104 protein-coding genes and 3 pseudogenes (1 of these 107 running past the window's edge) are annotated in these 113687 nt (G+C 60.1%); 60 read left to right on the forward strand and 47 right to left on the reverse strand.

Annotated elements, in window-relative coordinates; all coding sequences use genetic code 11:
• The first annotated feature begins 205 nt into the window (after nt 1-205).
• Both rhtA and FBY01_RS16155 read left to right on the forward strand, forming a co-directional pair.
• A complete protein-coding gene (gene rhtA / locus FBY01_RS16150) occupies nt 206-1093 on the forward strand; it encodes a threonine/homoserine exporter RhtA (RefSeq protein ID WP_010461127.1) in 888 nt (295 codons plus the stop codon).
• 168 nt (nt 1094-1261) lie between these two features.
• Nucleotides 1262-1543: a hypothetical protein gene (locus FBY01_RS16155; RefSeq protein ID WP_010461128.1), complete on the forward strand. Its 282-nt coding sequence runs from the start codon at nt 1262-1264 to the stop codon at nt 1541-1543.
• On the opposite strand, the gene FBY01_RS16160 is transcribed toward FBY01_RS16155, so the two are convergent.
• A complete protein-coding gene (locus FBY01_RS16160) occupies nt 1530-2102 on the reverse strand; it encodes a TetR/AcrR family transcriptional regulator (protein WP_145308567.1) in 573 nt (190 codons plus the stop codon). The genes FBY01_RS16155 and FBY01_RS16160 overlap by 14 nt on opposite strands.
• A 92-nt stretch (nt 2103-2194) precedes the next feature.
• On the opposite strand from FBY01_RS16160, the gene FBY01_RS16165 reads away from it, so the two are divergent.
• Nucleotides 2195-2923, forward strand: coding sequence for an SDR family oxidoreductase (locus FBY01_RS16165; RefSeq protein WP_094468283.1), 729 nt, complete (start codon nt 2195-2197; stop codon nt 2921-2923).
• A gap of 38 nt (nt 2924-2961) precedes the next feature.
• Nucleotides 2962-3552, forward strand: a complete 591-nt coding sequence (locus tag FBY01_RS16170) for a 2-hydroxychromene-2-carboxylate isomerase (protein WP_145308569.1) — start codon at nt 2962-2964, stop codon at nt 3550-3552.
• Here FBY01_RS16170 and FBY01_RS16175 read toward each other — a convergent pair.
• Nucleotides 3549-4547, reverse strand: a complete 999-nt coding sequence (locus FBY01_RS16175; protein ID WP_145308570.1) for a zinc-dependent alcohol dehydrogenase family protein — start codon at nt 4545-4547, stop codon at nt 3549-3551. The two genes, FBY01_RS16170 and FBY01_RS16175, sit on opposite strands and share 4 nt — an antisense overlap.
• A gap of 115 nt (nt 4548-4662) precedes the next feature.
• On the opposite strand from FBY01_RS16175, the gene FBY01_RS16180 reads away from it, so the two are divergent.
• On the forward strand, nt 4663-5571 hold the full coding sequence (locus FBY01_RS16180; protein WP_145308572.1) for a LysR family transcriptional regulator: 909 nt from the start codon (nt 4663-4665) through the stop codon (nt 5569-5571).
• On the opposite strand, the gene FBY01_RS16185 is transcribed toward FBY01_RS16180, so the two are convergent.
• From FBY01_RS16185 to FBY01_RS16200, 4 genes are all read right to left on the reverse strand, one after another.
• Nucleotides 5564-7372 (reverse strand): aminopeptidase P family protein, encoded by a 1809-nt coding sequence (locus FBY01_RS16185; protein ID WP_145308574.1) that lies wholly within the window; start codon nt 7370-7372, stop codon nt 5564-5566. The two genes, FBY01_RS16180 and FBY01_RS16185, sit on opposite strands and share 8 nt — an antisense overlap.
• Nucleotides 7373-7437: 65 nt before the next feature.
• Nucleotides 7438-8595, reverse strand: a complete 1158-nt coding sequence (locus FBY01_RS16190) for a cysteine desulfurase family protein (RefSeq protein ID WP_010461142.1) — start codon at nt 8593-8595, stop codon at nt 7438-7440.
• A gap of 204 nt (nt 8596-8799) precedes the next feature.
• A complete protein-coding gene (locus FBY01_RS16195) occupies nt 8800-9411 on the reverse strand; it encodes a LysE family translocator (protein ID WP_145308576.1) in 612 nt (203 codons plus the stop codon).
• Nucleotides 9412-9513: 102 nt separating this feature from the next.
• Complete coding sequence (locus tag FBY01_RS16200; RefSeq protein ID WP_010461147.1) at nt 9514-9783, reverse strand: hypothetical protein; 270 nt, start codon at nt 9781-9783, stop codon at nt 9514-9516.
• A gap of 117 nt (nt 9784-9900) precedes the next feature.
• On the opposite strand from FBY01_RS16200, the pseudogene FBY01_RS16205 reads away from it, so the two are divergent.
• Nucleotides 9901-10089: pseudogene (locus FBY01_RS16205) on the forward strand (sigma-54-dependent Fis family transcriptional regulator); the annotation flags it as partial.
• Here FBY01_RS16205 and FBY01_RS16210 read toward each other — a convergent pair.
• Nucleotides 10086-10451, reverse strand: coding sequence for an antibiotic biosynthesis monooxygenase (locus FBY01_RS16210; protein ID WP_145308578.1), 366 nt, complete (start codon nt 10449-10451; stop codon nt 10086-10088). The pseudogene FBY01_RS16205 and the gene FBY01_RS16210 sit on opposite strands and share 4 nt — an antisense overlap.
• Nucleotides 10452-10546: 95 nt before the next feature.
• On the opposite strand from FBY01_RS16210, the gene soxR reads away from it, so the two are divergent.
• Nucleotides 10547-11014: a redox-sensitive transcriptional activator SoxR gene (gene soxR, locus FBY01_RS16215; protein WP_145308580.1), complete on the forward strand. Its 468-nt coding sequence runs from the start codon at nt 10547-10549 to the stop codon at nt 11012-11014.
• A 118-nt stretch (nt 11015-11132) separates the two neighbouring features.
• Here soxR and FBY01_RS31875 read toward each other — a convergent pair.
• Nucleotides 11133-11219 (reverse strand): annotated as a pseudogene (locus FBY01_RS31875) (methionine ABC transporter substrate-binding protein); the annotation flags it as partial.
• Between the two features lie 120 nt (nt 11220-11339).
• Here FBY01_RS31875 and FBY01_RS16225 point away from each other — a divergent pair.
• The 3 genes from FBY01_RS16225 (at nt 11340) to FBY01_RS16235 (ending at nt 13883) form a co-directional block, all read left to right on the forward strand.
• Entirely contained in the window at nt 11340-11798 is a 459-nt protein-coding gene (locus FBY01_RS16225) for a VOC family protein (protein WP_145308582.1), read from the forward strand.
• Nucleotides 11799-12038: 240 nt separating this feature from the next.
• On the forward strand, nt 12039-12914 hold the full coding sequence (locus FBY01_RS16230; protein ID WP_145308584.1) for an alpha/beta fold hydrolase: 876 nt from the start codon (nt 12039-12041) through the stop codon (nt 12912-12914).
• 18 nt (nt 12915-12932) lie between these two features.
• A complete protein-coding gene (locus tag FBY01_RS16235) occupies nt 12933-13883 on the forward strand; it encodes a LysR substrate-binding domain-containing protein (protein WP_077747879.1) in 951 nt (316 codons plus the stop codon).
• Between the two features lie 96 nt (nt 13884-13979).
• Here FBY01_RS16235 and leuD read toward each other — a convergent pair whose 3' ends face one another.
• Nucleotides 13980-14594, reverse strand: coding sequence for a 3-isopropylmalate dehydratase small subunit (leuD, locus tag FBY01_RS16240; protein WP_083374676.1), 615 nt, complete (start codon nt 14592-14594; stop codon nt 13980-13982).
• Complete coding sequence (gene leuC / locus FBY01_RS16245; protein ID WP_145308586.1) at nt 14591-16012, reverse strand: 3-isopropylmalate dehydratase large subunit; 1422 nt, start codon at nt 16010-16012, stop codon at nt 14591-14593. Before leuC ends, leuD begins: the two co-directional genes overlap by 4 nt.
• Before the next feature lie 404 nt (nt 16013-16416).
• On the opposite strand from leuC, the gene FBY01_RS16250 reads away from it, so the two are divergent.
• Genes FBY01_RS16250 through FBY01_RS16285 form a run of 8 tightly spaced genes read left to right on the forward strand, consistent with a single transcriptional unit; the run spans nt 16417 to nt 22653 of the window.
• Nucleotides 16417-17610, forward strand: coding sequence for a PepSY domain-containing protein (locus tag FBY01_RS16250; protein WP_145308588.1), 1194 nt, complete (start codon nt 16417-16419; stop codon nt 17608-17610).
• Complete coding sequence (locus tag FBY01_RS16255; RefSeq protein ID WP_010461169.1) at nt 17607-18149, forward strand: hypothetical protein; 543 nt, start codon at nt 17607-17609, stop codon at nt 18147-18149. Before FBY01_RS16250 ends, FBY01_RS16255 begins: the two co-directional genes overlap by 4 nt.
• Nucleotides 18146-18469 (forward strand): hypothetical protein, encoded by a 324-nt coding sequence (locus tag FBY01_RS16260; protein WP_010461170.1) that lies wholly within the window; start codon nt 18146-18148, stop codon nt 18467-18469. The genes FBY01_RS16255 and FBY01_RS16260 overlap by 4 nt, the downstream gene beginning before the upstream one ends.
• The gene (locus tag FBY01_RS16265) at nt 18466-19038 is read left to right on the forward strand and encodes a DUF6162 family protein (protein ID WP_102594886.1); all 573 of its coding nucleotides are present in this window, start codon (nt 18466-18468) and stop codon (nt 19036-19038) included. The genes FBY01_RS16260 and FBY01_RS16265 overlap by 4 nt, the downstream gene beginning before the upstream one ends.
• 35 nt (nt 19039-19073) lie before the next feature.
• Nucleotides 19074-20000 (forward strand): metal ABC transporter substrate-binding protein, encoded by a 927-nt coding sequence (locus tag FBY01_RS16270; protein ID WP_145308591.1) that lies wholly within the window; start codon nt 19074-19076, stop codon nt 19998-20000.
• The gene (locus tag FBY01_RS16275; RefSeq protein ID WP_145308593.1) at nt 19997-20854 is read left to right on the forward strand and encodes a metal ABC transporter ATP-binding protein; all 858 of its coding nucleotides are present in this window, start codon (nt 19997-19999) and stop codon (nt 20852-20854) included. Before FBY01_RS16270 ends, FBY01_RS16275 begins: the two co-directional genes overlap by 4 nt.
• The gene (locus FBY01_RS16280) at nt 20854-21753 is read left to right on the forward strand and encodes a metal ABC transporter permease (protein WP_010461179.1); all 900 of its coding nucleotides are present in this window, start codon (nt 20854-20856) and stop codon (nt 21751-21753) included. The genes FBY01_RS16275 and FBY01_RS16280 overlap by 1 nt, the downstream gene beginning before the upstream one ends.
• The gene (locus FBY01_RS16285) at nt 21754-22653 is read left to right on the forward strand and encodes a metal ABC transporter solute-binding protein, Zn/Mn family (protein WP_145308594.1); all 900 of its coding nucleotides are present in this window, start codon (nt 21754-21756) and stop codon (nt 22651-22653) included.
• 187 nt (nt 22654-22840) lie between these two features.
• Here FBY01_RS16285 and FBY01_RS16290 read toward each other — a convergent pair whose 3' ends face one another.
• From FBY01_RS16290 to FBY01_RS16310, 5 genes are all read right to left on the reverse strand, one after another.
• Nucleotides 22841-23068: an MbtH family protein gene (locus FBY01_RS16290; RefSeq protein ID WP_010461182.1), complete on the reverse strand. Its 228-nt coding sequence runs from the start codon at nt 23066-23068 to the stop codon at nt 22841-22843.
• Between the two features lie 81 nt (nt 23069-23149).
• Nucleotides 23150-24562: an aspartate aminotransferase family protein gene (locus FBY01_RS16295; protein WP_010461185.1), complete on the reverse strand. Its 1413-nt coding sequence runs from the start codon at nt 24560-24562 to the stop codon at nt 23150-23152.
• A gap of 77 nt (nt 24563-24639) precedes the next feature.
• Nucleotides 24640-25125 (reverse strand): GNAT family N-acetyltransferase, encoded by a 486-nt coding sequence (locus FBY01_RS16300; protein WP_010461187.1) that lies wholly within the window; start codon nt 25123-25125, stop codon nt 24640-24642.
• 218 nt (nt 25126-25343) lie between these two features.
• Entirely contained in the window at nt 25344-26669 is a 1326-nt protein-coding gene (locus FBY01_RS16305) for an ATP-binding protein (RefSeq protein WP_102594882.1), read from the reverse strand.
• Nucleotides 26666-27349 carry a response regulator gene (locus FBY01_RS16310; RefSeq protein WP_145308596.1) on the reverse strand — a complete coding sequence of 228 codons (684 nt, stop codon included), beginning with the start codon at nt 27347-27349 and terminating at the stop codon, nt 26666-26668. The genes FBY01_RS16305 and FBY01_RS16310 overlap by 4 nt, the downstream gene beginning before the upstream one ends.
• Before the next feature lie 291 nt (nt 27350-27640).
• On the opposite strand from FBY01_RS16310, the gene FBY01_RS16315 reads away from it, so the two are divergent.
• The 4 genes from FBY01_RS16315 to dsbG all read left to right on the forward strand — a co-directional run bounded on the left by FBY01_RS16315 (nt 27641) and on the right by dsbG (nt 31770).
• The gene (locus FBY01_RS16315; RefSeq protein ID WP_145308598.1) at nt 27641-28339 is read left to right on the forward strand and encodes a hypothetical protein; all 699 of its coding nucleotides are present in this window, start codon (nt 27641-27643) and stop codon (nt 28337-28339) included.
• 82 nt (nt 28340-28421) lie between these two features.
• Nucleotides 28422-30158 carry a protein-disulfide reductase DsbD gene (gene dsbD, locus FBY01_RS16320; RefSeq protein WP_077747888.1) on the forward strand — a complete coding sequence of 579 codons (1737 nt, stop codon included), beginning with the start codon at nt 28422-28424 and terminating at the stop codon, nt 30156-30158.
• Nucleotides 30158-31024 (forward strand): TlpA disulfide reductase family protein, encoded by an 867-nt coding sequence (locus FBY01_RS16325; RefSeq protein ID WP_010461196.1) that lies wholly within the window; start codon nt 30158-30160, stop codon nt 31022-31024. The genes dsbD and FBY01_RS16325 overlap by 1 nt, the downstream gene beginning before the upstream one ends.
• Nucleotides 31000-31770 carry a thiol:disulfide interchange protein DsbG gene (dsbG, locus tag FBY01_RS16330; RefSeq protein ID WP_145308600.1) on the forward strand — a complete coding sequence of 257 codons (771 nt, stop codon included), beginning with the start codon at nt 31000-31002 and terminating at the stop codon, nt 31768-31770. The genes FBY01_RS16325 and dsbG overlap by 25 nt, the downstream gene beginning before the upstream one ends.
• 116 nt (nt 31771-31886) lie before the next feature.
• On the opposite strand, the gene FBY01_RS16335 is transcribed toward dsbG, so the two are convergent.
• Complete coding sequence (locus FBY01_RS16335) at nt 31887-32699, reverse strand: alpha/beta fold hydrolase (RefSeq protein ID WP_145308602.1); 813 nt, start codon at nt 32697-32699, stop codon at nt 31887-31889.
• 218 nt (nt 32700-32917) lie between these two features.
• Nucleotides 32918-45901 carry a non-ribosomal peptide synthetase gene (locus FBY01_RS16340; protein ID WP_145308604.1) on the reverse strand — a complete coding sequence of 4328 codons (12984 nt, stop codon included), beginning with the start codon at nt 45899-45901 and terminating at the stop codon, nt 32918-32920.
• Nucleotides 45902-46280: 379 nt separating this feature from the next.
• Between FBY01_RS16340 and FBY01_RS16345 the strand changes: the two genes are divergently transcribed.
• Nucleotides 46281-46829 carry an RNA polymerase factor sigma-70 gene (locus FBY01_RS16345; RefSeq protein WP_010461205.1) on the forward strand — a complete coding sequence of 183 codons (549 nt, stop codon included), beginning with the start codon at nt 46281-46283 and terminating at the stop codon, nt 46827-46829.
• Between the two features lie 156 nt (nt 46830-46985).
• Here the strand turns inward: FBY01_RS16345 and FBY01_RS16350 are convergent, their stop codons facing one another.
• From FBY01_RS16350 to FBY01_RS16360, 3 genes are all read right to left on the reverse strand, one after another.
• Nucleotides 46986-47999, reverse strand: coding sequence for a GNAT family N-acetyltransferase (locus FBY01_RS16350; RefSeq protein WP_145308605.1), 1014 nt, complete (start codon nt 47997-47999; stop codon nt 46986-46988).
• Nucleotides 48000-48099: 100 nt separating this feature from the next.
• Nucleotides 48100-48894, reverse strand: coding sequence for an ABC transporter substrate-binding protein (locus FBY01_RS16355; protein ID WP_174604246.1), 795 nt, complete (start codon nt 48892-48894; stop codon nt 48100-48102).
• A 95-nt stretch (nt 48895-48989) separates the two neighbouring features.
• A complete protein-coding gene (locus tag FBY01_RS16360; protein WP_010461210.1) occupies nt 48990-49613 on the reverse strand; it encodes a TetR/AcrR family transcriptional regulator in 624 nt (207 codons plus the stop codon).
• Nucleotides 49614-49791: 178 nt separating this feature from the next.
• Between FBY01_RS16360 and FBY01_RS16365 the strand changes: the two genes are divergently transcribed.
• The 8 genes from FBY01_RS16365 to FBY01_RS16405 all read left to right on the forward strand — a co-directional run bounded on the left by FBY01_RS16365 (nt 49792) and on the right by FBY01_RS16405 (nt 59135).
• A complete protein-coding gene (locus FBY01_RS16365) occupies nt 49792-51594 on the forward strand; it encodes an acyclic terpene utilization AtuA family protein (RefSeq protein WP_010461213.1) in 1803 nt (600 codons plus the stop codon).
• A 12-nt stretch (nt 51595-51606) separates the two neighbouring features.
• On the forward strand, nt 51607-52476 hold the full coding sequence (locus FBY01_RS16370) for an SDR family oxidoreductase (RefSeq protein ID WP_145308607.1): 870 nt from the start codon (nt 51607-51609) through the stop codon (nt 52474-52476).
• A 3-nt stretch (nt 52477-52479) separates the two neighbouring features.
• Entirely contained in the window at nt 52480-54096 is a 1617-nt protein-coding gene (gene atuC, locus FBY01_RS16375; RefSeq protein WP_010461216.1) for a geranyl-CoA carboxylase subunit beta, read from the forward strand.
• A 26-nt stretch (nt 54097-54122) separates the two neighbouring features.
• Nucleotides 54123-55280 carry a citronellyl-CoA dehydrogenase gene (atuD, locus tag FBY01_RS16380; RefSeq protein ID WP_010461218.1) on the forward strand — a complete coding sequence of 386 codons (1158 nt, stop codon included), beginning with the start codon at nt 54123-54125 and terminating at the stop codon, nt 55278-55280.
• Entirely contained in the window at nt 55277-56074 is a 798-nt protein-coding gene (locus FBY01_RS16385) for an enoyl-CoA hydratase/isomerase family protein (protein WP_010461220.1), read from the forward strand. Before atuD ends, FBY01_RS16385 begins: the two co-directional genes overlap by 4 nt.
• A gap of 133 nt (nt 56075-56207) precedes the next feature.
• Complete coding sequence (locus tag FBY01_RS16395) at nt 56208-58169, forward strand: acetyl/propionyl/methylcrotonyl-CoA carboxylase subunit alpha (protein WP_145308609.1); 1962 nt, start codon at nt 56208-56210, stop codon at nt 58167-58169.
• A gap of 71 nt (nt 58170-58240) precedes the next feature.
• Entirely contained in the window at nt 58241-58789 is a 549-nt protein-coding gene (locus FBY01_RS16400; RefSeq protein WP_145308611.1) for an exonuclease domain-containing protein, read from the forward strand.
• A gap of 61 nt (nt 58790-58850) precedes the next feature.
• On the forward strand, nt 58851-59135 hold the full coding sequence (locus FBY01_RS16405; protein WP_010461229.1) for a pyrimidine/purine nucleoside phosphorylase: 285 nt from the start codon (nt 58851-58853) through the stop codon (nt 59133-59135).
• A 71-nt stretch (nt 59136-59206) separates the two neighbouring features.
• On the opposite strand, the gene FBY01_RS16410 is transcribed toward FBY01_RS16405, so the two are convergent.
• Complete coding sequence (locus FBY01_RS16410) at nt 59207-60013, reverse strand: MOSC domain-containing protein (RefSeq protein ID WP_145308614.1); 807 nt, start codon at nt 60011-60013, stop codon at nt 59207-59209.
• Nucleotides 60014-60212: 199 nt separating this feature from the next.
• Nucleotides 60213-61148, reverse strand: a complete 936-nt coding sequence (locus FBY01_RS16415) for a chemotaxis protein CheV (RefSeq protein WP_010461233.1) — start codon at nt 61146-61148, stop codon at nt 60213-60215.
• 462 nt (nt 61149-61610) lie between these two features.
• On the opposite strand from FBY01_RS16415, the gene FBY01_RS16420 reads away from it, so the two are divergent.
• From FBY01_RS16420 to FBY01_RS16430, 3 genes are all read left to right on the forward strand, one after another.
• Nucleotides 61611-62081 carry a hypothetical protein gene (locus FBY01_RS16420; protein WP_010461234.1) on the forward strand — a complete coding sequence of 157 codons (471 nt, stop codon included), beginning with the start codon at nt 61611-61613 and terminating at the stop codon, nt 62079-62081.
• A gap of 399 nt (nt 62082-62480) precedes the next feature.
• Nucleotides 62481-63374, forward strand: coding sequence for a sensor histidine kinase (locus FBY01_RS16425; RefSeq protein ID WP_102593937.1), 894 nt, complete (start codon nt 62481-62483; stop codon nt 63372-63374).
• Nucleotides 63371-64030 carry a response regulator transcription factor gene (locus tag FBY01_RS16430; RefSeq protein ID WP_010461240.1) on the forward strand — a complete coding sequence of 220 codons (660 nt, stop codon included), beginning with the start codon at nt 63371-63373 and terminating at the stop codon, nt 64028-64030. The genes FBY01_RS16425 and FBY01_RS16430 overlap by 4 nt, the downstream gene beginning before the upstream one ends.
• Here FBY01_RS16430 and yegS read toward each other — a convergent pair.
• Nucleotides 64014-64931 carry a lipid kinase YegS gene (gene yegS, locus FBY01_RS16435; RefSeq protein WP_145308616.1) on the reverse strand — a complete coding sequence of 306 codons (918 nt, stop codon included), beginning with the start codon at nt 64929-64931 and terminating at the stop codon, nt 64014-64016. The two genes, FBY01_RS16430 and yegS, sit on opposite strands and share 17 nt — an antisense overlap.
• Before the next feature lie 323 nt (nt 64932-65254).
• On the opposite strand from yegS, the gene FBY01_RS16440 reads away from it, so the two are divergent.
• Complete coding sequence (locus tag FBY01_RS16440) at nt 65255-65563, forward strand: hypothetical protein (protein WP_145308618.1); 309 nt, start codon at nt 65255-65257, stop codon at nt 65561-65563.
• A gap of 66 nt (nt 65564-65629) precedes the next feature.
• Here FBY01_RS16440 and glp read toward each other — a convergent pair whose 3' ends face one another.
• A complete protein-coding gene (gene glp / locus FBY01_RS16445) occupies nt 65630-66856 on the reverse strand; it encodes a gephyrin-like molybdotransferase Glp (RefSeq protein WP_145308620.1) in 1227 nt (408 codons plus the stop codon).
• The gene (gene moaB / locus FBY01_RS16450) at nt 66840-67379 is read right to left on the reverse strand and encodes a molybdenum cofactor biosynthesis protein B (protein ID WP_083374693.1); all 540 of its coding nucleotides are present in this window, start codon (nt 67377-67379) and stop codon (nt 66840-66842) included. The genes glp and moaB overlap by 17 nt, the downstream gene beginning before the upstream one ends.
• A gap of 81 nt (nt 67380-67460) precedes the next feature.
• On the opposite strand from moaB, the gene mobA reads away from it, so the two are divergent.
• Nucleotides 67461-68063, forward strand: coding sequence for a molybdenum cofactor guanylyltransferase MobA (gene mobA / locus FBY01_RS16455; RefSeq protein WP_145308622.1), 603 nt, complete (start codon nt 67461-67463; stop codon nt 68061-68063).
• A 76-nt stretch (nt 68064-68139) separates the two neighbouring features.
• Nucleotides 68140-68361 (forward strand): YgdI/YgdR family lipoprotein, encoded by a 222-nt coding sequence (locus tag FBY01_RS16460; protein ID WP_010461249.1) that lies wholly within the window; start codon nt 68140-68142, stop codon nt 68359-68361.
• A gap of 69 nt (nt 68362-68430) precedes the next feature.
• Here the strand turns inward: FBY01_RS16460 and FBY01_RS16465 are convergent, their stop codons facing one another.
• The 3 genes from FBY01_RS16465 to FBY01_RS16475 all read right to left on the reverse strand — a co-directional run bounded on the left by FBY01_RS16465 (nt 68431) and on the right by FBY01_RS16475 (nt 70115).
• Nucleotides 68431-69321 (reverse strand): pseudouridine synthase, encoded by an 891-nt coding sequence (locus FBY01_RS16465; protein ID WP_145308624.1) that lies wholly within the window; start codon nt 69319-69321, stop codon nt 68431-68433.
• A 71-nt stretch (nt 69322-69392) separates the two neighbouring features.
• On the reverse strand, nt 69393-69710 hold the full coding sequence (locus FBY01_RS16470; protein WP_145308626.1) for a transcriptional regulator: 318 nt from the start codon (nt 69708-69710) through the stop codon (nt 69393-69395).
• 168 nt (nt 69711-69878) lie between these two features.
• Nucleotides 69879-70115, reverse strand: coding sequence for a glutaredoxin family protein (locus FBY01_RS16475; protein WP_010461255.1), 237 nt, complete (start codon nt 70113-70115; stop codon nt 69879-69881).
• 206 nt (nt 70116-70321) lie between these two features.
• Between FBY01_RS16475 and FBY01_RS16480 the strand changes: the two genes are divergently transcribed.
• Complete coding sequence (locus tag FBY01_RS16480; protein ID WP_145308628.1) at nt 70322-72034, forward strand: monovalent cation:proton antiporter-2 (CPA2) family protein; 1713 nt, start codon at nt 70322-70324, stop codon at nt 72032-72034.
• A 1-nt stretch (nt 72035) separates the two neighbouring features.
• Here FBY01_RS16480 and FBY01_RS16485 read toward each other — a convergent pair whose 3' ends face one another.
• On the reverse strand, nt 72036-73244 hold the full coding sequence (locus tag FBY01_RS16485) for an ammonium transporter (protein WP_010461260.1): 1209 nt from the start codon (nt 73242-73244) through the stop codon (nt 72036-72038).
• A 302-nt stretch (nt 73245-73546) separates the two neighbouring features.
• Here FBY01_RS16485 and FBY01_RS16490 point away from each other — a divergent pair, with 302 nt between their 5' ends.
• From FBY01_RS16490 to FBY01_RS16530, 9 genes and pseudogenes are all read left to right on the forward strand, one after another.
• Nucleotides 73547-73861 carry a YqjD family protein gene (locus FBY01_RS16490; protein ID WP_010461262.1) on the forward strand — a complete coding sequence of 105 codons (315 nt, stop codon included), beginning with the start codon at nt 73547-73549 and terminating at the stop codon, nt 73859-73861.
• 1 nt (nt 73862) lies between these two features.
• A complete protein-coding gene (locus tag FBY01_RS16495; protein WP_042932237.1) occupies nt 73863-74252 on the forward strand; it encodes a phage holin family protein in 390 nt (129 codons plus the stop codon).
• Nucleotides 74249-74590, forward strand: a complete 342-nt coding sequence (locus tag FBY01_RS16500) for a hypothetical protein (RefSeq protein ID WP_010461265.1) — start codon at nt 74249-74251, stop codon at nt 74588-74590. Before FBY01_RS16495 ends, FBY01_RS16500 begins: the two co-directional genes overlap by 4 nt.
• Before the next feature lie 126 nt (nt 74591-74716).
• Entirely contained in the window at nt 74717-75880 is a 1164-nt protein-coding gene (locus tag FBY01_RS16505) for an EAL domain-containing protein (RefSeq protein WP_145308630.1), read from the forward strand.
• A 67-nt stretch (nt 75881-75947) separates the two neighbouring features.
• A complete protein-coding gene (locus FBY01_RS16510) occupies nt 75948-77279 on the forward strand; it encodes a deoxyguanosinetriphosphate triphosphohydrolase (protein WP_010461269.1) in 1332 nt (443 codons plus the stop codon).
• Between the two features lie 237 nt (nt 77280-77516).
• A pseudogene (locus FBY01_RS16515) lies at nt 77517-77687 on the forward strand (response regulator); the annotation flags it as partial.
• A 257-nt stretch (nt 77688-77944) separates the two neighbouring features.
• Entirely contained in the window at nt 77945-78571 is a 627-nt protein-coding gene (locus FBY01_RS16520; RefSeq protein WP_010461270.1) for a response regulator transcription factor, read from the forward strand.
• Between the two features lie 8 nt (nt 78572-78579).
• Nucleotides 78580-82236, forward strand: a complete 3657-nt coding sequence (locus FBY01_RS16525) for a transporter substrate-binding domain-containing protein (protein WP_145308632.1) — start codon at nt 78580-78582, stop codon at nt 82234-82236.
• Between the two features lie 49 nt (nt 82237-82285).
• Nucleotides 82286-85234, forward strand: coding sequence for an HD domain-containing phosphohydrolase (locus tag FBY01_RS16530; RefSeq protein WP_145308635.1), 2949 nt, complete (start codon nt 82286-82288; stop codon nt 85232-85234).
• Here FBY01_RS16530 and FBY01_RS16535 read toward each other — a convergent pair whose 3' ends face one another.
• Together FBY01_RS16535 and FBY01_RS16540 are read right to left on the reverse strand one after the other, a co-directional pair.
• Nucleotides 85235-85717: a GAF domain-containing protein gene (locus FBY01_RS16535; protein WP_010461273.1), complete on the reverse strand. Its 483-nt coding sequence runs from the start codon at nt 85715-85717 to the stop codon at nt 85235-85237. It lies immediately after the preceding gene.
• Nucleotides 85714-86604 (reverse strand): ATP-binding protein, encoded by an 891-nt coding sequence (locus FBY01_RS16540; protein WP_145308637.1) that lies wholly within the window; start codon nt 86602-86604, stop codon nt 85714-85716. Before FBY01_RS16540 ends, FBY01_RS16535 begins: the two co-directional genes overlap by 4 nt.
• A 168-nt stretch (nt 86605-86772) precedes the next feature.
• Between FBY01_RS16540 and FBY01_RS16545 the strand changes: the two genes are divergently transcribed.
• Entirely contained in the window at nt 86773-89094 is a 2322-nt protein-coding gene (locus FBY01_RS16545) for a response regulator (RefSeq protein WP_145308639.1), read from the forward strand.
• On the opposite strand, the gene FBY01_RS16550 is transcribed toward FBY01_RS16545, so the two are convergent.
• The 3 genes from FBY01_RS16550 to msrB form a co-directional block, all read right to left on the reverse strand.
• A complete protein-coding gene (locus FBY01_RS16550; protein WP_010461278.1) occupies nt 89078-89539 on the reverse strand; it encodes a MarR family winged helix-turn-helix transcriptional regulator in 462 nt (153 codons plus the stop codon). The two genes, FBY01_RS16545 and FBY01_RS16550, sit on opposite strands and share 17 nt — an antisense overlap.
• On the reverse strand, nt 89536-90021 hold the full coding sequence (locus FBY01_RS16555; protein ID WP_010461280.1) for a glutathione peroxidase: 486 nt from the start codon (nt 90019-90021) through the stop codon (nt 89536-89538). Before FBY01_RS16555 ends, FBY01_RS16550 begins: the two co-directional genes overlap by 4 nt.
• A gap of 196 nt (nt 90022-90217) precedes the next feature.
• Complete coding sequence (gene msrB, locus FBY01_RS16560; RefSeq protein WP_077747914.1) at nt 90218-90613, reverse strand: peptide-methionine (R)-S-oxide reductase MsrB; 396 nt, start codon at nt 90611-90613, stop codon at nt 90218-90220.
• A gap of 226 nt (nt 90614-90839) precedes the next feature.
• Here msrB and FBY01_RS16565 point away from each other — a divergent pair, with 226 nt between their 5' ends.
• A complete protein-coding gene (locus tag FBY01_RS16565) occupies nt 90840-92051 on the forward strand; it encodes a pyridoxal phosphate-dependent aminotransferase (RefSeq protein WP_010461284.1) in 1212 nt (403 codons plus the stop codon).
• 316 nt (nt 92052-92367) lie between these two features.
• On the forward strand, nt 92368-93255 hold the full coding sequence (gene htpX / locus FBY01_RS16570) for a protease HtpX (RefSeq protein ID WP_010461286.1): 888 nt from the start codon (nt 92368-92370) through the stop codon (nt 93253-93255).
• Nucleotides 93256-93389: 134 nt separating this feature from the next.
• On the opposite strand, the gene FBY01_RS16575 is transcribed toward htpX, so the two are convergent.
• Nucleotides 93390-94046 carry a thiopurine S-methyltransferase gene (locus FBY01_RS16575; protein ID WP_010461288.1) on the reverse strand — a complete coding sequence of 219 codons (657 nt, stop codon included), beginning with the start codon at nt 94044-94046 and terminating at the stop codon, nt 93390-93392.
• Between the two features lie 103 nt (nt 94047-94149).
• On the opposite strand from FBY01_RS16575, the gene FBY01_RS16580 reads away from it, so the two are divergent.
• Entirely contained in the window at nt 94150-94917 is a 768-nt protein-coding gene (locus FBY01_RS16580; RefSeq protein ID WP_102593947.1) for a class III extradiol ring-cleavage dioxygenase, read from the forward strand.
• 186 nt (nt 94918-95103) lie between these two features.
• Here FBY01_RS16580 and FBY01_RS16585 read toward each other — a convergent pair whose 3' ends face one another.
• Complete coding sequence (locus FBY01_RS16585; protein WP_008146183.1) at nt 95104-96777, reverse strand: DEAD/DEAH box helicase; 1674 nt, start codon at nt 96775-96777, stop codon at nt 95104-95106.
• 434 nt (nt 96778-97211) lie between these two features.
• Here FBY01_RS16585 and FBY01_RS16595 point away from each other — a divergent pair, with 434 nt between their 5' ends.
• The gene (locus tag FBY01_RS16595) at nt 97212-98003 is read left to right on the forward strand and encodes a crotonase/enoyl-CoA hydratase family protein (protein WP_010461293.1); all 792 of its coding nucleotides are present in this window, start codon (nt 97212-97214) and stop codon (nt 98001-98003) included.
• Nucleotides 98004-98141: 138 nt separating this feature from the next.
• Here FBY01_RS16595 and FBY01_RS16600 read toward each other — a convergent pair whose 3' ends face one another.
• Complete coding sequence (locus FBY01_RS16600; RefSeq protein ID WP_010461296.1) at nt 98142-98897, reverse strand: spermidine synthase; 756 nt, start codon at nt 98895-98897, stop codon at nt 98142-98144.
• 149 nt (nt 98898-99046) lie between these two features.
• On the opposite strand from FBY01_RS16600, the gene FBY01_RS16605 reads away from it, so the two are divergent.
• Nucleotides 99047-100393, forward strand: a complete 1347-nt coding sequence (locus tag FBY01_RS16605) for a class II 3-deoxy-7-phosphoheptulonate synthase (protein WP_083374701.1) — start codon at nt 99047-99049, stop codon at nt 100391-100393.
• Nucleotides 100394-100483: 90 nt separating this feature from the next.
• Here FBY01_RS16605 and FBY01_RS16610 read toward each other — a convergent pair whose 3' ends face one another.
• Together FBY01_RS16610 and FBY01_RS16615 are read right to left on the reverse strand one after the other, a co-directional pair.
• Nucleotides 100484-101713 carry a winged helix-turn-helix domain-containing protein gene (locus FBY01_RS16610; protein ID WP_145308641.1) on the reverse strand — a complete coding sequence of 410 codons (1230 nt, stop codon included), beginning with the start codon at nt 101711-101713 and terminating at the stop codon, nt 100484-100486.
• Between the two features lie 64 nt (nt 101714-101777).
• A complete protein-coding gene (locus FBY01_RS16615) occupies nt 101778-101993 on the reverse strand; it encodes a DUF1127 domain-containing protein (protein WP_010461302.1) in 216 nt (71 codons plus the stop codon).
• Nucleotides 101994-102089: 96 nt separating this feature from the next.
• Here FBY01_RS16615 and FBY01_RS16620 point away from each other — a divergent pair, with 96 nt between their 5' ends.
• Nucleotides 102090-102944: a LysR substrate-binding domain-containing protein gene (locus tag FBY01_RS16620; RefSeq protein ID WP_010461304.1), complete on the forward strand. Its 855-nt coding sequence runs from the start codon at nt 102090-102092 to the stop codon at nt 102942-102944.
• Here the strand turns inward: FBY01_RS16620 and FBY01_RS16625 are convergent.
• Nucleotides 102934-103668, reverse strand: coding sequence for a sulfite exporter TauE/SafE family protein (locus FBY01_RS16625; RefSeq protein ID WP_042932884.1), 735 nt, complete (start codon nt 103666-103668; stop codon nt 102934-102936). The genes FBY01_RS16620 and FBY01_RS16625 overlap by 11 nt on opposite strands.
• Nucleotides 103669-103792: 124 nt before the next feature.
• Between FBY01_RS16625 and FBY01_RS16630 the strand changes: the two genes are divergently transcribed.
• The 4 genes from FBY01_RS16630 to FBY01_RS16645 all read left to right on the forward strand — a co-directional run bounded on the left by FBY01_RS16630 (nt 103793) and on the right by FBY01_RS16645 (nt 107093).
• Complete coding sequence (locus tag FBY01_RS16630) at nt 103793-104749, forward strand: LysR family transcriptional regulator (protein WP_083374703.1); 957 nt, start codon at nt 103793-103795, stop codon at nt 104747-104749.
• Nucleotides 104750-104818: 69 nt separating this feature from the next.
• On the forward strand, nt 104819-105280 hold the full coding sequence (locus FBY01_RS16635) for a MarR family winged helix-turn-helix transcriptional regulator (RefSeq protein WP_042932887.1): 462 nt from the start codon (nt 104819-104821) through the stop codon (nt 105278-105280).
• A 346-nt stretch (nt 105281-105626) separates the two neighbouring features.
• A complete protein-coding gene (locus FBY01_RS16640; RefSeq protein WP_010461312.1) occupies nt 105627-106046 on the forward strand; it encodes an organic hydroperoxide resistance protein in 420 nt (139 codons plus the stop codon).
• Nucleotides 106047-106079: 33 nt separating this feature from the next.
• Complete coding sequence (locus FBY01_RS16645; RefSeq protein WP_145308643.1) at nt 106080-107093, forward strand: alpha/beta hydrolase; 1014 nt, start codon at nt 106080-106082, stop codon at nt 107091-107093.
• Nucleotides 107094-107267: 174 nt separating this feature from the next.
• Here FBY01_RS16645 and FBY01_RS16650 read toward each other — a convergent pair whose 3' ends face one another.
• On the reverse strand, nt 107268-107837 hold the full coding sequence (locus tag FBY01_RS16650) for an elongation factor P (RefSeq protein WP_007943632.1): 570 nt from the start codon (nt 107835-107837) through the stop codon (nt 107268-107270).
• A 48-nt stretch (nt 107838-107885) separates the two neighbouring features.
• Nucleotides 107886-109043 carry an elongation factor P maturation arginine rhamnosyltransferase EarP gene (gene earP, locus FBY01_RS16655; protein ID WP_145308645.1) on the reverse strand — a complete coding sequence of 386 codons (1158 nt, stop codon included), beginning with the start codon at nt 109041-109043 and terminating at the stop codon, nt 107886-107888.
• Between the two features lie 124 nt (nt 109044-109167).
• On the opposite strand from earP, the gene FBY01_RS16660 reads away from it, so the two are divergent.
• Both FBY01_RS16660 and FBY01_RS16665 read left to right on the forward strand, forming a co-directional pair.
• Nucleotides 109168-109578, forward strand: a complete 411-nt coding sequence (locus FBY01_RS16660) for a hypothetical protein (protein ID WP_010461324.1) — start codon at nt 109168-109170, stop codon at nt 109576-109578.
• A gap of 2 nt (nt 109579-109580) precedes the next feature.
• Nucleotides 109581-110063, forward strand: a complete 483-nt coding sequence (locus FBY01_RS16665) for a GreA/GreB family elongation factor (RefSeq protein WP_145308647.1) — start codon at nt 109581-109583, stop codon at nt 110061-110063.
• A gap of 6 nt (nt 110064-110069) precedes the next feature.
• Here FBY01_RS16665 and cysB read toward each other — a convergent pair whose 3' ends face one another.
• From cysB to FBY01_RS16690, 5 genes are all read right to left on the reverse strand, one after another.
• Nucleotides 110070-111044 (reverse strand): HTH-type transcriptional regulator CysB, encoded by a 975-nt coding sequence (gene cysB, locus FBY01_RS16670; RefSeq protein ID WP_010461327.1) that lies wholly within the window; start codon nt 111042-111044, stop codon nt 110070-110072.
• Nucleotides 111045-111159: 115 nt separating this feature from the next.
• Nucleotides 111160-111663, reverse strand: coding sequence for a universal stress protein (locus FBY01_RS16675; RefSeq protein WP_010461329.1), 504 nt, complete (start codon nt 111661-111663; stop codon nt 111160-111162).
• Between the two features lie 95 nt (nt 111664-111758).
• On the reverse strand, nt 111759-112664 hold the full coding sequence (locus FBY01_RS16680; protein WP_145308649.1) for a 5'-nucleotidase: 906 nt from the start codon (nt 112662-112664) through the stop codon (nt 111759-111761).
• A gap of 25 nt (nt 112665-112689) precedes the next feature.
• Nucleotides 112690-113646 carry a putative 2-dehydropantoate 2-reductase gene (locus FBY01_RS16685; RefSeq protein ID WP_145308651.1) on the reverse strand — a complete coding sequence of 319 codons (957 nt, stop codon included), beginning with the start codon at nt 113644-113646 and terminating at the stop codon, nt 112690-112692.
• Nucleotides 113643-113687: the final stretch of a co-chaperone YbbN gene (locus FBY01_RS16690; RefSeq protein WP_042932242.1), read on the reverse strand. Its footprint extends 342 nt past the window's final position; 45 of the gene's 387 nt are visible here — the last part of the coding sequence; the start codon falls outside the window, past its right edge; the stop codon is at nt 113643-113645. Before FBY01_RS16690 ends, FBY01_RS16685 begins: the two co-directional genes overlap by 4 nt.

Here is a 113687-nt window from a genome sequence, read left to right on the forward strand (position 1 = left end):
TTACCAAGGAGTTTTCCGTTTCGACTGCGCCGGAAGTGGGGCGAATTATAGACTTCCAGAATCTGCCGTCAACCCCTGATTTGGCTTTTCTATCAGGTTGCCCAAAATCGCTGCTTATATATAGACGCGACCGTCGCGAATGCGCAATATATTGCCCAAACCATAGAACAACACTTTCGCTTCCCACTTCGGACGATGCCACGCTATGAATGACCATCCCCGCAGCCTCGTCTCGACCCTGTTCTCGGTGGGCCTGCTTTTAATAGCCATGGCGTCGATCCAGTCCGGCGCCTCATTGGCCAAAAGCATGTTCCCGATTATCGGCGCTCAGGGGACCACCACCCTGCGGCTGCTCTTCGCCAGCGTGATCATGCTGATCCTGTTGCGCCCATGGCGGGCGAAGCTCACCGCAAAGTCCTTGCGTACCGTTATCGTCTACGGGATGGCACTGGGCGGCATGAACTTCCTCTTCTATATGTCTTTGCGCACCGTCCCCCTGGGTATTGCCGTCGCCCTGGAGTTCACCGGGCCACTGGCGGTGGCTATCTATGCCTCACGCCGCGCAATCGACTTTTTGTGGATTGCCCTGGCGGCTATCGGCTTGCTGCTATTGATACCGACAGGAGCGACAAGTGCGGGAATCGACCTGGCAGGCGCCAGTTATGCCTTGGGTGCAGGCGTGTGCTGGGCGCTGTACATCCTGTTCGGCCAGAAGGCCGGCGCCGACAATGGCGTACAGACCGCAGCGCTGGGAGTGATGATTGCCGCACTGTTCGTCGCGCCTATCGGCATCGTCCATGCCGGTGCCGCCCTGCTGACTCCGTCATTGATCCCCGTGGCCATCGCTGTCGCCCTTCTGTCCACCGCCCTGCCCTATACGCTGGAGATGGTCGCGCTCACCCGAATGCCAACCCGGACTTTCGGCACATTGATGAGCATTGAACCGGCTATTGGCGCGCTGTCTGGCCTGCTGTTTCTCCACGAGTACCTCACACTGTCACAGTGGATGGCGATCATGTGCATCATTCTGGCTTCCGTGGGGGCGACCATGACCATGGGAAGTGCTGCCAAGCCCGCGGTCGCGGCGGATTGATACAGGATTTGACGCAGGTCTGGTATTTGCCGCTCAATTAGGCCATGTTTAGGCCCGCAACCGAATGTCATCCAAGGATTTTTCAGGATAGGGATATCAGAACGCTTCAATCGAAAGCGAATGCAGCCACACCCGGGCGCGAGATCCGGGAGCGCTATAAGGACAGTAATGAAACGAATTTTGCTATTGATTGCCGTACTCGCAATTGCGGGTTGCGCGGCGACATCGAAAACACAAGTCAAACATGGCAAGAAAGGGCTGCATATCAATTGTTCAGGGCTTTCGTCATCCTGGGACAAGTGCTACACCAGCGCCGCCAACTCGTGCGCGCCCAAGGGTTACAAGGTCATCGCCAAGTCGGGAGATGCCGTGGAAGAACCAGGTGATTATCCATTTGGTCTCAACCCTGCCGGCTATACCAGCCGAAGCATGATCGTCATTTGCAAATAGGTTGATGCCGCCCGGCAATCTGGCGGCCAATCTCATCGTAACTGGACTTCAGCACGGTGCGCTGGATGTCGGGAGTGGCCAGCATTCGCGCCACGACCAAGGCACCGATGCATTGCGACAGAATCGCCCACGCCAGACTGTCGCTTTCCAGAATACTTGCCCAACGCTCCTGCAGCCGACAAATCCAGACCTCCGCCTCCTGGCGAACAGCGATATCTGAACGAGCAATTTCGGCTCCCAATACCGGTAATGCACAACCGGACTCCGGGTGCTCGACATGGGCCATGCTCAGATAATGCTTCAGGCAACGTTCGAGCCTGTCGCAATCCTGATCAGCACCCAAACGCTCCAGGCTTTGGCACAACTCGCGTTCGACGATCAAAGCGAACAGTTCGTCCTTCGACGAAAAGTGACTGTAGAAAGCAGCACCACTCAAGCCGATCGCCTTCATCAGCCCGTCGACGCCTACCGTGGAAAAACCGGACTTTTTGGCCGACACCGCGCTGCTTGTCAGCAGTTTCTCTCTTGTTTCCAGCTTGTGATTGGCCGAGTAACGCATTGCCTTGCCCTCAGGATTGACTGTCTTGACGCATGCCAAATCCTAGCATAACGTTCGTTCAGTTAACGATCGTTCATCAAAGGGGTCTACCCATGAATAATAAGAAGGTCGTACTGGTTGTCGGCGCCGGTGATGCCACCGGCGGCGCGATTGCCAAGCGTTTTGCACAGGAAGGTTTCATTGCCTGCGTCACTCGTCGTAGCGCGGACAAACTCCAGCCATTGGTCGATGCAATCAAGGCCAATGGCGGTGACGCCCACGGATTTGCCTGTGATGCACGTAAGGAAGAGGATGTGATTGCGCTGGTCGAGCAGATTGAGACCGAGATCGGCCCCATCGAAGCGTTTGTTTTCAACATCGGCGCCAATGTGCCGTGCAGCATTCTCGAAGAAACTGCCCGCAAGTATTTCAAGATCTGGGAAATGGCCTGTTTCTCAGGTTTTCTCAATGCCCGTGAAGTGGCCAAGCGGATGGCCAAGCGCCAACGCGGCACGATTCTGTTCACCGGCGCCACCGCTGGCTTGCGCGGTGCGGCAGGATTTGCAGCCTTCGCCGGCGCCAAGCACGGGATTCGCGCACTGGCTCAAAGCATGGCCCGCGAGCTGGGGCCGATGAATATTCACGTTGCCCATGTCGTCGTCGACGGCGCCATCGATACTGATTTCATCCGCAACAGTTTTCCGGAAAAGTACGCGACCAAGGACGAGGACGGCATCCTCAATCCCGAGCACATCGCCGAGAACTATTGGTACTTGCACAGCCAGCCCCGGGACGCGTGGACTTTCGAGCTGGATCTGCGCCCCTGGAACGAACGCTGGTAAGCCCTCCCCCCTACAACAATAAGCAGAGCGCACCGACCATGAGCAAAACCGTGGAGTTCTTTTTCGATTTAGGCAGCCCCGCCACCTACCTGGCGTATACCCAATTACCGAAGATCTGCGAGCAGACCGACAGCCAGCTGGTCTACAAACCCATGCTGCTGGGCGGGGTCTTCAAAGCCACGGGCAACGCTTCACCGGCAACCATCCCGGCCAAAGGTCGCTACATGTTTCAGGACCTCGACCGCTACGCCAAACGATACGGCGTGCCACTGAAGTTCAACCCGCACTTCCCTATCAATACCCTGATGCTGATGCGCGCCGTCACCGGTATGCAATTACGTCATCCCGAACGCTTCCAAGCGTTTATCGATTGTCTGTTCCACGCACTCTGGGTCGAGGGACGCAGCCTCGATGATCCGGCGACTGTTGCAGCCGTGCTGACGCGAAATGGTTTCGATCCAAACGAAGTACTGGCCCTTACCGCCGATGAGGACGTCAAAGCCGCTCTCAAGGACAACACCGAGCAAGCGGTCAAGCGCGGTGTATTCGGCGCACCGTGCATGTTCATCGGCGATCAGATGTTCTTCGGTCAGGATCGACTGGACTTCGTCCTTGAGGCCCTGCGTTAAATCTCGATGACCAAACGACCTTGAGCCGCTCCACCAGCGAGCAGTTCATGGGCGGCCTCGGCGGTTTGCAATGTGAACTGCCGCGGGTCAAGCAACGGCTTCAGCTTACCGGCCTCAATCAACTTCGCGGCGTCCCGAAGGATCTGCCCGTGGTGCTCGCCGCCCTTGCCAGTCAATAAAGGCAACAAGGTAAACACTCCCGAGTAAGTCGCGGCCCGAAACGACAACGGTGCCAGACTGTGCTGCCCCCATCCGAGACAGCTCACCACATGCCCCTCGTAGACCCGAGCGGCCTTGAAGGAAGCATCCAGCGTTTCACCGCCCACCGTGTCATAGACAATATCGAACCCCTCTCCCCCCGTGTGCTCCGCCACATAGTCCTCAACCGAAGACTTGCGGTAGTCGATAAACGTCGCACCAAGGCTTTCGATGATTGCCTGCTGACCCGCAGAGCCCGTGGCGAATACTTCAGCACCGAAAGCCCGGGCTATTTGCACCGCCACGTGCCCGACACCCCCGGCACCGCCATGGATCAGCACCTTCTGACCGGCACGCACTCGAGCCCGGTCTACCAATCCTTCCCATGCGGTAATCAACACCAGGGGCAACCCGGCGGTCTCACGCATACTCAGATTGCCCGGTTTGTGCGCCAGCAGACGCGCATCAACCACCGCGAACTGCGCAAGCGAACCTTGCGCACCGCCGATTCCGGTCGCCATCGCGTAGACCTCATCACCCGGCAGCCATCCACTTACGCCCTCCCCTAATGCATCGATCGTCCCGGCCAGATCCATGCCCAGCACCGCTGGCAAGGGCTGACGCGCATGAGCCGCCTGACCCGAACGAATTTTTCCATCCAGCGGATTCACTCCACTGGCTTTGATCCTGACCAACACCTGACCCGGCCCTGGCACAGGTCGCGGGATGGAAACCAAGCGTAACGGCCCGTTGGCCACATCAACAATCAGAGCACGCATTTGAAGTGAGTCAGTCATTTCGCAAATTCCTGTCAGAGGTGGCTGTAGGACGATCTTCCTCCCACTCACTCATGCCGATAAGACGCTGTATCGCTATAGTGACCATGCCCATTTGGCATCAATGAGAAACCCCATGGACAAACTCAATGCAATGGCCATCTTCGTCCGGGTCGTCGAGCGCGGCAGCTTTTCTGCCGTTGCCAGGGAGATGCAGACCAGCCAGCCAACCATCAGCAAAGTGCTAAGGGCGCTGGAAACTGAACTGGGCGGGAAGCTGATTTCCCGCAGCACGCGTCAACTCTCGCTGACTGACGAAGGTCAGCGGTACTACAGCGAGTGCCGACAAATCCTCGCGGCCGTGGACGCGGCGGAACACAGTTTTCATTCAGGACGCGAAACCGTTGCCGGGAACCTGAAGATCGGTTCCTCGGTCAGTTTCGGGCGATTGCAGATTGCACCGCGGCTTCCTGAGTTTCTGAAACAACACCCCCAGGTGCAGATTGACCTGCAACTCAGTGACCAGAATCAGGACCTGGTCAGCGAAGGCCTCGACGTCACGTTCAGAATCGGCGAATTGACCGACAGCGGTCTGATCGCCCGCCGCATAGGCACCACCCACCGAGTGACCGTTGCTGCGCCAGGCTACCTCGAGCAACACGGCCAGCCGCAAACACCAGAAGAACTGCGCGGACACAATTGCCTGCAATTCAACCTGCTGAACAGTCAGAACCTATGGGTTTACGAAAGCGGAGCCCAGCATCATGAGGTGCGGATCAAGGGCAATGCAAAAAGCAACAACTCAGAGGCGATCCGCGAGATGGTGCTGGGAGGATTGGGAATTGCTTTGTCGCCGGTGTGGTTGTTCAGTGAGGATCTGAACGCCGGGCGAGTGACTGCGATTTTGCAGGACTACACCGCGCAGTCGCTGCCGATTCATGCCGTGTCCCCGGCGAATCGTCGCCAATCCGCCAGGGTCAAAGCCTTTGTCGACTACATGAGTCAGGCGCTCGAAACAGCGCCTGAACTCCAACCGGTCAAATAGCTGCAGTCCGGGTGTTCAACCACTCAAGGGCGGCGCCTTCGAGCAACGGGCTCAAGCGCTGGCGCACCTCGGCGTGGTAGGCGTTGAACCACTGCTTTTCGTCATCAGTCAGCAGCGACGGTTCCAGACAGCGAGTGTCAATCGGGCACAGGGTCAGGGTTTCGAATTTCAGGAACTCACCGAATTCGCTCTTGCCCGCTTCGGTGTTCAACACCAGGTTTTCGATCCGTACACCCCAACGGCCCGGTCGGTAGGTGCCCGGTTCGATGGAGGTAATCATGCCCGGCTGCATCGCGGTTTGCGGTGCTGCGGCGGCCTGATAGGCAATGACCTGCGGGCCTTCGTGCACATTGAGGAAGTAGCCGACGCCGTGACCGGTGCCGTGTCCGTAATCAACACTTTCAGCCCAGATCGGCGCGCGGGCAATCGAGTCGAGCAAAGGCGAGAGAATGCCACGAGGGAATTGCGCACGGGACAGCGCGATGACGCCCTTGAGCACCCGCGTGCAATCGCGTTTCTGCTCATCCGTCGGCGTACCGACCGGCACCATCCGCGTGATGTCGGTGGTACCGCCCAGGTATTGGCCGCCGGAGTCGATCAGCAACAGACCGTCGCCTTCGATCACCGCGTGCTCTTCTTCGGTGGCGTGGTAGTGCGGCATCGCGCCATTGGCGTTGAACGCGGCAATGGTGTTGAAACTCAGCGACACATAACCCGGACGTCGGGTACGCGCGGCCGTCAGGTGTTCGTCGATGGTCAGTTCGGTGATGCGCTCACGACCCAACGCCGAGTCCAGCCAGGTGAAGAACTCGCACAGCGCCGCGCCGTCCTGCTCCATGGCCTGACGAATGTGCCCGGCATCGGCCAGGCTTTTCTGTGATTTGGCCAACGTGGTCGGGTTCAGACCTTCGACCAGTTTCACGCCGCTGTTCAGGTTATCCAGCAAACCGGCCGTCACGCGCGCCGGATCGACTTGCAAGCTCGCGCCGCTCGGCACGGCGCGCAAGGCGTCGGCCACTTCACTGTAATCGCGCAGGGTCACGCCGTCTTGTTCCAGGACCGCACGCAGCTCGGCATCGACCTTGCTCAGGGCCACGAACAGAGTGGCCTGCTCTTGACTGATCAGCGCGAAGGACACGAATACCGGGTTGAACGACACGTCGCCGCCACGCAGGTTGAACAGCCAGGCGATGTCATCCAGGGTGGCAATGAAGTGCCAGTCAGCACCACGATCTTTCAACACCTCACGCAATTTCGCGAGCTTTTCACCCCGACTGACCGTCGCCTGCGGTGGCAAGTGCTGGTAGATCGGCTCATTCGGCAGCGTCGGGCGGTCGCTCCAGACTTCGCTCAACAGGTCGATGTCAGTGCGCAGACGTGCGCCGCGTTCTTCAAGTTTGCCGCCCAGCGTCCGCGCCGACGCCACGGCCATCACCGCGCCATCTACCGCGACGACACCGCCTTCAGGGGTTTGCTCGGCCAACCAGTCCAGCGGGCCAGGCTGGCCCGGTTGCAGCTTGACCAGTTCGATGCCGCTGCCCTTGAGTTCCTTGCTCGCTTGTTCCCAGTAACGGCTGTCGGCCCAGACGCCGGCAAAGTCCGGGGTCACGATCAGTGTGCCGACCGAGCCATGAAAGCCCGACAACCACTGCCGCCCTTGCCAATAGCCCGGCAGGTATTCCGACAAGTGCGGATCGGCCGACGGCACCAGCAGGGCATGAATGCCCTCCCGGCTCATCAGCTCGCGGGTTTGCGCCAAACGTTGGGGCACCGATCCATTGATCGAAGGCTGCGTACTCATCATGTCTCCTGCTAATCACTTCATCATTATTGTTGAGTGCCGATCAGTGCCGACACTTTCAGGCCTTATTGCCAGAATGCCGGAGCACTGGCGCAGGCCGCTTTAATCAGTTGTGCCGCTTGGTCGACATCCTGTTCGGTGGTGAACCGGCCGAGGCTCAAGCGAATCGTGCGACCCGCCGAGCGGGCGTCATGCCCCAGGGCCAGCAGCACATGGGACGGGGCATTGCTGGCGGAGTTACAGGCCGAGGTCGCAGAAAATGCGATCGAGCTGCTCAGCGCCGCAGAATTGAACTCGCCTTCGTTGAAGGTCAGGCTCAGGGTATGAGGAATGCGTTGGGTCGGGCTGCCATTGAGCCGCACGCCGGGGATGCTCAGCAGTTGCTCGAGCAAGCGTTCGCGGAGCCGCACGATCGTGGCTTTTTCCTCGTCGAATGCGGCCGCCGCCAAGGCGAAGGCCACACCCATCGCAGCGATCTGATGAGTCGCCAAGGTGCCGGAACGCAAACCGCCCTCGTGACCGCCACCGTGAATCTGCGCCAGCAAACGCTGGTGCGCGCGCGGGCCGACGTACAGGGCGCCGATGCCTTTAGGGCCGTAGATCTTGTGCGCCGAAAACGACATCAGGTCCACCGGCAAGCGGGCAAGATCGATTGCCACTTTGCCCGCGCCCTGGGCGGCGTCGACATGGAACAGTGCATCACGATCACGCACCACCTGGCCGATGGCTGCAATGTCATTGACCGTGCCCAGTTCATTGTTGACCAGCATCAGCGACACCAGAAAGGTGTCTTCGCGCATCGCCTCGCTGACCGCTTGCGGGGTAATCAGGCCCTCGGCGTCAGGCACCAGATACGTCACGGCAACGCCTGTGTCCTGCAACTGCTTCGCCGTGTCGAGGATTGCCTTGTGTTCGATCTGGCTGGTAATGATGTGTCCGCCGGACACCCCGCGGGCCTGGGCCACGCCCTTGAGGGCAAGGTTGTTCGATTCGGTGGCGCCGGAGGTCCAGACAATCTGGTCCGCCTGAGCGCCGACCAGCTCGGCGACTTGTCGCCGCGCCTGCTCGACCGTTTGCCGGGCCTGCTGGCCGAAGGCATGGGAGCTGGACGCCGGGTTGCCGAAGTTGCCGTTGAAACCCAGACACTCGACCATGACCTTGATGACCCGCTCATCCACCGGCGTGGTGGCGGCGTAGTCAAAATACAGAGGACGTTTATTCATAGAAGACTCGCAGAGCATGTTCCGGGATCAGGAGGCTCGTCACTGAAACATCAAAGCGCAGCCTCGTGAGCTGCGCTGACCGTTCAGTGCGTTAGAAATACCTGATCGGAGGCCGTTAAAGAAGGACAACTTCATTTAAAAGTGCGTAGGAACGCTCCTGAAGTCGAGCTTAACAGGCATCGGCCAACCGGTTGAAGCGATGTGTCAGCTAAAGCTCTCGAGCAACAACGGATACAGCGAAGCCACCAACAGCAGGGCCATGCCCCAGTTGAACAGGCGCAACCAGCGACGATCCTTCAACACATTGCGCAACAACGTGCCGCATCCGGCCCAGACGCCGACGCTCGGCAAATTGATCAAGGCAAAGACCGCAGCAATCACGATCACATTGGTGAAGTACCCCTGCATCGGCGTGTAGGTGCTGATGGCACCGATGGCCATGATCCACGCCTTGGGATTGACCCACTGAAACGCCGCCGCACCGAGATAGCTGATGGGTTTGCTGTCGCCCTTTTCACTCTCGGAGACCGGACCGGAATGGGCGATTTTCCAAGCCAGGTACAACAGGTATGCCGCGCCGACGTAGCGCAGCACCGTATAGAGCAACGGGTAGGTTTGAAACACGGCACCCAGGCCGAAACCGACCGCCAGGACGAGGACAAAGAAACCACACGTGATGCCCAGCATGTGCGGAATGGTGCGGTGAAAGCCGAAATTCACGCCCGATGCCAGCAACATGGTGTTGTTCGGACCAGGGGTAATCGAGGTGACGAGGGCAAACAGGGCGAAGCCCAGCAGCAGATCGAGCGAGAGCATGAGCGGTAGTCCAATCAGGGTCAGTCAGGTGTTGACCCTATCGCACGCCTCCGGGGAAACCCATGGACAGTTACGTGAAACTTCGAACGGTACAGTTTGAGATCAGCTTGGACGACCGTGAAGCTGTACAGCACGTTCAGCGTTCATCTCGCCATGTTTGTCGAAACCGACCGGTTTTTGCGGCAGGCCGAGCAATTCGGCTTTTTTCGCATGGTACTCGTCGAAGGACAAACCGCGACGATTCAAGTCCTCCAGCGCCAGTTCCCGAGTTTCTTCAGCGGTATAGGGTCGCAATTCAGGCGAAACATGGCTGGCACATCCGGCAAGAACGGAGACCGCGAGCAGCAGGAAAGTGGCGATTAGAGGTTTCATGGGTGGCGTGCTGGCATCTGGGTTCGGGGCAATGAACACAGGCTACCCGCCCCCTTCGAAGGGCAGAAATCAACGCTCTCGATAGTGGCTATCGAATTTGGCTAATACCGTTTAACCATCGAACATACGTTGTTGCGCGCAGCGTATCGCCTCAGCCATTACAACCAGGTGCACACCGCTGCCCTGCTGGGCTTGAGCCGCAACGTCACGCGCACACGACTGATCAAGATCGGCGAACTGGCGGTGAACAAGCGCCGGCCCACGGAAAACGTGCAAGGCGAGCGCCTGATGCGATTGTCGATTTAACTCACCAGATTGCAGTGCAGCGCGTTGTCATGGCTACGTTCCAGACTGTGCAATACCTGGAACGAGCCGAACGTCACGGTTTTCGCCTGATGCGCGCGAATCAGCTGCCAGAAATCCTGCTCGCCGCTTTCAAAGCTCTGAAACGCAGCTTCCCCCGCCTCGCGAGTTTGCCATTGCAGGCAGTTGAGCACCCGCCGACCGTCGTCGCTGGCCTGGATGCTCGCACTCAAAAACCCGCTGTAGCCTTGGGCCAGGCGCTCGGTCTGCTTTGACAAGGCCGACACCAACGCGGGTTGCTGATGGGGTTCGATCTCGAATTCGATCAACTGGGTGAAGCTGCGATTTTTCTCTGGCGCTTGCATGAAGAGTCCCCACTGACGTGTAAGCCGGACCTTGCGATCCGAAGGCTTGCAGGGTAAAACCTCGACTTAACTAGAGGTCAAGAGGCATTTTTCAAATGATCACCCCGGAACATCTGCACAAGGAACTCACTGTCGGCCAATTGGCCGCGCGCAGCGGCGTGGCGGTCACGGCCCTGCACTTTTACGAGTCCAAGGGGTTGATCAAAAGCAATCGCAATCAGGGCAACCAGCGGCGTTATCCGCGGGAAGTGCTGCGGCGGGTGGCGTTGATCAAAGTCGCGCAGCGCCTGGGAATTCCGTTGGCTGAGATTGGCGAGGCACTGAAAGCCTTGCCGGATAACCGAGCGCCGACGGCGGCGGACTGGAAGGTGATGTCGGCGCAGTGGAGTCGGGATCTGGATGAGCGGATCAGTCAATTGACCTTGCTGCGGGACAAGCTCAATGGCTGTATCGGCTGCGGATGTCTGTCGATGGAGGCGTGTCCGTTGCGTAACTTTGGCGATGTGCTGGGGGAACAGGGGGCGGGGGCGCAGCTGTTGGAATCCGGGGCAGATCCGAAATAGCGGCGTGGCGTTCGCGGGCAAGCCTCGCTCCTACAGGATTGCGTGTTACTGGCGAACGACACAAAACCTGTAGGAGCGAGGCTTGCCCGCGAAGACGTCCTCAAGGCAGACCGAAAGCTTAGAAACCCGGCGCAATCTGTCCTTTGCAGCGTGTCAGGATGAACTGCCGAAACTCATCGGAGCTCAACGCCTTGGCCCGTTTCTGCAAACAGTGGCGCTGCTGCTCGTCGGGCACTCAGTGGCGCAAAAAGCGCTGACCTATAGTTATCCGACCGGAAATCGGCGAAGGAACACCTTCAATTCACAACAACAAGGGAGAACCGTCATGAGCGTCAACCCCATTCCAGAGGGTTATCACAGCATCACGCCTTATCTGGGCATTCAAAAAGCGGCCGAAGCCATCGAGTTCTACAAGAAGGCTTTTGGCGCCACGGAAGTCATGCGTCTGTCCATGCCTGATGGCGGGATTGGCCACGCCGAGCTGAGGATTGGCGATTGCCCGATCATGCTCGGTACGCCGTGCGATCAAGGGCCGTTAAGCAATCCCGACACATCGCCGTCCGTGGGGCTGCATTTGTATGTGACCGATGTGGACAAGTCCTATAAACAGGCGATCGCGGCGGGTGGAACGGTGGTGTCCGAGGTCAAGGATCAGTTTTATGGCGACCGTTCAGGGACGTTGAAAGATCCCTATGGGCATTTGTGGTTCCTGGCCACGCGCAAGGAGGATTTGACTCAGGAGCAGATCGAGCAGCGGGCCAAGAAGATGTTTCAGCAGGGTTGAATCCTTCAATGTCTGAGCGTGCCTCTTCGCGGGCAAGCCTCGCTCCTACAGGGGGGGGTGGTTCCGGATATTTGCGAACGAAACAACCCCCCTTAGGAGCGAGGATTGCCCGCGGAGGCGGCATCCCTGACACCACAGATCCCTCGAACACACTTCATGAACAAGCGCACCACGTTTCACGCCTTGCCCTGACGGCGCAACACTTTCAGGATGCAGACCACTACAACAAGGACTCGCCTCATGTTCGCCGGATTCCTGAAAGACCAGCGCCACGTCAACGGTGTGGACATTGCCTACCGCATCGGCGGCAGCGGACCTGGCCTGCTGTTGCTGCACGGTCACCCGCAGACCCACGTCATCTGGCACAAGGTTGCCGAGCAACTGGCCGAGCACTTCACCGTGATCGCCGCCGATTTGCGCGGTTACGGTGACAGCAGCAAACCACCGGCCAGCGACCACCACACCCACTACTCCAAACGAGAAATGGCCAAGGACAGCGTCGAGCTGATGAAGACCCTGGGCTTCGAGCAGTTCTCGGTGCTGGCCCATGACCGTGGCGCTCGCGTGGCCCATCGCCTGGCGCTGGATCATCCCGCTGCCGTGCAACGCATGGTGCTGCTGGACATCGCTCCCACCCTGTCGATGTACGCGCAAACCAACGAAGCCTTTGCCCGCGCCTACTGGCACTGGTTCTTTCTGATCCGTCCGGCCCCGCTGCCGGAAACCCTGATCGAAGCCGACCCCGACGCCTATCTGCGCAGCGTGATGGGCAGTCGCAGCGCCGGGCTCAAGCCGTTCACCGCCGATGCCTTCGGCGAATACCTGCGCTGCCTGCAACTGCAGGGCACCGCGCGCGGCATCTGCGAGGACTACCGCGCCAGCGCCAGCATCGATCTGGAACATGACCGCGCCGATATCCAGGCAGGTAAATATCTGCACCTGCCGTTACTGGTGCTATGGGGTGCAGAAGGCACGGTCGGGCGCTGTTTCGAGCCGCTCAAGGAATGGCAACACGTGGCCACCGACGTGCGTGGCAAGGCCTTGCCTGCCGGCCATTACATCGCTGAAGAAATCCCCGAACTGCTGCTCGCCGAAGTGCTGGGTTTCCTGCGCTGATCGCTGAGTCCCGCTGCTATGCTGGCGGCTCATGCCGCCAGTGTTCGTTCTGCCATGACCACCAAGAAAGACAACGTGCCCCTACCCGAAGACCTGCGTGTACTCCTCACCGTGATCCGCAAGAGCGGTTTCGCCGCCGCGGCCGATGAGCTGGGCCTGTCGCCCGCCTATGTCAGCAAGCGCATCCAGATTCTCGAAACCACCCTCGGCACCCGCCTGCTCCATCGCACCAGTCGCCGCATCGCCCTGACCGAGGACGGTGAACGGGTCCAGCGCTGGGCGTTGCGCATTCTCGATGACTTCCAGCAACTGCACGACGAACTCTCCGACGCCCACGACAGCCCTCGCGGGCGCCTGCATCTGTGCAGCAGTTTCGGTTTCGGCCGTCATCACGTGGCGCCAGCCGTTTCGTTGCTGGCCGAGCGTTATCCGGAGCTGGAGATTCGTCTCGACCTGTTCGACCGGGTGGTGGACATCGTCAATGAAGGCTTCGATCTTGAGATCCGTGTCGGCGACGACATTCCCGGCCAGCACATCGGTCGGCAGTTGGTGAGCAATCGACGGGTTGTCTGCGCGGCGCCCGGTTACCTGCAACGGCAGGGCATGCCGCAGACCTTAAATGAACTGGAGCAGCATCATTGTCTGGTGATCAAGGAGCGCGACAACGCGTTCGGCATCTGGAACCTGGAACGCAACGGGGTTCAAGAAAGCGTGCGGGTCAGCGGCCCGCTGTCATCCAACAACGGCGAGATTGTCTTGCAGTGGGCACTGGACGGGCGCGGTGTGGTGCTGCGGTCATTGTGGGACGTGAAACCGCTGCTGGATCAGGGGCGACTGGTGCAGTTGCTGCCCGAATACAGTCAGAGCGCCAACGTCTGGGCGGTGTACCCGACGCGGCTGGCGTATTCGGGGAAGCTGCGGGCGTGTGTGGAGTTTTTGCAGGAGCATTTCAAGGGGTTGTCGGTTTGATTGGTTGTGTCAGGGCGGGCCCTTTCGCGGGCAAGCCTCGCTCCTACAAGGATTGCGCAGAACCTAAAGAAGAGAGGCTTGCCCACGAAGGCGATTTCAGCTCAGCCAGGGGTTGGCGGCCAGGTGATTGCGTTCGAAAGCTTTGATTTGTTCGCTGCGCTGCAGGGTGCTGCCGATGGCGTCGAGGCCCAGCAGCAGTGCGGTTTTGCGCAGGGTGTCGATCTCGAACGAGATGACTTTACCGTCGTGGAGGCGAATTTCCTGTGCCTCGAGATCAACGTTGATGAGCGCGCTGTCCGGCTGACTGACCACGTGCCCAAGCCGCTGCGATACGGCCTCATCAAGGGTGATCAGCAACACTCCATTTCGCTGGCAGTTATCATAGAAAATCCCGGCAAAGCTACTGCCGATCAACGCCCGAATCCCCATCTGCCGCAAGCCCCAGACCGCATGTTCGCGGCTCGACCCACAGCCAAAGTTCGGCCCGACCACCATGAAACGTGCGCCTTGCCACGCCGGTTGGTTCAGCACGAACTCAGGGTTTGGTGAACCGTCGGGCAAAAATCGCAGGTCAAAAAACAAACCGCGATCCAGCCCGGCGCGGTCGATGCCCTTGAGAAACTGCTTGGGCATGATCACGTCGGTGTCGATATTGGCGGCGAGCATCGGCGCCGCCTGACCGGTGACCTGGGTGAAGGGTTGCAGGCTCATGCGCGGTCTCCAAAGTGACGGATGTCGGTGAGGCGGCCGGTGATCGCCGCGGCGGCGACCATGGCCGGGCTCATCAGGTGCGTGCGCGCGCCCGCGCCCTGACGGCCTTCGAAATTTCGGTTGGTGCTGGAGGCGCAGCGGTCGCCCGGCGCCAGCACGTCGTCGTTCATCGCCAGGCACATCGAGCACCCGGACTGGCGCCACTCGAACCCGGCCTCGATAAAGATCGCCGCCAGGCCTTCGGCCTCCGCCTGATTGCGCACTTCGGTGGACCCCGGCACGATCATCGCCCGCACGTGCCCGGCGACATGTTTGCCACGCACCACGCTGGCGGCGTCGCGCAGGTCTTCGATGCGCGCGTTGGTGCAGGAGCCGATAAAGGCGTGGCTGATGACGATGTCGCTCAGCGGCATCCCGGCTTCGAGGCCCATGTAATTCAGGGCGCGGCGCATGTCCTGACGCAGGATCAGGTCGCTGATGTCTTGCGGGTCTGGCACGCACGCGCCGATCGGGGAAGCCTGATCCGGGCTGGTGCCCCACGTCACCATCGGTTCCAGAGCGCTGGCGTCCACCTGGACTTCACGGTCGAAGTGCGCGCCCGCATCGCTGTGCAAGGCGCGCCACTTCTCCACCGCTTGCTCCCACAACGCGCCTTTGGGTGCGCGGGGTTTGCCCTTGAGGTAGGCGAAGACTTTCTCGTCCGGGGCCATGAACGCCCCCCGCGCCCCGGCCTCGACGGCCATGTTGCAGATGGTCATGCGTGCTTCGACGCTCAAGGCATCGATGGTCGAACCGCGAAACTCGATGGCGTAGCCGGTGGCACCCGAGGCGCCGATCTGGCCGATCAGCGCCATGATCACATCCTTGGACGTCAGCCCCGGCGCCAGCGCCCCCTCCACCGTCACGCGCATGCTTTTCAGGCGTTTGTAGACCAGCGTCTGAGACGCCAGCAGGTGCTCGATTTCCGAGGTGCCGATGCCGAAACCAAACGCACCGAGGGCGCCATAGGTAGTGGTGTGGCTGTCGCCCGCCGCGATGACCATGCCCGGCAGAATGAAACCCTGCTCCGGCGCAATGACGTGTTCGATGCCTTGGCGTTTGTTGAGGATGTCGAGCAGTTCGATGCCGAAATCACGGCAGTTTTCCGCCAGGTACGACACCTGTCGCGCGCCGCCGGGGTCCGGCATCGCGGCGATGCGCACCGGGGCGGTGGGGTTGACGTGATCGACCACCGCCAGCGCGGTGCCGGCCCGCCAGACCCCGCGTCCGGCCTCGCGCAACCCGCTGAACGCTTGGGGGCTGGTGTATTCGTTGATGACCTGGCGATCGATGTACAACAGGACGTGACCCTGGTTATCGAGGCGACACACCGTGTGGGAATCGATGTGTTTGTCGTAGAGAGTTCTTGCTGGAGGCATGGAAAGGCTCGCTCAGGCTCGCGGGTGAAAGGCGTCTGAGCTCCATCTTAGGGAGTAGGACATCGCCATCAATGGCCGGACAGTGATCCCGTGAACCATGGTTCGTGTTGGATCGTTTCCCCCCCTGTAGGAGTGAGCCTGCTCGCGATAGCGGTGTGCCAGTTACGTTGAAGCGGGCTGAACGATCGCTATCGCGAGCAGGCTCGCTCCTACAGGGGTTGTCTGCGCGCCGACCGGAACGCGAAACATTTTCTTTCACATTGTCGTTCGGGATTTCCGTTCCTCATCCGTCCTATATAGATGCAGTCAGTCCGCGTAGGCAAAAGCCACGGACGACTTTTCATGGACCTCATCGCTGGGAAGCCCGCAGCAGAGGCCTTCCCATCGATACAAGACCTTTAATCATGTCGAAGAAATCCCGCTCCAAACTCTGGTTTCTGGTCCATAGCTGGCTGGCCCTGCCGATCTGGTTTTTCGTACTGATCGTCTGTGTCACCGGCACACTGGCGGTGGTCAGTCAGGAAATTGTCTGGCTGGCCAACCCGCAGATGCGCGCCAGCCAACCCACCGACGACGCACCGCTGCTCAGTTATGACCAGATCGTCGCCGCCATCAAGAAGGCAGAACCGAACACCCTGGTCGAGGCCATCAGCCGGCCCGACGAGTCGCACTTCGCGCTCGATGTCGATGTCAGCTACCCCGACGGGCGCTCGGTGAAGGTTTACGTCAACCCGTACAGCGGCGTGATTCAGGGCGCCGCCCCGCCATTCAATTTCCAGGCCTTCACCCGTGCATTGCATGGCTGGTGGCTGGTGCCGTTCACCAACGGTTACAGCTGGGGCTGGTACCTGGTGTCGTTCCTGAGCTTGCCTTTGCTGGCGTCATTGGTGACCGGGCTGGTGGTCTACAAGCGCTTCTGGAAAGGTTTCTTTAGACCGACGTTACGCATCCGTCATGGCGCGCGGATTTTCTGGGGCGACTTTCACCGCCTGAGCGGCATCTGGTCGATCTGGTTCATCGCGGTGATTTCCATCACCAGCACCTGGTTCCTCATCCAAGCGTTCATGTTCGATAACCAGGTGTCGATCTCCACCGCGCCGGTAGCCTTGGTGGTTCCACGTGAGAGCGTGCCGGTGAGCACCGATGGCTCGCCAGCGCCGATGATCAGCCTGGAAGCCGCGATTGCCCAGGCCAAGGAACGCATCCTGGGTCTGGAAGACAGCTTCGTCAGCCTGCCCGCCAACGCCTATAGCTACCTCACGGTGGGCGGTCGCAGTTGGTATCCGTTGATGTTCCAGACTGCCGAGATCAACCCGTACACCGGCGATATCGCCGCCACCCGCCTGCTGTCCGACCGATCCGGCCTGGAGCTGGTGACCGAGTCCATGCGGCCGCTGCACACCGGTGATTTCGGCGGCCTCTGGATCAAGCTGATCTGGTTCTTCTTCGGTTTGATCCTGAGCATGATGGTCCTTAGCGGCCTGCTGATCTGGACCAAGCGCACCGCCCTGGCCACAGCCAATGCCCTCAAGCGCAAAGACAAACGTCCTCGCACCGCCGCTGTCGATCGCCGCGAAACCACGGAGGTCAGCCAATGAGCCTGTTCACCGCTGAAAAACCAGCCTCGAAACTGAGCCGCTTCTGGCACAAATGGCGCTTCCACATCAACGTTCTGCTGCTGCTGGTGCCGCTGGGGTTCATGCCCAAATACTTTGCCGACGCGGCGCTGTTTCGCGGCGACACCGGCCTGGGTGAGCGGGAAATCGGTGAAGTGCAGGTCGGGCCCTGGAGCCTGCGCCTCGCCGAGTTGCGCAACGAAGCCCCGACCCTCGATGGCCCGGCCGGCCACATGAAGAGCTTCAACGCGGCGCTGTGCGACAGCTGCCGCGACCAGGTCAAGGCGACGTATCTGCGCATCGGCAAACCCCGCAGCCTGCGCGCCGCCGGGGTGATTTTCTTCGGCACGCCGTACCGCATGGGCGCGATGCTGCCGATCCCCGAAAAGACCAAAGCCGACGCCGAACTGTGGATCACCATGGAAGGCTGGGACGGCGCGATGCATCAAGCGTCGATCCCCCTGAGCCAGGCATCCCCCGCCACCCTCGCGTGGCTGAACAAACAAGGAGGCAAACCATGATGCTACGTTCTCTAAACGCGGTTTTACTGGTGCTATGCGCCGGGTTCAGCGCCAGCGCCCTGGCCCACAACCCGATGTGCGAATGCAAAGCCATCGACGCCGAACAAATCAAATGCACGGGCGGTTTCTCCGACGGCAGCGGCGCACCGGGGGTGACGCTGGATGTGATCGGCTACGACGAAACCATCCTGGTACCGGGCAAGCTCGGTGCCGATTCGACCCTCACTTTCAAGAAGCCCGGTGCCGAATTCTACGTGCTGTTCGACGCAGGCCCCGGCCACGTCGTCGAGATCGACCAAGCGGACATCGAAGCCCCATGAGTACGCCTACTACGCACGTCGTCCGCCCGGCCGGTGCCGGCCATGAAACCCTGTATGTGTTGCTGTTGTGCCTGATGATCCTGGCGGTAGCCGGTTCGGTGGTCGCCTGGCGCCATGAGCCTCAGGAAGTCAGCAGCGTAGGCAGCCATCAGCTGGATGCCCGTCGCGATCTGAGCGCATCCGAGCAAGGCATCTATGCCGACCTGCGGGTGACGCTGGACGAGATTCATCTGCTGCGTCAGGAACAGCAAGCGCTGCCGACGCCCGCAACGCTTGCCGATGAAGGCTTTGCACCATTTGCCCAGGACGCCAGTTCCGTCAGCCGTGGCGGCCATGCCTGGCAGCTGCTCGACGCCAAGGCCTATTTCGGTCAAAGCCAGACGCCCGCCGTGGCCGGTTCGTTTCTGATGCGCCTGACTGCTGACGACGATGCCCCTGACGTCTGGCTCAATCGCGACAAAGCCCTCGCGGCCCCGACCGATCTCACTGACGCCGCGCTCGAAAGCGCCGGCTGGCAGCAGATCGTCGCGCAATTCGATGCCGGCGTGACCCGCCAGCACCGGCACTGAACCCTCGCCTTCACCCGAGAGAAGACCGCTTTCCCATGCCTATTTCATCTCAACGCTCATTCCTGCGCCCGCTGCTGGTCGGCCTGCTTGCCATATTGCTGACGCCACTGGCCAGCGCCGAGGATGCCAAGCGCCTGCGCATCGGCATTACCCTGCACCCTTATTACAGCTACGTGGCCAACATCGTCGGTGACAAGGCCGAAGTGGTGCCGCTGATTCCGGCCGGTTTCAACCCGCACGCCTATGAGCCCCGCGCCGAAGACATCAAGCGCATCAGCGGGCTCGATGTGGTCGTACTCAATGGCGTCGGTCATGACGACTTCGCCGACCGCATGATCGCCGCCAGCGAAACGCCGAACGTCCCGGTGATCGAAGCCAACGAAAACGTGCCGCTGCTGGCGGCCACCGGCACCGCCGCACGCGGGGCCGGCAAGGTGGTGAACCCGCACACCTTCCTGTCGATCAGCGCCTCCATTGCCCAGGTCAACAACATTGCCCGGGAACTGGGCAAGCTCGACCCGGCCAATGCCAAGACCTACACCCAGAACGCCCGCGCCTACGGCAAGCGCCTGCGGCAAATGCGCGCCGACGCCCTGGCGAAACTGACCCAGGCACCAAACGCCGAACTGCGAGTGGCCACGGTGCACGCGGCTTATGACTACCTGCTGCGCGAATTCGGCCTCGAAGTGACCGCCGTGGTCGAGCCGGCCCACGGCATCGAGCCGAGCCCAAGCCAGCTGAAAAAGACCATCGATCAACTGCGGGAACTGGACGTGAAGGTGATCTTCTCCGAGATGGATTTCCCGTCCAGCTACGTCGACACCATCCAGCGTGAGTCCGGGGTGAAGCTGTACCCGCTGTCGCACATTTCCTATGGCGAATACACCGCCGACAAGTACGAAAAGGAAATGACCGGCAACCTCGACACCGTGGTTCGGGCGATTCAGGAGTCGGGGAAATGACGGCGAAAGAAACCATCAGCGAGTCGCCTGTGGGTGCGGGAGCGACCACGCCCGCGAAGGTGTCCAGTCATTCGACATCATCACTAAATGACCCACCACAATCGCGAGCAGGTCGAATCGTCGCGCCGTCACTCCCACAGGTTTCGGGGCCGACGCTGGATTTTGCGCAGGTCAGTTTGACGCTGGGGCGCACGACGATCCTCGACAACGTGACCTTCCAGGTCCAGCCCGGCAGCGTGCATGCGCTGGTCGGCCCGAACGGTGGCGGCAAGAGCTCGCTGATCAAGACCCTGCTCGGACAGATGCCACATCAAGGTCGCTTGAGCCTGCAATGGCCGGGCACACCGGGGACCATCGGTTATGTGCCTCAGGCGCTGGAATTCGACCGCGGCCTGCCCATGACCGTCGACGATTTCATGGCCGCGATGTGTCAGCGGCGTCCGGCGTTCCTCGGTTTGAGCAAGCATTACGCAGCCGCGATTGGTGAAGCGCTGGAACGGGTCGGCCTGCAGGACAAGCGCAAGCGGCGCATGGGCGCGTTGTCCGGTGGGGAGCGTCAGCGCGTGTTGCTCGCTCAAGGGTTGATCCCGGCGCCGCAGTTGCTGGTGCTTGACGAGCCGATGTCGGCCCTCGATGAGGCCGGTATCCAGGTGTTCGAGCGATTGCTCGGCGACTGGCGCCAGAGCGGCATCACCGTGTTATGGATCGAGCATGATCTGGAAGCCGTCGGGCGTCTGGCCGACCGGGTGACCGGACTCAATCGCCGGGTGCTGTTCGATGCCACGCCGAAACAGGCGCTGACCCCGGAACGCCTGCTGACCCTGTTCTCGACCCATCCACGGAGCGCTGCCTGATGAGTTATGAAGCCTTTCGCTTGATGGTGCAGGGTTGGGCGTCTTCGGGTTATCTGCCTGAAGCGCTGGCCTATGGTTTTGTGGTCAACGCCCTGCTCGCCGGTTTGCTGATCGGCCCGGTGCTGGGCGGCCTGGGCACGCTGGTGGTGGTCAAGCGCTTCGCGTTTTTCTCCGAAGCGGTGGGTCACGCGGCATTGACCGGCGTGGCCGTCGGCATCCTGCTCGGCGAACCTTACACCGGGCCTTACGGCAGCCTGTTCGGTTACTGCCTGCTGTTCGGCATCCTGCTCAACTACCTGCGCAACCGCACCGGGCTGGCGCCGGATACGTTGATCGGTGTGTTCCTCTCGGTGTCGTTGGCCCTGGGCGCGAGCCTGCTGCTGATCCTGGCGGGCAAGATCAACGTGCACATCCTCGAAAATGTGCTGTTCGGTTCGGTGCTGACGGTCAACGGTAACGATCTGCTGGTGCTGGCCATCGTCGGTTCGCTGGTCATGGCGCTGGCCTTGCCGCTGTACAACCGCATCATGCTGGCCAGTTTCAACCCGCAGCTGGCGGCGGTCCGTGGTGTGGCGGTGAAGACCCTGGATTATCTGTTTGTGATTCTGGTGACCCTGATCACCGTGGCCGCAGTGAAAGTCATCGGCGCGATTCTGGTCGGTGCGCTGCTGGTGATTCCCGCCGCAGCGGCACGCTTGCTCAGCCAGTCACTGAAGGGTTTCTTCTGGTGCTCGGTGCTGATCGCCACAGTCAGCACGCTGTGCGGGATCCTCGCGCCGATCGTCTTCGACCTGCCCATTCCGTCCGGTGCCGCGATCATTCTGGTCGCCGGTATCGCCTTCGCCCTCGCCGCCATCGCCCGTGGCGTTGTCCCAAGCCTGAAAGGGAATATCGGATAAATGTCTTTTTCTCTGCGTCAACTGACCCTGGCCGTCGCCCTGTGCGGGCTGGTCACTACCCCCTTTGCAGCGGACACAAAACCCCTGCGCGTGCTGGCCTCCTTGCCGATCACTTACGGGCTGGGTGAAGTCTTGCTCAAGGGCACCGACGTCAACCTTGAGCGTGCTGCGCCGGCGAACCTGCCGGGCAGCCGTCAGACCGCGTACTTCACCGGTCGTGGCGCTCCGGCGCTGGCCAAACTGGCGACCGACGCCGATGCGGTGATCGGTCTGCGCTCACTGTGGGCAGACGATCCGCTGTACCCGAATGCCCGGCGCAGCAACATTCGTATCGTTGAAGTCGACGCCGCCCGCCCGGTGGACGGCGCCCTGCCCGGCATCGCCGTGCAGCCGGGCAATAAGGTCGACGGCTTGAACAGCCAGCCGTGGCTTTCCAGCAACAACATGGGGCGGATGGCGGATGTGATGGCGGCGGACCTGGTGCGCCTGGCGCCCGAGGCCAAGCCTGCGATCGAGGCTAACCTGGCGGCACTGAAACAGCGCTTGCTCAAGCTCAGCGCGGACAGCGAAGCGCGATTGGCCAGTGCCGATAACCTCACTGTAATGAGCCTGAGCGATCACTTCGGCTACTTGATCGGCGGGTTGAACCTGGAGCTGATCGGCCTCGATGCACGGCCGGACGCCGAGTGGACACCTGAAGCACTCAAGCAATTGGGCGCGACGCTGAAGGACAATGATGTGGCGGTGGTGTTGCATCATCGCCAGCCGTCTGATGCGGTGAAAGCGGTGATCGCAGAGGCAGGCAGTCGGCTGGTGGTGTTGAGTGTCGACTCGGCGGATCCGGTGGCTGAGCTGGAAGGGAATGTGGATCGGGTGATCAAGGGGTTGAGCGGGGTTTAACGTCAGTGAGTCCGCGTTATCGTTCATCGCGAGCAGGCTCGCGCCCACAGGGGATTTGTGTCGCGCCATAGATCCAATGTATGAGCGAGCCTGCTCGCGAAGGCAGCCTGACAGGCGAGACACATTCCAGACAAGAAAAAGCCCGCTGACTGTCACCAGTCCAGCGGGCTTCCTTTTGCGTCGTGCCTTAGTTAGCCACTGCCGCCTGCTCGTCCATCTTCTGACGCAAGCTCAACGGACGCATGTCGGTCCAGGTTTCTTCGATGTAGGCCAGGCATTCCTTTTTCAGGCCGCTCTTGCCCACGGTGCGCCAGCCGGCAGGCACCGCTTTGTAGTCGGGCCAGATCGAGTATTGCTCTTCGTGGTTGACCACGACCTGAAAGAGGATGTCCTCGCGGTCGAATACTGACGTCATGCTGTGTCTCCATCGCTGTAGGGTGGGCTGCGCGGCGTGCGCAGCCGGTATGTAGAAGGAACGTTGCGCGGCGCAAAAAATTTAGAGGCTGGCGGTGGCTGCGGCCATGGCCCGGCCGAAAATCTCGGCCACCCGATCGATTTCCGCGGAGGTAATCACCAGCGGCGGCAGGAAACGCACCACGCCGCCGTGACGCCCACCCAGCTCAAGAATCAGCCCGCGCTTGAGGCATTCACGCTGCACCAGCGGCGCCAGGCGACCGAAGATCGGCGGATGCCCCAATGCATCGGGCGCACCCGTCGGATCGACCAGCTCGACGCCGAGCATCAAGCCGCGCCCGCGAATGTCGCCCAATTGCGGGAAGTCCCGCTGCAGAATGCGCAGGTGCTCGCTCAGGCGCTCGCCCATGGCGGCAGCGTGCTCGCAGACCTTGTGTTCGGTCAGGTAACGCATCACCGCAGAACCCGCCGCCATGGCCATCTGATTACCGCGGAAAGTCCCGGCATGAGCGCCCGGCAGCCAGGTGTCGAGCCAGTCGCGGTAAACCACGACGGCGAGCGGCAGACTGCCGCCGATGGCTTTGGACATGACCACCACGTCCGGAATGATCCCCGCGTGCTCGAAGGCGAACATCTTGCCGGTGCGAGCGAAACCGCTCTGGATTTCATCGACGATCAGCGCCACGCCGGCCTGTTCGGTGATGCGCCGCAGGCCGCGCAGCCAATCGAGATCGGCCGGGATCACCCCGCCCTCGCCCTGCACCGCTTCGACGATCACCGCCGCCGGCAATTGCACGCCGGCCTCTGGATCATTGAGCAGGTTTTCCAGGTAGCTCAGGTTGACCTTCACCCCTTGCGCACCGCCGAGGCCGAACGGGCAGCGGTAGTCGTAGGGATACGGCATGAACTGCACGCCGTTGCTGAGCAAGGCGCCCAGCGGCTTTTTCGGCCCCAGGCTGCCCATCAGGCTCAGCGCGCCCTGGCTCATGCCGTGATAACCGCCCTGGAACGACAACACGGTGCTGCGTCCGGTGGCGGTGCGCACCAGTTTCAGGGCGGCTTCCACCGCGTCGGTGCCGGTGGGGCCGCAGAACTGGATCTTGGCTTCAGCAGCCAACGCCGCCGGCAGCAAACCGAACAGGTCCTGGACGAATTGATCCTTGACCGGCGTGGTCAGGTCGAGGGTGTGCAGCGGCAACTCATCGCTCAGCACTTGCTGGATCGCTTCGATCACCACCGCATGGTTATGCCCCAGGGCCAATGTCCCGGCACCCGCCAGGCAGTCGATGAAACGGCGGCCTTCGACGTCTTCGACATAAATGCCCTTGGCGCGCTTGAGCGCCAGGGGAATGCGTCGCGGGTAACTGCGGGCATTCGATTCCTGCTGGTTTTGACGGGCCAGCAACGGCGATTCGTTGAACTGATACAGCGTCTCGACCGGCGCCGGAGCGATCCGGGCCGACTGATCTTCCATAAGGCTGGTAGCGACTGACATCTCTCGACCCCTCAATAAGGTTTTCCTGTTCTGGAAACGCATCAGGGCGCCGAGGATTTAGACCCTCGATCAGCTTTCTATGAAGGCGGTGTCAGTGCCTTATGCATGGGAATGGCATGGAGCCCGGCCACGATGAAGATTTCAGCGCAGGGCCGGTACCCCAAATGGCGATAAAAAGCCTCGCTGGTGCGGGTGCTGTTGAGGCGAGCCTGGCCCAGTCCCTGATTGATCAACCAGCCTTCGAGGTCGTGAACCAGCGCCTCTCCGGCACCGCGACGAAACCATTCCGGCTGCACATAGCAGAACGCGACCTTGCCACTGATCGCCGCCATGGCGACGCCGACCGGCTTGTCCTGCAACAGGGCGATGTTCAGGTACAACCGTTGGTCGGTCAGCCACGGTTGCACGTGCTCGATGGTTTTGTTGTGGGTCCAGGTGGCGACGGTTCTCGGGTCGTTGCGATGGTCGAGCGCGCAGCCGACACGAATGGAGCGCTCGACGATCCGACTGATGATGCCGGCGTCGGCGGGGGTTGCCTTGCAGATGTGAATCGATGCATCCATGGCGCTGTTACCTCAATCCATTGAGAAAAAGCTGCCGGGGACGATAGCGCTGTGGCGAGTCGCTGACTAATGGAGAGAAGTTACATTTGATGTGCAACACAGCCTCCCTTGTGGGAGTGAGCCTGCTCGCGATGGCGGTGTAACAGTCAACATGGATGTTGGATGTTATGGCCTCATCGCGAGCAGGCTCACGCCCACAGGAGAAGTTGCGGTGTTGGTTAGAGGGGTTGTAGCGGCATGGTCAATTCAACCCGCAACCCATCCGGCCGGCTGTCGAAATGCAGGGTGCAACCGCACCGCTGAACAATCGCCTGGACAATCGCCAGGCCCAATCCGCAGCCGGTGCTCTGGCCGTTGCGCCAGAAACGTTGGGTCAGGTGTTGCAGGTCGTCGTCGGCAATGCCCGGGCCGTGGTCGCGGACCAGAAAGCGTGCGCGACTGCCAGTGGTTTCCAGGCTCAGTTCCACCGATCCGTCGCCCGGGGTATGGCGCAGGGCGTTGTCCAGCAAGTTGCGCAATGCGGCGATCGACAGCACCGCGGGCATCTGCACCGGGGCATCGGAGAACTTCGCTGGCATGTGCAGCTTGATCCGCCGACGATCACCGCTGGCCGCATCCTGAATCGCCAGTTTCGCCACCTGTTCGGCGCTGCATTGCACCCCGTCGTCGAACGACAGACTGCCCTCGACCCGCGCCAGCAGCAGCAATTGCTCCAGCGTGCGGTGCATGCGGTCGGCGCCCTCTTCTGCCCGTGCCAGGGACTGATCCCGGGCCGCGCCCTCAGTCATGCGTGCCACTTGCAGGTGGGTTTTGATTGCGGTCAGGGGGCTGCGTAATTCGTGGGCCGCGTCGCCGGTCAGGCGGCGTTCGCGCTCGATGGTCTTGCCGATGCGCTGGAACAGCTGATTCTGGGTGTCCAGCAACGGTTGAAGCTCGCTGGGCAGCGGCTGGATCTGTAAGGGTTCGAGCGAATCGGCGCTGCGGCGCATCAAGGCATCGCGCATCCGGTTGAGCGGCGCCAGCCCCTGGCCAATCCCCAGCCACAACAGGCACAGGCAGCCAAGCAACGCGACGCCCACCGGCACCGAAGCGGCCAGCAGGATCGACATGTTCAGCGCCTCACGCTCGATCTGCCGATCCGCCGTGGTAATGCGCAGATCACCGCGAGCCAGGGTGAAGCTGCGCCACGGCGCGCCGTCGATCATCTGATCGTGGAAGCCCATTTTCTCGGCTTCCAGGGTTTGTTGCGGATCGGTGTGACTGCGGGCGAGGATTTCGCCGCGCAACGAGCTGACCTGGCAGGCCATGCCACCCGGAATATTCAGTTGTTCCGCGCTGAAATGGGTGCCCTCGCCCTTGCTCGGCAACGCGGGCAATTGTTCCATCAGGCCGGCGACCATGCGCGCCGATGCCACCAGCCGCTGGTCGAGGGAAAACATCATTTGGTTGCGCAGGTCGCTGAGCATCCAGGCCGCCGCCAGGGCCCAGATCAGCGCAAAAGCGGCGCCGAGTGTCAGGCTTAGACGCAAACGCAGGCTCATCACTTTTTCATTTCCTCTCCACCATCGGCGGGCCCCAGGCGATAACCCAGGCCGCGCACGGTCTCGACAATGCCATTGCCGAGTTTGCGCCGCAGGTGATGGATATGCACGTTGAGGGCGTTGCTTTCCAGTTCGTCATTGAAACCGTAGACGCTGTCCTTCAATTGTTCGGTGGACAGCACTCGGCCACGGTTATGCAGCAAGGCTTGCAACAGCGACTGTTCACGCCGCGAAAGGTCGACGGACTGGCCGCCGAGCATGGTTTCCCGGCTGCTCGGGTCGTAGGTCAGACGGCCGTGTTCGATCAGGTTGACGCTGCGCCCCGCCACGCGTCGCAACAAGGTGTGCAGACGGGCGGCGAGTTCACGCAGGTCGAACGGTTTGAGCAGGTAATCGTCGGCGCCGGCCTGCAAACCGTCGACGCGGTCGGTGACCGAATCCCGCGCCGTCAGGATCAGCACCGGAATCTCCAGGCCACTGTGGCGCAACTGCTGCAACAACTTCAGGCCGTCCTCATCGGGAAGACCAAGGTCGAGCACCATGACGTCGAACTGAGCCACCTTGAGCATCGCCCGGGCAGCCGATGCCGTGGCGACGTGCTCCACCGTCAGGCCTTGTGCGGTGAGGCCGGCGACAATGCCGCTGGCGATCAGCTCATCATCTTCACAAACCAGTACGTGCATGGGCGCTCCATGAGTAAAAACGCGAGTCAAGCAGATGTGGATTAAGGCGCAATTATGTCAATTGCGAGGGATGACGAATAGCCCGGCTTTCTGTCACCCAACCAAATCAAACTTATTCATTCACCTTAGTTGCAAAGCGACACAAACAACCTCAAAAAAAAACTCTTATTGATTTTCGTAAAGCGATAAGCTCAGCCCGCAACTAATTCACAACACCAAAACATGACAACCCGACCACAAACCTGCTCTTGAACAACCAACAAACGTTTAACCATTGAAAGGAACAACAACATGCCAATCTTGAAAAACTTTGTCACCGTCGACTGGCGCTCTGGCAAAGATGGAATTCATTTCTTCTTCAAAGACATCAATAAATACTCTCGATACAGCCTTGGCGACAGGCAAGTTCCAAAGGGATACCCGAGCGATATTTCATACGGCAACTGGAATGACTTCCACTCCCATGCCAAAAACCTACGCTTTGGCTTAACCACCACTGATCTGATCAATGAATCTGAAGGTTATGACTCTGACGCAACATGGTTGTTTTTTTACGAAGGCACTACACCGACTGTCTGCAAGTATAATCAAGACACCGATAGAGTCAGTTATATAAAGCCTGTGGAAAATACTGGATGGGCTCCCATTCTTCCTTATTTCGATCGTATCATCGCAGTCACGTGGTGGACTCTAAACGAAACGGGCCACATATTTAAGTTCATCATGAGCGACGGAAAGCACTTCCAATTCAACTACAAAAGCAACTATTACAATCAACCCTCCATCTCCCCGACCGTCTGGAGCGGACTGTCCCCCTACCTCGACCGAATTATTACCGGCGTGCAAAAAGACAGTAATAGTGACGACAATTATTTCTACATCTTCCTGACTGGCAACGAATACATCATCTACAACCTGCAAATGAATCGTATACATTCTGGCCCGCACCCGGTGAATGAGGTGAATTGGCCCGGATTGCTACGAGACTGAGAATCCGTCGACTCGCGGTTAATCATCGGTTAATCGCCGCCTCCCATTGTGCACCTCACTTGCACAGGGATAAGGCTTACCCATGCGTCGACTGTTTCTTCTTTTTGTTCTCTTGATCTCGGGTGTGGCCCAGGCAGGGACCAATCCGTTCGATACCAAACCTGAATTTTTACCGGTGGAAAAGGCCTTTGTCTTTACTTCCGAGCGCCTTGAATCGGGTGAAACACAGCTCTTTTGGCAAATTACCGACGGCTATTACCTTTACCAGAAACGCCTGAAATTCGAGGGGCTGCCCTCGGAGCAACAGCCGCCGTTACCCGAAGGCGAAGCGCACAATGATGAATTCTTCGGCGAACAACCGGTGTATCGCCAAGGCCTGGAGCTGAAGATTCCGGCGGGCGCCACCGGTCAGATCAAGGTGGGCTTCCAGGGGTGTGCCGATGCCGGATTGTGCTATCCGCCGCAAACCCAGGTCGTGGACCTGGGTGGCAACGTTGCGGGCGCAACCAACGAAGCACCGGATCAGGCCCTGGCCAGCGGCCTGCAACAACGGGCGCTGGGCTGGAGCTTGCTGGTGTTCTTCGGTCTGGGCCTGCTGCTGGCCTTCACTCCTTGCTCGTTGCCGATGCTGCCGATACTGGCCGGCTTGATCGTCGGCAGCGGCGCCACGCCCAAACGCGGTTTCGCCCTGGCGACCAGCTACGTGGTGAGCATGGCGCTGGTGTATGCGGCGATGGGTGTGCTGGCCGCGCTGCTTGGTGCGAACCTTCAGGCGCTGTTGCAGAACCCCTGGCTGCTGGGCAGCTTCGCGGCGATATTTGTCCTGCTGGCGTTGCCGATGTTCGGTTTCTTCGAGCTGCAACTGCCGGTGGCGGTGCGTGATCGGCTGGAAAATGTGTCGCGCAATCAGCGTGGCGGCAGTCTGATCGGTGCCGGTGTGCTCGGGGCCTTGTCGGGGCTGCTGGTCGGCCCGTGCATGACCGCGCCGTTGGCCGGCGCCCTGCTCTACATCGCACAAAGCGGTAATGCGCTGCATGGCGGGCTGATTCTGTTCGCAATGGGCATCGGCATCGGTGTGCCGCTGTTGTTGCTGGTGACCGTGGGCAATCGCTTCCTGCCCAAACCCGGCGCCTGGATGAACCTGCTCAAAGGCGTGTTCGGTTTCCTGTTCCTCGCCACCGCCCTGCTGATGCTGCGCCCGGTGCTGGATCAATCGCTGTGGATCGGTTTGTGTGGCGCCTTGCTGCTGATTGCCGCCTATAGCGCCTGGAAACAGTCGGAAGGTTTTGGCCGCGTCGCCCATCTGTTCGGCGCCAGTGCGCTGTTGCTCGGGATGTGGGGCGGTCTGCTGATGATCGGGGCCGCCGGGGGCAGTGATGACTTGCTCAAACCGTTGCAGGTCTACAGCGCTTCCGCCTCTTCCGGCAATGCCGCTCGCCCGACCGGCCATGAGGCCTTCACCACGATCAACAATCCGCAAGCGCTGCAACAGGAACTGGACGCCGCCCAGGCCCAGGGCCAATGGGTGCTGCTGGACTACTACGCCGACTGGTGTGTGTCGTGCAAGGTCATGGAAAAACAGGTCTTCGGCAAAGCCCATGTGATGGCAGCGCTGAGCGATGTGCGCTTGCTACGGCTGGACGTCACCGCCGACAATGCCGACAGCCGCGAACTGCTCGGCCGTTATAAAGTGCCGGGGCCACCGAGTTTTCTGTGGATCGGCGCAGACGGCCAGGAGCGCCGCAGTCAGCGCATCACCGGCGAGGTCGATGCCGACACCTTCCTGCAACGCTGGACCACCACCCGAGACGCCCGTTAATGCTGACCTTTACCCTCGGCACTTTTGCCATCGCGCTTAACCATCTGCTGCTGATCAGTGCCCTGGCGCTGGCGACGTTTGTCGGCTGGCGGGTGGCCAAGCGCGGTGGAGAGAACCCCGAGTCGGCGCTGTTCAGCCTTTTTTTGCTGGGCATGCTGGCGGCGCGGGTCGGGTTCGTCGGCGTCTACTGGGCCCACTATCGCAACGATCCGTGGCAGATCATCGACCTGCGCGATGGCGGTTTCCTCGCCTGGCCCGGGGTGATTGTGCTGCTGCTCACCGCGCTGTATCGCGGTTGGCGCCGACCGGGTCTGCGCCGCCCGCTGGGGTTTGGCGTAGCCAGCGGGTTGGCATTCTGGCTGCTGGCGACTTTTTCTCTGAGTATTTACGAACAAGGCACGCGCCTGCCGGAAATCGCCCTGCGCAACGCCGCCGGCGAAACCGTGCAACTGGCGGACTACAAGGGTGGACCGCTGGTCATCAATCTCTGGGCCACCTGGTGCCCGCCGTGCCGCCGGGAAATGCCGGTGCTGGAAAACGCCCAGCAACAGCGCCCGGACCTGACCTTCCTGTTCGTCAATCAGGCCGAAAGCATGCAAAGCGTCAGCACCTTCCTCGAAACCCAAGGCCTGAGCCTGACCAACGTGCTGTTCGACGGCAGCGGTCGACTGGGTCAGGCCGTGGGTTCCATGGCATTGCCGACTACGCTGTTCTATAGCCCCGACGGTCGATTGCTGGGCAGCCATTTGGGTGAACTCTCGGATGCCAGCCTGGCCCGCGCCCTGGAAAACTTCGACACCCCTTCTCCTGCCGTACCGGCCACCTCTTCAAGGAAACTGCCATGCCCCGCCTCCGCCACCTGCTGACGCTGACTCTGGGCGCAGCGCTGCTGCACCTGCCGTCGGTGCAGGCCGCCGAAGAATTGCCTGAAGCGATCAAGAAGATCGAAGCCAAGGGCGCGAAAATCGTCGGTCAGTTCGACGCACCCGACGGGCTGCGCGGTTACGCCGCCCAGTACCAGAACCGCGGTATCGCGCTGTACCTGACCCCGGACGGCAAGCATGTACTGCTGGGCAATCTGTACGACGCCGAGGGCAACGACCTGAGCAGTGCACCGTTGCAGAAACTGGTCTACGCGCCGATGTCCAAGGAAGTCTGGGCCAAGATGGAAGCCAGCAACTGGATCGCCGACGGCAAAAAAGATGCGCCACGCATCGTGTACTTGTTCAGCGACCCGAACTGCCCCTACTGCAACATGTTCTGGGAACAGGCTCGGCCGTGGGTCAAGGCCGGCAAAGTGCAGCTGCGGCACATCATGGTCGGGATCATTCGCGAAGACAGCCCGGGCAAATCCGCCGCGCTGCTGGCCGCCAAGGACCCGAGCAAGGCGCTGGAAGATCACGAAAAATCCGGCAAGGGCAGTTCGCTGAAAGCCCTGAAGGACGTGCCGCCGGCGATTCAGGCGAAATTGGCGGCGAACATGCAGTTGATGGAAGACCTGGAACTGCAGGCCACCCCGGCGATTTTCTACATGGACGACAAGGGCGAGCTGCAACAGCAGCAAGGCGCGCCTTCGCCGGACAAGTTGGTGAAGATTCTCGGGCCCAAGTAGTTTGCTGCAGAGACTTGGTGACCACACCGGCCCCATCGCGAGCAGGCTCGCTCCCACATTTGAATGCATTCCCCCTGTGGGGGCGAGCCTGCTCGCGATGGGGCCAGCAAGACCGACTAATTTCTCTCAGCCAGAAACTTCAACAACACCTCCGTCACAAACGGCGGATTCTCCAGATTGGAGATATGCCCCGCCTCCGGCACCAGCACATACGGGCAGCCAATCAACCCGGCCATTTCCTTCGTTTCCGACGGCGGCCGCGGCTTGTCCTGATCGCCACACATCACCAGCGTGGTGGCAGGGTTCAGCTCGCCCAGACGCGGCAACAGATCATCTCGCCCAAACGTAATCCGCCCCATCGGCACAATGCTTTCACGCAGACGTTCGGACGGCAACGCCGCCAGTTTCGCGCGAAAATCCTGATACAGGGCCGACTGTGGATCGATGCCCGGACGGAAGAAAATCGGCACCACGATGTCGAGCAACTGCGGCGCGATCACGCCGGTGTCTTCGATCTGTTTGAACAGCGAGAAATAGTATTGGCGAGTCGGTTCCGGCTCGACGCCGACGTAAGTGTCCATCAGCACCAGGCCATTGATCCGCTGTGGCGCTGACAGCGCCAGTCGCACGCCCCACATGCCACCGACCGACAGACCGACCAGCGTGACACGATCAACGTCCAGATGATCGAGCAGCGCCAAGGCCTGGCGGGCGATGTCATCCAGCGACTTCGTGCCTTCGGGAAGTGGCCCGGATTCACCGTGGCCCCACAGGTCCAGGGCAATGACCCGATAGTGTTGCGACAACGCAGCAATCTGCGGTGCCCACATGGCTTGGTCCCACAGGTAGCTGCCGGCCAGCAATACGGCCGGGCCGATGCCTTGATCGATGTAGTGAAGGGGCTGTCCGTCAATCGTTACAAAGGGCATTAACTGTCTCCTTTTTGAAGGGAATTCAACAAAAAAAGCAGAGGCAGCCTGAGCCGGTCCGAAGCGGCAGTCAACGCGCAAATTCGCGCAAATTCAATGACGCCATCGCGAGCAGGCTCGCTCCCACAGGTCTGGTGTCGATCATAAAAATTGCGAACGACACAAATCCTGTAGGCGCGAGGCTTGCCCGCGAAGAGGCCCGCACAGACGCTAGAAAATCAAAGCCCCTCCAACTCCGCCATCAAGTCATTGAGGCGATCCACCTTCTCCTCGGTGATGTCACTCGCCGCCAACCCGTCGATGTACTCGGCCAACTCCTCCACCGTGCTGCACTCGAACATCGCCCGCAACGGCACATCCCGTTGCAAGGCTTTCTGCACCCGCGAAGCAATCTGCGTCGCCAGCAACGAATGCCCGCCCAGTTCGAAGAAGTTGTCCTGCGCGCCGACCTTCTCGACCTTCAGCACCTCCGCCCAGATATTCGCCAGGGTCTGCTCCAGCTCGGTGCGCGGCGCCTGGTAATCCTGGCTCTGCAACTGGCCGATCTCCAGCGCCGGCAGCGCCTTGCGGTCGAGTTTGCCGTTGGCATTGAGCGGCATCCGCTCCAGCCACAACCAGTGCAGCGGCACCATGTATTCCGGGAGTTCGGTACGCAGGCGTTGCTTGATGCGTTCGAGTCGCTCCGTTGGCTTGATCAAAGCATCCGCCGCGACCAAATAGCCGACCAGATGCTTGCCGTTCACGCCTTCCTGCACACCGACCGCCGCTTCGCGCACTTCCGGTTGCTCATGCAGGCGTGCTTCGATTTCACCCAGTTCGATGCGGTAACCGCGAATCTTCACTTGATGGTCGATACGCCCAACGTATTCCAGCACGCCGTCACTGCGACGTCGGGCCAAGTCGCCGGTGCGATACAGACGATCCCCCGGCGCGCCAAACGGGTTCGGTACAAATACCAGGGCGGTGCGCAACGGGTCGCTGACGTAACCACGCCCGACCCCGGTGCCGGTGACGCACAACTCGCCCGCCGCACCCAACGGCACCAGGTCCAGCGCACCATCGAGCAGGTACAAACGGTTGTTGTCGGTCGGCGTACCGATGGGCAGGTAACTGCCACGGGTCGAGGCCATGTCAACGCGGAAGAACGCCACGTCGTCCGAGCATTCCGCCGGGCCATAGGCATTCACTAGCCCGATCTCCGGGTAGCGCAGCAGCCATTGATGCGCCAGTTCCGGCGGCATCGCTTCACCGGTCGGCAGCATCCAGCGCAGGCCGTCGAGGCTCATGCGTTCCTGGGCGAGCATGCCCTGAATCAGCGACGGTACGCTTTCCAGTACCGTAATGCCCTGGGCCGACACATGCGCCAGTAACCCTTGCGGGTCATGGGCGATGGTGTTCGGCACAATGTCCACCCGCGCCCCGAACAGCGGTGCGGCGAGGAACTGCCAGACCGAAATGTCGAAGCTTTGCGAAGCGGTCTGGGCGATCACATCAACCTCGCTGAGATTCAGGTACGGCACCTTGCTCAACTGGTTGTTGAGCATGCCGCGCTGTTCGACCATCACGCCTTTGGGCAAACCGGTGGAGCCGGAGGTGTAGATCACATAGGCGAGGTTATCCGGGCCACTGTAAACACCCGGATTCGCCACCGATACATCGCTCGCCTGCACCTCTTCCCAGACCAGTAATTTCGGCCGGTTGTCGCAACTGAACGCCTCCAGCAGCGCGACCGCCTGTTCACGACAGGTTTGCGTGCAGACCAGCAATGGCGTGCGGCTCAGGTCGATGATCCGGCTCAGACGCTGACTCGGCAGCCCCGGGTCCAGCGGCAGATAACCCGCGCCCGCCTTGAAGCTGCCGATGATCATGCCGAGCAGATCGAGGTTACGTTCAGCCAGCAATGCCACCGGTTGATCCAGCCCGACCCCGGCCGCGATCAACGCATGACCGAGGCGGTTGCTGCGCCGGTTCAGTTCGACATAACTGTGTTGCTGATCCAGGCAACTGGCGGCAATCCGCTGCGGATGCCGAGCGACCTGCGCTTCGAACAACGCGACATAGCTTTGTTCCAGCGGGTAATCGTGCTCGCTCTGGTTGCAGCCGTGGATCAGGAAATCCTGTTCCTCGTCGCCCAGCAACGGCAGATCGGCCATGTCGCCATGGAAGCCTTCGACCAGCGCCAGCAACAATCGCTTGAACTCGCCGAGCATGCGCTCGACGGTCGATTCGTCGAAATAACGCTGGTCGTAAGACAGGTGCAGCCCCAGGTCATCCCCCGGATAGCAGACCGCCGTCAGCGGGAAGTTGGTGTGGGTGCGGCCCGAATCGGACGTGGCGTTGAGGCTCTGTGCACGGTCCAGCACCGAGACTTCCACCGGAGCGTTTTCGAACACGAACAGGCTGTCGAACAGCGGTTGGCCCTTGGGCAGTTCGCTGTTTTCCTGAATGCTCACCAGCGGCAGGTATTCGTACTCACGCAGTTGCATGTTGCTGTCGAGCAAACCACTCAACCACTGGCGCACACTGCAACGCTGATCGTCCTCGGGCATTGTCACCCGCAGCGCAATGCTGTTGATGAACAGCCCGACGGTGCGCTGCATCTGCGGCATGTCCACCGGACGCCCGGCCACCGTGACGCCGAACAGCACGTCACGATCACCGCTCAAACGTCGTAGCACCAAGGCCCACGCCGCTTGCGCAAAGGTGTTGATGGTCAGTTGATGCGCCTGCGCCAGTTCGCGCAGTTGCGCACCGTCGCTAGCATCAAGCCTTGTGTAGCGGTCACCGACGATCATGCCGCCGCTTTCACCGGCATGCTCACGCAGGAACGGCCGGTCGCTCGGGATCGGCGTGGTCCGTTCGAAACCTTGCAGATTGGTTTTCCACCACTGCCGCGCCTCGGCCAGGCTCTGGCGTTGCAGCCAGCCAATGTAGTCGCGATAACGCGGGGGCACGGTCAGTTGCGCTTCCCGGTCTTCGCCGAGGGCGGGGTAGATTTCGAAGAAATCGTTCATCAGCAGCGAGCGGCACCAGGCATCAATCAGGATGTGGTGGTTGCTCATAATGAACCAGTAACGCGCCGCGCCGACCTTGATCAAGCGCAGGTGGAAAGGTGCCTGATTGAGCAGATCGAACCCGGCTTCACGCTCGCTTTTGAGCAGCGCTTGCAGTTTCGGCTCTTGCTCGGCTTCGGCAATTTGCGTCCAGTCGAGGATCTCGATCGGCGTGCTGCCGGGTTTGTGGATCACTTGCAGCATGTCTTCGCCAACGTTCCAGCAGAACGATGCGCGCAGGGCTTCGTGGCGGGCGATCACCGCTTGCCAGGCCTGGGCGAAACGTTGCGGGTCGAGTTCGCTGTTGATGCGGTAGCGGTCCTGCATGTAGTAGAGGCCGGTGCCCGGTTCCAGCAAGGTGTGCAGCAGCATGCCTTCCTGCATCGGGGTCAGCGGGTAGACGTCTTCGATGACGGCGGCCGGGATTGGCAACGCGTCGATTTGCGGCTGGGTCAGTTTCGCCAACGGGAAGTCCGACGGCGTCAGGCCTCCCGCATCGTCGCGCAGGCAATGTTCGATCAGGCTTTGCAGTTCGCCAAGATAAGCGTTGGCCAGGTCGGTGATGGCTTGCGGATCGTGGCGTTCGGCGCTGAAGGTCCAGCGCAGCACCAGTTCACCGCCATACACCTGACTGTCGACGCTCAGTTCATTGGGCAGCGGCGCGTGCGGATCGTGGGCCGCGCCGACGGGCTCGTCCAGCGGACGGAACAAGGCGTCCGCGCCGAAGCTCTGGTCGAACTGACCGAGGTAGTTGAAGGTGATCGGCGCCACCGGCAACGCGGCCAGGGTCTGACGACTCAGATCATCGGCCAGATAACGCAGCACGCCATAACCCAGGCCTTTGTGCGGCACGGCACGCAGTTGTTCCTTGATCGCCTTGATCGAGGCGCCCTGCCCGTCCGCCGGCATAAGGCGTAACGTATAAGCGCTGGTGAACCAGCCGACGGTGCGGGTCAGGTCGATCTCGTCAAACAGGGTTTCGCGGCCGTGGCCTTCAAGCTGAATCAGCGCCGATTCCTCTCCGCTCCAATTGCACAGCACCCGAGCCAACGCGGTCAGCAGCAGGTCGTTGACGTGCGTGCGATAGGCACTCGGCGCCTGTTGCAGCAACTGGCGAGTACGCTCGGCATCGAGGCGCACGCTGACGGTTTGCGCATGCCGGTTCTGCCGCCCGCCCTCAGGACGATTACAGGGCAATTCGGCGTTCGGCCCGGTCAGTTGCGACTGCCACCAGCTCAGTTCTTCACGCAGGGATTCGCTGCCGGCATAGGCCTGCAAACGGGCGGACCAATCCTTGAGGGCGCTGGTTTTCGCCGGCAGTTTGACCGACTGCCCGGCGTCCAGTTGACGGTAAACGGTTTGCAGATCGTCGAGCAGCACCCGCCACGAAACGCCGTCCACCACCAAGTGGTGAATGGCGATGAACAGCCGTTGTACGCCCTCGGGACCATCGACCAGCAACACGCGCATCAGCGGCCCCTGTTCGAGGTCGAGGCTGCGCTGGGCATCGGCGAACAGCGCGGCGCATTTGTCCATGGACGAAACTCGAACTTGCCATAGCACCGGCACGTTGGAAATCGCCTGATGCTCGGCGCGCCATTGCGTGTCGGTCTGGCTGAAACGCAACCGCAAGGCATCGTGCTGTTCGATTACCGCCAGCAGCGCTTGCTCCAGACGATGGGGTTCCAGCGCGACGGTCGGCTCCAGCAGCAATGCCTGGTTCCAGTGCTGACGCTCGGGAATGTCCGTGTCGAAGAACCAGTGCTGAATCGGCGTCAGACGCGACTCACCGCTGAGCAGGCCTTGCTCGGCGGTGACCTGCTCGGTGCGGGTGGCCACGGCGGCCAGGGTTTGCACGGTCTGGTGCTGGAACAGGTCACGCGGACTGAAATGAATGCCCTGCTGCCGCGCACGACTGACCACCTGGATTGACAGAATCGAATCGCCGCCCAGTTCGAAGAAGTTGTCGTTAAGGCCCACTTGCTCGACGTTCAGCACCTCGCACCAGATGCCGGTCAAGGTCAGCTCTAGCTCGTTGCTTGGCGCCACGTAGTGTTGACGGTTGAGTTCCGGGTCCGGCGCTGGCAAGGCGCGGCGGTCGAGTTTGCCATTGGTGGTCAGCGGCATGCTGGCCAGCAGGATGAGGTGCGTCGGCACCATGTAATCCGGCAGTTGCGATTTGAGGTGATGCTTCAGCGCTTCACGCAATGCCGCTTGTTGCGTTTCGTCCTGCTCGGCGACCTCGGTCACCAGATAGCCGACCAGCTGTTTGCCGCTCGGCGCGTCGAGGGCCAGGACCACGGCTTCGCGGATCGACTCATGCTCCAGCAGACGGGTTTCGATCTCACCCAACTCGATGCGGAAGCCGCGAATCTTCACTTGATGGTCGATGCGCCCCAGATACTCCACCAGGCCATCGGCACGCTGGCGCACCAGGTCGCCGGTGCGGTACAGACGTCCGCCATCGGCGGCGAATGGGTCCGACACAAACCGTTCGGCGGTCATGCCCGGTCGCTGGTGATAACCCTGCGCCAGACCGGCGCCACCGACGAACAACTCACCGGTCGCGCCTTGCGGTACCAAGGCCAGGTCGGCATCGAGGATGTAGGCGACCCGCGCGCCGATCACGCTGCCGATCGGCACGCTGGCCAAGCCTTCTTCCAGCTGTTCGGGTGCGAGACTGGCCAATGGCATGACCACGGTTTCGGTCGGGCCGTAGGCGTTGAAAAACAGGCTTGGTTTGAACGCCGCACGGATTCGCGTCAGGTGTTCACCGGTCAGGGCTTCGCCGCCGGTGATGCACATGCGCACCGGGAGGATTTCGCCCTGGGTCGCCAGCCACTGCGCCAATTGGCTGCCGTAGCTTGGGGTGAAGCCGAGGATGTTGATGTGGTGGCGACGAATGAGCCCGCAGATGTCTTCCGCGTCCCATTGGCCTTGGGCGCGCAGGACAACGTGCGCCCCACTCAACAACGGCACCAGCAAACGCTCGGTCGCAGCGTCGAAGTTGATCGAATAAAAATGCAGTTCGCAATCGTCCGGGCGCATGCCGAAGCGCTCAATGACCGCTTGGCAATGCATGGCGATTTCACCGTGGGACACCACCACACCTTTCGGTTTGCCGGTCGAACCCGAGGTGTAAATCAGGTACGCCTGATGTTGCGGCAGGCTGATAAAGGGCAGTTCGGTGGCCGGGTAATGGGCCAACGCGGCGGCGTCCTCTTCGAGGCACCAACGGCCGACGCTGGCCGGCAATTCGCCGAGCGCGTCGAACATCGCCGCATCGCTGAGCAGCAAACCGATGCCGCTGTCCTCGATCATGTAATGCAGGCGATCGAGCGGGTATTCCGGGTCCAGCGGCACATAAGCGCCGCCGGCCTTGAGGATCGCCAGCAACCCGACGACCATTTCCAGCGAACGCTCAAGCGCCAGGCCGACGCGAACCTGCGGGCCGACACCGCGTTCGCGAAGCATCCAGGCCAGGCGATTGGCGCGGCTGTCGAGTTCGGCGTAGCTCAGGGTTTCACCTGCAAACGTCAACGCCGGTGCGTCTTTGCGGGCGAGGGCTTGCTCGCTGAACAGGTGATGGATGCATTGATCGAGGCGATGCTCGCCCGGTTCGACGCCAAGGCTGTCCAACAGCTTTTGCTGTTCCGTGGCTTCGAGCAACGGCAACTCGCAGAGTCGCTGTTGCGGATCGCTCAGCAGCGCTTCCAGCAGATTGCGCCAGTGCCCGGCCATGCGTGCAATGCGCGGTTCATCGAACAAATCGGTGCTGTAAGTCAGGCAGCAACCCAGTCGATGATCGAGGTCGGTGACTTCCAGGTTGAGGTCGAACTTGGTCGCCCGGGCATCGTTGGCCAGGTACTCGACGGTCATGCCGGCCAGGGTGCGGCTTTGCTGGAATTCCCAGCGTTGCACGTTGCACATCACCTGGAATAGCGGGTTGTACGCGGCACTGCGCGGTGGCTGCAAGGCCTCGACCAAGTGATCGAATGGCAAGTCCTGATGGGACTGGCCTTCGATCACCGTGTGGCGCACCTGCTCGAACAATTCACCGACGGACATCTGCCCGTCGAGCTGGCAACGCAGCACTTGGGTGTTGAGGAACGCCCCGATCAGTCCTTCGCTTTCCGGGCGAATCCGGTTGGCCACCGGCGCGCCGATGCGCAGGTCGTTTTGGCCGCTGTAGCGATAAAGCAGCACGGCCAGTGCGGCTGTCATGGTCATGAACAGGGTCAGGCCGTTTTGCGCGTTGAAGGCGCGTACCCGTGCGGCGAGGTCATCGCTCAGGTCGAAACGGAACAGTTCGCCCTGATGGCTTTGCACCGGCGGACGTGGACGGTCGGCGGGCAATTCCAGCAGCGGATGTTCGCGGCCCAGTTGCGCGGTCCAGTAGTCGAGCTGGCGCTGGCGCTCGCCGGATTCCAGCCACTGGCGCTGCCAGACGCTGTAATCCAGGTACTGCACTGGCAGCGGTGCCAACGGCGATTCGCGGTCATCGACGAACGCTTCGTACAGCGCGCTCAGTTCCCGGGCAAAGATGTCCATCGCCCAGCCTTCGGTGACGATGTGGTGCAAAGTCAGCACCAGATAGTGTTTGTGCTCGGCGGTCTTGACCAGACAGGCGCGCAGCAGCGGACCGGTTTCCAGATCGAACGGTTTATGTGCCTCGTCGTCAGCCAGTTGCTGCACCCGTTGCTCACGGCTGTCGGCCTCCAGCGCCGAGAAGTCCTTCCAGTCCATGCGCATGCCGGTTTGCGCATGCACCTGTTGGCGGGCCACGCCGTCGATGCTCGGGAACGTGGTGCGCAGGGTTTCGTGACGCATGATCAGCGCTTGCAACGCCGCTTCGAAACGCCCGACATCGAGTACACCGCGCAACCGTGCCATGCCGCCGACGTTATAGGCCGGGCTGTCCGGCTCCATTTGCCAGAGAAACCACATGCGTTGCTGGGAATAAGAGAGCGGCACCGGTTGGCGGCGGTCGACGTTCTCGATGGGCGGTTGCTGGTTGGTCTTGCCGCTGGCCTGGATCAGTTGCACCTGTTCGGCAAACGCGCCCAGCTCACTGTTTTCGAACAGTGCCCGCAGCGGCAACTCAATGTCGCAGGCCTGACGGGTGCGGGAAATGATTTGCGTGGCCAGCAACGAATGACCGCCGAGGGCGAAGAAATCATCACGCAGGCCGATCTGCGCAAGGCCGAGCACTTCGCGCCAGATGCCGGCGATTTGCTGCTCAAGCGCTGTGACCGGCTCGACGTGTTCGCGCACTTGCCATTGCGGTTCGGGCAAGGCACGACGGTCGAGTTTGCCGCTCGGGCTCAGGGGCATTTCGTCCAGGCGCATCAGCTGGGCCGGGACCATGTATTCCGGCAGCTCAGCCGCCAGTGCGGCTTTCAGGCGTGCGGTTTGAACATCAACCTGTTCAATGGAATCGGTGGCGGTGTAGTAACCGATCAATTGGCCACCGGCGGCCGTTTCGCGCACCAGCACCACGGCTTGGGCGACGCCTTCCTGGGCCAGCAAGCGCGCTTCGATTTCTTCAGGCTCGACACGGAAGCCGCGCAGTTTGACCTGCTGGTCGAGGCGACCGAGGTATTCGATCACCCCATCCGCCGTCCAGCGCGCACGGTCGCCGGTGCGGTACAGACGCGCGCCCTGCTCGCCCAGTGGATCGACGACAAAACGTTCAGCGGTCAGCCCCGGACGGCCCAGATAACCCCGAGCAAGGCCGATGCCGCTGATGCACAGCTCACCCGGCACCCCGGCCGGCACCGGGTTGAGGTCGCTGTCGAGCACGCGGCACACCACGTTGCCCAACGGACGGCCAATCGGCGAGCGCTCGCCATCGGCGCGGACGCAGTGCCAATGGGTGACGTTGATTGCGGTTTCGGTCGGGCCGTAGCGGTTGTGCAATCGCACGGCCGGCAGTTGTTCCAGCACGCGGTTGCGCAGCTCGGCGGGTAAGGCTTCGCCACCGGAGAAGACCCGGCGCAGGCTGGTGCATTCGGCGGTCAGCGGCTCGTCGATGAACAACGAAAGCAGTGGCGGCACGAAGTGCAGCGTGGTCACGCCGTATTGCTGAACCAGCTGCGCGATGCGATGCGGATCGCGGTGCTCGCCGGGGCCGGCAATCAGCAAGCGGGCGCCGGTGATCAGCGGCCAGAAGCACTCCCACACCGACACGTCGAAACTGATCGGGGCTTTTTGCATCAGCACGTCGGTGTCGTTCAAACCGTAGGTGTTCTGCATCCATTGCAGGCGCTCGGCGAGCGCCGCGTGGGTGTTGCCGACGCCCTTGGGTTGACCGGTGGAACCGGAGGTGTAAATCACGTAGGCGAGGTTGTCGCCGTGAAGGTGCAGGCCCGGCGCCTGGCTTGGCCAGTTCTCCAGATGCAGCGCATCCATGGCGATGAAGCTGACGCCATCGGTGGCCGGCAGGCGTTCGAGCAATTGGGTCTGGGTCAGCAGCAACTCCACGCCGCTGTCGCTGAGCATGTAGGCCAGGCGCTCGGCCGGGTAATCCGGGTCCAGCGGCACGTAGGCACCACCAGCCTTGATGATCGCCAGCAGGCCGATCAGCAACTGCGGCGAACGCTCGGCGGCGATGGCCACGCAGACGTCCGGGCCGACGCCTTTGTCGCGCAGGTAATGGGCCAGGCGGTTGGCCTGGGTGTGCAGTTCGGCGAAATCGAGGCTGCCGCCGTCCCATATCAGCGCGGTGCGTTCCGGGGTCTGGCGCGCTTGCTCGTTGAGCCGTTCCGGCAACCATTGGCTGGCCGGTGTGCACGGCGCGGCGCTCCAGGACGATTGTTGGTCGTGTTCGCTTGCGCTCAGCAGTGGCAGGTCGCCGATGGCGGTGGACGGTTGCTCGCAAATGGCTCGCAGCAGGTGGCTGAAATGCTCGGCCAGGCGCTCGATGGTCGTCGCGTCGAACAGCTCGCTGGCGTAGTCGAAGGACAGGCTCAAGCGACCCTTCTGGTCTTCTTCGCTGTGCAGTTGCAGGTCGAACTTGGCTTCGCGGCTGTGCCACGGCAGTTCTTCGGCGAGCAATCCCGGCAGGCGGCGCAGCGCGTTCAAGTCCCGTTGCTGGTGGTTGAACATCACCCGGAACAAGCCTTGTTCGCGCGCTTGCGGGAACGCTTCGAGCAGTTGTTCGAACGGCAGATCCTGATGCGCTTGCGCCCCCAGCGCGGCCTGGCGGGTTTGCGCCAGCAGCTCAACGAATGGCAGGCGCGAATCCACGTCGGCACGCAGCACCTGGGTGTTGATGAAGAAGCCGATCAGCCCTTGGGTTTCCAGGCGCGGGCGGTTGGCATTCGGCACGCCGATGCGGATGTCGCGCTGGCCGCTGTAGCGGTGCAACAGGCTCTGGAAGGCGGCGAGCAACAGCATGAACGGCGTCGACTCATGCGCCTGGGCGGTCTGGCGAATGGCATCGCTCAGGGTCGCGGCGAGCTTTATCGAGTGGCGGGCAGCACTGTGAACGTGCTGCGCCGAGCGCGGATGATCGGTGGCCAGGTTCAGCGTTGGATGCTCTTCGCCCAACTGCGTTTTCCAGTAGGCGAGTTGACGCTCGCCCTCCCCTTGCGCCAGCCATTGACGCTGCCAGCTGCCGTAATCGGCGTATTGGGTTGGCAATGCGGGAAGCGTGGCCTTTTGTCCCTGGGAAGCCGCGGCGTACAGGCGCGAGAACTCGTCGATCAGCACGTTCAGCGACCAGCCATCGGCAATGATGTGATGCATCGTCACCAGCAGTTGATGGTCATCGTCGTCGAGGCGCACCAGCGTCACCCACAGCAGCGGGCCTTTCTCCAGATCGAACTGGGTGCGGGCTTCGTCCTCACGGATGTGCAGCGCGCGGGCTTCGCGCTCCTCGGCGGGCAGTTCGCTGATGTCGATCAATTGCAGGTTGAATTCGCCCGCCGCATCGACCTGCTGGAGCGCCACGCCGTCCCGTTCGAAGAAGCGTGTGCGCAAGGATTCATGACGTTCGATCAGTTGCTGGAAACTGGCGCGCAAGGCGTTTTCGTCCAGCTCGCCACGCAGGCGCAAGGCTCCGGGAATGTTGTAGGCGCTGCTGTGCGGATCGAGTTGCCAGGTAATCCAGAGGCGGTTTTGCGCCAGAGACTGTGGCATCGGTTCGTGACGCGACAGCGGAGTAATCACGCCTTGGGCCAGGCCGCCGTCCTGTTGCAGCTGAGCGACATCGGCAGTGAAGGCGCCGAGGGTTGGCGCTTCGAACAGCAGGCGCAGGTTCAGCTCCAGTCCGAGTGTTTCACGCAGTCGAGCAACCACTTGAGTGGCGGCGATGGAATTGCCGCCGAGCAGGAAGAAGTGATCGTCGGCGTTAACCTGTTTGACCTGCAGTTGCTCACTCCAGATCTGGCCGATCAAGGCTTGCAGTTCGGAACCCGACGCTGTGCCGGATTCGCCCTGAACGTCCGCTGAAGGGAACAGCGCATAGCTGTCGAGACTGCCGTCCTTCAGACGATTGCGGCAGGCCGAACGTTGCAGTTTGCCGCTGGAGGTTTTGGGCAATGCGCCCGGATTGAGCAGCACCACCACGCTCGGCGCTTGCTGATACGCCTCGGCCACCGCTTGGCGGATGGCTTTGATCAACGCGTCGGGCGGGAGGATTTTCTGCACGCTGCGGCTGATTTCCGCGGCGATGCCGATGCCTTCCTGGCCATCGACAGTGACCGCGAAGGCCGCGACACGGCCTTTGCGCACCACTTCCACTTCGCGTTCGACGGTCTGTTCGATGTCTTGCGGATACAGGTTGTGACCGCGAACGATCAGCATGTCTTTCAGGCGCCCGGTGATGAACAGTTCACCGTCACGCATGAAACCCAGGTCGCCCGTGCGCAGCCAGGTCCGGTCGTTGTGCTGGACGAAGGTCTTGGCGCTGGCCTCGGGGTTGCGCCAGTAGCCATGGGCGATGCTAGGCCCGGCAGCCCACACTTCGCCGACGGCGTTGTCGGTGAGTTCGTTGAGCGCGACCGGGTCGACAATCAACACCGCGTGATCCGGCTGACTGATGCCGCAACTCATGATCGCGCTGCCCTCGCCAGGCTCTGCGCGGTTTTGGGCCAGGGCTTGATCGTCCACGCGCAGGTTGCCGATGCCCCGACCGCGCGGGGTTCCGGCGACAAACAAGGTGGCTTCGGCCAACCCGTAGGACGCCATGAAACTGTCAGTGGTGAAACCGCACACCGCGAACTTTTCGCCGAAACGATCCAGGGTGTCGAGACGAATCGGTTCGGAGCCGGAATACGCGACGCGCCAGCCGCTCAGGTCGAGGCGTTCCAGCGCCGACTCACTGACGCGCTCGCTGCACAGGCGATAGGCGAAATCCGGGCCGCCGCTGATGGTGCCGCCGTATTCGCTGATCGCTTCCAGCCAGCGCAACGGCCGGCCGAGGAAGTACGCCGGTGACATCAACACACACGGTACGCCGCTGAAAATCGGCTGCAACAGACCGCCGATCAGGCCCATGTCGTGGTACAGCGGCAGCCAGCTGACGATCACGTCATCCGGGTTCAGATCGATACCGAAGCCATGACGGATCAGCAGTTCATTGGCCACCAGGTTGCCGTGGCTGACTTGCACGCCTTTGGGCAACGCGGTGGAACCGGAGGTGTATTGCAGAAAGGCGATGTGGTCGCCGGCCAGGTTCGGCGCGACCCAGCTGGCGGCCAAGGCACCGTCGAGGGTGTCGACGCACAGCAGCGGCGGCGCACCTTCAATCTGCAGCAAGGCGTCGCGCAGGCCGGCGCTGGTCAGCAGCAGGCGCGGCTCGGCATCGTTGATGATCGACAGCAAACGTTCCTGGTGATGACGTTTAGCCGACTCCGGCGGATAAGCCGGCACCGCGATCACCCCGGCGTACAGGCAACCAAAAAACGCCGCGACGTAATCCGGGCCGCTCGGAAACAACAGCACGGCGCGATCGCCGAACTCAGCCTCGGCCTGCAACGCACCGGCAATGGTTCGCGCCCGCTGATCCAGCTCGCGATAACTGAGGACCACGGCCTGCTCCGGGGTTTCGGCGAGAAAACGCAAGGCCACCCGATCCGGCGTCAGGGCCGCTCGGCGCTGGAGGGCTTGGACCAGATTGCTTGGGAGTTCGAACGCGTCGGTCATGAGGTTTCCTGCCTGAATTCGGCTTGCAAATGGAATCGGTTTTCTTACGTCACGCCCACTAAAGGGCATGCAGGACGCGGTCTTCGCCGACTGCGCAAAGCATTGGGAGTGCGGTTTTGGCCGGGATTTACCCAGCACCTTTCACCAATGAGAACGGATGACGTCTTGAAATAATTAGTCGGCAGGGTCGATCGTCAACGGAACCAACTGCTGCACGCGAGTGCGACAGCGTGTCGCAGTTCTCACTCTGCACCGTTGAGGATCATTAGTTCTCTTTCTCAATTGACAATCATTATCATTCAGCATAATTTGTCGCTCGATGTGTAGGACGGCCACCCCCCCGCCGCCCCACCAACCTATTGGCAGCAAGGTGATTTCCATGACGGAACAAGTATCCACAAGCAGGTGCGATTCACCGCTACTTCAGGCCTTTGTCGACAACCGACTGATTCTGGTCAAGATTGCAGCGCGGATTACCGGTTGCCGGTCGCGTGCTGAAGACGTGGTCCAGGATGCGTTTTTCCGGCTGCAATCGGCGCCGCAAATCACGTCATCCTTCAAGGCTCAGCTCAGTTATCTGTTCCAGATCGTGCGCAACCTGGCGATCGACCACTATCGCAAGCAGGCGCTGGAGCAGAAATACTCCGGGCCGGAAGAGGAAGGTCTGAACGTGGTGATTCAGGGCGCTTCGCCGGAAACCTCGCACATCAATTTCTCGACCCTGGAAAACATCGCCGATGCGCTGACGGAGCTGCCCAGCCGTACCCGTTACGCCTTCGAGATGTACCGCCTGCACGGCGTGCCGCAAAAGGACATCGCCAAGGAACTCGGCGTCTCGCCGACCCTGGTGAACTTCATGATTCGCGATGCGCTGGTGCACTGCCGCAAGGTGTCGGGCAATCGTGTGGATACCTTTGCCCGTCGCTAAAAGCTCAAATTTGCGGTGACCCCGATCGCGAGCAGGCTCACTCCTACATTGGATCTTTGGTGTTCACCGATTGTGTGTTCACTGGAGATTCAATGTGGGGGCGAGCCTGCTCGCGATGGGGCACTCAAGGTCAGTGCAGACCTTGAGCCATCAGCATCACGCCAACTTGCACCGAGCAAAAAACCGCTCCCGCCCCAGCATCATCAACGCCGCGCGCTTGTGCGGAAAGTCGAACTCCTTCTCACAGTGGTAACCCTGGTCCTGCATGTACTTGATCATCTTCCCGTTGTCGGCGCGAGGCTCGGCGACGACTCGCTGGGTGCGCGGATCGTCGAGAAACAGGTAGTGCGTCAACGCCGATAACCAGCTCGCCACCTTGTGCGGGCCACGGTGATTTTCTTCACCCACCAGCATGTGGATACCACGGTCGTAATCGCCGGTGTCATAGAACGGCGCGATGCGATCTTCCTTGGCCCAGTAGGCTTCGAAATAGGCAAACGGCTGATCATCGAAACAACCGATCAGGGTCAGGGTGTGAGGATCGGCTTCGAGTTTGCTCAGGTACTCGCGGTGCTGCTCGAGGCTGCCCTCTTCCTGCCAGAAACTCGCGACCCGCGGGCTGTTCTGCCAGCGATTGAAACGCCCCAGGTCCAGATCGATATCCAGCGTGCGCAGGGAAATCCAGCCACCGAGCCGCGCATCGAAGCGCCGATAGACTTCACCGCGTGGTTTTAGCGGGCGCAGCGGATGACGCTTGGCGCCACTGATGACCATTTGCTGCGGATAAGTGTCGGCCTGCGCCTGGCTGAGCCACGGCTGGGGCAACTGCCAGAACAGCGTGCGTTCGCAACGGTATTGGCCGGCGGTGTCGGTGGGAATCAGCAAACCGCTCGCCAAGGCGTCGGCAGGCGATTGCTGCAGTTGAAACGTCAGGTGCTGGCACGCCGGATCACGGGCAAACAGCCAATAGCAGGTGGCCCAGAGCGCCTGACTTTCAGGCGTGTCGAAACGCTTTTCGACCTGCACCTGCACATCGGGCTCGCGGGTCAGGCGCAGCTCGATCAGCGGCTGCCCTTCCAGGCTGAGGTGCAGGCGACTCTGGGTTTCATCAGCTACAAGACAGCTTCCGTTGGGCAAGGCCAGGGCAGTCAGGTCATTCAGATTGGGCATGGGTCGGGCTCACGATAATCGTCGACAGTTCAACCCTGTGACGTGAGCCGGGGCAGGAAATTTAAGTGAAGTCGCGAACTGGCGCGACCGGCGGTGTCATTCAGGGCTTGGGCACCGCCACCACCGCAATCTTGTATGGATCGAAAATCTTCAGCATCTGCCCATTGTCCCGCAACCCTTGCAGCAACTTGCCGAACGCCTCGCCGCTGATGGGCGCGGACGGACGCAGGATCGCGTAGTGGTGATACACCTGATCGACGCGCTGCGACACCAGCAGCTGATCGGCCACAAGCTCGTTGCGCAGCAGGTAATCGCTCAGGTAGGAACGCGTCACCAAGGCAATGTCTGCCCTCCCGCGCAGCACCATCAGCAGGTTGCTGTCATGGGAATAGGTCAGCGTGGCGTCGTAGTTCTGCGCGAGGAATTTCGGGTCGGCATTGAAGTTGGCGAACTCGTAGTGATAGCCGCTGAACAGCGCCAGACGCTTGCCGGTGAGGTCGGCAAAATAACTTTGCTGGCGCTCGGGCTCACGTTGCGCGACGAAAATCTCGGCGTCTTCAAGCCCCATGTCGACGCTGGTGTGGGGAATGTCCTTCCAGCCCCAGTCCGGGTTCTCGAAAATGGCCATGTCGACCCGACCTTGCTTGAAATCACCGAATCGCCGAGGAATCGAAGTCGGCACCAGGACGAACTGATAGTCGCTCTGCGATTGATTCAAGGCTTCTACCAATTGCGGCAGCAGGCCAGTGTCGGCACCGGATTCCGGGCGCACGGTATAAGGCGGGAAATGTGCGGCACCGACACGCACCAGTTGTGCAGCCTGGGACGGCAATACCCAAACCGCCGCGAGCGACGCCAGCAAAAGCCGCGTGGCCGTCCTAATTGGCGAAGACATCAAAACAACCCACTCCCCAAAAAATACCCATCAATGCATTCAAGCTAGGCGGTTTCGGCCACTTAGCCAGTTTCCTGCTGGCTCATGACACCTTATTACTTCTCTTCGAGCACAAGAATCAATGCTTCATCGGCCAATTGATCGAGGCTCATGCTGCCGCCGGCACGAAACCAGGTGGTGGTCCAGGACAACGCCCCCGTCAGAAAACGACGCGTGATGAACACATCGCCGCGGATAAAACCGGCGTCCTTGGCTTCACCCAACACCTGCAGCCAAAGCGCTTCGTAAATATCGCGCAGCGCCAGCACCTGCGCCTGACCGTCTTCGGACAGCGAACGCCATTCGTACACCAACACCGCCATGGCCTCGCCGCTGCCGCCCATGATCGACTGCAATTCGCAGCGAATCAGCGCCAGCACCCGCTCGCGTACATTGCCGGCCTCGGCCAGGGCGGCGTGCATCAACGCCGTGTTGTAGCGGATGGTCTCTTCCATCACCGCGCGCAGGATCTCGTCCTTGCTTTTGAAGTGATGAAAAATGCTGCCCGACTGAATGCCCACGGCGCCAGCCAGATCGCGCACCGTGGTGCGTTCATACCCTTTGTTACGGAACAGGTGAGCCGCCACTTGCAGCAGTTTGCCGCGGGCGCTGTCGGGGTCGGTCAATTGGCCGCTGTCGACCAATTCGCGCATGACCCCCAGGGCTTTTTGCTCGTCCACCCATTCTCTCCTACAGTCGATCAATCAAATGCGCCGCCCGCCGCTAAAACAGCGGGGTTGCGCGGGCAATTTAAGCTGGCGACGACAACCAAGCAAGCGCTCGGGCAGAAGATATTTCAGTCGTTTACAAACCAAGCGCTTGCTTGGTAGTCTCGATACACTTCTATCGGAGGTGGTTATGGAAAGGACTGCGCCAGAAACGATTCGCATCGGATGCGCCAGCGCGTTCTGGGGCGATACCTCAACCGCTGCTGCGCAACTGGTGCACGGTGGGCGTCTGGACTATCTGGTCTTCGACTATTTGGCAGAAATCACGATGTCGATCATGGCCGGCGCACGGATGAAAGATCCGCAGGCGGGCTATGCGGGCGACTTCATCGAAGTCCTCAGTCCATTGCTTGGGCAACTCGCCGAACAACACATCCGCGTCATCAGCAATGCCGGCGGGGTCAATCCACAGGCCTGCGCCGCTGCCTTGCAAGCGGCATGTGACAAGGCCGGGGTGGCACTGAAAATTGCCGTGTTGCTGGGCGACGACCTGCAACCGCAGTTCAAACAGCTGAGCAGCCGTGGCCTGCATGAAATGTTCAGCGGCGCGCCCTTGCCGCCGATGTGCGTCTCGACCAACGCCTACCTCGGCGCACCGGGCATTGTCGAAGCCCTTCGATTGGGTGCCGACATCGTCATTACCGGACGCGTCGTCGACAGCGCGGTCGTCAGTGCCGCGCTGGTCCATGAATTCGGCTGGTCCTGGCATGACTACGACAAACTGGCCCAGGCCGCATTGGCCGGGCACATCATCGAATGTGGCGCCCAGTGCACCGGCGGCAATTTCACCGATTGGCGCGATGTGCCCGATTACGAACACATTGGCTTCCCCATCGTCGAAGTCAGCGCCGACAGCCAGTTCATCGTCAGCAAACCCGAGGGCTCAGGCGGCCTGGTCACGCCGTTGACCGTCGGCGAACAAATGCTCTATGAAATCGGCAACCCCCAGGCCTACCTGCTGCCTGACGTGGTCTGCGATTTCACCCAGGTCAAACTCGTGCAACAAGGTAAAAACGCAGTTCAGGTGCATGGCGCCAAAGGCTTGCCGCCTACCGATCAATACAAGGTCAGCGCGACTTACCCGGACGGTTTCCGCTGCACCGCCAGTTGCCTGATCGCCGGGATCGATGCCGTGGCCAAGGCCGAACGGGTCGGCCAGGCGATCATCAACAAGACCTCGGAGATCTTCAGCCAGCGCGGCTGGGCGCCCTACAGCGAAGTGAACATCGAACTCCTGGGCAGCGAGGCCACTTACGGTGCCCACGGCCAACGCCAGGACAGCCGCGAAGTGGTGATCAAACTCGCGGTGCGCCATCCGAACAAACAGGCATTGATCGTGTTCTCCCGGGAAATCGCCCAGGCCGCCACCGGCATGGCGCCGGGACTGACCGGGATTGTCGGTGGACGGCCGACGGTGTATCCGCTGATCCGGCTGTTCTCGTTCCTCATCGACAAAACCGCCTGCACGCTGGAAATTGATCTACAGGGCCAACGCCACCCGTGCGCCCTGCCCGCCGTCGATGTGCTCGACCCGGATGACTTGCCCGTTCCGTTCGACCCGCCGCAACCCACAGGCCGCGCCGATGCCAGCGTGGCCCTGATCAAACTCGCCGTCGCGCGCTCCGGCGACAAGGGTAATCACAGCAACATCGGCGTCATGGCCCGGGAAGCCGAGTATCTGCCATGGATCGCCGAAGCCCTGACGCCTGAGGTGATGGTCGACTGGATGAGCCATGTCCTTGACCCGATCCACGGACGTGTCGAGCGTTGGTATTTGCCCGGCACCCACAGTTTCAATTTTCTCCTGGAGAACGCCCTCGGCGGCGGTGGCGTGGCCAGCCTGCGAATCGATCCGCAAGGCAAAGCCTTCGCCCAGCAGTTGCTGGACATCCAGATTCCGGTGCCCCAGGGCATCGCCGACCAGGTCAACTAGAGGACGGTCGCCATGGCCTACGATTCGATTTTCAAAGCCGGTTTGTTTGCAGGCCAAACCATCATCGTCACCGGTGGCGGCAGCGGCATCGGTCGGTGCACCGCCCATGAGCTGGCGGCACTTGGCGCCCATGTGCTGCTGATCGGGCGCAAGGCCGACAAGTTGAAAAACGTCGCCGCCGAGATTGCCGAAGACGGCGGCAAGGCGGACTGGGCCACCTGCGACATTCGTGAAGAAGAAGCGGTCAGGCATCTGGTCAGCGAGTTGATCCGCCAGTACGGCCCAATCCACGGTTTGGTCAACAATGCCGGTGGCCAATACCCGTCGCCGCTGGCCTCGATCAATCAGAAGGGTTTCGAAACCGTGATGCGCACCAACCTGGTGGGCGGTTTCCTGATGGCCCGGGAAGTGTTCAACCAATCCATGAGCAAACACGGCGGCGCCATCGTCAACATGCTCGCCGACATGTGGGGCGGCATGCCCGGCATGGGCCACTCGGGCGCAGCGCGCTCGGGCATGGACAACCTCACCAAGACTGCCGCCTTCGAATGGGGTTATGCCGGGGTACGGGTCAACGCGGTGGCGCCGGGTTGGGTGGCATCGAGCGGTATGGACACTTACGAAGGTGCGTTCAAAGCGGTGATTCCAACCTTGCGCGAGCATGTGCCGCTCAAGCGCATCGGCACGGAATCCGAAGTCAGCGCGGCGATTGTTTTCCTGCTCAGCCCAGCCGCCGCGTTCATCAGCGGCAGTACGCTGCGCATCGACGGCGCCGCGAGTCTCGGCGGTCGGGCGTGGCCGATTCACAAGGCGACGAACAGTGAGTCGTACAACGGTTTTCACCGCGCCTACCTTCCTGATGTGCTCAAGGACAAGGAATAAACCATGCCGGTGATCCAGTCCCAGGTAGACCCGTTCAGCGAACAGTTCGCCCAGAACCGCACGGCCATGCTGGTCGGCATCGAGCAGGTCCGCCAGCTCGAACAAAACCTGCTGAACAAGGCGGCCGAAGCCAAGCCCAAATTCGACAAACGCGGCCAGTTGCTGCCCCGTGAACGCCTCAATCTGCTGCTCGACCCTGGTGCGCCGTTCCTCGAACTGGCGAGCCTGGCCGGCTACAAACTGCACGACGACAAGGACGGCAGCTCGGCCGGCGGCGGCTTGATCGCCGGGATCGGCTACGTGTCCGGCGTGCGGGTGCTGGTGGTGGCGAATAACAGTGCGATCAAGGGCGGGACCATTTCCCCCAGCGGTCTGAAAAAGTCCCTGCGTCTGCAACAGATCGCCATGGAAAACAAACTGCCGGTGATCACCCTCGCCGAGAGCGGCGGCGCCAATCTCAATTACGCGGCGGAGATTTTCGTCGAAGGCGCGCGCAGCTTTGCCAATCAGGCGCGGATGTCGGCCATGGGGCTGCCGCAGATTACCGTGGTCCACGGCTCGGCCACAGCGGGCGGAGCTTATCAGCCGGGGCTCTCGGATTATGTGGTGGTGGTGCGCGGCAAGGCGAAGCTGTTTCTGGCCGGCCCGCCGCTGCTCAAGGCCGCCACAGGGGAAGTCGCCACCGATGAAGAACTGGGCGGCGCCGAGATGCACGCACAAACCGCCGGCACCGCCGAATACCTGGCCGAGAACGATGCCGATGGCGTGCGCCAGGTGCGCGAGATTGTCAGTCTGCTGTCGTGGAATTCACGGCTGCCGGTAGCGCCCGCCCGGTATTGGGAAGACCCGCTCTACCCGATCGACGAGTTGCTCGGGCTGATTCCCGACGATCCGAAAAAGCCCTATGACGTGCGCGAAATCATCGCGCGGATTGCCGACGGTTCGAGCTTCCTCGAGTTCAAGGGTGAGTTCGATCAGCAGACCCTCTGCGGCCATTTGCACATTCAGGGCCGCGCCTGCGGATTCATCGGCAACAACGGCCCGATCACGCCCAAGGGGGCGAGCAAGGCGGCGCAATTCATTCAGCTGTGTGACCAGAGCCGGACGCCGCTGCTGTTTTTCCACAACACCACCGGGTTCATGGTCGGCACCGAGTCGGAACAGCAAGGCGTGATCAAGCACGGCGCGAAGATGATTCAAGCGGTGGCCAACGCCCGGGTGCCTAAACTGACCATCGTCGTCGGCGGCTCCTACGGCGCCGGCAACTACGCGATGTGCGGCCGCGGCCTCGACCCGCGTTTCATCTTCGCCTGGCCCAACAGCCGCACCGCCGTCATGGGTGGTGCCCAGGCCGGCAAGGTGCTGCGCATCGTCACCGAGGCCAAACAACTCAAGGACGGCCTGGTGCCGGACCCCAAAATGCTCGACATGCTGGAACAGGTGACCGCGCAGAAACTCGACAGCCAGTCCACCGCGCTGTATGGCAGCGCCAACCTGTGGGACGACGGGCTGATCGACCCGCGGGATACCCGGACCTTGCTCGGTTACTTGCTGGACATCTGTCATGAGGCCGAAGTGCGGCCACTGCAAACCAACAGTTTTGGCGTCGCGAGATTCTGATCGCGGATCACAGGAGAACAATAAAAATGATCTTCACCCAGGAACACGAAGCACTGCGTCGCACGGTCCGCCAATTCGTCGATCACGAGATCAATCCCCACGTCGAAGAATGGGAAAAGGCCGGGCGCTTTCCCATCCACGAGATTTTCCGCAAGGCCGGCGACCTCGGCTTGCTGGGGATTTCCAAACCGGAAAAATTCGGTGGGATGGGACTCGACTACAGCTATTCGATCGTGGCGGCCGAAGAGTTCGGCACGATTCATTGTGGCGGGATTCCGATGTCCATTGGCGTGCAGACCGACATGTGCACGCCCGCCCTCGCCCGCTTCGGCTCCGATGAATTGCGCGAAGAATTCCTCCGTCCCGCGATTACCGGTGAACAGGTCGGTTGCATTGGCGTCTCCGAAGTCGGTGCCGGTTCCGACGTCGCCGGATTGAAAACCAGCGCCCGCAAGGACGGCGACGACTACGTGATCAACGGCAGCAAAATGTGGATCACCAACTCGCCGAGCGCCGACTTCATTTGCCTGCTCGCCAACACCTCCGACGACAAACCGCACGTCAACAAATCGCTGATCATGGTGCCGATGAACACCCCAGGCATCAGCCTCAGTTCGCACCTGGACAAGCTCGGCATGCGCAGTTCGGAAACCGCCCAGGTGTTTTTCGAAAACGTGCGCGTGCCGCAGCGCAACCGCATCGGCCATGAAGGCGCGGGCTTCATGATGCAGATGCTGCAATTCCAGGAAGAACGTCTGTTCGGCGCGGCGAACATGATCAAGGGCCTGGAATACTGCGTCGACAGCACCATCGAGTACTGCAAGGAGCGCAAAACCTTCGGCAGCGCGCTGATCGACAATCAGGTCATTCACTTTCGCCTGGCCGAACTGCAAACCGAAATCGAATGCTTGCGGGCACTGGTCTATCAGGCCACCGAGCAGTACATCAAAGGCCAGGACGTCACGCGCCTGGCGTCGATGGCCAAACTCAAGGCCGGTCGCCTGGGTCGCGAAGTCAGCGACAGCTGCCTGCAATATTGGGGGGGCATGGGCTTCATGTGGGACAACCCGGTGGCCCGCGCTTACCGTGACGTGCGACTGGTGTCGATCGGCGGCGGGGCCGACGAAATCATGCTGGGCATCATCTGCAAACTGATGGGCATCCTGCCGGGGAAAAAGAAATGAGCGCCCTGCCGGTTTGCCAGACCTTGCTGCTCGAATCCCATAACGGCGTGCTGCACATCACCCTCAACCGCCCGGAAAGCCGCAACGCCATGAGCTTGCAGATGGTTGCCGAACTGCGTGCGGTGCTCGCCGCGGTGCGTGACGATCGAGCCGTTCGTGCGCTGGTGATCGGCGGTGCCGGCGGGCATTTTTGTGCCGGCGGGGACATCAAGGACATGGCCAATGCCCGGGCTCAAGGCCCGGACGCCTATCGCGATTTGAACCGAGCGTTCGGCGCGCTGCTGCAAGAGGTGCAACACGCGCCGCAAGTGGTCATCACGGTACTGCAAGGCGCGGTACTTGGCGGTGGATTGGGACTGGCCTGCGTCAGCGATGTCGCGCTGGCCGATCACCTGGCGCAGTTCGGTCTGCCGGAAACCAGTCTCGGTCTGTTGCCCGCGCAGATCGCGCCGTTTGTGGTGCAGCGCATCGGTTTGACCCAGGCGCGTCGACTGGCACTGACGGCCGCACGCTTCGATGGCACCCAGGCACGGCGCATGGGCTTGGTGCATTTCGTCGAGCATGACGCGCAAGCCTTGGCCGAACGCCTCGATGAAATTCTGGCCCATGTGTTGTGCTGCGCGCCGGGGGCGAATGCCACGACCAAAAAACTGTTGTTGGCGAGTGCGGGGCAGCCTTCGGACGCGTTGCTGGATGAAGCCGCCGGGTGGTTCAGCGAAGCGGTGACCGGGGCTGAAGGGGTCGAGGGGACGATGGCCTTCGTGCAAAAACGTAAACCGGGGTGGGCCCTCTAAAAGCTTCGCGGGCAAGCCTCGCGCCTACAGGTTTTGTGCCGAGCCCAATCCCGCGGCAATCGCTGTACCTGTAGGAGCGAGGCTTGCCTGCGAAGAGGCCATCACATTCACCGCAATAACAAGGGAACAACCCATGCCCGGACTCAGCAAAATCCTCATCGCCAACCGCGGTGAAATCGCCTGCCGCATCCAGCGCACCGCCCACGCCCTGGGCTACCGCACCGTCGCCGTATTCAGCGATGCCGACGCCGACGCCCTGCACGTCCAAATGGCCGACGAAGCGGTCAACATCGGCCCGGCCCCGGTGCAGCAGTCCTACCTGAACATCCCGGCGATCATCGACGCCGCCCGGCGCAGCGGTGCCGACGCGATCCACCCCGGCTACGGCTTCCTCTCGGAAAATGCCGAATTCGCCCTCGCCTGCCAAAACGCCGGCATCACCTTCATTGGCCCGAGCCCCGAAGCAATCGAATTGATGGGCAGCAAGCGCCTGTCAAAACTCGCCATGCTCGCGGCCGGCGTGCCCTGCATCAAAGGCTATCAGAGCGCCGAACAGGACGATGCGACCCTGAGCCGCGAAGCCGCACGCATCGGCTATCCGCTGATGATCAAGGCCAGCGCCGGCGGCGGCGGACGCGGCATGCGTCTGGTGCACAGCGCCGACGATTTGCTGGAACAGCTGCGAACCGCGCGCTCCGAAGCCCTGCACGGGTTCGGCAGCGACGAACTGATTCTCGAACAAGCGCTGATCGATCCGCGCCATGTCGAAATCCAGGTGTTCGGCGACCAGCACGGCAACCTGATCTACCTCGGCGAACGCGACTGTTCGATCCAGCGTCGCCACCAGAAAGTCATCGAAGAAGCACCCTGCCCGGTGATGACCACCGAGTTGCGCCAGGCCATGGGCGAAGCGGCGTTGAAGGCTGGGCGCGCGGTGAATTACGTGGGCGCCGGCACCGTTGAGTTTTTGCTGGACGCGCGCGGGCAGTTCTACTTTCTGGAGATGAACACCCGGCTGCAAGTGGAACACCCGGTGACCGAATTGATCACCGGCCTTGATCTGGTGGCCTGGCAGCTGCACGTCGCCGAGGGCCTGCCGCTGCCGTTGAGCCAGGAAGAAGTGCAGCTCAACGGGCATGCCATGGAAGTGCGTTTGTACGCCGAAGATCCGGCCCAGGGCTTTTTGCCACAAACCGGGCGAATCGAGGCGTGGGAGCTGGCGTTGCAAGACGGTATGCGGATCGATCACGGTTTGATCGAAGGCCAGAACATCAGCCCGTTCTACGATCCGCTGCTGGGCAAGATCATTGCCCACGGAGCCACCCGTGAAGAAGCGCGGCGCAAGCTGCTGCGGGCGGTGCAGGACAGCGTGTTGCTGGGCGTGCAAAGCAATCAGCGCTTGCTCGCCAGCCTGCTGCAACACCCGCAGTTCATCAGCGGCGAGTTCAGCACCGGGTTTATCCCGAGCTGTTTCGCCGACCATCCTTGTCTGCATCCGAAGGTGCCGAGCGTCGAAGAACTGGCCATTGCGGCGGCGTTGTTCTATCACGCCTCGGCGCAGGCACACCGCGCCCCGCTGGCCGGTTGGCGAAACAACGCCAGCGTGCCCCTGCATCTTCGAATCGGCCTGGAGGATCAGGACTGGCCGGTGGAACTGAACGCAGCGCCTGACTCACCGTACCGCTTGCAAGTCGGCAGCCGAACCCTCGAATTAAAGGTCATTCAGTGCGACGGGCACTGGGCAACCCTGATGATCGACGGCATCCGCCAACGCCATGCCTACCGCCTCGCGGGCGGGCAACTCTGGCTGTTCACCCGCCCCGGCAGCCTGCGTCTGGCCGATCGGACCCAAGCCTTGGTCAGCAGCCAGGCCAGTGTCAGCTCCGGCACCCTCAAGGCACCCATGGACGGGGCGATCGTCGACGTACTGGTCAGCGAGGGCAGCCCGGTCAGCAAAGGTCAATTGCTGGTGGTGCTCGAAGCGATGAAAATGGAGCACCCGCTCAAATCAGGGATCGACGGCGTGCTTAAACGCTTGAAGGTGCGAGTCGGCGATCAGGTCAAGAATCGTCAAATTTTGTTGGAGGTCGAATAAGCCGCTAGGCGGATCCGCCGGCTTTGGCTACGCTCAAGCCCTATCAGGACGCGGATACCAGGAACCCTGCGATGCCTCACTGGCTGGTGATCGATCTGGAAGCCACCACCGATGACGGTGGCTGGCCAGTTACGGAAATGGAAATCATCGAAATCGGTGCCACCCTGGTGGACCGAAAAGGGCGCGAGGTGGATTGTTTCCAGTGCTTCGTTCAGCCACTGCGTCGGCCTTTGCTGACGCCGTTTTGTCGGGAGCTGACGCACATCACTCAGGCCAACGTCGACGCAGCGCAGACGCTGAGTGAGGTCTGGCCGTCATTCGAGCAATGGCTCGTGCGCCATCAATCGGAGCTGGAGGGCTGGGCCAGTTGGGGCGATTACGATCGCAAGCAACTGCTTCAGGAATGGCAGCGACTGCATCTGTGCAGCGTGCTTGAGAAAGTGCCGCACATGAATCTCAAACAGCGCTTTGCCAAGGCCCGGCGCCTGGAACGCCCGCTGGGGCTCAACGGCGCGCTGCAACTGGCGGGCATGCAGTTCAATGGCCAACAGCATCGGGCGCTGGAAGATGCGCGCAATACGGCGCGCCTGTTGCCGCAGGTTCTCCCGCCAGAGAGGTGACGGCGTTCATGGCCTTGTGCATACTGGCCGGCCCTTTTTAGCCCTTTTCGAGGAATCGCCCATGTTTAAAGTCAACGAGTACTTCGACGGCACCGTCAAGTCGATCGCCTTTGGCACCGCTGAAGGTCCTGCGACCATCGGCGTCATGGCTCCGGGCGAATACGAATTCGGCACCAGCCAGCGTGAAATCATGCACGTGGTGACCGGTGCCCTCACCGTCAAACTGCCTGACAGCACCGATTGGGAAACCTTCGCCGCCGGCAGCCAGTTCAACGTGCCCGCCAACAGCAAGTTCCAGCTGAAAGTGGCCGTCGACACCGCTTACCTGTGCGAATACCGCGGCTAAACCCCCGGGTTTTCACAACGACAAAAAATGCCCGGGCCCCTTGGGACCCGGGCATTTTTTATTTCGTGTGTTTATTCCAGGATCGTCACTGGCATGCCGACTTCAAGTTGACCATTGCTGTCGTTGACCAGGTTCTGCCCGAACATTGCACCGTCCGCCTGGGAACGGTATTTCTGCAACGTGGCCAGAGGCTCGCGATCACTGCTGCGCTCACCGGTTTGCGGGTCGATGGTGGTCAGGATGCAGCGCGAACAGGGCTTGACCACGCGAAACTCAACATCCCCGATGCGAATACGCTTCCAGTTGTCCTCGGCAAACGCCTCGCTGCCCTCGATCACCAGGTTTGGTCGAAAGCGCAGCATTTCCAGCGGGCGCCCGACATTTTTCGAGAGGTCTTCCAGGGAAGCCTGCCCGATCAGCAACAGCGGGAAGCCATCGGCGAACGCCACTTGATCGTCATTCCGGCCATAGCCCGCTTGTGTGGTGCGCGCGCGATCCAGAGGAATTTGCACCAGGCGCGTCGGCTTTCCAATGAACTCACTGACCCAGGCGCCGGCTTCATCGCCGGCATCGGGCACGCGCAGGCTGTCTTTGAAGATCGTCACGCCCCGCAGTTCAGCGCCGCTGCTCGGCAAGGCAATATCGATTGCCGGGCGCCCGGGTGCACTGAGGGTCAAGCCACCGTCAGCATTCCATAACGCCGACAGCTGGCTCATCTTCCCCACCGTGCGCTGGGTCAGGAAGCGCCCATTGGCCTCGTCCACGAGCATCCAGCGGCGGTCACCGTCCAGCCCCAGTTTGTCGAGACAAATCTGCTGCAGGGCCTCGGCCTTGCCGGATTTCAACGGATAACGGTAAAGCGCGCTCAGACGCAACATGGCCAGCTCCCTGGTGGGCAAAAAATGCCACCCTATACGAGCTTGGTCGCCGAATCAAAGACAGAAAACCGATCTGTATTTACCTTGTGGGGGCGGGCCTGTTCGCGAAGGCGATGTATCAGCCAATATCAATGTTGACAGTGATGGCCTCTTCGCGAGCAGGCTCGCTACAGGTTGATCGTGTGCAGCCTAAATCGTGTCAGGCCGGCACTTCATCGAGCATCAGGCGCTGACGCACTACGTCGACGAGTTTGTCCGGCTGAAACTTGGAGAGGAAATTGTCGCAGCCGACCTTCTTGACCATAGAGTCGTTGAAACTGCCCGACAGCGACGTATGCAGCACCACGTACAGGCCACGCAGGCGCGGGTCGTTGCGGATTTCGGTGGTCAGGCGATAGCCGTCCATTTCCGGCATTTCCGCGTCGGTAAAGACCATCAGCAGTTTGTCGGTCATCGACACGCCCGTATCGGCCCAGGCCTTGAGCATGTTCAGCGCCTTCAAGCCGTCGCTGGCGATGTGCATCTTCACGCCCAACTGGCCCAGGGTGTCGCGCAGTTGCGACAGGGCAACGTTGGAGTCATCCACCAACAGCACTTCACGACCACGGGCGCGCTCCAGCACCGGGTCGTCGAGTTTCTCGCGCGAGACCTTGGCGTTGTACGGCACGATTTCGGCCAGGACTTTTTCGACGTCGATGATTTCCACCAACTGATCGTCGACCTTGCTGATGGCGGTCAGGTAATGCTGGCGGCCGGCGCTGGCCGGCGGCGGCAGAATGGCTTCCCAGTTCATGTTGACGATGCGGTCTACGCCGCCAACCAGGAACGCCTGCACTGAACGGTTGTACTCGGTGACGATGATCGTACTGGTAGGGCCAGGCACCAGCGGACGCATGCCGATGGCCTGGGACAGGTCAATCACCGGCAACGTCTGCCCACGCAAGTTGACCACGCCGCAGACAAACGGATGGCGCTGGGGCATTAGGGTCAGCTTCGGCAGTTGCAACACTTCCTGCACTTTAAAAACGTTGATCGCGAACAATTGCCGACCGGCCAGCCGGAACATGAGAATTTCCAGGCGATTCTCACCCACCAGTTGTGTGCGTTGGTCTACCGTGTCGAGAATGCCGGCCATTAATGACTCCTGGGCTTGTTCTGATGAATTCACTAAAGAGGGTTATCGGCAGTTTCGGCCAGACCTTGACCCTGAGACAAAATGCCATGATCGGGCATTGATGTCACATTAACATCATGCTTTACTGGCGCAGCGATTTCATCTGCTTCATCCCCTGCGGCGCGACCTCGGTTTGCACGTTAGGTTCCCCTGTGTAAGGGATTCCCCTAGTAACAATCAGGCCCAACCTGATATTCGCAATATCCAATAGCCATTAATGTGACGCCATTCTCATTGCATGAACGGAGTCAGGCTTTTGTGTGCGATCGCAGGTAAGTGGCCATCCACCCTCTCGAGTTCCCCAGCCTGCGCCCAGGCCAGCCGGAGCGCGATCTCATGCCGGCACGGCAGCGTCGGGACGCTGGACGTCTTCGTCGACACACACGACATCCCCTCATTTGACATGACGTTGTGGAGATAACCATGCCGAACGACACTAAACAGTGGGCTCAGCGCTTTCCGGAGTTCCTCGTCGAGGCTGAAACACTCCTGGCCAAATCGGAAGAGTGCCTTAGCCATCTGCAGTTGATCAGCAATGACAAAGACGCAATCGATTGCATGCTCAGCAGCCTGCTCAAATTAGCGAGTAAGGCGGATGCCCTGGCCCTGGAGGCGGTTTCTGAGTTTTCGCTGCACATCCATGGCTTGTTGAACCACGCCCAAGGCCACATGCAACTGCACGACCAGGCCCTGTGTGCGTTGAAGGACTGCTTTACGTTGATGGCCTGGCAACTCGAACTCATCGATCAGACCACCGGCCAACTCAGCCTGGATGAAAGTGAACAGACTTCCCTGATTGAAGCCTTTGCGTTTCAGGTCGGACAAAGTCATTTCCAGCCTCCGGTTAATTCCAAACCCTTCACGCTTGTTTCCTATTCGGAGCGGCAGGCTTAATCCGCCAGATAACCAAGCCTTATTGCGTATTATCATTGTCATGATGCCGCTCATTAATTGGAGTGTGCTCATGTCAACGACAGCTCGATGCAAATAACTATTCCCTCCGTTAAACTTTTTCCATTATGGAACTATCGTCCTAAACCCCTAATTCCTGACTGAATAGACATATATACCGAACGCGACCAACGGTAGCTTAAATGGTATTATGCCGACCATTAGTTGACGCCATTCTAATGTCAAAGTGACTCCAGACGAGTGCAGGCCGAATTTGAAGGTGCTGTCAGCCCCCGCCCTGGATTGCACGGCTAGAGACGAGTCACTACAGATTTCAGACAGAGACCCGTCATCCACGATGGCCGGTCTGCCCGCAGCGAACATCCATTGGCTCCATCCGCTATGTACGCCAGCCTCAAGTCATTCACCCCACGGCTCCCCTCCCAAAAAAATGCGCGGCGGTTAACGCTTTTGCTGTGCACCGCCTCGGCACTTGGCAGCCTGCTGGTTTTCAGCTTGTCTGCTTCAGTGCCGATGAGTCTGCTGGTACTGAACATGGCGGCACTTGGCTGCGTCTGGGTACAACATTTCCTGTCGAGCAAATCAATAAAATTTCAGCCACAAGAACTAGCCGATCGTCTACTTGAGGTCCAGGAAAATGAACGTCATCGTCTCAGCAGGGAACTACATGACGACATCGGCCAGTTGCTGACCGCGGCAAAACTTCAAAGTGAATGGCTCAAACGCCGGATGCCTGAAGACATGCAAGGCCAGTGCACGGTGCTCTGCGACACACTGGACGAAACCCTTGCCAAGGTTCGCGATGTCTCGGCCATTCTCAATCCCAGGCAGTTGGCCAGCCTCGGACTTGAAGCCAGCCTGCGTGCGCATTTGCTCAAGACCCTGGCCAATACTTCAATTCACTGGAGCCTGGAATGCCATCAACGCCTGACCGGCGTACCGGAAGAAATGGCGGTGGCCGCCTTTCGAATCACCCAGGAAGCGGTGACCAATATTCTTCGCCATGCCAAAGCGAATAACCTGCTGATCCGCCTGCAACGCATGCCCCAGGGTTTGGCGCTGCTGATCAGCGACGACGGCCTGGGGTTCGCACCAGCCGCAGACCCCGGTCGAGAGGGGCAACGCGGGATGGCCGGGATGGTGGAACGGATCGATCAACTGGGCGGTACCCTGGTCGTGACCAGCGAGCCGGGCAAAGGCACTCAAATCGAAGCACTCTTTCCCTGGGCGCCCCGTGCGCTCGAACGGGCCAGTACGAATAAGGTTATGCATTGACTTGTAACTTACTTCTGGTGGATGACCACTCGCTTATCAGGGCAGGCGTGCGCGCTCTGGTGCTGGATATTCCCGGCTACGCGGTCATTGGTGAGGCCAATGACGGCTCGCAGCTACTCGAGATGGTCGAGAAGCTGTCCCCTGACATCGTTCTGCTGGATATCTCCATGAAGCAGACCGGCGGCCTTGAAGCCTTGCAGCGACTCAAGCAGGTCCGCCCGCAAAGCAAGGTGTTGATCCTGTCGATGCACACCGACCCGGCCCTGATCATGCAGGCGCTTGAGTCCGGTGCCCATGGCTATTTGCTCAAAGACACCACGGCCACCGAGCTGGAACATGCCCTGGATGCCTTGCGCAACAACGAGCGTTACCTGAGCCCGGCCATTGCCCACACAGTCATCAACCAGGCACTGATTCGTAACCAGAAGCATCAACCCGAGGCTGCGGACTCACACAACCTGACGGCCCGCCAGCTGGAAATCCTGCGACTGATTGTTCGGGGCAAATCCACCCGGGAAATCGCCAATGGCCTGGGCCTCAGCATCAAAACCGTTGAAACCCACCGCTCGCAGATCATGAAGCGCCTGCAGATCTACGACGTGGCCGGCCTGGTGCTGTTTGCCGTGCGCGAGCAAATCATCAGCCTGGACGACTGACCGTTTTCGAAGCGCTCAGCAGAGGCGAATTCTGCGGCAAATGCACGCGCAATGCCGCTGGACGCGCCGAGAATCGCAGGCTCTCGCCCTCGATAGGTTCGCCATCCAGATTGATGTAGAGGCCTTCCGCAACTTTGATCTCGACCCATGGCAGGCGAGCTCGCACAAACATGTTGTCGATGCCGAAGCCATCGGCCAGCAGCGTTTTCAACGTACCGACCACTTCCTGCGGCGCCGGCAAAATGCTGATATCCAGCAGCCCATCGTCAGCCAGCGCCTCCGGGCACAGTACATGACCACCGCCAGCCTGCCGGCCATTGCCGATACCCAACGCCAAAAGCTCACCACTCCAATGAAAGTCCGGCCCCTGCAACTCGCCGTAGGCAGCATGCAGTTCGCTGAAGCGCGACAACCCGGTGAACAGATACGCCGCGCCCCCGAGGACTTTCTTCAAGTCTTCCGAGGTATTCGCCGTGACCTGACTGCCAAAGCCGCCGGTGGCCATGTTCAGAAAGACTTGACCGCCCACCTCGCCCAGATCGATCGCTTGCGGTGCAACCTCCAGAAGGTCCAGCGCCAGAGCGGGTTCGAGCGGCACACCGGCGGCACGCGCAAAATCGTTCGCGGTGCCCAGCGGCATCAGCACCAGACTGGCCTGCGTCGAATGCGCTGCCATGGCCTCAGCGATATCACGCAAGGTGCCATCACCGCCGCCGGCAATCAGTTGCGTATAGCCCGCGCTCATGGCTTCTTCCACCAGCCGCTGCGCGTCACCCGCCTCCCAGGTCAGTCGGACGGCCAACTCCCAGCCCTGCTGGCGTTTAACGTCGACGGCCGCACGGACCTCCTCGTTGAGCGCCTGCTTGCCATGCAGAATCAACAGCGCTTTGCGCTCACTCATTATTGCCGCTCCCATGTTTGGACTCCCTATGAGAGATGTTGACCTCACCACCGCCTATAAAAGTCGCAGGGATTTGAATTTTTTTGAGCCGTACAGCCTTGTGGTCCTACAGCGCGGGAAATTTTCTTACAACATGTGCGGAATCGGCTCAATTGACCAACCTTGGCGATTGGTACACCTTGAGGTCCGCGGCATCAGTCATCAACATTCAATACACAGGGATGTGAAAACCATGAGTAGACCTTCTTCAAGGGCCACACAAAGCGCAATCAACACCAGTGTCGGCCATCCAAAGGGCTTGAAGGCAAGGAGCGTTCCAGCCCATGCAAAGCCATGACATCAGGTTGCCGATCAGTCAGGTCGCGCCATCGGTAGGCAATCGCGCCAATCATCAGGCTGAACTCAATAACAGCGCAAAATCCGCCGGAGGAGTTGATATGGAACCTCGCGTCATTGAACTCGAGACACACCTCAAATACATCCGAAGAGACATGGAAGAGGTCCGTGGCGATGTTAAATCCATCAAACACAGGCTGGCCTATTCTGCGGGTGGAACAGCCGTGGTCCTGGGGCTGCTGGGCTGGGTCGCCAACAGCCGCTTTGATCAGGTCGTGTCACTTCTGGTTCGTTAAACGCTAGCCATACACGCAAGCTCCGGCACGATCTACCGGGCTTGCGTGGCAAGACTTTCGCCAGAATCAGCTCAGGACTTCGCTCAGCGGAATGAAGTTCACGTCATCGCCTTCGATCAACGTGCGGTCTTCCAGTACTTCAACCAGACCATCAGCCCAAGCGGCACTGCGGAGCACCCCGGAGCTCTGATTCTTGTAGATGATTGCCCGACCATTCTCCAGGCGTCCACGCAAATACTCTCGACGATTACCAGCCTTTGGCCAGTCGAACCCTGCAGGCACCTGAAACTTTAATGGCTCGACCTCTTTCACACCCTGGCGGCGCAAAAGATAGGGTCTGGCCAACAAGGCAAATGTAACCAGCGTCGACGCAGGGTTGCCGGGCAAACCAATCACGGGGACGCCGCGAAAATGACCGAACGTCAGCGGCTTGCCTGGTTTGATGGCGAGTTTCCACAGGGTCAACTCGCCCTCTTCGCGCAAGGCAATGCCCAGAAAATCGGCTTCTCCCACCGACACGCCGCCGGTAGAAAGGATCAAATCGACATCCTTCAACTCCCCAAGGCGGGCGCGGGTGGCCGCTAAATCATCGGGAAGAATTCCGGCATCGATCACTTCACAGCCCAAGCGCTGCAACCAACTGCACAGCAACACGCGATTACTGTTGTAAATCTGTCCCGGCCCGAGGGGCTGGCCCGGCTCTATCAATTCATCTCCGGTTGACAGGACTGCGACACGAACCTTGCGAACCACGTTCAGCTCAGCACATCCCAGCGACGCCGCCAGGCCCTGCTCGATAGGTCCCAGACGGGTGCCCGCCGGCAAAACAAGTTCGCCAACGGTAGTTTCCTGGCCTTGCGGGCGAATATTTTGACCCGGGGTCATTGCCTCGATAAAACGAACGCGCTCGTCCGCCTGAACCTCGGCGTTCTCCTGCATCTCGACGCAATCGGCACCTGCCGGTACAGGCGCACCGGTAAAGATTCGGGCGCAGGTACCTGGCTTCAATGGTTCGGGTGCCTGGCCGGCGAAAATCTTCTGACTGACCATTAAGGGTTCGCCCGTCCAGTCAGCGACGCGCAAGGCATAGCCGTCCATGGCACTGTTCGGCCAGGGCGGCAGATCAAGCGTCGAGACCAGGTCGTCGGCCAGTATGCGACCTTCAACCTGTGCCAACGGCAAGCGCTCACGCTCACCTATCGTTGATGCCTCAGCCATTTCCAGCAAACGCGCGAGCGCGACTTCGACCGCCATCAAGCTACCGGCTTTGCCGGGCTTACCCACGGGATTCACAGGGTGCCGCCTGTTTAAGGTGAGCGACGAAATTGCAGGGACGGTGCCGCGAATCCAGCTGTTCGGCGAGAATGCCATCCCAGCCAGTGCGCACAGCATTGGTCGAACCCGGCAAACAGCAGACCAGCGTGCCATTGGCCAAACCCGCCAGGGCCCGGGACTGAACAGTCGAAGTGCCGATGTCCGCGACCGAAATCTGCCGGAACAACTCGCCGAAACCGTCGACTTGCTTGTCAAGCAGACAGCTCACCGCTTCCGGCGTGCTGTCGCGCCCCGTGAACCCGGTACCGCCGGTGATCAACACCACCTGCACGACATCCTCGGCAATCCAGTTGGCGACTTGCGCGCGAATTTTGTAGAGATCATCTTTAAGCAAAACCCGAGCAGCCAGGTTATGGCCGGCAGCGCTCAAGCGGTCGACGAAAAGCTGCCCTGACGTATCGGTTTCCAGGGTGCGGGTATCGCTGACCGTCAACACCGCGATGTTGAGCGGCGCGAAAGGTACTTCAGCCTTGGCTTTCATAGGCTCGTCCAGTTGTAGGATAAACAGCCCGGTGTTATATCACAGCGCCCCGTTTTTTCGCCGCCCCCATGGAGACGTGCCATGACCTTGAGTACACATTTGCCGCCCTGCTCCGTTCTGCTCCTGGCCGGTGGTCGAGGCCAACGCATGGGCGGCCAGGACAAGGGTTTGCTGGAATGGCATGGCGAGCCACTGATCGCGCACCTGCATCGCAAGACCCGCGCGCTGAGTGATGATCTGATCATCTCCTGCAACAGGAACCTGGAAAAATATGCGCCTTTTGCCGACCAGTTGGTCCATGACGATGAAGGCGACTTCCCGGGCCCCTTGGCCGGTATTCGCGCCGGCCTCAGGGCCGCCCGCCACGCCTGTCTGCTGGTGTTGCCGTGCGATGTGCCGCGCATCGATGCGGCCCTGCTCCAGAGCATGCGCGAAACCGCCCGCCAGCATCCGGACAAACCGCTGATGCTGCGCCATAACGAACACTGGGAGCCGTTGCTGTGCATCATCCCGGTGGCGCTTTCGGCAGCGTTTGAAAGAGCCTGGAATGAGGGCGAACGCAGTCCGGGACGCCTCATGCGCAAATTGGGCGCTACCGCCCTGCAATGCCCCGATAACGATCCTCGCCTGGCCAACCTCAACACGCCGGAGCTGTTAAGTGCACACAACACTGTGTCAGACTGACACGAGAAGGAACTTGCGCGCGTTGCATACGTCTCAAGCTCAGTAACCAAAAGAATTCATATTCGGAGACACACTCATGACTCAACGGACCCTCGCCACTCTCATGCTCGCACTGGGCCTTGCAACCCTCGCCGGTTGCGCATCGCCTACAGTGATCACCTTGAATGACGGTCGCGAAATCCAGGCCGTCGACGCGCCAAAATACGATGACGAATCGGGTTTCTACGAGTTCGAACAGCTTGATGGCAAACACACCCGCATCAACAAGGATCAGGTTCGTACCGTTAAAGAGTTGTAATGGTTACGGCACCACCGGATACAGAAAAGCCCGCTTGATGCGGGCTTTTTCGTGCCTGATGCACTGTGATCACCATTGCAGGGTGATGGTGCTCTCGAATTCACGTGGTTGGCCTGTGACCGGGTCGACAAACCGCAAACCCTGAGCCAGCAGCTTCAAGGGATTGGCATAGTCGTCCTCGACATCCTTGAGCACCTGCGGGTAGAACGGGTCGTTGCAGATACTGGCGCCCAAAGCAGTCATGTGCACCCGCAACTGATGTTTCTTGCCGGTCACTGGATAAAGTCCATAACGCCAGAGATCGCCGTTCTTCTCACGAACCTCAACTGCCGTCTCGGTGTTGCTGGTACCCGGACCTTCCTGCATGCGAAAGAATGGCTCGCCATCGACCAGCCGACTTTTATGAATCAGTGGAAAGGTGAGTTCAGGCAATGCGCGGGCGATTGCTTCGTAGCGTTTTTCGATATTCCGTGTAGGAAACAATGACTGGTAAGCCGAGCGACTCTCAGGGTTCGCTGAGAACAACACCAGTCCCGCCGTGTGCCGGTCAATGCGATGCAAAGGCACAAGATTCGGGTTATCCAGGCGACGGATCAGCCGCCGCAACAACGTCTGCTCCACGTATTCCCCGGCAGGCGTCACTGGCAGAAAATGTGGCTTGTCCGCCACCACCAGATGCTCGTCGGCATACAGGATCGACTCGACCACCGGGATCGGTTTTTCGTCCGGCACCTCACGAAAGTAATGAATCCGCAGGCCTTCCTTGTAACGCAGATCCAGAGCGATCGGTTGACCGTGCCCGTCAAGCACGCGACCACGAGCAATCCTGTCCAGCCATTGTTCACGACCAATAGCGCTGAAGTGGTCGCACAGGCAATCGAGCACGGTCTGCCACGGACCCGGCGGCAAATAGAGCGTGCTGGCCTGGTTGTGCGAAGCAGAAAAAGATGAAGTGGACATACAAACGCTCTGACCCTCAATACAGGCCAGCATTATCCAACACTGGCCGGAACGAACCTAGAAGAGAATCCTCACGCCGGTATCTGCTTGCGCGCCGCCGCTTCGGTGAACTCCTTGAGCCAGCGCAGCACATCGACCGCTTCCCAGCGGCCTGGATCATAAAGCGCGTACAACAAGCCCTGATAACCCACGACATCGAGCTGGCGGTGATAACCCGCGCGCTGGAACAACGCTTCGATTTCGGCAAAGCAGGTGTTGAAGTGCAGTTTGTTGAAGGGTGTTTTTCCTTCCGTGACCAGACCATCCAGACGCAATTCGAGGACCGCCTCGCGCACAACATCAACCGACATCCGGTTCACGCTGTTTTTCAATTGTTCGACATTGACCACGATCTTCCCCTCTCACGCCCGGTACTGCCTGCTCGAACCTGAAAACCAGGGGCGAACGGCAATATTACGAATAACTGTATGCGCATACAGTATCCGAAGAGCATCGGTTAAGCCAAGGGGATCATTCGCAAAGTTCGACAAACGGGACATCGCCAACCACAAAACCGCTTAACGCAGGAACGCCACCACCTCGTCGGCATTGAATGGCCAGCCCAGTTCAGCGCCGGTATCGACCCGCCGTAGCACCGGGATACGCAGGCTGTAAGCTTCAAACCATGTTTCATCTTCAGCGATATCCACCAGCTCCACCAGCAGACCACGTTCGACAAACTCCATCAGCATGGCTTCGGCCACTTCACAGAGGTGGCACCCAAGGGTGCCGAACAACTGACATTCAGGAAGCATGAGCGCTCAACCTAAAAAATTAAGAACCTATTCTAGGCTTGCTCCGAAAAGCCGTCGAGCCGGTGAATTTTCTGCCCTTGAGCACAAATCGCAATGGGCGGCGGTAAAACCCTGACGCATATCAGTCGCTCCAGCGGCCAATTACGTGATGCTCAGGTTTTTTTTACTTCTACGCTTGAGTAGCCAGCCCCTCACCGGAGTTTTTCGTGTTCGCCAACCTCTTGATCATTCTCGCCTCCTCCCTGGTGGTGATTGCATTGTTCCAGCGCCTGCGTTTGCCTCCGGTGCTGGGCTACCTGTGCGTAGGGCTGATGGTCGGGCCGACGGCGTTCAACTGGGTGAATGAAAGCGAAGAGTTGCCAGACCTGGCCGAGTTGGGCGTGGTGTTTCTGCTGTTCTCCCTTGGGCTGGAGTTTTCCCTGTCGAAGATGATCGAGCTGCGTCGGGTGGTGTTCGGCCTTGGTAGCCTGCAAGTGTTGGTGTCGGGGATTTTGATGGGGGCATTGCTGATGCTGTTCGGCATGCCGACGACGCCCGCGTTGTTACTCGGTGCCGGTCTGTCGCTGTCTTCTACGGCCATAGTCAGCAAGGAGCTGAGCAGCCTCGGCGAGATATTCAGCAGTCACGGCCAGAATGCCATCGCCGTGTTGCTGTTCCAGGATGTGGTGGCGGTGCTGTTGCTGACCCTGGTGCCGGTGTTCGCCGGCAACAGCGATCAAGCCTGGTATTGGGCATTGCCGTTGACGCTGGGCAAGACCCTGGTGCTGTTCGGTGGTTTGCTGCTGGCCAGTCGATGGTTGTTGCCCCGCCTGTTCCATGAAGTTGCCGCCGCCCGCTCCCCGGAGCTGTTCGTGCTGCTGGCGCTGGTCATCGTTTTGCTGACCGCGTGGCTGACTCACCTGCTCGGTCTCTCCCCTGCCCTGGGTGCATTTCTCGCCGGCATGCTGCTGGGGGAAAGCCACTATCGGCACCAGATCGAGGCGGACATCCGGCCGTTCCGCGACATCTTGCTCGGGTTGTTTTTCGTCAGCATCGGCATGCTGATCGACTTGCAGCTGTTTGTCAGCCACGGCCTTATGGTTCTCGGCCTGACGCTTGGGTTACTGCTCATCAAGGGCACAGTGGTCGCGCTGCTGGTCAAATGGCGCGGCAGCGACGGCGAAACCGCCTGGCGCAGCGGCCTTGCATTGGCTCAGGGTGGCGAGTTCTGCTTTGCCTTGATGGCGCAGATGCAGCAAAACAAACTGATGCCTGCCGACTTCGGAGGTCTTCTGCTGGCCGCGACATTCTGCTCGATGCTGGTGACACCGTTGTTGCTGCGCGCCGCCCCCCACATTGCGACACGCCTGCATCGCAAGCCCAACGAAGAAGCAAAACTGGCAGAAATCAGCGCGCTTAACGCCGACTTGCACAACCACGTTGTGATTTGTGGCTACGGTCGCGTGGGTCAGTCGATCGGCCGCGCGTTGCGCAACGCGCGCCAACCTTACCTTGCGCTGGACACCGATCCGGTGCGTGTCCAGGAAGCTGCCGTGGATGAAACCTGTGTGCATTACGGCGACTCGCGGCGCGGTGAACTGCTGCTCGCGGTCGGGCTGGCGCGGGCCAGGCTGCTGGTGATTGCCGTGGACCAGACCGACATCGCGCTCTTGATTCTCCAGGAAGCGCGCCGATTGAACTCGAAGATTCCGATCCTGGTACGCACTCGAGACGACAGCCAACTGACCGAGTTGAAAGCGGCCGGCGCCAGCGAAGTCGTGCCCGAGCTGTTGGAATCGAGCCTGATGCTCGCCTCCCACGCCCTGATCATGCTGGGTTTACCCGCGCATCAGGTACAGGAGCGGGCCGACCAGATACGGCATGATCGTTATCGTCTGCTGCACGGTTTTTATCCCGGGAGCGACGATGAAGAAAAGTGAATCAGTCCTGGCTCACGGCGCCGATCTTGTGCACCGACAAGTCCGCACCGTAATACTCCTCTTCCTGGCTCAGGCGCAGACCATGCAACGCCTTGATCCCGCCGTACACCACAAAACCACCGAGCAACGCGACGATCACACCCAACGAGGTGCCGATCAACTGGCTGATCAGGCTCACCCCACCCAGACCACCCAATGCACTCTGACCGAAGATGCCGCAGGCGAGTCCTCCCCAGACACCACACAAACCATGCAACGGCCAGACACCCAGCACATCGTCGATGCGCCATTTGACTTGAGCCGCGGTGAAGCACCAGACGAACAGGGTCCCGGCGATCACACCGGTGACCAGCGCGCCCACCGGGTGCATCAGGTCGGAACCGGCGCAGATCGCCACCAACCCGGCCAGTGGACCGTTATGCAGAAACCCCGGGTCGTTGCGTCCGACGATCAGTGCCGCCACGGTGCCGCCGACCATGGCCATCAGCGAGTTCACCGCGACCAATCCGCTGACGCCTTGCAGCGTTTGGGCGCTCATGACGTTGAAGCCAAACCAACCGACGATCAGGATCCACGAACCCAATGCCAGGAAGGGAATGCTCGATGGTGCGAACGCCACCAGCCGCCCTTCGCGATAACGCCCTTGCCTGGGGCCGAGCAACAACACCGCCGCGAGGGCCAGCCATCCGCCCATGGCGTGGACCACGACCGAGCCCGCGAAGTCATGGAAGCTGGCGCCAAATTGTTCCAGCAACCAGGCTTGCAGCCCGAAGTTGCCGTTCCAGATCATGCCTTCAAAGAACGGGTAGATGAACGCCACGATCAGCGCCGTCGCACACAACTGCGGAACGAATCTGGCGCGCTCGGCAATGCCTCCGGAAATGATCGCCGGAATCGCCGCCGCGAAGGTCAGCAGAAAGAAAAACTTAACCAGCCCGTAGCCATGATCCGCATTGATCACCGCCGCTGGTTGCATGAAGGTAACCCCGTAGGAAATCCAATAGCCTATAAAGAAGTAGGCCAGGGTCGAAATGGCGAAGTCGCTGAGGATCTTCGACAAGGCGTTGACCTGATTCTTTTGTCGAACCGTGCCGACTTCAAGAAAGGCAAAACCGGCGTGCATGGCCAGAACCATGACCGCACCGATAAGAATGAACAACGTATTGGAGCTATGGACCAGACTGTCCACAGCGCTTTGCAGATTTTCCATGGGTTGGCAGACCTGAAGGCTAAAAGGCACCAAAGCGGTTCGCGCAGGGAATTTGTGCACCAAGTTGCGGCTCGCAGGATCAAGGCATTGATCCCCATGAACCGCTTTGGCGCACAAGGCTGAAACCTAGACGCGAGTATTAATTGTTTGAATCAGGGTTTTCCTGAAATCATGCCCGGCAACAGCGCAACGGCGCGGGCTGATGCACCATGACATAGCAAAAGTTGTACCAGTCATTTGTACTGAACCTTCACATAACGCTCATACTCGAACGCTTCAGAAGCCAATTACGGAGATCACCAATGGCCCGCATCAAAGCAAAGACTGCTCAAGATATCCTGATGAACGACTTTCAGACTCTGGTCAACGACACCGAGCGGTTGCTGGAACACACCGCAACCCTGGCTGGCGATCAGGCCGATGAGCTGCGCGCCCAGATCCACGACAGCCTGCTGCGTGCCCGCGAAACGTTGAAGCTGACCGAAGACTCCCTGCGCGAACGCGGCCAGGCTGCCGTTACCGCTGCCGAAGATTACGTGCAGACCAATCCATGGCAATCGGTCGGGATTGCGGCGGGTGTCGGTTTTCTGATTGGCCTGCTGGCCACTCGGCGCTGATATGTCTATCGGTGAATCCAGCTCGTCCGCGACGGGCACAAGCTCTTCATCGCGGCGCCTGGGTGCCGCTTTTCTTGGACTGTTGCACAGCCATGTCGAACTGTTCGGCATCGAGTTGCAGGAACAGAAAGCGCGCACCGTAAGCCTGTTGCTGTTTGCAGGCCTGGCGCTGGTCTTTGCGTTGCTGTTGCTGGTGGGCTTGTCGACGCTGGTGCTGATTCTGTTCTGGGACACCTACCGTCTGCCAGCGATCATCGGACTCTGTGTGTTCTACACCCTGGCTGCAGTTTTCTGCGCCATGCGCCTGAAAGCAGCGATTTTCGATGAGTCCTCACCCTTCCACGGCACCCTGGAAGAATTGGCCAACGATAGGGAGCGCCTGCTGCCATGAGCCTGCCTGAATTGCCCCATAACAGCTCTCGCACCGAAATGCGCAAGGCGCTGATACGCCTGCGCATGGAAATGCATCGCCAGGAAATCCGTCACGAATCCGCGCAATTGCTGCAACCCCTGCAGCGGGTACGCGGGATGACGAAAAACCTGCACGATGGCTTCGGCATCAAGCACGCCCCGCTCTGGGGCATGGCCGCCGTGACGCTGCTCGGTTTTCTGACCGGTAAAGGTGCCAAGAACGGCGGTACCGGCAGCCTGACCCGGCTGGTTCGCCTGGGCACAACGCTGGGCCCCCTGATCAAATTGGTCATGCAGGGTTCTTCGCGCAAAGACTGAATAGCCACTATCTGGCTGCATTCTTGCAACACCACCGGGATTAACCTCTTTATCGAGAGGTTCAATCCTGTGTGCCTACCCGGCGAACAGCTCAATCCAAAAACAAGACCTTACTAAGGAGGCCTCGTGATCGACGGGCAACCGCTCGCCTGCTTTCAGCCATTTATCGATACCGCCACGGGCCGTATCGCGGGTGTGGAAGCGCTGGGTCGACTGCGACAGGCCGACGGTCAACTGGCTTCGGTGGGGCCGTTGTTCGCCGACCCGCGAACACCCGCCATCGCCCTTCGTCGCCTTGACCGGCAGATCCGCGATAACGCGCTGAGCCGTTTGCATGAAGCGCCATCGGACTGGTTTCTGAGCCTGAACATATCACCGCGCTGGATCAACCGCTTACGGCCGGACCAGGCTCTACCGAGCCTCAAGCAATTGAGCCGACACAACGTCGATCCGCAACGCATCGTCTTCGAGATCACCGAACTGGGGGGCGACATCCAGCGCCTGGCCGACGTCGTGGCACGCTATCGACACGCCGGGGCACGGATCGCCATCGATGATTTTGGTGCCGGTTACTCGCAACTTGATCGCGTGCTGGCCCTGCAACCGGACATTCTCAAGCTCGATATGCGACTGTTCCAGGCCGCGGCATTGGGCGGCCCCAGTAGCGACGTGGTGAAAGCCCTGGCGCAAATGGCCGAGAAAACCGGGTGCTGGATCATTGCCGAAGGGGTGGAAACCGAAGATCAGCTCAATTTCGCCCTGGAGTGCGGCTCGCGTTACGTACAAGGATTTCTCTTTGCCCGGGCGCAGGAGGACTTCTTCGCCACCGACGCCTTTGTCGAACGTTTCGCGCAACTGCGCCAGCGTTATGTTCAGCAGAAACTGGGCGAACGCGGTCGACTGATGATCATGCGCCAGCAACTCTGCGAATTGATGGCGATCCTGCAAGCCTGGGCCCTGGCCCGTGCGCCGCTGAACGCCTTGCCACAGCTGCAGGCGTTTCCATGGCTATTGCGCTTCTATCAATGCGACCGTCACGGCACCCAGTTGACGCCCAATCTGGAATGGCGCAACAACGGCTGGGAGGCCGATAACCGCTACCTGGGTCATAACTGGTCGTGGCGACCCTATTTCTATCAGTTGCTGGCCGAGGGCTGGGAAGAGCGGCGCCTGACACTGTCCACGACCTACCGCGATGCCACCAGCAATCAGTATTGCCTCACCGCCGGGCAATTTTTCGACAACGGCGAGCGACTGCTGCTCATCGACATCGACGCCGCCGGGCTCTAGTACTGCTTGCAGGCGCAGGCACGAACCCGGAAGCTAGAGGCTCAGTCACCTGACGGAGAGTCCAGCCTTGGATTGGCAAACCCTGCTTACCCGCGAACGCCTCGGAAAGCCTCTGCACAGCCCGGAAGAACTCGGCCGCAGCCCTTTTCACAAAGACCACGATCGCATCATCTTCTCGGGTGCCTTTCGCCGCCTCGGGCGCAAGACTCAGGTCCACCCGGTCACCAGCAACGATCACATCCACACACGCCTGACCCACTCGCTGGAAGTCAGCTGTGTGGGTCGATCGCTGGGCATGCGCGTCGGTGAGACCATTCGCAGCGCCTTGCCCGACTGGTGCGAACCGAGCGACCTGGGGATGGTGGTGCAATCGGCTTGCCTGGCCCATGACATCGGCAATCCACCCTTCGGGCATTCCGGCGAGGACGCGATCCGTCACTGGTTCCAGCAGGCCGCCGGCCGTGGCTGGCTGGACGCCATGAGCGACGTCGAACGCAATGACTTCCTGAACTTCGAAGGCAACGCCCAAGGCTTCCGGGTGCTCACCCAGCTCGAATACCATCAATTCGACGGCGGCACCCGGCTGACCTACGCCACGCTGGGCACTTATCTGAAATACCCGTGGACGGCAAAGCACGCCGATTCATTGGGCTACAAAAAGCACAAGTTCGGCTGCTATCAGAGCGAACTGCCGTTGCTGGAGCAGATCGCCCTTAAGCTCGGCCTGCCGCAATTGGAGGAACAGCGCTGGGCACGCCATCCACTGGTGTACCTGATGGAGGCTGCGGACGATATCTGTTACGCGCTGATCGATCTGGAAGATGGCCTGGAAATGGACCTGCTGGAGTACGCCGAAGTCGAGTCTTTGCTGCTCGACCTGGTGGGTGATGATCTCCCGGAAACCTATCGCCAACTGGGCCCACTGGATTCGCGTCGGCGTAAACTGGCGATCCTGCGGGGCAAGGCCATCGAGCACCTGACCAATGCCGCCGCCCGAGCCTTCGTCGAGCAACAGGACTCGCTGCTGGCCGGCACGCTGCCCGGCGATCTGGTGGAGCACATGCATGGTCCGGCCAAGCGCTGCGTCTTGAATGCCAAAGACATGGCGCGCAAAAAGATCTTCCAGGACAAGCGCAAGACGCTGCACGAAATCGGCGCTTATACCACCCTCGAAATCCTCCTCAACGCATTCTGTGGCGCAGCACTGGAACAACACAACGGTCGAACACCGTCCTTCAAGAGCCGGCGCATCCTCGACCTGCTAGGCAACAATGCGCCCGATCCTCATGGTCCTTTACACACCTCGTTCCTGAGAATGATCGACTTCATCGCCGGCATGACCGACAGCTATGCCAGTCAAATGGCACTGGAAATGACCGGTCGCTCAAGCCACGGATAACCGTGCATCGTTCAGCCGCGCCAGGGCCTCCTGACCGGCTGATCGACGTTCCGTGCATTTCTCGTTTCAATCCGCGCGTCAGCAGAATCGTGCAGAGCCGACTGATCGAATGAACGGTCCGATCGCGAAACAATCACGCGCCCTCTGCTCGACAGATGAAGCATGAAAAAACCCATGTCTGAACACGATTGGCGCATCTTGCTGGTGGAAGCCCCCCCTTCCAGCTCAGGGCCAACCAGCCAAATGGGAATGATCAGACAGGCCATTTTGCTGAGTAGTCTGACATCCATTGAACTGGACGCTCTTGAAAGAATAGCCGTCGAACACGGGCTGCCCTTGTTGGGCTATTTGATAAAACCCCTGAAACAATCAGACCTTAGAAACTTATTGACCTTGATTTCACTGTAAAAAAGCCCCCAAACAAAGACACACTAAAAAACATTTAAACAACAATCTAATCCATTTCAAATCAATCTGTCCGACCCACCAAACGCACAAACAACACCTTGACTGATCCTCATGCAAAACCTAGTTGATCCGTAGTCCGATTCTTCTTCGAATGTAGGAATTATCTTATATTGCCACTACAGGCCTGTCAGTTGATCCCCCCCTCAACTATCTGAGCTAAGGTGCGCGCTTTATTTGAGCGCGTATGGGATTTGATTATGAACTCCGTTTTTATTGTCGACGATCACCCTGTCATCCGTCTTGCCGTCCGAATGTTGCTCGAACATGAGGGTTACAAAGTCGTCGGCGAAACTGATAATGGGGTCGATGCCATGCAGATGGTTCGTGAATGCATGCCAGACCTGGTCATTCTTGACATCAGCATCCCCAAACTGGATGGGCTGGAAGTTCTCTCCCGCTTCAACGCAATGAGTACCCCCCTCAAAACGCTGGTTCTAACAGCCCAGTGCCCGACACTTTTCGGTATTCGCTGCATGCAATCCGGCGCGTCCGGGTATGTATGCAAACAGGAAGACCTTAGTGAACTGGTGAGCGCAATTAAAGCGGTACTATCAGGTTACAACTATTTCCCCAGCCAGGCCTTGAATCCTGTCCGTGCTGACGATGAACGATATTCCGACCTTGAACTGTTCAAGTCAGTCAATGACCGAGAGCTGATGGTATTGCAACTTTTTGCCCAAGGCCGCACTAACAAGGAAATTGCCAAGGGCATGTTCCTGAGCAACAAGACTGTCAGCACTTACAAAAAACGTCTCATGCAAAAACTCAAGGCCAAATCACTCGTTGAACTCATTGATATGGCAAAACGCAACGCGTTAGTGTGAGAAACAGGATGCCCAGTCGTTTAATGGATTATCTGATACCGCTGGTCGCGGGTTTATGTCTGAGCACCTCAGCGCACGCGGCACCGACGGCGAGCGAGCAGTACACTCTGCTCAGTCGCTCAATGACCGGACACATGGAAGTCCAACTGGATAAATCGCAACAACAATGGCTTAACAATAAGCGTGAACTGATTCTGGGCACCTCTGCCCCCGACTACCCTCCTTTCGACCTGACCATCAGCGGCCGCGACTACGAAGGTTTCACTGCTGATTACGCGGGCATCCTGGGCAAGGCCACCGGCCTGCCAGTCAAGGTCCAGCGCTACGTTTCCCGGGGAGACGCGATCAAAGCCCTGGAAAAAGGCGAGGTCGACATGCTCGGCAGCGCCAATGGTTTTGAAGCCCGCAATGCGGACATCGTGCTGTCCTTGCCCTATGCCGTGGATCAACCGGTTCTGGTGACACGGGAAGGCGAAACCAGATCCCTGAGCGACGGGCTCGCCGGACTGCGCCTGAGCATGGTTTATCACTACTTGCCGCTGGACGAAGTCAAAGCCCTGTACCCGAAAGCGATCATCACTTCCTACCCCTCCTACCAGAATGCAATCAATGCGGTGGCTTTCGACCAGGCCGATGTTTTTCTGGGCGACACCATTTCAACCCATTACATCATCAACAAGGGGTATCTGAACAACATCCGCATGGCCAACTTCGGTAAACACGAGGCCCACGGTTTCAGCTTCGCCGTACACAAGGGCAACCCGGCTCTGCTCGGGATCATCAACGCCATCCTCAAAGCGACACCTGGCAGCGAGCGAGAAAACATCGCCAAACGCTGGAGTGCGGGCAGTGACATTCTTCTCACCGATCAGAAACTGCAACTCACCGACCGTGAACAACGCTGGCTGGCGCAACATCCCGTCGTGCGGGTCGTGGTCAACGAAGCGTTGGCCCCACTGACCTTTTTCGACAGCGACGGTAACTTCCGGGGCGTATCCGCCGACTTGCTCGAGCTGATCAGACTGCGCACCGGTTTGCGCTTCGAGATCCATCGCAGCCGTAACGATGACGAGATGATCGAGCAGGTCAACAGCCATCAGGCCGACCTGATTGCCGCCCTGCTCCCCAGCACCCAACGTGAAGCGATGCTGAACTTCAGCCGTCCTTATCTGGAAAACTCCGTTGTACTGCTCACTCGCAAAGCTGCCGACAGCCCGTCAAATCTGACGCAACTCACGGACAAGCGCCTGGCTATCGCCCAAGGCAATCCTATGGCGGACTACCTGCGCCGCGAGTTCCCGCGAATCCATCTGATCGAAACGCCGGACACCTTCAGCGCCGTGGAATTGCTCGCCGAGGGTCAGGCGCAAGGGACGGTGAGCTCTTTGGTGATTGCCAACTATTTCATCTCATCGCGAATCTTCGAGCACGCACTTCAAATCAGCACCACCATCGGTACCCGGCAAGCCGCGTTCTCCCTGGCGACCGGGCGCGACGCCAAAGAGCTGGGTTCGATCCTCGACAAGGCCCTGCTGAGCATCGCGCCGGAAGAGCTGGGCATTATCAACAGCCGCTGGCGAGGCTACTCGTCTGCTTCGCAAAGTACCTGGCGCAACTATCACCGAGTGTTCTATCAGATCGTTCTGGGTGTCGGCGTGCTGCTGCTGATGTCCATGACCTGGAACGCTTACATGCGTCGCCAGATCAATCAGCGCCTGGCCGCCGAGCTCGCCCTGAACGACCAACTCGAGTTCATGGGATCGCTGGTCAACGGCACGCCTCATCCCATCTACGTGCGCGATCGCCAGGGCTTGCTGCAAAGCTGTAACGACAGTTATCTGGAGGTCTTCTGCGCCAAACGCGAAGACGTGATTGGTAAAAACGTCATGCAGGGCAGCTTGAGCAACTCATTTGAAGCCCAGGAATACCAGGCGGATTACCAACGCGTCGTGGCCGAAGGAACTCCGCTGATTCTCGATCGGCCATTGCATATCGGTGGCCGCACACTGACGATTTATCACTGGATACTTCCCTACCGGGACTCCAGCGGTGAAGTACAAGGCATCATTGGCGGCTGGATCGACATCAGCGAACGCCGACAACTGTTCGACGACCTGCGTGCCGCGAAAGAGCGTGCGGATGAAGCCAACCGTGCCAAAAGCACCTTTCTGGCGACCATGAGCCATGAAATCCGCACGCCGATGAATGCCATCATCGGCATGCTCGAACTGACCCTCAAGCGTATCGATCACAGCCACCCGGATCGCCCGGCCATTGACGTGGCCTACCACTCGGCGAAAGACCTGCTGAACCTGATCGGGGACATTCTTGATATTGCGCGAATTGAATCCGGTCGCCTGAGCCTGAGCCCGGAACGCGTCAACCTGAGAGAAACCGTGGCGTCGGTGGTGCGGATTTTCGACGGACTGGCCCGCCAGAAAAATCTGCGCCTGCGGCTGGACTTCAACCCGGCAGAACCACCCTCCGATGTCCTGCTGGACCCAATGCGCTTCAAGCAGGTGCTGTCCAACCTCGTCAGCAACGCCATCAAATTTACCGAACAGGGTCAGGTCCGGATTGTGGTCGAACTGCATCCGACCGACGAACCCGGCCGGGTGCTGTTGCAGTTACAGGTTCAGGACAGCGGGGTCGGGATCAACGAACAGGACCAACGGCGCTTGTTCGAGCCTTTCGCCCAGGCCGATCATTCCGCGCAGGCAGCCAGAGGCGGCGCGGGGCTTGGTCTGGTGATCAGCCGCAATCTGTGCGAGATGATGGGTGGCAACCTGCAGTTGAGCAGCCAGGCTGGTATCGGCACTCAGGTCAGGATCTCGCTGAACCTTGCAACACTGCCAGCCGAGCGGGTGTCGAAAACCGCTGAACCGTCCCTCCACCCGACCTCGGCTGTGCTGAACGTCCTGGTGGTTGACGACCATCCCGCCAATCGCTTGCTGATGTGTCAGCAACTGGAGTTCCTGGGGCATCGCTACAGCGCCGCACCGGATGGCGAAGCGGGGTTGAAGGCCTGGAAGGACAACGTGTTCGATCTGGTGATCGTCGATTGCAACATGCCGATCATGGATGGATACGAACTGGCTCGCTCCATTCGCCAACATGAACAGCAAACGCAGAGCCGGCCTTGTACCGTTTTGGGCTTCACCGCCAACGCACAACCGGAAGAAATACAACGCTGCAGACAAGCCGGAATGGACGACTGCCTGTTCAAACCCCTGAGCCTGACAGCCTTGAGTCAATGGGTTGAAGGCGTTGCGCCAACGGTCCGCGCCCCGGCCTTCAGTCTTGAAGGGCTGCATCTGCTGACGGGTGGCAGCCCGACACTGGACCGGCGCCTGTTGTCCGAACTGCTGAACAGCAACCGTCTGGATCGGCAAGAGTTGCTGGCGTTGTCCCCCACGGAAGATCGGCAGGCTTTCATCGAGGTGGCCCACAAAATCAAGGGTGCTGCGCGAATCGTCCAGGCTTGCCGATTGATCGACAGCTGCGAGGCGCTGGAAAACGCCTGTCATGACGTGCTCCCCCCTGAAGCAGTCGTCAATTGTACCAAGGCCATGGACCAGGCGATGGTCGAACTGGAGCAGGCATTGGAACAGGCTTTGGAGCAACAGATAGGCCACAACGAGAAAAGCAGAATGATGCAGCCTTAACTATGCTTGGACGCTGAGCAGTGTGTTAAACATCATGGAGAGACCCGCAATGCCCAGCCCACTGCGCCCGGATCAACGCCGGTTTCCGCTGCACATCCATATCAGTGTGATGTTCACCTTTCTGTTATTGCTGACCGGTGCGGTGCTGGGCATTTTCAACTACGGGCAAACCACGCAGATCATTCTTTCCAGCAGTGAAAAGCTCTTCAACCGCATCGAGCAGGATGTCCGCCTGGACCTGCAAGGCACCTACGAGCCGATTCGCCATCTGCTGAGCCTGCTGGCGGACTACCCGGCGACCCGCGCTCCGGATCTGGAGCAACGCCTGGCGTTGCTCCAGCCCTTTAGCCAGTCGCTCAACGACAACCCCAACCTGGCATCGTTGTACCTGGGTTATGGCAACGGTGATTTTTTCATGGTCCGCCCCTTGCGGACGGCATCCCTGAGAACTGAACTGAAAGCCCCCGATTCAGCGGCGTTTCAAGTCTGGAGCATCGAGCACAGTGGCAGCAGTGGTCAGATCCGCTCCCAATCCCTGTTTTTTGATCAATCCCTGACACTCATCAACCGCCTGGACAACCCCGACGAAACCTTCGATCCCCGCACTCGTGCCTGGTTCTCCAGCGCACGCGGCGACGTGAACCAGATCACCACTGATCCCTACGTTTTTTTCTCCACCCGCAACGTCGGCACTACCTTGGCCCGGCGCAGTGGTGAAAACGCGGTGATGGGGGCCGACCTGACCCTGGCCGAATTGTCGGCTACCCTGGCCAAACACGTGGTGACGCCCCATACCGAAATCGTGCTGTTCGATGCCCAGGGCAATGCCATCGCCTACCCCGACAGCGACAAGCTGATCATCGACGGCCAGACCGCTCGCCTGAACAAGGCTGCCGACCTCAGCCCCGGCCTCGGCGCCCTGCTCTCCAATCCTCCTGCCAGCAATCGGCTGGACGCCGCCGGTCGTCAATGGATCGTGGCGCGCAGCAGCATGACGGAGGGCGGCCCCCAGGGACTGCAACTGGCGTTGCTGGTGCCTGAGGACGAATTGCTCGCCGATGCCTACCGCATGCGCTGGCAAGGCGCGCTGATTACTCTGGCGACATTGCTGCTGTGCCTGCCCGTGGGATGGTTGACCTCCAGAGTCCTGGTCAAGCCCCTGCGCACGCTGGTGCAGGAAGCCGATGCGGTGCGCAGTTTCAACTTCGACTTTCCGATCGGCCACAGTTCGCCGGTGCTTGAAATTGACCAACTGAGCGTGTCGATGGCGCGGATGAAGGACACTCTGGGCAGTTTTTTCCAGATCACCGATAGCTTGAGCGCGGAGACCCGCTTTGCGCCGTTGCTGCAGCGGGTGCTGTTTGAAACCGTGAAGATCGGGCAAGCCCAGGCCGGTCTTATTTACCTGCGCGAACGTGACAGCGATCGCATGGAGCCCCAGGGCCTGGTCATCAATGGCACGTCACAAGCATTGCCCTCATTCGGAGTTCAGGGACACGAACTCCAGGATCCGCAGAGTCCTCAGTGGCTTCAGCAGTTGTCGAACGCCGACAATATCGTGACCAATCTGGGTTTCGAACAGGCGGGGGATTTGCAGAAGGTGATGCTCGCGCTTGAATACCCCCGGGTGCACCTGATCGGCATCCGCTTGCACAATCGGCACAACGAAACCGTGGGCCTGCTGATCCTGCTTTTGACCGACAGCGGCACACAAAGCGACCTGGAAAAACTGCGCCCGGACCGCATCGCGTTTCTCCAGGCGGTGTCTGGCGCCGCAGCCGTGAGCATTGAGAGCCAGCGCCTGCAAGCCAAACAGAAACAACTGCTGGACGCCTTCATTCAACTGCTGGCCGGCGCGATCGATGCCAAGAGCCCTTATACCGGAGGCCACTGCCAGCGAGTGCCGGAGCTGACCCTGATGCTCGCCCAGGCGGCGGCCGCCAGTCAGGCCCCGGCCTTCAGCGACTACCAACCCACCGAAGATGAGTGGGAAGCCCTGCACATTGCAGCCTGGCTGCACGACTGCGGGAAGGTCACGACGCCTGAATACGTGGTCGACAAAGCCACCAAGCTTGAGACCCTGAACGACCGCATCCATGAAATCCGCACCCGTTTCGAGGTCCTCAAGCGCGATGCCTGGATCAATTATTGGCAAGCCGTCGCCCTGGGCGGTGACGAGCAGCACCTGGCCGAATTGCGTAATGCCAACCTGGCCGGGCTGGATGATGATTTCGCCTTCGTCGCCCGCTGCAATCTGGGCGCAGAGGCCATGGCCGAAGCCGATCTGCAACGGCTGCGCAGCATTGCCCAGCGCAACTGGACCCGAACCCTGGACGATCGAATCGGTGTGTCCTGGGAAGAAAACCGCCGCCAGGCACGAACCCCGGCACCGACCTTGCCGGTCAGCGAGCCGCTGTTGGCGGACAAGCCCGAGCACCTGTTCGAACGCGCCGAAAGCGAACTGATTCCGGAAGACAATCCCTGGGGTTTCAAGCTCGATGTGCCGCGCTACAAATACAACCGAGGCGAGCTCTACAACCTGAGCATCACCCGAGGCACGCTGACCCGCGAGGAGCGTTACATCATCAACCACCACATGGTGCAGACGATCCTGATGCTCAGCCACTTGCCCTTCCCCGGCCACCTCAACAACGTCGCGGAAATCGCTGGCGGCCACCACGAGAAAATGGACGGCACCGGTTACCCCAAACAGTTGAAGCGCGAAGAAATGAGTCTGCCGGCACGGATGATGGCGATTGCCGATATCTTCGAGGCACTGACCGCCGCCGATCGCCCTTACAAGAAGGCCAAAACCTTGAGCGAAGCGCTGGGCATCATGGCCACCATGTGCCGTGACGCCCATATCGATCCGGAGTTGTTCGGCTTGTTCATCAACGCCGGCATCTATCTGCAATACGCCGACCGATTCCTCGATCCACGCCAGATCGATACGGTCGACCCGTCAAGCCTGTTGCTCAAAGCCGGATTGAGGGTGTGATCAGCAATCGGTCAGACGCAGGAAAATCGCCGCCAGTTGCTCGATACCGGCCTGATCGTCAGCTGTAAACCGCGCCAGGCTCGGGCTGTCGAGGTCCAGCACGCCAATCAGGCGACCGTCCTTGACCAGCGGCACGACCAGCTCGCTGTTCGAGGCGCTGTCGCAGGCGATGTGCCCGGGGAACGCGTGAACGTCTTCGACCAACTGGGTCTTCAAGGTCGCCGCCGCCGTCCCACACACGCCGCGACCGAAAGGAATCCGCACACAGGCGATCTGCCCCTGAAACGGGCCAAGCACCAGTTCTTCGTCGCGATTGAGGTAGAAACCGGCCCAGTTCAAGTCGTCGAGCTGGCTGTACAGGAACGCCGAAAACTGCGCGGCGTTGGCGATAAAGTCACGCTCGTCCGCCAGTAGCGACTCCAGCTGCGCCCATAACATGCCGTAACCGTCCAGGCCTTGGCCGCTCTTCTGTAAATCGATCATGCTTTGTGCTCCAACAGCTTCAGCCCCACCCAATAGCGGGCAAATTGATATGCGCAGCGTCCATTGCGGTTGCCCCGGCCCGTAGCCCAGCGCACGGCGAGGATGTCCAGCTCTTCGTTACGCTGCCACTCAAGGCCGGATTTTCCGGCCAATTGCCCGATCCAGTGCTCGACGACGTCAAGGAAGTGCTCTTGAGTAAACGGATAGAACGACAGCCACAATCCAAAACGGTCCGACAGCGCGATCTTGTCTTCCACCGCCTCGCTGGGATGCAGTTCGCCATCGACCCGTTTCCAGTTTTCGTTATCGCTTTCCTTTTCCGGCACCAGGTGGCGACGGTTAGAGGTGGCGTACAGCAAGACGTTATCCGGCGCCTGTTCGAGCGAGCCGTCGAGCACGCTCTTGAGCACGCGATAGTCGCCTTCACCCGACTCAAACGACAGGTCATCGCAGAACAGCACGAAACGCTGAGGCAGCCTGGCGATCTGTTCGACCACGCGCGGCAGGTCCGCCAGGTGATCGCGCTCGATCTCGATCAACCGCAGGCCGGCCTTGGCGTGCTCGGCCAGCAATGCGCGCACCAGCGACGATTTGCCGGTGCCGCGCGAACCCCAGAGCAGTGCGTGGTTGGCGGGCATGCCGTCGAGGAACTGCTGGGTATTTCGCCCCAGTTGCTCCACTTGGCGGTCGACACCGACCAAGTCGGACAACCGCGTGTCGAGGCTGACATGCAGCGGCAGCAGAAACCCGCTGCGGCCCTCGCGTTGCCAGCGCGCGGCCAGGCATTGCGTCCAGTCGATGGCTTGCCGAGGAGCAGGCAAGAGCGGTTCGATACGGGCCAGGACAGCATCGGCGCGTTCAAGAAAAGCATTCAATCGGGAATCCACGTCTTCTCCTCGGGCACGTTCACAGTGATGATGGCATTGCAGCGACGCAACGAAGCATTCGGCACCCGGTTCATCCCTTGTTGCACAAGGGCTCGCGAGAACATCGGTATCCATGCATGATCGACTATGCTTGAGCAGCGAAGGGAAACGGAAGTGGTTCAACACCCCATGGATATCAAATTCACCCACCGGCTGTCATACAAGCAAGCCAGGCTGACCGTGCTTGTCGGTTTCATTCTGGGCACGCTGCTCAGTCTGCTGCAAATAGGCATCGATTATGCCAGCGAAGACGCCTCCATCAACCGTGAAATACTGTCTTTACTGGAAATCAGCCATAACCCCGCGTCCCGCATCGCCTACAACATCGACGCCGAACTCTCCCAGGAACTGACCATGGGCCTGTTGCGCTCGCCGGCGATCATCGGTGCGCAATTGACTGACAACAACGGCACCGTCCTGGCCAGCGTCAAACGCCCGACCCTGCAAAGCAATTATCGGATGATCAGCGACTTCCTGTTCGGCGCCAATCGCCAGTTTGAAGACCGTCTCTACCTCGATCACTTGCCGAACGAATCACTCGGCACCTTGCGACTGGAAGTCGATACCTACGCCTTCGGCAGCCGTTTCCTGCGCCGGGCCGAGGTGACGCTGCTCAACGGCTTCGCTCGCAGCCTGATCCTGACCGGCATCCTGTTGGCGCTGTTCTACGTGATGCTGACGAAGCCGCTGGTGCGGGTCATCCGCGAACTCAGCGGGCGCGATCCGCGTAGCGCGGAACCGACCTGGCTGGAATACCCGAGCGGACATAAAAACGATGAAATCGGTGTGCTGGTCAAAGTGGCCAACCAGCAGTTCGAAAACATCGCCACCGAAATCCAGCAGCGGCGCAACGCCGAAAACCGCCTGACCGACTACCTCGGGCAACTGGAAAACATCGTCTCGGCCCGCACCGCGGAGCTCAAGGCGATCAATGCCCGGCTCAGTCAATCGAACCAGGAGCTGGAAGTCGCACGAAGCACCGCCCTCGATATGGCCGAAGCACGCTCGGTGTTTCTCGCCAATATGAGCCATGAAATCCGCACACCGCTCAACGGCCTGCTGGGCATGATCGCGCTCTCGCTGGACGGCCCGCTCAATGCCGAACAACAGCAGCAGCTGTCCATTGCCCATGACTCGGGCAAAGTGCTGGTGGAACTGCTCAACGATATTCTCGACCTGTCGAAATTCGATGCCGGCCAGCTCGAACTCGAACACATTCCGTTCGACCTCGGGTCGCTGATCGAAGACACCGCCAATCTGCTGTCGCAGAACGCCGCGCCCAGCGTCGAGTTGACCTGCCTGATCGATCCGCACTTTCCGGCGTTGGTGCTGGGGGATCCGACCCGCGTCCGGCAGATCGTCAGCAACCTGTTGTCCAACGCCCTCAAGTTCACCCGTTTCGGTCGGGTGGATGTGCGCCTTTCAACCTTTGAAGATGGCGTCAGAATCGAAGTCTGCGACACCGGTATCGGGATTGCCCAGGATGCTCAGGTCAAAATCTTCCAGCCTTTCACGCAGGCCGGCGCCGGCATAACCCGCCAATTTGGCGGCACCGGGCTGGGCCTGGCGCTGACCTATAACCTCTGCGAAGCGATGCAGGGGCGGCTGACCATCAGCTCGGAAGCGGGTTTCGGCAGCCAGTTCTGCGCCGACCTGCCGTTGCCCTGCCACACCCGGGCCATCGCCCCACAGCCGTTACCGGGCAAGGTCATTGCCGTCACCGCGGCCAACAGCGGCCTGGCGGAACTGCTGAAAAACCTGTTGCCCGGCTGGGGGCTCGACTATCAGCAACGGTCCATCGATGACTCGTTCATCGGCCTCGACCCGGACGTGCTGATCACCGACTGCCCCGAATGCCTGTTTGGCCTGCGCCCGCCCCTCGACGCGCCTATCTTGCTGGTGACCGCCTATGGCAGCTTCATGCCCAGTGAAGAAGCCAACGCCCTGGCGCCCCTGCAACAGCAGGCTCGTCCTTTGGCGCGCAATGCGCTTTACCAGACATTGCGCCGGGTGCTGCTGCCCGAAAGCAACCTGATCAACGGTGCCCGGGTCGAAAACCTTACCCCCCAACGACGCGGACGTGTCCTGCTGGTCGAGGACAACCCGGTCAATCAATTGGTGGCCAAGGGCATGCTCGGCAAACTCGGTTGCGAGGTGATCGTCGCCGCTCACGGTGCCGAAGCCCTGGATCAGCTTGAGCACAGCGAATTCGACCTGGTGCTGATGGACTGCAACATGCCGGTGATGGATGGCTATGAAGCCAGCCGACAAATCCGTCGTAGCGGGCGATGGCCACAACTGCCCATCGTGGCCTTGACTGCCAACGCCATGTCCGAGGAACGCGAACGCTGCCGTGTGGCGGGCATGAGCGATTACCTGGCCAAGCCCTTTCGCCGAGAAGAACTGGCCGCGTTGCTCGACCTGTGGATACCGACTACGACAGCGCTTTGATTTGCCCCAGCAGGTGATCGAGACCGTCGCGCAGATCATGCAGGCGATCCAGATCGACGCCGCTGTCGCACAGCAACCGGGCCTTGAGCGGCCCGACCTGATCACGCAAAGCCTTGCCGGTCGGCGAAAGACTCAGGTGCACTTCTCGCTCATCGCGCGCCGAACGCTGGCGCTGCACCAGTTGCAGCTGCTCAAGGCGCTTGAGCAACGGCGTCAGGGTGCCGGAATCCAGCGCCAGGCGTTCGCCCAGCGCCTTGACCGTCGGCTGCTCCGGCGCCGTTTCCTGCCATTCCCACAACACCAGCATCGCCAGGTATTGCGGATAGGTCAGGCCCAGTTGATCGAGCATCGGCTTGTAGGCGCGGATCACCGCCCGAGAAGCCGCATACAGCTTGAAGCAGAGCTGGCTGTCGAGCTTCAGCGAATCGACGGACAGGGTGTTCATTTGAGCAGGGCTTCGATCTCGCGGCTCAGGTCCTGCGGCTTGGTTGCCGGAGCGAAGCGCTTGACCAACTGGCCGTCCTTGCCGATCAGGAACTTGGTGAAGTTCCATTTGATGCCCTGGGAGCCGAGCACGCCCGGTGCACGTTTCTTCAATTGCACAAACAGCGGATGAGCACCGGCACCATTGACGTCAATCTTCTTGAACAGCGGGAAGGTGACACCGAAGTTCAACTCGCAGAACTCGGAAATCGCCCCTTCGTTACCCGGTTCCTGCTTGCCGAACTGATTGCAGGGAAAGCCGAGCACCACCAGGCCTTGATCCTTGTAGGTCTGCCACAATTCTTCGAGGCCTTTGTATTGCGGGGTAAAACCGCACTTGCTGGCGGTGTTGACCACCAGGACGGCTTTGCCGGCGAAATCGGCCAGGGTTTTCTGATCACCTTTGATGGTGGTCACCGGGATGGTCAGCAGGTTGTCGCTCATGGGTTTGGCTCGAATTGACGGAACAAGCCATGAACATAGCGAGCAATTGAATTGTGTGCAATTTAAATGTGCGGGGCGCCGGATATCTCCGGATATCTGTAGGGGCTAAGCCTGCTCGCGAAGGCGTCGGGTCAGTCACCATCTGCTGAACGTTGAGACGCCTTCGCGAGCAAGCTTCGCTCCTACATGGCTCGCATTACTCGCGCGATACCAGGTCCAGGCACACCGAATTGATGCAATAACGCAGACCGGTCGGCGGCGGGCCATCCGGGAACACGTGCCCCAGGTGCGCGTCGCATTTGGCGCAAACCACTTCAGTGCGGATCATGCCGTGGCTGACATCACGGATCTCGACCATGGCGCTGTCGCCGATCGGCGCGTAGAAGCTCGGCCAGCCGCAGCCGGAGTCGAATTTGGTTTTGGAGTCGAACAGCGGCTCGTTGCAGCAGATGCAGTGATAGACACCGTCAGTTTTGGTGTCGTTGTATTTGCCGGAGAACGGCCGTTCGGTGCCCTTCAGACGGCAAACGTTGTACTGCTCTGGATCGAGCATCGCCTTCCATTCTTCCAGGGTTTTATCCAACTTTTCCATCGTCACACCTCAGCAGCTGAAAAAGCCCGATCTGTACCTTTTCCACGGATCGGGCGGCACGTATGATTGCGCCTCGTCAAACGCCAGTCTGGCAGCCAGACCACGCGCATTCAAACGGATTTATGGGTGCTGCATCTCAAGGCGTCAGGCCTGTGTGAATACGCAGGATTCCCAGTACGGTAGTTCATACGCCGCCTGGATCGTTCATTTTCGGGAACACATCGCCATGCAGGTCAGCAAATCGAACAAGCTCGCCAACGTCTGCTACGACATTCGCGGCCCAGTGCTCAAGCACGCCAAGCGCCTGGAAGAGGAAGGTCATCGCATCCTCAAGCTGAACATCGGCAACCCGGCGCCCTTTGGTTTCGAAGCGCCGGACGAAATCCTCCAGGACGTGATCCGCAACCTGCCGACCGCTCAGGGTTACAGCGACTCCAAAGGCCTGTTCAGCGCGCGCAAGGCTGTCATGCAGTACTACCAGCAAAAGCAGGTGGAAGGTGTCGGCATTGAAGACATCTACCTGGGCAACGGCGTTTCCGAGCTGATCGTGATGTCGTTGCAGGCATTGCTGAACAATGGCGACGAAGTGCTGGTGCCAGCGCCTGACTATCCGCTGTGGACGGCTGCCGTGAGCCTGTCCGGCGGCAACCCGGTGCATTACCTGTGCGACGAGCAGGCCAACTGGTGGCCGGACCTGGCCGACATCAAGGCCAAGATCACCCCGAACACCAAGGCCCTGGTGATCATCAACCCGAACAACCCGACCGGCGCCGTGTATTCGAAAGAAGTGCTGCTGGGCATGCTGGAACTGGCACGCCAGCACAATCTGGTGGTGTTCTCCGACGAGATCTACGACAAGATCCTGTACGACGATGCCGTGCACATCTGCACCGCCTCCCTGGCGCCGGACCTGCTGTGCCTGACCTTCAACGGTCTGTCCAAGTCGTATCGCGTGGCCGGTTTCCGTTCCGGCTGGATCGCCATTTCCGGTCCGAAACACCACGCCCAGAGCTACATCGAAGGCATCGACATGCTGGCCAACATGCGCCTGTGTGCCAACGTGCCAAGTCAGCATGCGATCCAGACCGCTCTCGGCGGTTACCAGAGCATCAATGACCTGGTGTTGCCGCACGGTCGCTTGCTGGAACAGCGCAATCGCACTTGGGAACTGCTTAACGATATTCCGGGCGTGAGTTGCGTGAAGCCAATGGGGGCGTTGTATGCGTTCCCGCGGATCGATCCGAAAGTCTGCCCGATCCACAATGACGAGAAGTTCGTGCTCGACCTGCTGCTCTCCGAAAAACTGCTGGTGGTGCAAGGCACGGCCTTCAACTGGCCTTGGCCGGATCACTTCCGTGTCGTGACCTTGCCACGGGTGGACGAACTGGACATGGCCATTGGCCGGATCGGTAACTTCCTCAAATCCTACCGCCAGTAAACTGAACTTCACCGTGCGACACGTGCATCGGTCGCACGGTGATTAATTCAGCAACATATCTTTGCCCCCTGTCAGCCATCACTGCTCCTGTCGCTTACTGAAGCCACGTTTTGGGGCCGCGTCTAACAACGACGGGGCCTGAGAGGCGAATTGGCTGTCAAACACCTCCCGCATCGCCGTCGGAATTGCCCTGCAAGCAGCTAGACTGTTGCTGTAGGACACAGTTTGAAATAGTCACTCGGTTGAATAGCCCGGTGCAGCACCTTATATACCCCGCAGTACGCTACATCTTTAGCATGAGGAGATTTCTACAACCATGATGCGCATCCTGCTGTTTTTGGCCACTAACCTGGCGGTCGTGCTGATTGCCAGCATCACCCTGAGCCTTTTCGGCTTCAACGGGTTCATGGCGGCCAACGGGGTTGATCTCAACCTCAATCAGCTGCTGATTTTCTGTGCGGTCTTTGGTTTCGCCGGTTCCCTGTTCTCGCTGTTCATCTCCAAGTGGATGGCGAAGATGAGCACCAGCACCCAAATCATCAGCCAGCCGCGCACACGTCACGAGCAATGGCTGCTGCAAACCGTCGAGCAACTGTCCCGCGAAGCCGGGATCAAGATGCCCGAAGTCGGGATTTTCCCCGCCTACGAGGCCAACGCGTTCGCCACGGGCTGGAACAAGAACGACGCACTGGTCGCGGTCAGCCAGGGTCTGCTCGAGCGTTTCTCGCCGGATGAAGTGAAAGCGGTCCTGGCCCACGAGATCGGCCACGTAGCCAATGGCGACATGGTCACCCTGGCGTTGATCCAGGGCGTGGTGAACACCTTTGTGATGTTCTTCGCCCGGATCATCGGCAACTTTGTCGACAAGGTGATCTTCAAGAACGAAGAAGGCCAGGGCATCGCCTACTACATAGCGACGATCTTCGCCGAACTGGTCCTGGGCATTCTGGCCAGCTCCATCGTCATGTGGTTCTCGCGCAAACGTGAGTTCCGTGCCGACGAAGCCGGTGCACGCCTAGCCGGTACCAGCGCAATGATTGGTGCCTTGCAACGCCTTCGTGCCGAACAGGGCCTGCCGGTGCACATGCCGGATACGCTGAATGCCTTTGGCATCAACGGCGGCATCAAACAAGGGTTCGCTCGCATGTTCATGAGCCACCCGCCACTGGAAGAGCGTATTGACGCGTTGCGTCGTCGGGGCTGATAGCTCTCGCACTACGCGTTAAAAGAAAAGGCCCGCAGTGAATGCGGGCCTTTTTTTGTCTGCTGATTTTTGCGCTGTTCATTCGGGCCCCATCGCGAGCAAGCTCGCGATGGTCCAGTGAAGCCACTACAAATCTATCGGCTGGAAACCCGATAAACCCGCTCTTCAAGCCGAGTAACGCCACTTTCGATAAACTTCCAGCTCTCGCCCAATACGTCCTGGTCTTCCAGAATCTTCAGCTCCCAGGTTGCCCCGAACAACCGTTGCACTTCGTCATCGGGCACGGCAAACGGTGGGCCTTCCTTCTGTGCCTGGTCGTAATCCAGAGTAATCAAAAGCCCGAGCGAATCCTTCGGCAGAATCCGCTTCAAATGCTCGGCGTATTGCTCACGCATCGGCGGCGGCAACGCGATCAATGCCGCGCGGTCGTACAGCGCGCTGCAATCGGCGACATCGCCGGCCGTCAACGCGAAGAAGTCGCCGCACCAGACCTCGATCGAACCCGCCCGATAGACCGTGAAAGGCCCTTGGTCGCTGACGTCCGGATCAAATTGATGCTCGTGGAAGAAGTCTTCCACCGCCTTTTCCGACAATTCGATGCCCAACACCTCGTGACCGCATTTCGCCAGCCAGAGCAGATCCAGGCTTTTCCCACATAGCGGCACCAGGACGCGCGCGCCCTCCTCCCGGCCCAGCTGCGGCCAGTAACGTTGCAGATATGGATTCACTTCCGGCAGGTGAAAGCCGATCTGATTCGACGTCCACCGCTTGTGCCAAAACTCCGGCTGCATAATTAATCCCGAAAATTCGATCAAAAGACCCTAAAACTTATATTAGATTTAGATCAATGATCTGACTGAAGATGCTGCCATCTTACCCCTCAGGAGCTCTTTCATGTTCCCCAGCCTGTACATATCCCATGGCTCGCCCATGTTGGCACTGGAACCGGGTGCCAGCGGGCCCGCCCTCGCTCGCCTGGCCGCCGAAATGCCGAAACCGAAAGCCATCGTGATCGTCTCTGCACACTGGGAAAGTAACGATTTGCTGGTCAGTGGCAATCCCCGGCCTGAAACCTGGCACGATTTCGGCGGCTTCCCGAAAGCACTGTTCGAAGTGCAATACCCGGCGCCCGGCAATCCTCAACTGGCTGGCGAGGTGGTCGAGTTACTGCAGGCCGACAACCTGCCGGCACGGATCGATACCAAACGCCCCTTCGACCACGGCGTCTGGGTGCCTTTGTCGTTGATGTATCCGCAGGCCGACATCCCGGTGGTGCAAGTCTCGCTGCCCACCCGTGGCGGCCCTGCCCTGCAAACCCGGGTCGGCCATGCCTTGGCCAGCCTGCGCGAACACGGCGTATTGTTGATCGGCTCCGGCAGCATCACCCATAACCTGCGCGAACTGGACTGGCACGCCGGCCCGGAAAGCGTCGAACCCTGGGCCAAGGCGTTCCGCGACTGGATGATCGAGAAACTCGAAGCGAACGACGAAGCCGCGTTGCACGACTATCGTCAGCAAGCTCCGAATGCTGTGCGGAACCATCCGAGTGACGAGCATCTGCTGCCGCTGTACTTTGCCCGCGCGGCCGGGGGTGAGTTCAGCATTGCGCATCAGGGTTTCACCATGGGTGCGCTGGGCATGGATATTTACCGCTTTGGCTGACAGGTAGACCGAGTCGTCCTCATCGCGAGCAGGCTCGCTCCCACAGGGAAACGCATTCCAATGTGGGAGCGAGCCTGCTCGCGATGGGGGCGACTCCGCTCAAAAGCCGGGCAGAAACAGCAGGCAAAAAAAATCCCCGAACCAGTCGGGGATTTTTTATGTTCGATCAATCAGCCCGAGAGCGGATCAATCTTCGCGATAGCGACGCAGCTTCAACTGCTTACCGGCAACGCGAGTGTCCTTCAGCTTGGTCAGCAGACGCTCCAGACCATCTTCCGGCAGCTCGACGAGGCTGAAGCTGTCACGCACCTGGATGCGACCGATTGCTTCGCGAGCCAGGCCACCCTCGTTGAGGATAGCGCCCAGCAGGTTCTTGGCAGCGATGCCATCGCGCGCACCCAGCGCGGTACGGCAACGAGCACGACCTTCGGCCAATGGAACCGGAGCACGACGCTCACGATCACCACGGTCCGGACGATCACCGGTGCGCTCTGGACGATCGCCACGCGGTGCGTTGTTCGGCACCAGTGGACGTTCTTTCTCGATCGCGGCCAGGGTCAGCGCCTGAGCGTTGGTTGCCTTGCGCAGCAGAGCAGCGGCCAGTGCACGCGGGGTGCAACCGATGTCGGCAGTCAGGCGATCCAGCAGATCACCGTGGGTCGATTCAGCATCAGCTACCAGTGGCGACAGGCTGTTGGTCAGTTTCTTGATGCGGGCATCGAGAACGGCCTGAGCATCCGGCAGGCGGACTTCGGCAACTTTCTGACCGGTTACACGCTCGATCACTTGCAGCATGCGGCGCTCACGCGGAGTCACCAGCAACAGTGCACGACCTTCGCGACCGGCACGGCCAGTACGGCCGATACGGTGAACGTAGGACTCTGGATCGTACGGCATGTCAACGTTAAATACGTGAGTGATGCGCGGAACGTCCAGGCCACGAGCAGCAACGTCGGTCGCCACAACGATGTCCAGACGGCCATCCTTGAGGGATTCGATCACGCGCTCACGTTGGTTCTGAGCAATGTCACCGTTCAGCGCAGCGGCTTTGTAGCCTTTGGCTTCCAGGGCACTGGCCAGGTCCAGGGTCGCTTGCTTGGTGCGCACGAACATGATCAGGGCGTCGAAGTCTTCCACTTCCAGCAGGCTCAATACAGCCGAGGTCTTCTGGTCAGCGTGAACCAACAGGTGAGCCTGTTCGATCGCGGTAACGGTCTGAGTTTTGGTCTGGATCTTCACGTGTTGCGGATCGCGCAGATGGCGTTCGGCAATGGCACGGATCGACTGCGGCAGGGTGGCCGAGAACAACACGGTCTGACGGGTTGGCGGCAGAGCCTTGAAGATAACTTCGAGGTCGTCCATGAAACCCAGTTTGAGCATTTCGTCCGCTTCGTCCAGAACCAGGTGGTTCACGGTCGACAGGACTTTTTCGTCACGACGCAGGTGGTCGCACAGACGGCCCGGTGTGGCGACAACGATCTGTGCGCCATTACGGATTGCTTTCAGTTGTGGGCCCATCGGGGCGCCGCCGTAAACGGCCACAACGGTAACGCCCGGCATTTGCTTGGCGTAGGTTTCGAAAGCGGTTGCTACTTGCAGCGCCAACTCACGGGTTGGCGCCAGGATCAGGGCTTGCGGCTCGCGCTTAGCAGGATCGATGCGGTGCAGGATCGGCAGGGCGAACGCGGCGGTTTTACCCGTACCGGTTTGCGCCTGACCAATCATGTCGTGACCGGCCATGATGATCGGGATCGATTGCTGCTGAATAGCCGAAGGCTCTTCGTAGCCAGTCGCGATGACGGCTGCAAGAATGTTCGGATTAAGATTAAAAGCGGCGAAGCCGCCGGTTTCCTGGGTCATGGGTCTGCCTCTAAGTGCATCCGCAAAGACCCATGCTCCAAAGCTGCGCATGCCGTGTAAGACTCAAGAGTCGCCCTGGCTGCTTTGTCGGCGGGGATTTGCGAAAACGAATGAATGAAAAAGATTCGTCAAGGGAGAGTCCGCTGTGCGGACGTGCAGCCGAAGCTGACTTCGGGAAATTGCGCTACCTAAACGCGGCCCGGTTAAAGGCCGGCGCGCACTATACCGGAAATCGCCCAAAAAGGGAGCATTATTTGTCGGAAAACTGACGTATACACCGTTATGTCACACGCTTTGCAGATAATCGTGCAACGGTCTATTTTTCAAAGGCCCGGCCCTGCTGGCGATGGCGCTAAAACGGTTCATCCTTGTGACGCAGACCAGCGGTTTTGACCCGCGGCCTGGCACACCCTTCCCGCCCGAGGAAATGCTCCATGAATCAGCCCGACTCCAGTCGTGTCACCCGTGAAAAACACGGCCATGTCCTGATGATCGGCCTGGATCGGGTGGCCAAGCGCAATGCCTTCGACCTCGATCTGCTCAACGCACTGAGCCTGGCTTACGGCGAGTTCGAGGCCGACAGCGAAGCGCGGGTGGCGGTGGTGTTCGCTCATGGCGAGCACTTCACCGCCGGGCTCGACCTGATCAATGCCAGTGCGGCCCTCGCAGAGGGCTGGCAGGCACCGCCCGGCGGTTGCGATCCGTGGGGCGTGTTTGCCGGGCCCCGAGTGAGCAAACCGGTGATTGTCGCCGCGCAAGGCTACTGCCTGACCATTGGCATCGAGCTGATGCTGGCCGCCGACATCAACCTCTGCGCCAGCAACACCCGTTTTGCGCAGAAGGAAGTGCAGCGCGGGATCTTCCCCTTCGGCGGTGCCACGTTGCGCCTGCATCAAGTCGCCGGCTGGGGCAATGCCATGCGCTGGCTGCTGACTGGCGATGAATTTGATGCGCATGAAGCGTTGCACCTGGGGTTGGTGCAGGAAGTCATGGCCAGCGAGGATCTGCTGCCACGGGCCATTGAATTGGCTGAGCGGATCGCCCGGCAGGCGCCGTTGGGGGTTCAGGCGACGTTGATGTCTGCCCGGCAGGCGCGATACGAAGGGGAAACTGCGGCGGCGCAGGCATTGCCGCCGTTGGTGAAGAAGTTGCTGGCGAGTGAGGATGCCCGGGAAGGTGTGCGGTCAATGATCGAAAAGCGGCCGGGCATCTTCAAGGGCTGCTGACAGATTTGCTTTTGTGGCGAGGGGGCTTGCTCCCGCTGGGCTGCGACGCGGCCCCAAAATCTTCGCAATCAATGCAAATCTTGTGAGTGCTGCGCACTCAAGCGGGAGCAAGCTCCCTCGCCACAAGGCCTCATTGCATCAAGTCGCCGGGCGAATCGCCTTGATCAACGACTGCAACGAATACCCCAACCGCGGCGCCAGCCCTTCGGCCCGGGCAAGCAGTCCATTCATGTCCAGTTCCTGATCCAGCTCCGAAGGCACGATCAGAATCACATTGCCCTCCTTCACCGGCAGCTCCCAGTAATGCCGGTGATAGAGCCCGCGCAACAATGCAGCACCCAAGGGTTTGCCGTCGTCGGTGGCCCATTGATTGATCACCAGCCAGCCGCCCGGATTCAAGCGTTTCTGACAGTTTTCCAGGAAGCTCCAGGCCAGATGCCCGACACCGGGACCGACATCGGTATAAAGGTCGACGAAGATCAAGTCCGCCGGTTCAGCGGTATCGAGCAACTCCAGCGCATCGCCGACGCGGATGTACAAACGCGGATCATCATCGAGCCCCAGGTATTCGATGGCCAGACGCGGTACGTCGGGGCGCAACTCGATGGCTTCGACATCTTCAAGGGGCAGAAACTTGAGGCACGCCTGGGTCAGCGTGCCGGCGCCGAGGCCAAGAAACAGCGCGCTTTCCGGCTGTTCGTGGCACAGCGCGCCAATCAGCATCGCCCGGGTGTAATCGTACTCGAGCCAGCTCGGGTCAGCCGTGAACACGCAGCTCTGCTCGATGGCATCACCGAACTCGAGAAATCGGTAATCGGCCACCTCCAGCACGCGAATCACGCCGAACTCATCCTGTACCTCGGCGAGCAAATGCTCGACGCGCTCCTCAGTCATTTCGTCTCCTGATCGTCGCCTGGCCCGGCAACGCGATAATCCGCAACATGAAGCGGCAAAGGCGCGATTGTCCGCGAAGCAACCGGAACAGGTCACGCACTAATTTGCTGATAACATGAACGTCCGAGCGTAAAACAACCGAGACCGTGATGAGCCAACCCTGGAGCCCTGACAGCTGGCGTGCCCTGCCGATCCAGCAACAACCCCTTTACCCCGACGCCGCGCATTTGCGTCATGTCGAGCAGACCCTGGCCAGCTACCCGCCGCTGGTGTTTGCCGGTGAAGCCCGGGAGTTGCGCCGTCAGTTCGCTGAAGTCACCCAGGGCCGCGCGTTTCTGTTGCAGGGTGGCGATTGCGCCGAAAGCTTCGCCGAGTTCTCGGCCGCAAAAATTCGCGACACCTTTAAAGTCCTGCTGCAGATGGCGATTGTCATGACCTTCGCCGCGGGTTGCCCGGTGGTCAAGGTCGGGCGCATGGCCGGCCAGTTCGCCAAGCCTCGCTCGGCCAACGATGAAACCATCGACGGTGTAACCCTCCCCGCCTACCGTGGCGATATCGTCAACGGCATCGGTTTCGATGAAAAAAGCCGCGTGCCGGACCCGGAGCGCTTGCTCCAGTCCTACCACCAGTCCACCGCGACCCTGAACCTGCTGCGCGCTTTCGCCCAAGGCGGTTTTGCCGACCTGCATCAGGTGCACAAATGGAACCTGGACTTCATCGCCAACTCGGCGCTGGCTGAAAAATACAGCCACTTGGCCGATCGCATCGATGAAACCCTGGCCTTCATGCGCGCTTGCGGCATGGACAGTTCGCCACAACTGCGCGAAACCAGTTTCTTCACGGCCCACGAAGCGCTGCTGCTGAATTACGAAGAAGCCTTCGTGCGCCGCGACAGCCTGACCAACGATTACTACGATTGCTCAGCGCACATGCTGTGGATCGGTGACCGCACCCGTCAGCTCGATGGCGCCCACGTCGAATTCCTGCGTGGCGTGAATAATCCGATCGGGGTAAAGGTCGGCCCGAGCATGAACCCCGAAGACCTGATTCGCCTGATCGACGTGCTGAACCCGGACAACGACCCAGGCCGCTTGAATTTGATCGCACGCATGGGCGCGAACAAGGTTGGCGATCACTTGCCGGCGTTGATCCGCGCGGTGCAGCGTGAAGGCAAGCAGGTGCTCTGGAGCTCGGACCCGATGCACGGCAACACCATCAAGGCCAGCAGCGGTTACAAGACCCGCGACTTTGCGCAGATCCTCGGTGAGGTGAAGCAATTCTTCCAGGTTCACGAAGCAGAAGGCAGTTACGCCGGCGGTATCCACATCGAGATGACCGGGCAGAACGTGACCGAGTGCATTGGTGGTGCCCGGCCAATCACTGAAGACGGGTTGTCGGACCGTTACCACACCCATTGCGATCCGCGGATGAATGCCGATCAGTCGCTGGAATTGGCGTTCCTGATTGCCGAGACGCTGAAGCAAGTTCGGCGCTGAATCGCGTCGCGCCATTCGCGGGCAACGGCCTCGCGCCTACAGGATTGCGTTGAATCAGTAGGAGCGAGGCTTGCCCGCGAAGGCGCCCGCTCAGCCACCCTGAATCTGTGCCAACGCCACCCGCAAGCGCGCCGCACTCGCCCGCGGGCAATTGAGCTGAACCTGCTCAAGCCCCAGCCAATCCGCCATTTGCCGCAGATTGACCGCCAACGCCAACATCCCCGCCTCGTCCAGCCCTGGCTCCTCTTCATGCACGGCATGCACCGCCAGCCGGCCCAATGCTCGTTCGGCACGCAGATCAACCCGCGCGGCAATCCGCTCATTGTGCAAAAACGGCAGTACGTAATAGCCGTAGACCCGTTTGTCCTGGGGCGTGTAAATCTCCAGTCGATAACGGAAATCGAACAACCGCTCGGTGCGGCTGCGCTCCCAGATCAACGAGTCAAAAGGTGATAGCAAGGCACTGGACTCGACCTTGCGCGGCACTTTCGGCTCGGGCAAGCAGAAGGCCGGTTGACGCCAGCCCTGAACCTCGCAGGCCAGTAATTCACCCGTCTCTATCAGTTCAGCCAGACGCGGCCGGCTGTCTGCCGGGTTCAGGCGAAAATAATCGCGCAGGTCCTTTTCCGTGCCGACACCTAATGCCGTCGCCGCATGCAGCAACAGCCCGCGCTGGGCCTCGGCCTCACTGACCAAAGGCTGTTGCAGAACCGCTGAAGGAATCACCCGCTCCGGCAAATCATACAACCGCTCGAATCCGCGGCGACCGGCGACCGTGACTTCACCGGCGGCGAACAGCCATTCCAGCGCATGTTTTTCAGCGCTCCAGTCCCACCATGGCCCGGCCCGTTCCTGACGGGTCGACAAACTTCCAGCCCCCAGAGCGCCAAGTTCCTGCACCGAGGCCAGCACTCGGCGAATCGTGTCCTGCTGCTCTCGACCGAAACGCGCCAGTTGCTGGTAGATGTCTTCGCCACGCGTTGCACGCTGCATGCGCCAGCGCATCAAGGGGTACATCGACATAGGCAGCAACGAAGCTTCATGGCCCCAATACTCGAATAACGTGCGACGTCGGCCCTGACTCCAGGCAGCCTGATCGAGCAAATCGGGGGAGTAATTTCCGAGGCGGGAAAACAAAGGAAGGTAGTGCGAGCGCACCAACGCATTGACCGAATCGATCTGCAGAATGCCCAGCCGTTCGATCAGCCGGTTGAGCTGAACCGGTTTGATCGCCGCTGGCGGTTGCCGCCCGTTGAACCCTTGGGCGGCCAGCGCCAGACGTCGAGCCTGTTTGTTGGAAAAGGACAGCGTTGCGGGCATGAATACCTCCGTGTCTGCTCGCAACCTACCTCACCAGAGAGGGGTTTGTGTAGCGATGGCCTCATCATTTATGCATCGGATCATCCCAGAACGGCCTGACCGATTCATGTTCGACATCGGCACGACTCACGCCAATGTCCTTCAGTGCTTCGTCGCTCAAACTTGCCAGCAGCTCACGTTCACGGTGAAGTTCGTACCAGCGACTAAACTTGTGCAGCAGATCGGATACCGCGTGGATTGAGAATTTTTCTTCCGTTACATGCTCGTTATGACCTTTCATCTTGTTGCCCTCCTTTAGGGATGGCTCAAGTCTCGCCTCAGCGCTAAGATCAATCCAACGAATGTTTCTGATGGTAACCATCTCGGAGATTGATGGATGTCGGCGTACCCAAGTATCGATACTGACGTGCTACGCACCTTTGTCGCCATTGCCGACCAGGGTGGTTTTACCCGTGCCGGTGAAATGGTCAACCGCACGCAGTCAGCGGTGAGCATGCAGATGAAGCGTCTGGAAGAAGACGTGTTGCAGCGCCAGCTGTTCGAACGTGATGGACGCCAGGTCAAGTTGACCGCCGAGGGCCAGGTGTTGCTGGGTTACGCGCGGCGCATCCTCAAACTCCACAGCGAAGTTTTCAACACCCTGCGCGAGCCGCACATGGTCGGCACCGTACGCATCGGCACGCCCGACGATTATGTCATGCGTTTCCTGCCGGGGATCCTGTCGCGTTTCGCCAAGTTCTACCCGCTGATCCAGATCGAGGTTCACTGCGAATCAACCAAACAACTGTTGCAACGCCAGGACCTGGACTTGTCCATCGTCACCCGCGAGCCCGGTACTGAAATCGGCCAGTTGCTGCGCAAGGAGCGTTTCGTCTGGGCCGAAGCACAATGCTTCAACGCCCACGAGCAGACGCCACTGCCCCTGGCGATGTTCAACAGTGATTGTTTCTGCAGGCTGTGGGCGTGTAATGCGCTGGACGCCATGGGGCGCGATTACCGCATCGCCTACAACAGTTCGAGCCTGTCGGCGTTAATGGCCGTGGTCAGTGCGGGCCTCGCGGTAACTGCGCAACTGGAAAGCCTGATCACGCCGGACATGCGCATCCTGGGAGAAGCCGAAGACCTGCCGCTGTTGCCGGAAGCCTGCATCATGCTGGTGCGCAATCTGCACAACCCGTCCCCGATCACCGAGTGCCTGGCCGAGCACATCGTCGAAGGCTTCAAACTTTAAACGCGAGCATCACCGCGCACAGCACCAGGAACCCGCAGAACAACCCGCGCAATAGCCGCTCCGGCATGGCGTGGGCGATCTTCACGCCCCAGCTGATGCTCATCAATCCGCCGACAGCCAACGGCAACCCGATCATCCAGTCCACTTGGTGATGCACGGCGTAAGTCACCAGTGTGACGCCGGTGCTGGGCAGAGCCAGGGCCAGCGACAAGCCTTGGGCCACCACCTGAGAGGTGCCGAACAGGCTGGTCAGCACCGGCGTCGCCACCACCGCACCGCCAACCCCGAACAACCCGCCCATGGTGCCGGATGCCGCGCCCAGTACGCCCAACCATGGCCAGGAATAACGCATTTGTGCAGAGGCCGGTGCGTTGGCGGTGAACATGCGCACCAGGTTGTAGGTCGACAGGGCAATCAGAAACGCAACAAACCCCACGCGCATGGTTTGCGCGTCAATGCCTACCGCCCAAATCGACCCGATCCAGGCGAAGCAAAAGCCCATTGCGGCCAATGGCAGTGCATGGCGCATTTCGATGCGGTTGCGCTGGTGATAGCGCCACAACGCCAGCATCACGTTGGGCACCACCATGACCAACGCCGTGCCCTGGGCAATTTGCTGATCGAGACCGAACAGCACGCCTAGTAGCGGAATCGCGATCAAACCACCGCCAATGCCGAATAGCCCACCGAGAGTTCCCAGGGCGGCGCCGAAGACCAGATACATCACAAACTCAATCACAGGCGATTTTCCTTTTATCAGTCCATTCATCCTACGCAGTCGGCGCTGGCGGGGAAACGCACAGCAACGCACAATGGCTGTGCCAACTTCGCACAAGCGCTGACACACCATGAACCCGAATCAATTGACCGATCAACTCGGCCTGTTCCTTGATGTGCTGGAAACCGGGAGCTTTTCCGCAGCGTCCCGGCGACATCCGCTGACGCCTTCGGCGGTGGCGCGACGTATCGACAGCCTGGAAAACGCAGTCGGCAGCCAGTTGTTCATTCGCAGCACCCACGCGGTGCGTGCTACTCCTGCTGGCCTGGCGTTCGCCGAGCGGGCGCGACGGATTGTGGCGGAACTGCGCCTGGCCCGCGCCGAAGCCGTATCCCTGAGCAGTGCGCCGGAGGGCTTGATCCGCATCGATGCGCCAGCGGCGTTCGGCCGACGGCACTTGGCGCCGGTGATTGCCGACTTCCTGATGCTCTATCCGGGCCTCGACGTGCAATTGCATCTGATCGACAGTTTTGTCGACATGCAGGGGCTGAATCTGGGGAAGGTGGATCTGGTGCTGCGCGCAGGGCAAATGGCCGACACCCGTCTGGTGGCCACGCCGCTGGCAAGTATGGTGCGCATTGCCTGTGCCAGCCCGCAATACCTGAAACGCCGCGGCGTCCCGACCGAACCGGCGCAGTTGATCGAACATGACGGCCTCGACTGGGACGGCCTGGCCCCACCCTTTGCCTGGCGCTTTGAGCGCGACGGGCACCTGCACCTGCATCGCCCGGCGCGCATCCGCATGAGTGCCAACAATGCCGAAGCACTGGTCTGTGGGGCGTTGGCGGGGCTGGGCATCGCGCATTTGCCGACCTGGCTGGCCAGCGAGTACCTTTTGCGTGGCGAGTTGCTGCCGCTGTTTTGTGAAAACGGCTTGCCTCCACCGGAGACCACCGGCATCTATGCATTACGTCTTGAGCAACAACCCAACTCCCGAAGCCGCTTATTGCTGGAGTATCTGAAAACCCGCTTCAGCCCGATTCCGCCGTGGGACCTGGCACTGCAAAACACCCTGGACCGGCATTAGTCTAGAATTGTCTGGTGCATTAAAGATTCGCCCGCTAGATTCATGACGATCACTGATCAAGGCTTTGAAATGACCACCGAACGCACCACCCCGGATAACTGCGACCCGCTGCTGCTGGATAATCAGGCTTGTTTCGCCCTGCATTCCACCTCGCTGCTGATGACCAAGGTCTACAAGCCGCTGTTGCAAGCGCTGGGGCTGACCTATCCGCAGTATCTGGCGATGATGGTGTTGTGGGAGCGGGACGGGCTGACCGTAGGCGAAATCAGCACGCGACTGCTGACAGACCCCGGCTCACTGACCCCCTTGCTCAAACGCCTGGAGGTCGAAGGATTGCTCAGTCGCACCCGCAGCCGAGAGGATGAACGGGTGGTGATCGTCGAGCTGACCGAACAAGGCCGTGCGTTGCGCGACAAGGCACGCAGCATTCCCCAGTGCATCCTCGGTGCAAGCGGAATGACGCTTGAGAGATTGCAAAAACTGCAAGCGGAGCTGCAAGAGCTGCGTAGCAATCTGCAAGACAGCCTTTAATCCCTCAATCCCCCCAAATCCCTGTGGGAGCGAGCCTGCTCGCGATTGCAGTGTGTCATTGAGCATTGATACTGACTGACACTTCGTCATCGCGAGCAGGCTCACTCCCACATTTGTTTTGTGGTGTCCCAGTTGATCGCGTTGCTTCCTTCGAAAAAATCTTCCGCTAAAAAATCCTGCCGCGACCGCTCTAACTCAACACCTCCAACCCGCGCACTTCTCCAAACCAAAACTTTTTCAAAAATTTATATTGCGCGCTAACTATTAGCGCGATACATTCATCTCGCACTTACTTAGCGCGCAAACATTTAGCGCAAACAAATCAAATCTGAACGAGGCTCACACCATGCAAACTCTCTACACCGCAATCGCAACCTCCACTGGCGGCCGTGACGGTCGTGCGGTTTCCAGTGACAACATCCTCGACGTCAAACTCGCCACCCCGAAAGAGCTCGGTGGTGCCGGCGGCGCAGCGACCAACCCTGAGCAATTGTTCGCCGCCGGCTACTCCGCCTGCTTCATCGGCGCGCTGAAATTCGTCGCCAGCCAGACCAAACGCAGCATCCCGAACGACGCGTCGATCACCGCCCATGTCGGCATCGGCCAGATCCCTGGTGGTTTCGGCCTGGACATCGACCTGCACATCAGCCTGCCAGGTCTTGAACAAGCCGACGCGCAAAGCCTGGTCGAGGCGGCTCACCAAGTCTGCCCGTACTCGAACGCGACCCGTGGCAACGTCGATGTGCGCCTGCACGTCACCGTCTAACCGCCGACTACCAGGCCCGAACAGGAAATGAACATGAACACTTTCAGCAAAGTCTTGACCGGCACCCTTCTCGCTATGTCCATCAGTAACGCGTTCGCAGGTGATGGGGTTGAACACAACACCCAGGCGTTCCTCGACGTTCTGAATTCCGGCACCGGCAAACCGATGGAACAACTCACCCCCAAAGAAGCCCGTGCGGTGCTGGTGGGTGCGCAAGCCTCGGTGAAACTGACGCTGCCAAAAGCCGATGTCAGCGAGAAGACCATCCAGGTCGACGGCCAACCGCTCAGCCTGACCATCGTCCGGCCGGCCGGTGTCAAGGGCGAGCTGCCAGTGTTCATGTTCTTTCACGGCGGCGGATGGGTGCTGGGAGATTTCCCGACCCACGAACGTCTGGTTCGCGACCTGGTGACAGGGTCGGGTGCAGCAGCGGTGTTCGTCAATTACACCCCGTCCCCGGAAGCGCATTATCCGGTGGCGATCAACCAGGCCTACGCCGCGACCAAATGGGTGGCCGAGCACGGTAAAGAGATCAACGTCGACGGCAAACGCCTGGCCGTGGCCGGCAACAGCGTCGGTGGCAACATGGCAGCCGTGGTTGCACTGATGGCCAAAGACAAGGGCACGCCGGCGATCAAGTTCCAGGTGCTGCTGTGGCCGGTGACCGATGCCAGCTTCGAAACCGCGTCCTACAACCAGTTTGCCGAGGGTCACTTCCTCACCAAAAACATGATGAAGTGGTTCTGGGACAACTACACCACCGACGCCAAACAACGTAATGAAATCTACGCCTCGCCGCTGCGGGCCACCACCGCGCAACTGAAGGGCTTACCGCCTGCGCTGGTGCAGACAGCCGGTGCCGACGTGTTGCGCGATGAAGGTGAAGCCTATGCCCGCAAACTCGACGAGGCTGGTGTGCCGGTCACATCGGTTCGTTACAACGGGATGATTCACGACTACGGCTTGCTTAACGTAGTGAGCCAGGTGCCGGCGGTACGGTCGGCGATGCTGCAAGCGTCCGAAGAACTCAAGCAACACCTGAAATAACACCGCCCCCTGTAGGAGCGAGGCTTGCCCGCGAAGGCGTCGTGTCAGTCGACATCGATGTTGAATGACACGACGCCTTCGCGGGCAAGCCTCGCTCCTACAGGGGCGGGTGTTTCAGACAGGCACAAAAAAGCCCGACTCAATGGTCGGGCTTTTTCATTCCTGAAGCTGTGCTTATTTAGCACGGCCTTTGTAGGAACCGCCTTCGCGGGTATCGATCTCGATCATGTCGCCGATTTCGATGAAGTCGGCAACCGACAGCTCGGTACCGTTCTTCAGTTTGGCAGGCTTCATCACCTTGCCGGAAGTGTCACCGCGAGCGGAACCTTCGGTGTAGTCAACCTGACGCACGATAGTGGTCGGCAGTTCTACGGAAACCAGACGCTCTTCGAAGAAGATCGCTTCGCAAACATCGGTCATGCCTTCTTCAACGAAAGGCAGAACGGCTTCGATGTCTTCAGCGTTCAGCTCGTACATGGTGTAGTCAGTGGTGTCCATGAACGTGTAGGTGTCGCCGCTGATGAAGGACAGGGTCGCTTCTTTGCGGTCGAGGATTACGTCGTCCAGTTTGTCGTCAGCGCTGTAAACGATCTCGGTCTTGTAACCGGTCAGCAGGTTTTTCAGCTTGGTCTTCATGATCGCGCTGTTACGACCGGATTTGGTGAATTCAGCTTTCTGAACCAGCCAAGGATCGTTTTCGAGACGGATCACGGTACCGGGTTTCAGTTCTTTACCAGTTTTCATTGCGAATATCCGAATTTGGATGGGATTTACAAAAATCTAGGCCGCGTATCATATCCAATTTACATAAAACTGTACCAGCGCCGCGGCAAGATCGGCCTGCAAGGCCTGTTCCAGACACCACGTCTCGGCGTGTTTTTGCAGCTCGGGCCAGTGTTTACGGGTCGCAAGCCAGTGGTCGGACATATCATGACCCGCATTCCACGCACGCCAAAGACCGCTGATCGCCTCGCCGGCAGGCTCGGACAGGCCTTTCGTGTACAGCGTCAGGAAGGCGTCGAGCTTGTCCAGGTGGATGTCTTCGTCCTGCTGATAGATGTGCCAGAGCAGCGGCCGCCCTGCCCATTGCGCGCGGACAAAGGAATCTTCACCGCGCACGGCGTTGAAATCGCAACACCAAAGCACGTGATCGTATTGATCCTGTCGGACGAACGGCAGGATTTGTACGGTCAATTGATCTCGCACATGCAGCGCACCGGCGGCCAATCCGTCGACGCCCAGCCAACGTTCGACATCCCCGAGAATCCGGCCTTCGGGCACCAACAGATGCGTGGGTGTCGAATCGACGGCCATCACGTCCAGCCAACTGGCCAAGCCGCTATTTTCGTAGGCAAATAGCGAGATCAGTTGGGCATTGGGCGCGCGATCAATCCCAAGGCCTTGCAGGAATGCTCGCTGCGCCTCGGGGTCTTGCTGAAACTGCCTGCGACGTTCAAGCAATCCGCTTTCACGCAGCAACCCGCCCGTGCCTTTCTGAAACCCCGGAAAGAAGAAGTACTTCTGCACATTCTTGTACTTCACCGACGGCAAACCGTGACAACCGATCACCCAGTCTTCGGCGCTCAGGTAGTCGAGGTTCATCCACAGCGGCGGCTTTTCCCGCGAAGCCATGGCGTCCATGTAAGGGCCCGGCAACTGGCAGGCGAACGCGGCGATCACCACATCAGCGGCTTCAGCGGGTTGCCATTCGGTGGGCCACTGATGCACCTCCACACCCTGCTGCCATTGCTGCGTGGCGCTGATGTCGATTTCAGGACAGATACGTTCAAAGGCCCGCAGGTCATCGACCCACAACCGCACCGCCACGGCATGCTGGGCCACCAACTGTCGGGCCAGGCGCCAGGTCACGCCGATGTCGCCAAAGTTGTCGACCACGGTGCAAAAAATATCCCAGCGCCAGCGGTTTTTCACTTGAGGCATTTCAGGCATTCCAGGCTCCCGTTGGCAAAGGCGCCGATTGTCCGCATAAATTACCTCACGCAGAAGAGCCGACGGCGATTAATCTTCGTGCGACAATCGCCATTCGCCCGCGACCACCCGCCAGGAGGCAGCCATGCCCTACCGTCCCGCCCCGCGCCGCCCGTTGCCGATTCAGCTCAATGCGCTGCAATTGACCGGCAGCATTGCCCTCGGTCTGTGGCTTGGATTCCTCGCAATTGCGCTGACCTGCTGGCTCGCCTCGCGCCTGCTGTTCAGCGAGCAACTCGCGCCGGTCGCAGCCGCTGTAGAGCAACTGGCCAAGCCGCCAGTGGTAGTGCAGCCGGTGCCGGACATCCCGGCGCAAAGCCCGCTGTTCGAACAGTACGAAGAGAACCTGCGCAAGAACGAGCAGCAGCAACGCATGGATCAGGCCCGCAGCAGCGGTCGCAACCTGTCCAATCCGAAATGCCAGTTCTGGCTGCAACAGGACCAGACCGCGCCGAGCGAAAAAAGCCGCGCCAATGTCCTGCAATTCTGCGACTGATCATGAATAAGCAAACCGTCCACCAACTGATTCTCGACAAGCTTCGAATCGATCTCGACATCGCCGAACGTGCCGCGCAAACCGCTTACGAAACCGCGACCCACGAAGAAAACATCGCCGAAAACAAGTACGACACGTTGGGGTTGGAGGCGTCTTATCTGGCGGCCGGACAGGCCAGGCGTGTCGAAGAAATCAGGCAGTCACTCGTGCTTTGCCAAAACCTGGCCTTGCGCCCGTATGACCCACAACGCGGGATCGAAGTGGGCGCCCTGCTCGGCCTGGAAGACGAAAAGGGTCGTGAGCAGTGGCTGTTTCTGGCGCCTGACGCAGCGGGTCTGAAAGTCGATATGGTCGGACAGATGATCACCGTCATCACCCCTCGCTCACCGCTGGGTAAAAGCCTGCTGGGCAAGTTCGAAGGGGACGAGGTAGAGATTCTGGTGGCGGGCGCTCGGCAACAGTTTGCTGTTACCGAGGTGATTTAAAAGGGATCAGTGGACCGGCAGTTCGACGCCGTCGAACAGCTCTTCCAACTCCTGCTTGTTGTGGCACTGAATGGCCTTGGCCATGACTTCGCGGGTCAGGTGCGGCGCGAACTTCTCGATGAAGTCGCACATGAAACCACGCAGAAAGGTGCCACGACGGAAACCGATTTTAGTGATGCTGGATTCGAACAGGTCGCTGGCATCGAGCATGACCAGATCGCTGTCGAGTTTGGCATCGACTGCCATTTTTGCCACGATGCCCACGCCCAGGCCCAGACGAACATAAGTCTTGATCACGTCGGCGTCGGCCGCGGTGAACACCACTTTCGGCGTCAGGCCGCGATGGCTGAAGGCTTCATCGAGTTTCGAACGGCCGGTAAAACCGAACACGTAAGTCACGATCGGGTATTCGGCCAAGGCTTCGAGAGTCAGCTTGGACACCTTGGTCAGCGGGTGGCCCTGAGGCACGACCACGCAGCGGTTCCAGCGGTAGCACGGCATCATCACCAGGTCGCCGAACAGCTCCAGGGCTTCGGTGGCAATGGCGAAATCCACGGTGCCGTCAGCGGCCATTTCAGCGATTTGCATCGGCGAACCCTGGTGCATGTGCAGGGCAACGTCCGGGTACTGCTTGATGAAATTGCTGATCACCGGCGGCAAGGCATAACGTGCCTGAGTGTGCGTAGTGGCGATCGACAGGGTGCCTTTCTTCTCGTTGGAGAATTCCTGGGCGATCTGCTTGATGCTTTCAACCTTGCGCAGGATCTCGCCGGCGGTGGTGATGATGCGCTCGCCGGCTGGGGTGACGCGGGTCAGGTGCTTGCCGCTGCGGGCAAAAACCTCGACGCCCAGTTCGTCTTCCAGCAGACGGATCTGCTTGCTGATGCCCGGTTGCGAGGTGTAAAGGCTTTGGGCCGTAGCGGAAACGTTGAGGTCGTGGTGCGCCACTTCCCAGATGTAGCGCAGTTGTTGAAGCTTCATATGAATCCCTCAAAGCAAGGTAGACGCCACGGGCATCAGCGACGATATATAACTATATTAATGGTTCGAAGAATAAATCTAGAACTTTTTTGTCAAATTGCCACTATCTGTTGTTCTAGCGATCCCCTTGGCGGCGACGTTCAACCAGCGGCACCAGGTAAACCGGCACCCGAGACAGTTGCAACACCCGCGCAGCGGTCCGGCCCAGGGGTGTTTCCGCACCTGCACCATGGCTATGACTACCTACGATCAACAAATCCACGGAGAGTTTCTGCGCCTGGTCGAGAATCACCTGTGACGGGTCACCCTGCAGCACCCGCACCGCTTTGATCCGCTCCAGATCCTGCTCCCCTTCATCCCCCAACTCCTCTCGAAAGCTGTCGAGCACCCGCTGCTCGATATTGGCGATCACCGTATTCAAGCCCTGACTGTGAAACTCGTTCAAGGCCTGCTCATCGAGGTAACTCTGCAGCACTGATTCGGCAAACAACCCCATGGGTTCAACGGCGTGCACCACATACAAATCAGCATTGAATGTCCGCGCCAGCGCCAAGGCATGCTGCATCACCAACGGTGCGTACAGCCCGAGGTCCGTGGCATACAGCATCGAATGAATCATATGACCTCCTCGCGTGCCAACATGGCGGAGATTTGATTCAGCTTAGCAGTGCCTTGGCGAGTGCGACGTGCGGCGTAACGTGTTGAACGGAGGGCTTAAACTTTTTGCTCGTTGCTGATGCCGTGGGGCACGTGGCCGGTGGCGACCACTTCGCGGGCCAGTTCACAATGGCCGGCCTGGTCGTCGAAAAACACATCGGCGGCGAACGCTTCGAGAAACGCCGACTTGGTCAGCCCACCAAGAAACAGCGACTCGTCCAGACGAATGTCCCACTCGCGCAAAGTACGAATCACCCGCTCATGGGCTGGCGCCGACCGCGCCGTCACCAGGGCGGTGCGGATCGGACAGGCGTCATCGGGAAACTCGCGTTGCAACAGATTGAGGGCGGCGAGGAAGCCTTTGAACGGACCTCCGCGCAAAGGCTCGCGGGCCGATTCGCGTTCGCTGGCCTGGAACGCTTCCAGGCCGCCGGACTGATAGATCCGCTCGGACTCGTCGGAAAACAGCACGGCATCACCGTCAAAGGCGATGCGCAATTCATCGCTGGCTGCACGGCTGGCACCGCCCGACAGAATGGTTGCTGCAGCAAATCCGGCATCCAGCGCGCTGCGCACGTCTTCGGCGTGGGTGGAGAGAAACAGGTCGCAGCCAAAGGCCTTGAGGTACGGATAAGGACTGCGCCCGCCAACGAACGCCGCGCGGGAAATCGCCAGGCCATAATGATTAATCGAGTTGAATACGCGCAGGCCGGTGTCGGCGCTGTTGCGCGACACCAGGATCACCTCGACCCGGGCCCGACCGAGGCTGGCGTTCAGATTGAGCAGTTTCTCCACCAACGGAAACGCATCCCCGGGCGCGAGGATTTCGTCTTCGTGCTCGATCTGATATTGCCGGTAGGCTTCGACGCCGCTCGACTCATAAACCTTGTGGCTTTCGTCCAGGTCGAATAGCGCTCGCGACGAGATCGCCAGCACCAGTCTGTCGTCGATAGTCTTTGCCATGCCCTTCCCCCTCAGGTTGATCGACTTACGTGTTGCGTCGATCGATAAAACTCAAGCCGCGATACAAGGCCTCGATTCGCGGCAATTCGCAACCCGCCGCCTTGGCCGCCGCCAGAGGTCGCGCGTAAATTGCCTGCAGTTCCAGCGGTCGTTTGTGCAGAAAATCGTGGTACATGCTTGGCCAATAGTCGGGCATTTTCTCGGTCACCTTGAACAAATGCTCGGCATACCCGGCCGGTATGTCGTGACCGCAAGCGATTGCCCCCTGAACCACTTCGGCCATCAGCGCCTGGATCAGTTCCCGGCTGTCGGCATCGGCCATCAACGGCGTGGTGCTGGCCCCAAGCAGAACCGACAGGCCGTTGTAAGGGATATTCCAGACCAGCTTTTGCCAGCGTGCCTGGTGCAGATTCGGCATGGCCTGAGAGTCGATGCCGGCCGCGCGGAACAGTCCGGCGCCCTCCTCGACAATCGTCATTCGCGCCTTCTCATCGGCTGCGGGACCGCTGTGGTAGCCGACGTTCACCGCGCCGAGCGCTTGATGGGTTACGACGCCAGGCCCTTCGCGATGGACGCAGATAAAACACAGCCCGCCGAGCAGGTGCAGGGAATCGGGAAGTAACTCACGCAAGCTGTCTTCGACGTCCAGGCCATTTTGCAACAGCAGGACGTTGGCATTCGGCGCGGCGGCCTGGATGATGGCGGGCGCGAGGTCCGCGTTGCTGGTGGTTTTTGCGCCGACCAGCAACCAGTCACAAGCGGGCATGTCCTCAGCAGACGAATAGGCCTGGACCGGGTTCAGCGTCAATGCGCCATGCACCGCACTGTCAACGTGCAGCCCGCGTTCGGCGACCGCTGCAAACTCACTGCGCAACAAGAAGTGCACATCGAACCCGGCACGCGCCAGCATCACCCCGTAGAACCCGCCGATCGCGCCGGTTCCGATAATCCCGATTGTCGGTTTGGCAACTGCCCCCATCATGGCAACTCCTCTGCATGTCGACTGAGCGCCTGGCGCACGGC

Origin of the sequence: Pseudomonas sp. SJZ077 (genome assembly GCF_007993905.1) — a bacterium.
Classification (GTDB): domain Bacteria; phylum Pseudomonadota; class Gammaproteobacteria; order Pseudomonadales; family Pseudomonadaceae; genus Aquipseudomonas; species Aquipseudomonas mandelii.

Bases quoted from the DNA above. Each gene is read 5' to 3' on its own strand.
- FBY01_RS16565 (WP_010461284.1), top strand. From the start codon at position 90,840: ATGCAGGTCAGCAAATCGAACAAGCTCGCCAACGTCTGCTACGACATT.
- atuD (WP_010461218.1), top strand. From the start codon at position 54,123: ATGATCTTCACCCAGGAACACGAAGCACTGCGTCGCACGGTCCGCCAA.
- FBY01_RS16600 (WP_010461296.1), bottom strand. From the start codon at position 98,897: ATGACTGAGGAGCGCGTCGAGCATTTGCTCGCCGAGGTACAGGATGAG.
- FBY01_RS16405 (WP_010461229.1), top strand. From the start codon at position 58,851: ATGTTTAAAGTCAACGAGTACTTCGACGGCACCGTCAAGTCGATCGCC.
- FBY01_RS16490 (WP_010461262.1), top strand. From the start codon at position 73,547: ATGGCCCGCATCAAAGCAAAGACTGCTCAAGATATCCTGATGAACGAC.
- FBY01_RS16175 (WP_145308570.1), bottom strand. From the start codon at position 4,547: ATGACTGACTCACTTCAAATGCGTGCTCTGATTGTTGATGTGGCCAAC.
- FBY01_RS16395 (WP_145308609.1), top strand. From the start codon at position 56,208: ATGCCCGGACTCAGCAAAATCCTCATCGCCAACCGCGGTGAAATCGCC.
- FBY01_RS16665 (WP_145308647.1), top strand. From the start codon at position 109,581: ATGAATAAGCAAACCGTCCACCAACTGATTCTCGACAAGCTTCGAATC.
- FBY01_RS16210 (WP_145308578.1), bottom strand. From the start codon at position 10,451: ATGCAAGCGCCAGAGAAAAATCGCAGCTTCACCCAGTTGATCGAATTC.
- FBY01_RS16685 (WP_145308651.1), bottom strand. From the start codon at position 113,646: ATGATGGGGGCAGTTGCCAAACCGACAATCGGGATTATCGGAACCGGC.
- FBY01_RS16625 (WP_042932884.1), bottom strand. From the start codon at position 103,668: ATGTATCTGGTCTTCGGCGCCGCCCTGGGAACTCTCGGTGGGCTATTC.
- FBY01_RS16650 (WP_007943632.1), bottom strand. From the start codon at position 107,837: ATGAAAACTGGTAAAGAACTGAAACCCGGTACCGTGATCCGTCTCGAA.
- FBY01_RS16235 (WP_077747879.1), top strand. From the start codon at position 12,933: ATGCTGGCGGCTCATGCCGCCAGTGTTCGTTCTGCCATGACCACCAAG.
- FBY01_RS16190 (WP_010461142.1), bottom strand. From the start codon at position 8,595: ATGAATAAACGTCCTCTGTATTTTGACTACGCCGCCACCACGCCGGTG.
- FBY01_RS16275 (WP_145308593.1), top strand. From the start codon at position 19,997: ATGACGGCGAAAGAAACCATCAGCGAGTCGCCTGTGGGTGCGGGAGCG.
- FBY01_RS16230 (WP_145308584.1), top strand. From the start codon at position 12,039: ATGTTCGCCGGATTCCTGAAAGACCAGCGCCACGTCAACGGTGTGGAC.
- FBY01_RS16640 (WP_010461312.1), top strand. From the start codon at position 105,627: ATGCAAACTCTCTACACCGCAATCGCAACCTCCACTGGCGGCCGTGAC.
- FBY01_RS16575 (WP_010461288.1), bottom strand. From the start codon at position 94,046: ATGCAGCCGGAGTTTTGGCACAAGCGGTGGACGTCGAATCAGATCGGC.
- FBY01_RS16585 (WP_008146183.1), bottom strand. From the start codon at position 96,777: ATGACCCAGGAAACCGGCGGCTTCGCCGCTTTTAATCTTAATCCGAAC.
- rhtA (WP_010461127.1), top strand. From the start codon at position 206: ATGAATGACCATCCCCGCAGCCTCGTCTCGACCCTGTTCTCGGTGGGC.
- FBY01_RS16195 (WP_145308576.1), bottom strand. From the start codon at position 9,411: ATGCTCTCGCTCGATCTGCTGCTGGGCTTCGCCCTGTTTGCCCTCGTC.
- FBY01_RS16165 (WP_094468283.1), top strand. From the start codon at position 2,195: ATGAATAATAAGAAGGTCGTACTGGTTGTCGGCGCCGGTGATGCCACC.
- FBY01_RS16355 (WP_174604246.1), bottom strand. From the start codon at position 48,894: ATGTCTTCGCCAATTAGGACGGCCACGCGGCTTTTGCTGGCGTCGCTC.
- FBY01_RS16530 (WP_145308635.1), top strand. From the start codon at position 82,286: ATGCCCAGCCCACTGCGCCCGGATCAACGCCGGTTTCCGCTGCACATC.
- FBY01_RS16465 (WP_145308624.1), bottom strand. From the start codon at position 69,321: ATGTCCACTTCATCTTTTTCTGCTTCGCACAACCAGGCCAGCACGCTC.
- htpX (WP_010461286.1), top strand. From the start codon at position 92,368: ATGATGCGCATCCTGCTGTTTTTGGCCACTAACCTGGCGGTCGTGCTG.
- FBY01_RS16325 (WP_010461196.1), top strand. From the start codon at position 30,158: ATGCTGACCTTTACCCTCGGCACTTTTGCCATCGCGCTTAACCATCTG.
- FBY01_RS16365 (WP_010461213.1), top strand. From the start codon at position 49,792: ATGGAAAGGACTGCGCCAGAAACGATTCGCATCGGATGCGCCAGCGCG.
- FBY01_RS16345 (WP_010461205.1), top strand. From the start codon at position 46,281: ATGACGGAACAAGTATCCACAAGCAGGTGCGATTCACCGCTACTTCAG.
- FBY01_RS16550 (WP_010461278.1), bottom strand. From the start codon at position 89,539: ATGAACACCCTGTCCGTCGATTCGCTGAAGCTCGACAGCCAGCTCTGC.
- FBY01_RS16400 (WP_145308611.1), top strand. From the start codon at position 58,241: ATGCCTCACTGGCTGGTGATCGATCTGGAAGCCACCACCGATGACGGT.
- dsbD (WP_077747888.1), top strand. From the start codon at position 28,422: ATGCGTCGACTGTTTCTTCTTTTTGTTCTCTTGATCTCGGGTGTGGCC.
- FBY01_RS16290 (WP_010461182.1), bottom strand. From the start codon at position 23,068: ATGACGTCAGTATTCGACCGCGAGGACATCCTCTTTCAGGTCGTGGTC.
- FBY01_RS16500 (WP_010461265.1), top strand. From the start codon at position 74,249: ATGAGCCTGCCTGAATTGCCCCATAACAGCTCTCGCACCGAAATGCGC.
- FBY01_RS16545 (WP_145308639.1), top strand. From the start codon at position 86,773: ATGGATATCAAATTCACCCACCGGCTGTCATACAAGCAAGCCAGGCTG.
- cysB (WP_010461327.1), bottom strand. From the start codon at position 111,044: ATGAAGCTTCAACAACTGCGCTACATCTGGGAAGTGGCGCACCACGAC.
- FBY01_RS16485 (WP_010461260.1), bottom strand. From the start codon at position 73,244: ATGGAAAATCTGCAAAGCGCTGTGGACAGTCTGGTCCATAGCTCCAAT.
- soxR (WP_145308580.1), top strand. From the start codon at position 10,547: ATGATCACCCCGGAACATCTGCACAAGGAACTCACTGTCGGCCAATTG.
- FBY01_RS16645 (WP_145308643.1), top strand. From the start codon at position 106,080: ATGAACACTTTCAGCAAAGTCTTGACCGGCACCCTTCTCGCTATGTCC.
- FBY01_RS16155 (WP_010461128.1), top strand. From the start codon at position 1,262: ATGAAACGAATTTTGCTATTGATTGCCGTACTCGCAATTGCGGGTTGC.
- FBY01_RS16615 (WP_010461302.1), bottom strand. From the start codon at position 101,993: ATGAAAGGTCATAACGAGCATGTAACGGAAGAAAAATTCTCAATCCAC.
- FBY01_RS16525 (WP_145308632.1), top strand. From the start codon at position 78,580: ATGCCCAGTCGTTTAATGGATTATCTGATACCGCTGGTCGCGGGTTTA.
- FBY01_RS16265 (WP_102594886.1), top strand. From the start codon at position 18,466: ATGAGTACGCCTACTACGCACGTCGTCCGCCCGGCCGGTGCCGGCCAT.
- leuC (WP_145308586.1), bottom strand. From the start codon at position 16,012: ATGCCTCCAGCAAGAACTCTCTACGACAAACACATCGATTCCCACACG.
- FBY01_RS16225 (WP_145308582.1), top strand. From the start codon at position 11,340: ATGAGCGTCAACCCCATTCCAGAGGGTTATCACAGCATCACGCCTTAT.
- FBY01_RS16260 (WP_010461170.1), top strand. From the start codon at position 18,146: ATGATGCTACGTTCTCTAAACGCGGTTTTACTGGTGCTATGCGCCGGG.
- FBY01_RS16350 (WP_145308605.1), bottom strand. From the start codon at position 47,999: ATGCCCAATCTGAATGACCTGACTGCCCTGGCCTTGCCCAACGGAAGC.
- FBY01_RS16425 (WP_102593937.1), top strand. From the start codon at position 62,481: ATGTACGCCAGCCTCAAGTCATTCACCCCACGGCTCCCCTCCCAAAAA.
- FBY01_RS16635 (WP_042932887.1), top strand. From the start codon at position 104,819: ATGACCACCGAACGCACCACCCCGGATAACTGCGACCCGCTGCTGCTG.
- earP (WP_145308645.1), bottom strand. From the start codon at position 109,043: ATGCCTGAAATGCCTCAAGTGAAAAACCGCTGGCGCTGGGATATTTTT.
- FBY01_RS16160 (WP_145308567.1), bottom strand. From the start codon at position 2,102: ATGCGTTACTCGGCCAATCACAAGCTGGAAACAAGAGAGAAACTGCTG.
- FBY01_RS16170 (WP_145308569.1), top strand. From the start codon at position 2,962: ATGAGCAAAACCGTGGAGTTCTTTTTCGATTTAGGCAGCCCCGCCACC.
- moaB (WP_083374693.1), bottom strand. From the start codon at position 67,379: ATGAAAGCCAAGGCTGAAGTACCTTTCGCGCCGCTCAACATCGCGGTG.
- dsbG (WP_145308600.1), top strand. From the start codon at position 31,000: ATGCCCCGCCTCCGCCACCTGCTGACGCTGACTCTGGGCGCAGCGCTG.
- FBY01_RS16680 (WP_145308649.1), bottom strand. From the start codon at position 112,664: ATGGCAAAGACTATCGACGACAGACTGGTGCTGGCGATCTCGTCGCGA.
- FBY01_RS16630 (WP_083374703.1), top strand. From the start codon at position 103,793: ATGAACCCGAATCAATTGACCGATCAACTCGGCCTGTTCCTTGATGTG.
- FBY01_RS16200 (WP_010461147.1), bottom strand. From the start codon at position 9,783: ATGAAACCTCTAATCGCCACTTTCCTGCTGCTCGCGGTCTCCGTTCTT.
- FBY01_RS16410 (WP_145308614.1), bottom strand. From the start codon at position 60,013: ATGTTGCGTCTGAGCGCGCTTTACCGTTATCCGTTGAAATCCGGCAAG.
- FBY01_RS16420 (WP_010461234.1), top strand. From the start codon at position 61,611: ATGCCGAACGACACTAAACAGTGGGCTCAGCGCTTTCCGGAGTTCCTC.
- FBY01_RS16660 (WP_010461324.1), top strand. From the start codon at position 109,168: ATGCCCTACCGTCCCGCCCCGCGCCGCCCGTTGCCGATTCAGCTCAAT.
- FBY01_RS16535 (WP_010461273.1), bottom strand. From the start codon at position 85,717: ATGATCGATTTACAGAAGAGCGGCCAAGGCCTGGACGGTTACGGCATG.
- atuC (WP_010461216.1), top strand. From the start codon at position 52,480: ATGCCGGTGATCCAGTCCCAGGTAGACCCGTTCAGCGAACAGTTCGCC.
- FBY01_RS16270 (WP_145308591.1), top strand. From the start codon at position 19,074: ATGCCTATTTCATCTCAACGCTCATTCCTGCGCCCGCTGCTGGTCGGC.
- FBY01_RS16185 (WP_145308574.1), bottom strand. From the start codon at position 7,372: ATGAGTACGCAGCCTTCGATCAATGGATCGGTGCCCCAACGTTTGGCG.
- FBY01_RS16520 (WP_010461270.1), top strand. From the start codon at position 77,945: ATGAACTCCGTTTTTATTGTCGACGATCACCCTGTCATCCGTCTTGCC.
- FBY01_RS16595 (WP_010461293.1), top strand. From the start codon at position 97,212: ATGAATCAGCCCGACTCCAGTCGTGTCACCCGTGAAAAACACGGCCAT.
- mobA (WP_145308622.1), top strand. From the start codon at position 67,461: ATGACCTTGAGTACACATTTGCCGCCCTGCTCCGTTCTGCTCCTGGCC.
- FBY01_RS16370 (WP_145308607.1), top strand. From the start codon at position 51,607: ATGGCCTACGATTCGATTTTCAAAGCCGGTTTGTTTGCAGGCCAAACC.
- FBY01_RS16460 (WP_010461249.1), top strand. From the start codon at position 68,140: ATGACTCAACGGACCCTCGCCACTCTCATGCTCGCACTGGGCCTTGCA.
- leuD (WP_083374676.1), bottom strand. From the start codon at position 14,594: ATGAGCCTGCAACCCTTCACCCAGGTCACCGGTCAGGCGGCGCCGATG.
- FBY01_RS16340 (WP_145308604.1), bottom strand. From the start codon at position 45,901: ATGACCGACGCGTTCGAACTCCCAAGCAATCTGGTCCAAGCCCTCCAG.
- FBY01_RS16610 (WP_145308641.1), bottom strand. From the start codon at position 101,713: ATGCCCGCAACGCTGTCCTTTTCCAACAAACAGGCTCGACGTCTGGCG.
- FBY01_RS16285 (WP_145308594.1), top strand. From the start codon at position 21,754: ATGTCTTTTTCTCTGCGTCAACTGACCCTGGCCGTCGCCCTGTGCGGG.
- FBY01_RS16385 (WP_010461220.1), top strand. From the start codon at position 55,277: ATGAGCGCCCTGCCGGTTTGCCAGACCTTGCTGCTCGAATCCCATAAC.
- FBY01_RS16555 (WP_010461280.1), bottom strand. From the start codon at position 90,021: ATGAGCGACAACCTGCTGACCATCCCGGTGACCACCATCAAAGGTGAT.
- FBY01_RS16180 (WP_145308572.1), top strand. From the start codon at position 4,663: ATGGACAAACTCAATGCAATGGCCATCTTCGTCCGGGTCGTCGAGCGC.
- FBY01_RS16675 (WP_010461329.1), bottom strand. From the start codon at position 111,663: ATGATTCATTCGATGCTGTATGCCACGGACCTCGGGCTGTACGCACCG.
- FBY01_RS16300 (WP_010461187.1), bottom strand. From the start codon at position 25,125: ATGGATGCATCGATTCACATCTGCAAGGCAACCCCCGCCGACGCCGGC.
- FBY01_RS16315 (WP_145308598.1), top strand. From the start codon at position 27,641: ATGCCAATCTTGAAAAACTTTGTCACCGTCGACTGGCGCTCTGGCAAA.
- FBY01_RS16295 (WP_010461185.1), bottom strand. From the start codon at position 24,562: ATGTCAGTCGCTACCAGCCTTATGGAAGATCAGTCGGCCCGGATCGCT.
- FBY01_RS16335 (WP_145308602.1), bottom strand. From the start codon at position 32,699: ATGCCCTTTGTAACGATTGACGGACAGCCCCTTCACTACATCGATCAA.
- FBY01_RS16280 (WP_010461179.1), top strand. From the start codon at position 20,854: ATGAGTTATGAAGCCTTTCGCTTGATGGTGCAGGGTTGGGCGTCTTCG.
- FBY01_RS16605 (WP_083374701.1), top strand. From the start codon at position 99,047: ATGAGCCAACCCTGGAGCCCTGACAGCTGGCGTGCCCTGCCGATCCAG.
- FBY01_RS16415 (WP_010461233.1), bottom strand. From the start codon at position 61,148: ATGGCCGGCATTCTCGACACGGTAGACCAACGCACACAACTGGTGGGT.
- FBY01_RS16620 (WP_010461304.1), top strand. From the start codon at position 102,090: ATGTCGGCGTACCCAAGTATCGATACTGACGTGCTACGCACCTTTGTC.
- FBY01_RS16495 (WP_042932237.1), top strand. From the start codon at position 73,863: ATGTCTATCGGTGAATCCAGCTCGTCCGCGACGGGCACAAGCTCTTCA.
- FBY01_RS16310 (WP_145308596.1), bottom strand. From the start codon at position 27,349: ATGCACGTACTGGTTTGTGAAGATGATGAGCTGATCGCCAGCGGCATT.
- FBY01_RS16255 (WP_010461169.1), top strand. From the start codon at position 17,607: ATGAGCCTGTTCACCGCTGAAAAACCAGCCTCGAAACTGAGCCGCTTC.
- FBY01_RS16475 (WP_010461255.1), bottom strand. From the start codon at position 70,115: ATGCTTCCTGAATGTCAGTTGTTCGGCACCCTTGGGTGCCACCTCTGT.
- FBY01_RS16580 (WP_102593947.1), top strand. From the start codon at position 94,150: ATGTTCCCCAGCCTGTACATATCCCATGGCTCGCCCATGTTGGCACTG.
- yegS (WP_145308616.1), bottom strand. From the start codon at position 64,931: ATGAGTGAGCGCAAAGCGCTGTTGATTCTGCATGGCAAGCAGGCGCTC.
- FBY01_RS16250 (WP_145308588.1), top strand. From the start codon at position 16,417: ATGTCGAAGAAATCCCGCTCCAAACTCTGGTTTCTGGTCCATAGCTGG.
- msrB (WP_077747914.1), bottom strand. From the start codon at position 90,613: ATGGAAAAGTTGGATAAAACCCTGGAAGAATGGAAGGCGATGCTCGAT.
- FBY01_RS16440 (WP_145308618.1), top strand. From the start codon at position 65,255: ATGCAAAGCCATGACATCAGGTTGCCGATCAGTCAGGTCGCGCCATCG.